Genomic DNA, 115343 nt, shown 5'->3' with positions numbered 1-115343 from the left:
TTTATTTTTAGAAATCTGCTCAATTGTTCCCACGCTTGCGGAACCTTTTATGCGAACTCTTTGTCCTACTTTCATCCAAACTTCGCGGTCTTTACTTTTTTTCTCTTCAATTTTGGTATTGGTTTCTGAAATCTGTTCCTGAACATCAGTTTTTTTCAGTTGTTGCGTGATTTTTCGCTTTACGATCTGAAGTTTTTTTGATTCGTTTTTATCACCACCTAAACGCCGAAATTTTTCCTGTTCCAAAATTTTCACAAATTCTGTCACCAGATCTTTTCTTGATCTACCTTTTGTATAAGAATCAATAAAACCTTCTATTTTATTCCCAAATTGCAATTTTCGATGTTCATCTTCGTAGAGTTTTTGAAAATTAAAAAGTTTCTGTTCCATTTGGTCATTCAACTTTTGCAGATTGTCTTTCTTATTTTGCGCCGAATCTTTTTGCTCAGTTAAATTGGTTTTGAGTTTTTCAACTTCAAATTTTTCCTGCTGAAGTTTCACAATGGTTTTATCTAAATTGATAATATCATGCTTCACTTTTTCCTTTGCAGAATCCAAAATAAATTTTGGGATTTTATTTTTCTGTGCCACTTCAAATGTAAATGAACTTCCGGCTTGTCCGATTTCCAGTTTGTAAAGAGGCAGCAAGGTATGTTCATCAAAAAGCATCGCCGCATTTTGCGCATTTGGAAGTTGCTCAACAACCATTTTTATATTGGTGTAATGCGTCGTGATAATGGAAAAACTCTTCTTTTTGTAGAAAAATTCTAAAAAGGCTTCTGCCAAAGCACCACCTAATTCTGGGTCAGAACCGGTTCCAAATTCGTCAATTAAAAGCAATGTGTTTTCATCCGTTACTTTTATCATTTCCGCCATTTTTTTTAGGCGCGAAGAATAGGTAGAAAGTTGATTTTCAATGGATTGATTGTCGCCAATATCCGTTAAAATATTATCAAAAAAGAACATTTCACTTTTTGGATGAACGGGAACTAAAATTCCACTTTGAATCATTAATTGCAATAATCCAACTGTTTTTAAAGTAATCGATTTTCCGCCCGCATTTGGCCCGGAAATACAAATAATCCGGTTGTGTTCCGTGAAAGTTAAAGATTGAGAAAAAATTTCTTTCTTTTCTTTTTGCGTGCTGATCCACAATAATGGGTGATAAGCATTAAGCAAACGCATGGTTTTATGCTTATTTATTTTGGGTAAAACGCCGTTTATTTTATAGGCAAATTTTGCTTTTGCGCAGGTAATGTCGAGGTCAAAAATATAATTTTGATAGTCAGAAAGTTGCGGGAAAAATTCTGAAATTTCTAAAGTTAATTTCCGTAAAATTTTATCGATTTCTTTCTTTTCCTCTTCTTCGTTTTCCCTTAATGTAAAATAATGTCTCACTACAGATTCCGGCTGAATGTAAGTAATAGAACCCGTTTTTGAAAGCCCTAAAATTCGTCCGGCAATTCTTTTTTTGTAAGCCGATTTTACCGCTAAAACACGTTGATCATCGATAACGGTTTCTTTAATATCATCTAAATAGTCTGTTCCTGCAAAAGAGGAAAGTGCTTTGCTAAAATTTTGTTGAATGGCTTTTTTTGCATGGGAAATTTCTGCACGAACTGCTTTTAAAGTTGGTGAAGCGTCGTTTTTAACTTCTTCAAATCGGTTAAAAACTTTGTCCACTTTATCAATGATGATTTTTTGATAATCCAAAGTCAAGACTTCTTCTGTCAAAAGTGGAAAATTATCAGACAATTTTGAAAAGAAATTTTGAAGTTTCCCGATTTGAGTAGTAATTTCTTTTATGCGAATAAATGCCTTATTTTCCAAGCGAAAATTCTCTATGTGCATCAATTTTAGTTCAGATTCAATATCATCATAATTATGAAATGGAATCGCGTTTTCGCTTTCAAATGAACTAAGATATTCAGAAGTTTTTTTAAGTGAAATTTGCGCTTCATCAAACTCTAAAGGTTTAATTTCCAATATTTTTTCCACCGTTTTAGGGGAAAATGCCTGAGGCGCAATTTCTGCTAAAAGTTGGTCAAATTCTAATTCCTGTAAATGGTCTTGGGTTATATGCACATGCAAATTTACTTATTTACAACATGATTCACAATTGATTTTATTAATGTTGATTTTATAAAAATGTCTAAATTTGAAAATGGATTTTGAAACTAAAAGATTAATTCTCAGAAGTATCACAAACAATGACACGCAAGATGTTTTTGACATTCGAGGTAATGAAATTGTTGACCAATTTATTAAGCGAAAGAAACCAAAAAATCTGAAAGATGCGTTGGATTTTATTCATTTAATAAACAAAAATGAAGAAAATAAAATAGGTTTGTATTTCGGAATTTGTGAGAAATCAAGCGATAAAATTATCGGAACTGTTTGTCTCTGGAAGTTTTCGGAAGATTTTAAAAAAGCAGAATTAGGTTATGAATTGTTGCCTCAATTTCATCATTTAGGTTTTATGTCAGAAGCCGTAGAATTTATTATTGATCATGGTTTCAATGTTTTAAAATTAGAAAAAATTGAGGCTTTTACTGAAAGAGGAAATCAAAATTCTATAAAATTATTAACCAAGTTTAATTTTATAAAAAATGAGAATAGAGTTGATGAAAACAAATCTGAAAATGTTATTTTTGAATTAAATAAATAAAAAATATTTTATCAAATATGACCTGGAAAGAAGTTCTCTCACCAATTAAAGAATCAATTTATTTCGAAAATCTTTGGGAAACAGTAAAATCAGAATATGCAAAAAGTCCATGTTTTCCGCCACCAAAACAGATTTTTCGTGCTTTAGAACTGACTTCTTTTGACGATGTAAAAGTCGTAATTCTCGGACAAGATCCTTATCACAATGATTTTCAGGCAAATGGCTTGTGCTTTTCAGTTTCTGAAAGTGTTGCAATACCGCCTTCATTGAAAAACATTTTTATAGAACTCGAAAATGATTTACGCATTAAAAGAACAAAAAAAGAATTGGATGATTGGGCGAAACAAGGCGTTTTACTTTTAAATTCAACTTTAACGGTTCGTGCACATGAAGCCAATTCTCATCAAAAACTCGATTGGGAAAAATTCACCGATTTTATAATCAGAGAAATTTCTGATAAAAAAGAAAATGTGGTTTTTGTTTTATGGGGAAGTTTTGCGCAGAAAAAAGCAGTTTTAATTGATGAAAGCAAACATTTAATTTTAAAAGCTGTTCATCCTTCACCACTTTCTTCTTACCGCGGTTTTTTTGGAAGCGCGCCTTTTTCGAAAATTAATGTTTATTTAAAAGAAAATAATAAGAATATTATTTCGTGGTAACCGGATCTGAGGATTGATCAACTTTAATATTTCCTTTTTCCATTTTTAAAACAATTTCATACTTACCTTTCAGCTCAGATTTATTAATTTTTTGATTTGGGTAAGGTGACACTTTATCTAAAATTACATGGAAATCTCCGATATTGTTGGCTTTTATTAATTTTCTTGATGGCATATCAACTGTGCTCAACTGCATTTGCATCGGTCGGGAAGTAGTCGTCATTACAGTTAAATTTGCGGTTGCTGCGCCTGCCCAAATGCAGTTTACTCCTTCAGGACAACGGGAATCTTCAGTAATTCCTACAAAAGTAATATTTGCCTGTAATTCTTTTATAAATTTCGTTTCACCTTCTTTTAAATAAATTAGATTTTCACTTTTTACGTCGACAACATTTTTAGTAATATCAGTAGATGTATTTTGTGCTACTTTTTGCGTTTGGCAATTTATCAATGAGATGAAAAAAAGATTCGAAATTAATAATTTATAAATCATGATTTTAATATTTAAAAATGTCTAAAACTACAACCAATAACATTGCCAAACCGACCAGGAAATTAAAACCCGTACCGTAAAGAAATCCAATAAAAGCACCTTTCATACTATTAAACGCCTTTTTTCTGTCACGGGAATCATGTAATAATTCCCCGAAAAATACGCCTGCAAACATTCCGATTAAAAAGCCAAAAGGAATTGGAATAAATAAAATCCCCAAAATAGTTCCGATAAATGAACCAATACTTCCGTACCGCGTTCCGCCGTATTTTTTATTCGTTTTTGCTGGAATTACATAATTTAAAACTGTTGAAATGATTGTGAGAATTGAAAAAATCCAGATCCACCACATACTTAATTCCGAATTTCCGCCAAATTTATAGATTAATAAGCCACAAAGACTCAGTAAAAGTCCAGGTAAAACTGGTAATAATGTTCCCAGAAGTCCTATAACTAAAAGGACTATTGAAATAAGCAAAATTAAACTCTCTTCCATTATTTATTGTTTAAAAGATAAATTTAGTTAAATATAAATGCTTAGCAAAAGTAAATCGTTAATTTTGCAATTATGGGAGAAGACTTAATTACAACTAAAGATTTTTTGCAGGATATTAGCGATCAGATTCATTATTTTGTAAAGGGATATTTCCCGGAAGATCTGGTTTTGTGGATGCAGATTATTGCAAAGTTTTTGCTCTTAGCAGCATTAATTTTTTTAGTGAGCAATTTCTTTAAGATTATATTTAAAATTATTTTTAAATTTTTCGTTAATGAAGAGCGTTTTCCGATTTTAACATCAATATACAAATCAAGAATTACAACATCTATAGCGAGGTTAATTGCAATATTTATTGGAAGTTATGCTTTATATTCAATATTTTATCGCCATCCAAAAAGTTTTGATTTTCTTGAAATCATTATAAAGATTCTTTTCATACTTGTTCTTGGAAGTATGATTTTTAAAATGTTGAAAGCAGTAGAGTTTTATTATTTATGGAAAAAGGATTTTTATATGATTATGGCTTTAAGAGCAATTAATCAAACGGTAAAAATATTTGGGATCTTTATTTTTTCAATTATTTCGCTAAGTATTCTATTTAAAATCAGCGGCTCTGCAATTTTAGGAAGTTTAGGTGCAATTACCGCAGTTTTAGTTTTGGTTTTTAGAGATACGATTTTAGGATTTGTCACGGGAATTCACGTTGCAACCTCGAAAAATTTAAAAGTAAATGACTGGATCGGAATTCCGAAATATAATTTGGAAGGAACAATAATGGATATCAATCTTCTAACCACAAAAATTCTAAATTTTGACAAAACGGTTTCCACTATACCAACTTATGATCTGCTTTCTACGGAAATAAAAAATCTTCAGGTAATGTCGGAAACTAATACGAGGCGGATTAAAAAATCAATTTACTTTAACATTAATTCTTTTAAATTTATTGATGAGGAATTACTAAATAAATTGAAAGACATTAATTTGATCAGCGAATATTTAACAGAAAAAACAGCAGAAATTTCTGAAAGCAAAAAAAATATGAGCCATTTTGATAAAACAATTAATGGCGCGCAACTCACGAATATCGGTGTTTTTCGGTATTATGTTATTCAATATTTAACGCAAAATAAAAACGTTGATAATGAAGGGACTTTATTAGTTCGGCAAATGGAAATTACGCCGCAAGGTTTGCCTTTAGAAATTTATTGTTTCACAAATGATTCTAAATGGGAACATTTTGAGCAGATTCAGGCCGATATTTTTGACCATATTTTAGTGGCAGCAAAAGAATTTGATCTTCAGGTAATTCAATACACGAAAAATTAAAAAATGACAAAACTCAGCGTAAATATTAATAAAATTGCCACTTTGCGAAATGCACGAGGTGGCGAATTTCCAAGTGTTACAGAAGCGGCAATAAAGTTGCAGGAATTTGGCGCACAGGGAATTACAATTCATCCAAGACCCGATGAAAGACATATTACTCGAAAAGATGTTTATGACCTAAAATCTGTTGTAAAAACCGAGTTTAATATTGAAGGAAATCCACATCGTGATTTTATTGATATGGTTTTAAAGGTAAAACCCGAGCAAGTCACTTTGGTTCCCGACGCAGACGATGCGATTACGTCAAACGCAGGTTGGGATTGCAAAAAACACCAGGTTTTTTTAAATGAAGTTATTTCTGAATTTAAAAATGCAGGAATCAGAACGTCCGTTTTCCTTGATCCAAATCCAGAAATGGTAGAATTTGCGGCAAAAACCGGAACCGACAGAATCGAACTTTACACGGAAGCTTACGCAAAAGATTATCCAAAAGACAAAAATTTAGCCATAAAACCTTATTTTGAAACCGCTCAAAAATGTTTAGAATATAATCTTGGAATTAATGCAGGTCACGATTTAAGTTTAGATAATTTAAAATTTTTAGCCGATGAAATTCCTAATTTGTTGGAAGTTTCCATTGGTCATGCTTTGATTTCAGAAGCACTTTACATGGGAATGGAAAACACGGTTCAGGCGTATTTAAAGCGCTTGGCAAAATGGTAAAAATTTAATTTAATAAATTATAAGTTATTGGAAGAAAACATATTACACTCAAAAATTTACGGCAAAGAAAAACCAGGAATTCCACTTTTGGTTTTCCATGGTTTATTTGGAATGCTCGATAATTGGGGAAGTTTTGGTAAAGATTTTGGGGAAATGATGCCCGTTCATTTATTAGATTTAAGAAATCACGGCAAAAGTTTTCATTCTGAAAATATGTCGCATGACGATTTAGCGGAAGATATTTTAAACTATATGAACGCCAATAAAATCGAAAAAGCAAATTTGCTCGGTCATTCTTTGGGCGGAAAAGCAGTGATGCAATTCGCCATGAAATATCCGGAAAAAATCGAAAAATTAATTGTGGTGGATATTGCACCAAAATCTTATCCGCCGCATCATCAAGGAATTTTAAAGGCTTTGAATGATGTAAATTTAGATGAGGTAAAAAGTCGGGGAGAAGTGGAAGATATTTTGAGCCAATTCATCCCCGAGAAATCTGTGGTTTATTTTTTAGCCAAAAGTTTATATTGGACGGAAAATAGAAAATTAGCGTGGCGGTTTAATCTTAAAACTTTAACTGAAAAATATGCAGAATTTGTTTCAAATGCAACAAAGTTTGGTATTTTCGAAGGTGAAACTTTATTTATTTCCGGCGAAAAATCAAATTATATTTTGCCGCCAGATTCATTTTTGATTAAGCAACAGTTTCCAAATTCTAAAATTATCTCAATAAAAAATGCCGGACATTGGGTGCAAGCTGAAAATCCAAAAGACTTTCATGATGAAGTTTTAGAATTTTTAAGTAAATAAAAATGCTTGAGAAAAATACTTTGATATTGTTCTCACTAATAATGATATTTTTGTTTTCTTTTAATTTTAATGAAAACTATCTAAATAAAAATATTGAGAAAATTAAAAATAGAAAACAGGTTTGGTTTCGTAATGATTTTTTTTCGTTTGATCTATTTAAGTTAGAAAGAACGGATAGAAACTTAAAAAGTTTCTTTAAAGGACAAAGTATTTTCGTGATTATTATTATGACTATCGCTTTAATTTATACTATTTTAAAATCGTAATTTAGCGCAACAAAATTTAAAGATTTGATCCTCGTAACTGGCGCCACAGGAATTCTCGGTAGAGTCATCGTTTTAGAACTTCTAAAACGTGGAAAAACTGTTCGTGCAGCAAAAAGACCGACAAGTAATTTGGATGAAGTTCGGCATTCTTACCAATTTTACACAGAAAATCCCGATGTTTATTTTGATAAAATAAATTGGGTTGAGTTAGATTTTGAAGATAAAGATTCTTTAATCAGTGCTTTAGAAGGCATTTCCGAAGTTTACCATTGTGCGGCGAAAGTCAGTTTCCATCCCGATGATAACAGTGAAATGCTGAAATGCAACATCAATTTTACGGAAAATTTATTGTACGCCTGCGAAAATTCGGGTGTTAAAAAATTTCTTTTTGTCAGTTCCATCGCGGTTTTAGATAATGTAAATGAAAAAGGAATTTTAGACGAAGATTCTAATTTTAACCCGAAAGAAAACCATTCAGATTATGCTTTATCTAAACATTTTGCAGAAATGGAAGTTTGGCGCGCTTCTGCGGAAGGTTTGAACACAATCATCATTAATCCCGGCGTAATTGTCGGTTCCGCAAACTGGAAAAACAGCAGCGGAAAATTGTTTAAAGAATTAACTGATAACCAATTTTCATTTTCTGGCGGAACTTCTTATGTCGATGTTCGGGACGTGGTGAAAATTTCTATTGATTTAATGGAAAAAAATGTTTTTGGCCAACGTTTTATTGTCATTTCAGAAACTAAAAGTTATGAAGAAACTGCAAATTTTTTACGTCAAAAAGTAAATAAATCAAATGTTAAAATTCTTCCGATGTGGATTTTAAAGATTGGTGTATTTTTAAATTTTCTTTTTGGATGGCTTTTCAAACCTTTAAAAATGGTAAATTCCGTCAATATAAAATCGGTCAGTTATCAATCTGAAATTTCAAACGAGAAAATTATAAAAGAACTTAATTTCAATTTCATTCCCGTTTTTGAAAGCCTTGATTTTCATTTTAAAAATTATTTAAAAGACCACACTTCCGTTTAAAATTATTACATGAATTTAACAGAATTTCTAAATATAAATTCCGACAAATATTTAAAAAATCCCGCAATTGGATTTAAAAAGCGCGATGATTGGGAAACAATTTCCTGGTTGAAATTAAGGACTTTGGTTTTTAAAACGGCTAATGCGTTAAGAAAATCAGAAATTTGCGCAGGCGATAAAGTGGCGATTTACGCCGATAATTCTGCGGAATGGATCATTTTTGATCTGGCAATTTTATCTATGGGTGCCGTCACAGTTCCCATTTATTCCACCAATAACAAAGAACAGGCAGCATATATTTTAGAAAATTCTGAAACTAAAATTGTTTTGGTTGGAAATCAGCAACAATATGATGACTGTCTTGAAATTTTACAGGAAAGTCAGTCTTTAAAAGAAATTATCGTTGCTAAAAAAGCCGTTTGGATCAAGCAAGATCGCTCTGCTTTTCTGGAAGATTATATAGCAAAAGTGTCGGATGAATTTGAGATTGTTGAAAGAAATGACGAAGATTTAGCGACCATAATTTACACTTCCGGCACAACAGGCGTCCCAAAAGGCGTAATGTTATCGCACGGAAATTTCTTAAAAACGTTTCAGGCACATACTGACTTTTTCAAATTTGAGAACTTTGACAGACAAAAATCTTTGGCATTTTTACCTTTAAGCCATATTTTTGAACATTGCTGGACGCTTTATTGTCTTCAATCAGGCGTGAAAGTTTATTTTTTAGAAAACACAAAATTGATCGCAAATGCTTTGGTAGAAGTAAAACCTACTTTTATGTGTGCTGTTCCGAGGTTTTATCAAAAGATTTATGCGGGCGTTAATCAAACCATTGATCAAGGTTCAGAATCTAAAAAGAAAGTTTTCAAGTGGGCAATTAAAGTTGGAACTGAGATTTCTGAATTAAAAAGACAAGATAAATCAGTTTCTTTAGGTTTAATTTTTAAAAATTATTTTGCTAATAAACTGGTTTTTAACAAAATAAAGAAGAAATTAGGCGGTGAACTTTGGTTTATGCCTTGTGGCGGCGCGTCTTTGTCCGAAGATATTACGCGATTTTTTGATGCAATGGGAATTCATATTACTGTTGGCTATGGTTTGACTGAAACCACGGCAACTTTGACGGCTTTTCCATTTAAAAATTATCGACATGGAACGGCGGGAAAATCAATTGGTGACGTGGAAATAAAAATCGGTGAAAATGATGAAATTTTAGTCAAGGGAAGTAGCATCATGCAGGGTTATTATAAATTACCCAAAGAAACTGCCGAAGTTTTCACGGAAGATGGTTGGTTTAAAACGGGTGATGCTGGTGAAATTGATAATGAAGGAAATCTTAAAATAACGGATAGAATTAAAGATTTAATGAAAACCTCAAATGGCAAATATATTGCGCCACAACCGATGGAAAATGCCTTGTCTAATGATGCGTTTATAGATCAGGTGATGTTAATTGCAGAAGGAAAATCATTTGTTACCGCGGTAATTGTTCCGGATTTTGAAAATTTAGAAAAAGAATTACCGAAATTAAATATCAACTTGGATTCGTGGGAAAATGTGGTAAAGTTGCCGGCAATTCATAAGTTTTATGAAAATAAAATAAGTGAAATTCAAAAATCAATCTCCTCTTTTGAAAAGATTAAGAAATTTATTTTAATGCCTGAGGCTTTTGAGATCAGCGCTGGTGAAATTACACCTACATTAAAAATTAAAAGAAATGTGGTGTTGAAAAAATACCATGATTTAATAGAAGAAATGTATTAAGAAGATTTTAGATTTTAGACTTGAGATGTTAGACTTTAAAATAAGAAAATGACAAACGAAGATTTTTTTGGCGAGCAAAACTTTCAACTTTCCCCGCAGAAAGTAGAAAATTCCTGTCCGTCAAATATCGCTTTAATAAAATATTGGGGAAAATTTGAAAATCAGATTCCTGCAAATCCAAGCATTAGTTTTACTTTAAACGAATGCCGAACGGTGACGCAAATGCAGTTCTTTCCGAATGAAGAATTTTCTGTCGAAACCTTTTTGTCCGGAAATGAAGAAAAGAATTTTGCTCTAAAAATTGAAAAATATTTTAAAACAATTGAAATTTATTTGCCATGGATTTTAAAGGGAAGTTATAAAATTTCGACAGAAAATACATTTCCACACAGTTCTGGGATTGCGAGTTCTGCTTCAGGTTTTGGTGCGATCGCAAAATGTTTGATGGATTTGGACAATTTATTTACCGACAACCGACAACTAACAACCACCAACCAAAAAGCCTCTTTTTTAGCAAGATTGGGAAGTGGAAGTGCGTGCAGAAGTTTATATAATGGTTTGGTAGTCTGGGGCGAAACGCCAGTTGTAGAAGGAAGTTCAGATCTTTTTGCGGTAAAATATCCCGACACAGAAATTCATCAGATTTGTAAAAATTTTAAAGATTGGGTTTTATTGATTCACGAAGGTGAAAAAAGTGTTTCTTCAACGGTTGGTCATGGTTTAATGAAAAACAATCCTTACGCTGAAACACGCTTTCAGGAGGGGCGTGATAACTTTGTGGTCATAAAAGAAATTCTTAAAAATGGAAATTTAGCAGAATTTATCACTTTAGTTGAGCATGAAGCCTTGACTTTACATGCGATGATGATGATGAGTGATCCAGCATTTATTTTAATGAAAACCGGAACATTGGAAGTTATCAATAAAATTTGGGTATTTAGAAAAGAAACCAATTTGTCTCTATTTTTTACTTTGGACGCTGGCGCAAATGTGCATTTGTTGTTTCCAAATGATAATGATTGCGCAAAAATCGAACATTTTATTGAAAGTGAATTATTACAGTTTACTCAGAAAGGCGGCGTTGTGAAAGATGAAATGAGGTTTTAATATGAAATAAAACTTAAAGTGCTTTTAATTGTTTTAATGATTCTTTTATTAATAATTTTAATTTTTTACAAAATGGAAGTTATTGAAGTTGGAACAGGAAGTTGGGGAAAAAATAGAACAATTAATTGGTAAAATGGTTTTAACCACATTTTTGTCATTCCGAAGGAATCTAAGCAAAGTAAAAATGTAATTATTTCAGTTCAAAAAGATGATTTTGAAAATCTAAATTTGGGTTATATTTTCGGATCATGTCCATTTTCTTTTGACGGGAAAAACTTTTAATTTCTTTTTCTCTCAAAATAGCATTTTGAATCCAATCAAACTTTTCATAATGTACTAGAAAGTGGACATTATATCTACTTGTAAAACTATTCAGATTTACATTCGTTGAATGCTGCTGTAATCTGATATGTAAATTATTTGTTACACCAGTGTAAAGAACCGTTTTACGTTGATTCATTAAAATATAAACGTAAAAAGTGTAGATTCCATCGCTGGTTTCGATCATCGTTTTATTATTCTTTACTATGCTTAGATTCCTTCGGAATGACAAAAATGATTTGTAATTATTATTTTTTCTTTAAAATTACATTATTTTTGTACAACTTTTAAATCATGCAAAAACTTTTCTACATTATTGTTGGCGCAACACCAAAAGGCAGAAACACGGAGCAACACGATGTTTTTTTTGGTATTGCTGAAAATATAAAAGATCTGATCCCGGAAATAAAAGCGTTTTGGCCGGAAACGAAAGGTAAATTTCATTTGGATGCTTATCAGGAAGTGCGGTTTGTAGATGGTTTTGAAGTTAAAATTGTTCCAAGAAACAATGAAATAACTGAAACTGAACATTTATTTTTCATCAATCTTGGTGGATACAAACCGAATTTTTTTGATGAATTTCACGAAAAGTATTTAATGGTTGGCAAAAAAATGTCGGAAATTATTAGACGTGTGAAGAAAACTGAGTTTTATAAAACAATGGGATTCTCTGGCGCAGAAAGTCATATTGATGATAAATATGGCGTTGACATTGATGATATTTATAAAGTTGAAGATCTACTTTCAGCGGAAATAAAAGAAAAATTTTCTATTGTTGTGGAAAAAACCAACACAGAAGTTCAGAAAAATGTGACAAATATTGGATATTTCAGTTTAAAAAGTTTAAAATAATTTTTAAAACCTACAACCTAAAAATATGAAAATCGGAATTCTTGGTGGCGGACAATTGGGCAGAATGTTTATACAGAATGCTTTAAAATATGATGATGAAATTTATACTTTAGATCCTTCGGAAAATGCGTCTTGTGCAAATATTTCTCATTTTTCAAAAGGTGATTTTAATGATTATCAAACTGTTTTAGATTTTGGAAAAGACAAAGATGTAGTTAGTATTGAAATTGAACATGTGAATGTTGAAGCGCTTTTTCAATTGGAAAAAGAAGGTATAAAAGTCATTCCTTCCGCGGAAATTATTAAAATCATTCAGCAGAAAATTTTGCAAAAAGAATTTTATTTACAAAATGAAATTCCGAGTCCTGATTTTCAAATTATTCAAAATAAAAGTGAATTAAATTTTCCATTTCCTTTTGTTCAAAAATTAAATACCGGCGGTTATGACGGAAAAGGCGTGCAAATTATTAAGTCTGAAAATGATTTAGAAAAACTTTGGAACGAACCTTCAGTCATTGAAAGTTTGGTTGATATTGACAAAGAGTTATCCGTGATTTTGGCCATTAATGAAAATGGCGAATCTCAAACTTTTCCTGTGACAGAAATGGTCGCCGATCCGGAATTAAATTTGTTGGATTTTAATATTTGTCCGACTGAATTATCTGAAAATATTGAGTCGCAAATTTCTGAAATTGTTGAAAAATTTAAAGTAGCGGCAAAATCTGCGGGTTTATTTGCCATTGAATTATTTTTAGATAAAAAAGGAAAAATCTGGGTGAACGAAACGGCTCCGAGATTGCACAATTCCGGTCATCAAACGCAGGAAGGAAACTCTAACTCGCAGTTTGAGCAAATGTATCGCATTTTGAAAAATCTTCCTTTGGCAGACACAGATTCTTTCGGATTTAGCGGCATGTTGAATCTGATTGGTGCTGAAAATTATTCGGGAGAAGTAAAATATGAAGGTTTGGACGAAGTTTTGAAATTGGAAAAAACTTACGTTCATCTTTACGGTAAAAATGATACAAAACCCGGACGGAAAATGGGGCATATCAATGTTTTGGCTAATTCACGGGAAGAACTTTTAGAAAAATTGATTCATATCAAATCTGTGGTAAAGGTAATTTCTTAATGAAAATTTAATTGATCAAATTTTTTCTCGCAGATTTTATTAGATGGCGCAGATTTTTTTGATAATAACTCTTCAATTGGAAAAATAAATTTGAATACACGAAAAACCGCGCCCCGACCTGAACGGAAATCCTTTTTGCTTTAAAAAATTTTCTTTTTTTTAATGTTCATGTTTGCAAAAAGATTGGGAGTGGAGGGCGGAAATGTGCGCCCTAAAAAATTAAACTTTGCTGATCTTCGGTTTGTAATTGGTGATAAAAACGCCGGTTATAATTAGAACGGCCGCGATCAGAAATTTCACGGTAATTTCTTCATTTAAAAGCAACCAGCCTAAAAATATGGCGATAATGGTATTGACGTAAGAAAGTATGGCGACTTGCGTTGGAAGCAATCTTTGCAGCAAGTAATTGAAGCAGAAAAAGGCGATCAAAGAGCCGAAAATACCGAGGTAAATTATGGCTAAAAATCCTTTTTGATCCCAACTTTCAAAGTTTATAACGGGTGAAAATAAGAAGCCAAAAATGATCTGAACCACGCCGGCGAAAGAAAACTGGTAAAATAAATTCAGTATAATATTTTTGTTATTGTTTAAGACTTGTTTGCTGTAAACAGTGCCGATTGCCCAACCTGCGACGGCGAAAAGCATTAAAATTAATCCTGTTCTGTAATTTTCATTAACCAGATCTTTCAAACCGTCCCAAAATATTAGAATAATACCGGAAAATCCCAGCGCCACGCCAATTAACGAACGGGTTTTGATTTCTTTTACGATAAAAATAGCACTTAAAATAAATACTAAGATCGGTGAACACGAGGAAACTAAAGACGCCAAACTTGAAGTCACGTTTTTTTCGGCCAAAGTCGTTAAGCCGTTGGCACCGACCAACATAAGCGTTGAAATTAAAAATTGCTGCGACATACCTTTCCATCCCAACCACTTTAATTTTTTGGAAAATATGAGATAAAAAAATAGGATTGCGCCTGCCAAAGATTGTCGAAAACCTGCTACAAACCAAGGAGGAACGGTTTGAACGGCGATTTTAATACCGAGAAAAGTAGTGCCCCAGACTGCAGCAACGATGACGATAGCCGCAATTAATTTAAAGTTCTTCAGATCTAAAATTTTCACGGTACGAAGATATTTATTTTCAGGCGATGTTTAGTATCTTTACGGTGTTAATCAGCAAAATAAAATAGAAATGGTCGGCATTATAATGGGCAGCAAAAGTGATTTGGGAATTATGGAACAGGCCGCAGATTTTTTAAAATCTTTAGAAATTCCGTATGAATTGACAGTTGTTTCTGCGCACAGAACGCCAGAAAGATTGTTTGATTATTCAAAAACGGCAAAAAAAAGAGGTTTAAAAGTAATTATTGCTGGTGCCGGAGGTGCTGCACATCTGCCCGGAATGGTCGCAAGTTGCACGACTTTACCCGTAATTGGCGTGCCGATTTTATCTTCAAATTCTATTGATGGTTGGGATTCTGTTTTGTCTATTTTGCAAATGCCTTCGGGAATTCCTGTGGCAACGGTTGCTTTAAACGGCGCAACAAATGCCGGAATTTTGGCAGCAAAAATTATGGCAACTTCTGATGAAAATTTAGCGAAAAAACTGGAAGATTTTCAAAATTCTTTAACGGAAAAAGTTCTGGGAACTGTGGATGAAATTAAAGATTTGCATCCAAATTCTTACGATTAGGTTTTAATTTTCTCGCAGATTTCACAGATTGAGCAGATTTTTTTATCTGTAATGTCTTATCTGCAATATTTGTGAAAGTGAATTCTTATTTATTATTTTCAAACAACCATTCAAAGGCTTGTCCGAATTCCTGTGACCAATAAGATTCTGAATGTGTGCCGTATTCGCTGAATTTATCTCTGATATTTTTTTTAGGAACGCCTAATTTTATTAATTCTGCTTCGGTTTTTTGAATATCGGGAACCATATCTTCAGATTCTTTTAAACCGGCGTAAAAATAAATTTTTGAGTTTTTTAATTTCTTGGCATTCTTGCGAATATAGAAAGTCAGATCTTCGGGTGCAAACCAAAAACTTGGACTAAAAATTCCCAGTTTGCCGAACTTGTTTGGATATTTTACGCCGGCGTAAAACGAAATTAATCCACCCATTGAACTGCCAATCAATCCCGTATATTTTGGTTGTGCTAAAGTTCTGTAATTTTTGTCTACGAAAGGTTTCAAGGTATTTGCTAAAAAATCAACGTATAAATCGCCTTTTCCTCCGCCGTATTTTTTATTGATCCAGGGGGAATATTCATTGAGTCTTTCTGCGCCGCCATTTTCAATTCCGATAACGATAGCATCTGTTTTATGTTGGGAAAAAAGCGCATTTAATGTTTCATCGACTTTCCATTCGCCGGAAAAAGAAGTCGCATCATTGAATAAGTTTTGACCATCTTCCATGTAAACAACGGGATATTTTTTCTTTGACGTTGCGTAATTTGGCGGAAGATAAATCCAAATCTTTCTAGTAGTTTTTAATTGCGGAATACTGAAATTTTCACTTAAAACTGTGACGTTTGAAGACAAAGTATTTTTTTTCTCTGCAAGTTTTTGCCAGGAAAGTATCTGAATATTTACGGGATTTTTTTCCGTTAAAGCATTGTATTTTCTGTTGCTTAAAGTGTTTCCATATAAATCGCCTTCTGCAAAATCCCATGATCCTTCGGTGATTTTATATTCAAAATTTTCTGTATTTTCTGGAATTTCTAATGAAAAAGTTTCGTCGCCGTTATTTATAAATTGAAAATTTGGATCTGAAGGATTCCAATTATTTGATGAAGAGGCCATAAAAAATTTAGCATCTTTTGGCGTATTTTCAGGTAGCGAAGTTATTTTAAATGCAATCTGGGCGGAAATTAAAGCATTGATCAAAAGTGCGAAAAGCAAAAAATAATATTTCATTTAGTGAATATGTTTATTTCAAAGTTAGGGAATTTTGATTGTCTAAAATTTACAAAAAAACGAATATTCTTTTGGAATATATAAATTTTCAGAATTCTTATTGTACTAAAATGCTTCTTTGCAAAAAAAAGAAACGCTTGTCTTAATAGCCCGGATAGAAATGGAAATCCTTTTTTTAAATGACGGAGGAATTTGAAAAAAGATTGTAATGGATAGCCGGAATAATTTTCGGAAAATGCAAAAATGTTGTGCTCCAAAAATTATTTATTAAAGAATTCCATCAGATCCATATAATTTTTTTGGTTGACACCGTGTCCACTCATGTATTCTCTAAAACTGAAGAAACAGCCTTTGTGATAGAGATAATCTGCAGCTTTTCTGCCCCAATCCAAGGGAATTACGGCGTCATCTGTGCCGTGAGAGATGAAAATTTTTAATTTTTCAAGTTGTTTTTTGTCCTTTGAGATGTTATCGAGTAATTTTTCTTCGGGATAAGAACTCAAAATTGCGATTTTTGAAAATAATTGGGGATTATTGAGAGCCAAAGCGTAAGTTAAAATGCCGCCCTGACTAAATCCGGCAAGATGAGTTTCGTTCTCGGTTAATCCATAACGGTTTGAAATTTCTAAAATTGCTTCTAAAATTCCTTTTTCTGCTGCTTTTGCCTGATCAATATCCATTGGATTTTCTTTGTTCATCAAGTCCAGATCAAACCAGGAATGGCCACCATATTCTAAAACCAGCGGCGCGCGAAAGCTGATGATCAGCCAATCTTTTGGCAAAGTTTCCCTGAAGCTAAAAAGATCTTCTTCATTGCTTCCGTAGCCGTGAAGCAAAATTAATAGCGGAGTTTTTGAGATAATATTTTCGGGTTCACGAACGAGATATTTTAAATCCATAATTTTTATTTGAATTAAATTTGATTCAAAACTTTAACCAAAATTTTTTTTCTGACAATTAGACATAAAAAAATCGGGCACTGAACCCGATTTATTCTTAAAATTTTTCTCTAGTTGGTTTTATCGCAATTCTGTTGAGTTTTATCAGTTTTAATTTTTCTAAACCTAACATTATTACATATGTAGGATCAATTTCGTGCCATCTTACGCCACCAAAATTTGGTCTGCCGCCGTGTTTGTGGTGATTGTTATGATACGCTTCACCCATCATTAACCAATCAAAACGCAATAAATTTTTTGAAGTATCGCTTACTTTAAAATTGGTGTAACCGTAAATGTGTGCAAACCAGTTGATAATTACACCGTGAATTGGTGCCATCATATAAGCCACAGGAAGTAAAAGCCATTCCCACCAATGATTGGCAAAAATCACAAAAAATACGGTGTAAAAAACGCCCCAACCGATTCTTGAAACCCAGGAACTTGCAAATTTGTCAAATGCTTTCCATTGGGGAACATTTTTGGTGAATTTTTGCTCAACATCTATTTTTTCATTGTTGATGTTGTAGTATATATTTTTGGTTCGCCACATCATTGCAAATAAATTTGGGTCATATTTTGGGGAATGCGGATCTTCTTCTGTATCGGCAAAAGCATGATGCATTCTGTGCATAACGCCGTAGCCATAGGCAGAAAGATAGTTGGAACCTTGAGTAATCCACGTTAAAACGAAGCATAATTTTTCTCCGAATTTTGACATTCTAAAACTTTGATGTGCCGCATATCTGTGCAGAAAAAAAGTCTGGAAAAACAGGCCGGAGTACCAGAGGACGATGATGAATATTACGATTGTCATAATTGATTTTTGATTTTAACAAAGTTAATGAATTTAGTAAACGCAAAGTATGATTTTACTCATAAGTACGATGTTTAAAATAAGATTTTCAGCAAAAAAATAAGAAGCCTTTTTTAAAAGAACTTCTCATAATATACTGATTAAAAATTGCTTTAGATTTAAGCTAAAAACTCAAGGTCTTTGTCTTTAAAATTATTCTTCTCTACCAATTTTGTCATGGTTCTAAGCATTTTGATGCGTAGTTTTGCCATTTTACGGATATTAGAATCTGCGCTGTAATTAAAAATAGAATCTTTAAAAGTAAAAGTATCTCCTTCCTTAAATTCAATATCGTCATTTTTCAGTTCTCCAAGCAGCATTAAATTGGTCATTTGCTCTAAAACTTTATGCTCCATTTTTAATAGTGATCTTAAAGATTTTAGAAGCTCTTTTTTATATTTTTTCTTACTCATTTTGATAAGTTTAAGTATTTTATTTAATTGTTTTTAATTATTTAAAGATAAAAAATTTATTGTTTAAATTAAAAATCCGGTTGGCAAACTTACTATAATTTTGTGTAACAAAAATTGCTTTTTTTCAAGGTAAAATTTAACTAAATTTGGCTTTTAAAATTTTAATCTGAAATCCCAATTTATATCATGAACAACGATCCGATATTTAACTTAATTGAGCAGGAACGCGACAGACAGACGCACGGCATAGAATTAATTGCATCAGAAAATTTCGTTTCAGAAAATGTGATGAAAGCTGTTGGAAGTGTTTTAACGAACAAATATGCAGAAGGTTATCCCGGCAAAAGATATTATGGCGGATGCGAAATCGTAGATGAAGTGGAAACTTTGGCTATCGAGCGCGCCAAAAAATTATTTGGGGTAGAATATGCCAATGTTCAGCCACACTCTGGTTCTCAAGCAAATGCAGCGCTATATTTGGCTTGTTTAAAACCTGGCGATTCCATTTTAGGTCTTGATCTTTCTATGGGCGGCCATTTAACACACGGCAGTTTTGTTAATTTCTCGGGCATTCAGTATAAAGCTAATTTCTACGGCGTGGAGCGCGAAAGTGGTTTAATAGATTACGATCATATGCGAAAAGTGGCTTTAGAAACAAAACCAAAAATGTTAATTGCCGGATTTTCAGCGTATTCCAGAGATCTTGATTATAAAAAATACAGAGAAATTGCAGATGAAGTGGGCGCTACTTTATGGGCAGATATTGCACATCCCGCTGGTTTAGTGGCAAAAGGTTTGCTGAATTCTCCCTTCGAACATTGCCATATTGTAACTACCACGACGCATAAAACTTTGCGCGGTCCACGCGGTGGAATGATCATGATGGGTAAAGATTTTGAAAATACTTATGGTCATAAAACGCCGAAAGGTGAAATGAAAATGATGAGTGCCGTTTTAGACAGCGCCGTTTTTCCAGGAATTCAGGGCGGTCCTTTGGAGCATGTGATCGCAGGAAAAGCAGTTGCATTTGGGGAAGCTTTGGAAGATCATTTTTTAGTTTATCAAAAACAGGTTATTGCCAATGCAAGAGCTTTAGCTAAAGCTATGATAAGCAATGGTTTCGATATCGTAAGTGGCGGTACGGATAACCATTTGATGTTGGTTGATCTTCGAAATAAAAACGTGAACGGAAAAGAAACTGAAAAGGCCCTCGTGAAAGCAGACATCACGTGTAATAAAAATATGGTGCCTTTTGATGATAAATCACCTTTTACGACCTCAGGAATTCGTTTGGGAACTTCAGCAATTACAACGCGCGGTTTGAAAGAAAACGATATGGAAATGATCGCAGGGTTAATTTCGGAAGTTGTTTCTGATCTATCAAACGAAACTGTTTTAGCAAAAGTAAAAAAAGACGTTAATCAATTAATGGAAGGGAAGGCGTTGTTTAATTATTAAATCAGAGCCAAGAATTTAGAGTCAAGAGCCAAGAAATTAAAATCTCATTTGGAACAAAAGTATTACACATTACCAGAAATAAAATTAAAAATGGTAAATTATTGTGTTTACCAAGATCGCTGTCATAAAGAAGTTGAGCAAAAATTCAGAGATTTTATTTTAGTTCAGGAAGCAAAAGATGAGATCATGCTTTATTTGCTTAGAGAAAATTATTTAAATGAAGAACGTTTTACGCGAAGCTATATCAGAGGAAAATTCTACCAAAAACACTGGGGTAAAAACAAGATCACCAGCAGTCTAAAATTTAAAGGAATTACTCAGAAATTAATTCAGAAATCAATGGATGAGATAGATGAGGAAGATTATGAAGACAGTATCCGGAAACTTTATTTACAACATTTTGAACTTCAAAAGGAAAGTAAGGTTTTTATCAAAAAGCAAAAAACTTTGAAATATTTAATTGGTAAAGGTTACGAATATGAAATTATTTTAAGACTAACTCAAGATTTGTCTTAAGTAGCTAATTATTTATTACTTTTGAAAAAAAATAAAATACTGATAGATCAACCAAGGTATCATAAAAATTTAAAATGAAGAAAATTCCACTTTTTTTAATGCTCACATTTTCCTGCTGTCTTTCTGCACAGCATTTTAAATACGGCGTTTCAGGTGATTTTCATAAAGGATCGATCGTGAATGTGCATGATGCATCCAAAGGAAAATACGGTGGTGGTTTGGGTGGATTTGTGCAATGGCCTTTGGTGGAAAATGATGTGTTTGATTCTGCTTACCTTTATTTAGAACCTCATGTAGATTTTAATACGCAAGGTGAAATTGCGAAGGCGGAAAATGAAATTCAGAAATATAGCAGTAATTACGTGTCCATGTCAGTTTATTTCAGATTTTTTTTCCATCAGGGAAATATGAAGCGAGATCTGTTTTTATTTGCCGGTCCTCGTGTTGAATATTTGGTATCATACAAAAGAGATACATCGCAGTTTTATGAAGATGCCTATTATAAATTTAATTTGGATAATAAAGTAAACAGACTAAATTACGGTGTTACCGTTGGCACAGGTCTTCAAATTTCCCAGCAGTGGGAAGCTTTTTTAAGATACGACAGAGGTTTTGCAAAGTTTTATTCTGATAATCCGGCAAATACTTACAATAGACTTTTAGCAATAGGTTTAAATTATTACATTAAAAGTAACTGGTAAAAATATAAGAAAAGCTGAACTTTTTTCAGACCAATTTTACATCTCATGACAAAATTTTTTTTCTTTTTTATTTTGATCGGCATTTTTTTGTTACAATCCTGCAGTCCGAAAAAAAATATGATCTACATGCAGAATAATAATTTCGAGCAGGAGGTCGCGAGGGCAAAATATGAGGGTCTTCATATTCAGGAAGGTGACATTTTATTAATTAATATTTCTGCATTTGACGAAACTGCGGCGCGTCCTTTTAATCTTTCCACACTTTCCCAAACTGGAAAGCCGGAAGGTAGTTCGGGTGGAAGTGCTTCAGTTGCTGATGAATATACCGTGAACGCCGAAGGAATGATTTCATTTCCTGTTTTAGGTAATATTTATTGTAGAAATTTAACCAAAGAACAACTTAAAACTGATATTGCAAACCGTCTAAAAATCTATCTCACAGATCCGGTGATCAATATTACTTTAAAAAATTTCAGCATTAGTGTATTGGGTGATGTGGGAAGTCCGGGGCAGAAAACATCCACTTCAGAAAAGTTAAATATTTTCCAGGCAATAGCGCTGTCAGGCGATTTGCAGCAATCAGCTAACAGAACTAATGTTAAGATTTTAAGGTATAATGAAAATGAAGGCAAAGATAAAATGGTGTCAGTCGATCTTTCAGATGCTTCCATCGTAAACTCACCTTATTATTATCTTCAGCAAAATGATATCGTTTACGTTGAACCTGACAGAAATAAACAGATCGAAGCCAATACGACGAACCCAAACAGAAATCTATTTTTACAGCTTGGAGGAGTTGCACTTGGTTTAATTACGTTAGTCATCAGTTTAACCCGTTAAAAAAAATGGAATTACTTGAAAATGCGGTTCCGGAATCACGGGCAATATCTATTAATCTTAAAAAAGAATTAGGTAGATATGTCAAAAAATGGCCGTGGTTTCTTTTGACAATGCTTATTTTTTATACAGTTGCAAAAATCTATCTTCGTTATGCGCAACCTCAGTATTTCACGACCACGACTTTAAAACTTCAGGAATCCAAAGCGCAGAATGCGGCTTTAAGTGATCTTAAAAATTTAGGAATGGGTGTTTCCGGAGATGAAGAATTACAGGGCGAAACTACCATTATCGTTTCAAAACCTATTTTAGAAAAGGTTGTAAAAAATTTAAATTTAGACGTTACATTTTTTAGCAAAGGATCAATTAAAGAAGTTGAATTGTATGACGATTCGCCTATTTTAGGTAAAATTTTAAATTTAAAAAATCCTGTCGGTTTTGGTGGTGCATCTTTTTTTGTAAAACCGCTGAATGGTAAAAGTTTTATTTTAGCCGGCGAAAATGGTGGAGCGCAGAAACAGTATGATTTTGGTAAACCTTTTCAGCTGGATTTTGGCACAGTGCAGTTTGATTTAAAACCTTACAGTGAATTTTCCGGACCAATTAAAGTTTTATTCAGCAACAGCGCAAATGTTGCAGGTAATTTAGAAGGGAGAATCAGCGTTTCTTTACCGCAAAATAAAGGTTTGCTGATGCAGGTCGATCTTACTGGGCCAGTTCCACACAAATCAGAAAATATTTTAAATAATCTCGCAAAAGAATATATAGTTGACGGTATTAATGATAAGAATATCGAAGCGCGAAACACGCAAAATTTTATTAATGACCGTCTTGATATTATTTCCGGAGATCTTTCCGGTATTGAAACGGAAAAAGAAGGTTTTAAACGAAATAATCAGATCACAGATCTTGAAGCGCAGGCAACACTAGCTTTAAGTAATGCAGACGCCGACACGAAGGCGGCTTTTGGTTATAATACACAGCTAAATTTAATTAACTCAATTTACAACTCAACAGGTGGTGAACAGCTTTTACCAAGTAATATGGGACTTCCGGCGAGTTTAGACGCATTGATCACACAATATAATAATTTATTGCTTTCCAAAAACCGGCTTTCAAAACAAGCTACGAGTTTAAATCCGGAAGTCGTTGAGATGAGCAAACAAATTGCTTCGGTGAAAAATTTGATCCGCAAAAATCTGATAGAGTCCCGTGAAAATTTGATGGTGCAGCTTGGTCAGACCAAAGGGCAAATAAATGTTGCAAAAGATAATCTTAATAAATATCCAACACGAGAAAAAGTTTTTAGAAGTATTGAGCGCCAGCAAACTTTAAAAGAACAGCTCTATCTTTATTTACTGCAAAAAAGGGAAGAAAACGCTATTACTTTGGCCGTTACTGCGCCAAAAGCAAAAATAATAAATCCTGCTTTCACAACCGGAATCGTGAAGCCAAACTACAGCCAGATAACAAATGGTGCTTTATTGATGGGTTTTTTATTACCTTTAGTTTTATTTTTAGGATTTAATTTTCTGGACAGCAAGATCCACAATAAAAATAATATACTAAGTTTGATTCCTGATGCGGTTGTGATTGGTGAAATACCTGTCAACAAGGAAAAAACTCCAAAAGTTCATGATAATGATTTTTCTGTCTTTGCAGAATCATATCGCATTTTAGTATCTAATCTAAGATTTTTTCTTCGCGCAAAAAACATCAACAGCGGAGGCGTTATCTTAATCACGTCATCCATTAAAGGGGAAGGAAAAACAACAGTTTCTATGAATACGGCGCTTACGCTTGCCGGAAAAAGTAAAGTGATCATTATCGGGGCAGATATCCGAAATCCTCAACTGCATCGGTTTATTGAAGGTGAAAATTTTGGTTTGACTGATTACCTCATTTCAGAAAATGAAAATTTTGAATCTTATATTAGAAAATCTAATTTATCCACAAATCTTGATGTGATGTTTAGTGGGCAGATTGCGCCCAATCCCAACGATCTGCTGGATATGAAAAAGTTTGATGATTTGATTATTTCTTTAAAGGAAAAATACGATTATGTCGTTTTAGATTCAGCGCCTGTAATGTTGGTGAGTGACACATTGAGTTTAATTGCTAATTCTGACGTCATTCTATATGTTATAAAATCTGCGTTTACAGAAAAAGAGATGCTCAGTTTTGCGGGTGATTTTAAGAAAGAAAACCAAATAAAAAGTCTGGTTTTTGTATTAAATGCGGTAAAACCTCAAGACACAAAATTTGGAACAAAATACGGCTACGGCTATTATTCTTACTACAGCAACAGTAAAAAGAAATGGTGGAAAAATTGGATTTAAGATGAAGGAAGAGCAACCAACTTATTATATAAATTCCAGACATCGTATTTTTGATTTAGAGCTGAAAGAAGTTTGGCGCTACCAGGATCTTCTTGGTTTATTGGTGAAACGGGATTTCATAACTTTTTATTTTTAATATTGAATATAGTTAAAACCAATCATCCACTTGTTAGTGTTATAGTTGTATCGTACAATCAGGGCAAATATATTACCCAAATGTTAGATAGTCTAAAAAATCAGACTTTTTATAATTGGGAGCTGATTGTAGCTGATGATGCTTCAAAAGACAAATCCGTAGATATATTTAACAGTTGGCTTTTAAATAATAAAGTTTCAGCAAAGAAAATATACCATGACAATAACAAAGGACTTGCAACAGTATTGAATAAAGCTGTAGAAATTTGTGATGGTGAATTCATCAAAATTATTGCGGCTGACGATTATCTCCATTCTGAATATTTAAAAAAATGTATAAATTTTTTAGTGGAAAAAGGTGAATCATATGGAATGGTTTTTACAGACACATTCGCCGTAAGTGAAGAAAATAAATTATTACCAGACATTGCAGATTACAATAGTTTAGCCAACTTAGATCCAATTTATTTTAATGAGATGCTATTATTTGGAAACAGGATAGCTGGTTTAACGGTTTTAATTAGAAAAAAAGTTCTCATAGAAACGGGAAAATATGACATTAAGTTTTTGATAGAGGATTATTACAGATGGCTTAAAATAAGTGAGAAATATTTAATAGCATACATTCCAAAGAAGCTAACTTATTATAGGTTACATGAAGAAAACATTTCAAAAATAAAAGCAGAAAGAATAGGCTTAGAAGCAAATTTTCTTCCCCTTCTATTTGATAAAAAAGGTCATTTAAAGACAAAAATTGATAATTATATTCAAGAGTTGTATTTAAATAAAAAAAAGATACCAATGTATTTATTGAAAATTTATTTTAGTTATCCATATGCAAAACACACATTAAAGTTCTGTATAAAAAATAAAATTCCTTCTTTATTTTATCGCGCTTTTTTCAGTTTATCAGTTCGGCTAGGTTATAAATTTTAAATATTTAATAAAAATATCTAATTTCATAGGTTTATATAGTTTACAAAAAATATGTTGTCCACAAATATCTCTATTATCGTTCCCTGTTACAAGCAGGCAAAATATTTGGATGAATGTTTGCAATCTGTTTTTGATCAAATTTTCACGGATTGGGAATGTATTATTGTAAATGATGGCTCTCCCGACGACACCGAATTTATTGCCAAAAAATGGATCGAAAAGGATTCACGATTCAAATATTTTTATAAAGAAAATGGAGGATTGTCTTCAGCAAGAAATTTCGGTATAGAAAGCGCGGTGGGAGAATGGATTTTACCGTTGGATGCTGATGATTATATCTCTGATGATTATCTTCAATTAGCCAAAAGCCATTTTAAAAATAATAATTTAAAGGTTATTTATTGTCTGGCCAGGAAATTTGGTTTACAAACTGAGATACTTAAACTCGAAAAATTTTCTTTAAAACAGCTTGCCTTAGAAAACGTTATTTTTTGTACTGCATTTTATAAAAAAAGTGACTGGCAAAAAGCTGAAGGTTACGATGAAAATTTAAAATCAGGCTATGAAGACTGGGAATTTTGGATTAATATTTTAAAAGAAAGCGGCGAGGTTTTGAAGTTAGAAAAAGTTTGTTTTTTTTATAGAATAAAAGAAGATTCAATGCTGATAAATCTGAAAAAAATTAATGACGAGAGCACAATTCAGTATATTGAAAATAAACATAGATTATTTTTTGAAAAAAATCTGGGTTCAATAAGAAATTTATACCGTGAAAATGAGCAAAATAAAAAAGTTTTGGATGCAATAAATAAAAGATTTTTTAGCAGAGTAGTTAACAAACTCTATTCTATAAAAGAAAATTTTTTCAATAGGTTTTAATTTAAAATCATGAATAAACTTGCTGTCATAATTCCTTTTTATAGATTACATTATTTCAGAGAAACATTGTTATCATTGGCTTCACAAACAGATCATCGATTTAATGTCTATATTGGTAATGATGCAAGCGCGGAAAACCCGAATGAATTGTTGAAAGAATTTAAAGGAAAATTTAATTTAACTTATAAAAAATTTGAAAAAAATACTGGAGTAATTTCTTTGACAAAACACTTTGAAAGATGTTTGGAAATGGTAAACAATGAAGAATGGTTCATGATTTTGGGAGATGATGATTGTTTGACAGAAAATGTTATTAAAGCTTTTCACGAAAATCTTCAGGTTTTTAGGGATAGATCGAATGTGGTGCGCTTTTCCTCGCAAATAATGAACGGCAAAAGCCAAAATGTTTCAGGCGTTTTTAATAATCCCAGGTATGAAAATGCTATCACTTCGTACTGCCGGAAACTTCAGGGAAAAACCCGTAGTTCTTTATCAGAATTTATTTTTCGCAAAAAAACTTTTGATAAATATGGTTTTAAAGATTATTATCAAGCCTGGACTTCCGATGACCGGGCAATTATTGATGTTTCAGAAGCGAAAGATATTTTTTCTATAGATGAGATTGTACGTGTTCGTAATTCTGAAATTAATATTTCGGGCGGTAATAATGCTACACAACCAAAAATAAATGTAAGGTTAAAATCTGCTAGAGAGTTGATTTCAGACTATAAAAAAATAATGACTTTAGAAGAACGTGTCATCATTTTTGGCGCTTTTGAAGGACAGTTTTATTTAAAAAAAAATCCTGCAATTAAGTATTATCTATTTTTGTGGAAAGAATCCTTTAATATTAAAGGTTTTAAATATCTTTTTTTGCAATTAAAATCGTGTTTTTACAAAATAATTGGAATGTCTAAAAAAAATATTGAATCCTGATGGTCTCCATTATTGTACCGATATTTAATGCGTCTGCTTTTTTACGGCGAACTCTTAAAAGTATTACAGACCAAACTTTTACAGATTTTGAAGTTATAATGATTGACGATGGATCAACAGATGATTCGGCGGAGATTTGTAAATTGTATGTAGAAAAAGACAAAAGATTTAACTATTTTTTTAAATCTAATTCCGGTGTTTCCGATGCCAGAAATTTAGGTTTAAATAAATCAATAGGCAATTATATAGCATTTTTGGATGCAGACGACACCTATGAAAAGCTGTTTTTAGAAAAACTTGTAGATTTAATTACTACCAATAAAACTATTTCAATTGCTGTCTGTGATATTACTGTTATTGATAAGGACGGAAAAAAAGTTTGCTCAGATTTTAAGATTGAGCAAAAAGCTGTTATAATGACTGATTATGAATTTTGCGCGAAGCAAAATTTCTTAGGCGCTGCAACGTTATGGAATAAAATTTATAGGAAAGAGGTGTTTGAAAACCTTAGATTTCCGTCTGGATTACTGTTCGAAGACAATTATGTTTTCCATGAAATCTTTGGAAATTTAAAATATTCGTTAGTGCTTCTAAATGAGTATTTGTATAATTACCATCATAATTCTTCCAGCATTACGCGAAAACAGTTAACTTTTGGTAGATATAAAGATTACATCAAAGGTTTGACGAGGAGATTTGATTTTTTTACGTCAAATCCTGTTTTTTCATGTGCTGCAAGTCAAACAAAGAATTTAATTCTTTATGAAATTGTGCAAAATTTTATAAGTAATGAAATAGTTAGGAATGATCTGACCTCCCGTAAATTTTTATCTAAATTTTTATTGACATCTAATGTTCATTATAAAACAAAAGCGCTGGTATTTCTGAAATTATTTTTATCATCAATTTCATTTAAATCAAGAAATTAATATTTAGAAAGTTGCTTTAAATGAAAAATTACATCTATTATATTTACTGGTTTTACCGCACTTTGCCTTATAGGTGGAACTTTCCGAAGTACAAAATAATGTCCGTGGAGGAAACAATTTCTGATATTATTAGCCAAAAAAAAAGCATTTCCCGTTTTGGAGATGGAGAATTTCTTTTGCTATTAAAACAGCAGGATCTTGGTTTTCAATCACAAGACAATCTTCTTGCAGATAAATTGCTTGAAGTTTTAAAAAACAGAAATCCAAAATTTCTTGTTGCCCTGCCCGATAGTTTAGCGCGGACAAAAGATCTGCAGCGATTTGCCCGTGTTTACTGGCTTTTATTCATTAATACACACGGTAAAAAGTTAAAGGAAATTTTAGATTTAGATTATAATTACGGCAATTCAAATGTGACACGGCTTTATTCAATTTTAAAAAATAAGTCAAGATCGAAAATATATTTTGAGCAAATCAGAACAATTTGGGAAAATCGAAATATTTTAATTATTGAAGGCTCGCTTTCAAGATTAGGTGTAGGAAATGACCTTTTCAATAATGTAAAAACTCTACAAAGAATCATTTGTCCGCATAAGAATGCCTTCGAAAAATATGTCGACATAAAAATGAATGCAGAAAAATTTGGAAGGGATAAATTAATTCTTTTTGCTTTAGGACCGACGTCGACAGTACTCTGTTCAGAACTTGCAAACGGTGGTTTTTGGGCAATTGACATCGGACACATTGATGTAGAATATATGTGGATGCTGATGGGAACAAAAGAAAGAATTGCTATTAAAGGAAGGTTTGTAAATGAATCTGACAACTCAAAAGGTTACGATCTCGATCATGAACTATTGGAAATTTACAGAGAATCAATTATTTTAGATTTGTCAGTTTAAATTTTCTATTTTTGAAACCATCGTATTAAACATTTTTTTTAATTAAATCATGACCAAAGTTTCGCTCATTACCGGCTGCTTCAACGGGGAAAAATTTATTCCGCGGTGTTTTGCGTCTATCTTAAGCCAAACTTATAACGATCTAGAAGTTATTTTTGTAGACGATGGCTCTACCGATACCTCTTTAAAATTAGCAGAAACCTACCGTGAAAAGTTTCTGCAAAAAGGATTTAGTTTTAAAATTGTTTCCCAAAAAAACATGGGTTTCTATCCGCAATCGGGTATAAAGATTTCTACCGGGAAATATATAACAACGCTTGATATCGATGATATTTTGTTGCCAGGATCTATTCAGAAAAGAGTAGATTTTTTGGAAGAAAATCCGGATTTTTCTGCAGTGAGAACAAATGGCGCGATCGTTCAGGAAAATGACAATTCAAAACCGATTTCCTATTTTATGGATGATTTTTATGAATCGAAAAATGTTTTTGAAGATCTTTTGGAAGGAAAAACAACGAATATACCGGGAACTTATATGGTATGCGCTGATATTCTTTTTAAATATTATCCAGATAAAATAATTCCCATGAACCGTTTTACACAAAATCTACAGATCCTGTTGCCTGTCACATATCAAAGAAAAGTAGGTTACATTCATGAAATTTTAATGCATTATATGCGTCATAATGAAGCATTTACAGCAGATAAAAATGATTATTTTACTACAAAAAAACAGTATGAATCTTTCAAAGAAGTACGAAAATCTTTACTTTTAAGAATGAATTTACTAACGTCTGAAAGACAAAATAAACTAGATCAAACTTACAATTCAATATTTCTGGAGCTTGCTTATAAATTTAACAAAAAAGATGAATTTAAAAATTTATACAAAACTTTAGAAAGACCCAATTTTGAATCTCGTGTAAAACATGCACTTTTCTCCCGAAAAAAACTTAGCACTTTTTTGGTTAGATTGGAAGGTAAAATTAAAAGAAGAAAACATTAAATTTACTTTTTACTAAAAACCGTGAATTCATCAAAAGTCATTCAGCTCGTCGTAGAAAACAATCTTTGCATAGGTTGCGGATTGTGCGTTTACAAATGCCCATCTGATGCTTTGGAAATGAAATGGAACAGTGAAGGTTTTTTAGTGGCAAATGAAATAAAATCCTGTGATTGTGAAGGTAAATGTTTGGAAGTCTGCCCGTTTAATCCCTTTCCGAAAGATGAAGTAAAAACAGAAAATGAGATCTCAGATTTATTTTTGAAAAATTCCCCTAATTTTCATAAAAAAATCGGAAAATATAACAATATTTACGCAGGTTTTTCTGAAGAATTCAGACTTAATTCCTCTTCCGGCGGACTTGGAACTTACATTCTCACTGAATTATTAGAAAATAAAATCGTCGATCATATTTTTTCAATTAAAGAAACTAAAAAATCGGGCGTTTTTTATGAATATTCTGTAAGTAGTTCTAAATCTGATTTGTTAATTGCTTCAAAAACAAGATATTTTCCGGTAACTTTATCCACCGTTTTTTCTAAAATCGATAATTTGGAAGGAAAAATTGCAATAGTTGGCGTTGGTTGTTTTATAAAAGCCATCCGTCTCGCGCAAAATTCTGATCCGAAATTAAAAGATAAAATCCCTTTTTTGATCGGCATTATTTGCGGCGGTGTTAAAAGTAAATTTTTCACGGAATATTTAGCCTCAAAAATTAATATTAAATCAGAAAATATTCATAATCCTCAGTTTCGAAAAAAAAATATTGAAAGTTCTGCGAGTGATTATTCTTTTGCCTGCGAAAATGAAGATGAGGTTGAAAAATCTATTCGTATGAAAACAGTGGGTGAAATGTGGGGAACCGGACTTTTTAAAAATAATGCCTGTGATTTTTGTGATGATGTCACTACAGAATTGGCAGATATTTCTTTGGGCGACGCCTGGATGGATCCTTTCGACAAAGATGGAAAAGGCACAAATGTAATTGTAACCCGTTCTTTACTGGCAGAAAATTTAATAAAAAAAGGTATTCAAAATAAAAGTCTAAAGGTTGATTTTTTACCACTTGAAAATTTTTTAGCCTCGCAAGAGGGTAGTTTTAATCACCGGCATTTAGGTTTGCCTGCAAGGATTGAAATTGCTAAAAAAAATAATCAGTTAGTACCACCAAAAAGAAATGAAAAAGAAAAGGTACCTTTTGATTTCAAATTGGTTCAGAAACAAAGAATAAAAGTTCGGGCAGAAAGTTTAGAGATTTGGAAAAGTAATCCAGACGCAAAATCATTTGATGCAGCAATGGAAAAACCTTTAAAAAAATTGAAATTATACACTGAAATTTACCACAAAAGAAGAAGGCTAAATTATTTGAGATCGAGATTTTATGAGATTTTAAAAGAAAGAATTTTATTTAAAAATAATCCTAACTAGTATTATATGGATAAAATTTTAAGCGTAATTGTCCCAGTTTATAATGTAGAAAAATATCTGCGTAAATGTCTGGATTCAATTTTAAATCAAACATTTTCCAATTTAGAAATTATCCTCGTAAATGATGGGTCTACAGATTCATCACCTGAAATTTGTGAGGATTATGCAAAAAATGACAGCCGTATAAAGCTAATTCATCAAAAAAATGCAGGTGTTTCTGTGGCAAGAAATATTGGGATAATTTCCGCAGCCGGCGACTACATTACTTTTGTAGATAGTGATGACTGGTTGGAGCCTGACATCTATGAAAAAATGTTTAGCATTACTTCAGAAAAGTTTTCCAGTGATATTATAATGTGTGATTTTTTTAAAATAACAAATAATTCATCTGAAAAAATATCATCAGTTCTCCGTCGTGGTTTTTATTCAAAATCTGAGATTATTGAAGAATTATATCCAACCTTAATTGTTACCGAAAAATTTGGCAGAATACCGATTATTTCGGTTTGGTCTTGCTTGTTTAAAAGATCATTATTAATTGATAATACGATTAATTTCGATGGATCATTGATGTATTCTGAAGATTATCTTTTCATGGCAGAATCAATATTGAAAGCAAAATCTTTCTATTATCTTAAAGAAAATTATTTGTATAATTATCTTCATTACGAAGAATCCCGCTCGAAAAAATACCAGCCTGACTGGTGGGAAAATTTGCTTTATTTAAATTTAGAACTTAAAAATTTGCTTCAAAACAACGGTGATTATGATTTTGCAAGACAACTAAAATTACAACTTTTACACTCAACTTTCTATGTTTTGGTAAATATTCACCGCAATGAAAGAATTACATTTAGGCAAAAATGTAAAGAGGTCAAATTTGTTATTGAGCAGCCTGAATTAGGAGCTGCATTTGAAAATTTGAGTTTCAAAAATCAAAGTTTTTCTCAAAAAATAATTCTTTTTTTTATAAAACACCGGATGGCAAAATCATTTGTGATTTATGAAAAGTTAATTTCTTTCATAAAACATGTGTAAAATTCTTATACTCGTTAATGATTTGCATATCGGCGGCATTCAAAAAAGTTTGATTGAATTTCTGAATTACCTTTCTAAACGAAATTTAAAAATCGATTTAATTGTTTGGGAAGCAAATGGTGTTTTAGAAAAAGAAATTCCGGGATCTGTGAATGTAATTTATTATCAATATCCAAAAACATGGAAAGCTGTAAAGGATGAAAAAAAGATTTTTAAAAAGATTTTGGCTTTTAAAGAATTACTTACATTCAAATTTTTTGATAAAATTATAAAGAAACCATGGTTGTTTTTCCCAAAAATTAAAGAAGAATACCAAAAAGTGATTTGCTATAATCAGGATGGATATTCGCGTTTTTACGCTGTTGACAATGTTTTATACGGTGAAAAGTTTCTTTGGTTTCACCATGGTTCTTATGAGTTTTCTAAAAGAGAATACGCTTTAGATCAAAAATATTTTAACAAATTCAGGAATGTTATTACTGTTTCGGAAGCCAATAAAAAAATGCTGTCGGAACATTTTCCGCTGCATATTAACCGATTTCACGTTATCCCGAACATTATTAACGCAGAAAAAATTATTGAAGATTCTCTTTCTGAAGTGGCAGATCTGAAAAAAGCGGTTGAAACAAAAACTTTTATAACGGTTAGTCGCTTTTCAAAAGAGAAAGGAATTCACCTGGCGATTGAAGTTGCCGATGAGCTTAAAAATAGGGGATTAAAATTTAAATGGTATTTCATCGGTGACGGTGATATTTTTTCAGAGATTGAGAAAATAATTCAACAAAAAAATCTGTCTTCGGAATGTGTATTGTTAGGAATGAAAAAAAATCCATACCCGTATATTAAACAAGCAGATCTATACATTCAAACTTCTCTCGTAGAATCTCAATCAATAACCATACATGAAGCTTTGGTTCTGAAAAAACTAATTGTAACAACTAATTTGCCAGCTTTAACCGAAGCTTTGCAAAATGGAAAATTAGGTGTACTTTGTGAAAAAAATAAAGAATCTTTTGTTCGTCAAATCATGAATTTATTAGAAAATCAAAAAGCACAAGATACATTAAAGTTATCTGTTGATGAATATGTGGTGTCTAACGAAAAAGCTTATCGGGCGATTGATAAACTGTTTTAACTTTTATCTATATTAAGATTAATGAAAAAAATAGGTATAATTACACTTTTCGGGTATCAAAATTATGGAAACAGATTACAAATGTTTGCCGTGCAGAAAGTTTACGAGAAACTTGGTTTTACTTCCGAAATATTAAAGTACAAATTACCCGAAACTAAAGATTCTTTGTGGATCAGAGCAAAAGTTTTTTTACATTATTTATTTTTTTTAAGGTCTAATCTTGCAGTTTATTTTTTAAAAAGAAAAAGAATTTCAAATTTTAAAAAGCATGCTTCACATTATTATAAAGAAACAAAGTATTATTTTGATCCTTTAAAAATTGAGAAAAATTTCCATGTAAATTATTCTTTTTTTAGTGTTGGAAGCGATCAGATCTGGGGGTCATTTGCAAATAGTATGTCAGATTTTATTTTTTTAAAATTTGCGCCAAAAATTAAAAGAATTGCTTTTTCGCCCAGTTTTGGCAGTTCAGATATTAAAGAAAAATTCCGGAAAAATTTTACAGATGGATTACTCGGTTTTGAAAATCTGAGCGTGCGTGAGGAAAGTGGTGCAGAAATAGTGAAAAATTTTACAGGAAAAAACGTAGAAATTCTTTGTGATCCAACGATGTGTCTTTCCAAAAATGAATGGCTGGATTTCTCTGCAATTCCAGAAAATAAACCTGCAGGTAAATATATTATCACTTATTTTCTAGGTGAAATGCCACAAGGTGCCACAAATGTTTTAAATAAAATTTCCAATGATTTTGAAATTGTAGAATTAAATAATTTAAAAGTTTCAAAATACTACGATATTGATCCTTCAGAATGGGTAGATCTTATCAATGGTTCAGCGCTGTTTCTAACGGATTCTTTTCACGGTGTTGTTTTTTCTATTATTTTAAAAACACCATTTGTAGTTTACACAAGAATTGGTGGGGAAAATATGCAGACGAGAATTACAAATATTTTAGAAAAATTTAATCTGCAGAACAGATTTAAAATGGATTTTAAAGATAAATCCTTATTTAGGGTTGATTTTTCCCAAACAGAAAAAATTATTGAGCAGGAAAGGGAGAAGGTTAATAAATTTCTCCAAAATTCTTTAAATATTTAAAATTTAGTATTGATAAGTGAATTAATTGAAGTTAATAAATCATTATTTTTGTCTTCATTTAAAAAGTGATAAGTTCAACAATTTCCAGTTTGTGATATGATACCTAAAATAATACATTATTGCTGGTTAAGTGATGAACCAATTCCGAAGAAAAATGCAAATTGCATCAAGACATGGAAAACAATTCTTCCTGATTATGAGTTTGTGCTTTGGGATTTGAAAAAAGATAATGTGGGAGAAATTCTGTGGGTGAAAGAGGCTTTTGAAACAAAAAAGTATGCTTTCGCCGCAGATTTTATTCGGATTTACGCGTTATACCAATACGGCGGTATTTATCTTGATACGGATGTAGAAGTAATTAAAAATTTTGACCCGCTTCTAACATTGCCGTATTTTGTTGGAACGGAAGGCGATGGATGGATTGAGGCTGCAGTACTCGGTGCGGAAAAAAATGCCGATTGGCTTTTAAATATTTTGGAATATTTCGACAAACCATTCATTAAAAAAGATGGATCACTCGACATGACCACTTTGCCACAAGTCATGAATAAAATAATTTCTCGGGATAAAACTATTAAAGTTGTAGATGAATCAGTTCTACTTCAAAATATTAGACAAAATTATAATACGCATTTTTATTTATTTAAAAAAGAATATTTTAGTGCAAAAGATATGGGAACCGGCATTATCACGAAAACTTCAAATACTTATTGTATCCATCATTTTGCCATGAGCTGGATACCCAAAAAAGATAAAAATTTATCTAATTTTAAGCGCCGACTGATTGGTTTTTTTGGCACAAAAAATATTCTTCTAATTATAAAGTTGTTACATTTGAAACAGTTGAAAGATAGGTATTTATGAAAATTCTTTATCTTACAGATCAGGTTTATCTGCACGGCGGCGTAGAAAAAGTACTTTCACAAAAAGCCAATTATTTAGCTGATATTCATGACGATGAGGTTTATATCGTGACACATAATCAACAAAATAAACCGCCCGTTTATAAATTTAGTGATAAAATAAACTGGCTGGATCTCCAAGTCAATTATAAAATTGAGAAAAGTTACTTTAGCAAAGAAAATTTAAAAAAAATTCCAAAGCACTGTAGGAATTTAAAACGGATTTTTGCTGAGATAAAACCTGACATTATTATCAGCGCTAGTTTTGGTCCGGATTTTTATTTTTTGCCATTTTTATCTAAAAAGATTCCTAAAATAAAAGAATATCATTCTTCAAGATTTTTCGATAATTTACAACCAGCTGATCTTAAAGCTAAAATTTTTCAAAAATTAAATATTTCTATTGAAAAAAAATACCACGCAGTTGTGGTTTTAAATAAAGATGAAAAAAAATATTACTTCAATAAAAATATTTCCGTAATCCCAAATCCTGCGGAAATTTCTGAATACCGTTCAGATTCTAATTCAAAAAAAATATTGGCTGCGGGAAGAATTTCGCCCGTTAAAAATTTTGGAGATTTAATTGAAATTTTTTCAAGATTATCTCATGATTTTCCGGAATGGGAACTGCATTTTTGGGGTGAAGATTATGTTGGGACTCAAAAATTGTTGCAGAATAAAATGTCAGATTTTAATTTGTCTGACAAAATTAAATTTAGAGGTGTGACGAAGGATTTAAAAAAAACCATGGAAAATTACAGCATTTATGCGATGACGTCTGCCACAGAATGTTTTCCAATGGTTTTACTGGAGGCTCTTTCTGTTGGTTTACCCGTAATTTCATACGATTGTCCCACCGGTCCCAAAAATATATTGACAAACGACGAAGATTCTTTTATTATTTCTTACAATAATTTAGATATTTTTACAGAAAAATTAGGCTTTCTAATGCAGCACGAAGATGAAAGAAAAACTATGGGCGCTGCTGGAATCGAAAATATTCAACGTTTCTCTATTGATATTGTGATGGGTAAATGGATAAATTTATTTAAAAAATCACTTTGACCACTTTGAACATTAACAGCTAATAATCTATAAAATAATTGTACGATTGGGTTCCTTTGGGTAGTTATGCTACGGTTTATTACAATGTGATGATGGTATATATGCTTGTCATTCTTTTTCACGCATTTAATTTTGATGTTTTAGATTCCGGAATTAAAAAATTTACTACAATTTTAGGAGTTTTTCTTGTTTTTTTTGTGATTTCATTCGTCGGTTTACGTCCTGTGAGAGATGAATTTGGAGATATGTGGACTTACGATCAGTATTTTAAACTTGCCTCTACCGGAAAGGATATCATCATTAAAAAAGAGTTTGTTTTTAATTATTTTCTGATAAATTCGGCCAAGATAATGACTAACACCATGTTTTTTCTTTTGTGCGCCATTATATATATCGTTCCCTGTTATATATTTTCAAAAAAATATGGGGGTAATTATTGGTTTTTCGTTTTCTTTATTTTTGCAGGCTCTTATATGTTTATGGGTTTTGCAACTAATGGTATCAGGAATGGCTTGGGAACGTCGATATTTATTCTCGCACTTTGTTATTATCGGCAAAAAGTTATAATGTACGCCTTAATGGCTGTTTCTGTGGGTATTCATAATTCATTGATTATCCCGATAGCCGCATTTTTATTTGCTGGTCTGTATAAAAATCCCAGAATCTATTTATACATTTGGCTGTTCGCAATTCCGCTTTCGCTAGTAGGAGGCAGTTCGTGGGAATCGCTTTTTAGCACATTGGGTTTTGCTGGAGATGAACGTGCGCAGAGCTACCTCACAAAAGGTAATATTGATAATGTGTCATTTGCTCACACAGGTTTTCGCTGGGATTTTTTATTTTATTCTTCGTTTGCAGTTTTTGCCGGGTGGTATTTTATTTTTAAGAAAAATATAACCGATAAATTTTATATTCATCTTTGGGGTGTTTATATGATTGGAAATGCTTTTTGGATCCTTGTTATTCGGGCTAATTTTTCAAATCGGTTTGCTTACCTCTCCTGGTTTTTAATGGCGCCAATTATTGCCTACCCAATTTTAAAATATAAAATATGGCCCAATCAATACCGAAAATTAGGTGTGATCATTTCAGTTTACTATTTATTCACTTACATTATGTTTTTAAAAGGTTTGTAGGATGGTAAGGAGAATTTATATGGATGCTGCCTGTAAGATGAATTATGCTTCGTTTTACATTCATGGGTTAAAAGAACTATTCGGTGAAAAAGCTCTTTTTTCAAAATCTCATTTTCAAAATTTAGGAGAAAGAACGCAATGCTTTTTATTTGTTGTTGAATATGAAAGTGAAATCTTAAAAATTGCGGTGGATTTTCATGATTTCAGAAAATTAGAATTAGAAATGCTTGGATGGGCAGATATTTATGCTAAAATTAATTTGAATGACCTTTCTTTTGAACCTTTAGAATTATTATCTGCTTCTGATTGTGACAGATTAAAAAATAAAATAGTAAGTATTCCTCCAAGTTTTGGCATCAGGATTTTTACATTGTCACAAACTGTAACGCATATTTTTCATCTTTTATTTAATTTTTGGAGAAGTAAATATTTAAAGCTTTACATATTCGATACTTTAAGAATGTATGTAAAAAGATTGCCGATTTCCTCCTACAAACCCGCAAAAAGCAAAGGTGACTATATTTTTTTTATTGCTTCGATTTGGGATAAATCAACAGATTTTATAAATATTACGAGAGCCTATTTTATCAGATCATGTAAACAATTGAAAAGAATAAATTTCGAAGGTGGATTTGTGAATATTGGCTACGAGTGCAAATACATTGATGACCTTGAAATTCTGATGTACAGAAACAAAAAAGTACCATTGAAACAATTCATCGAAAAAACAAAAAAATCGGCGTTAGTTTTTAATAATCCTTCTGTTAATCATTGTCACGGGTGGAAACTGGCAGAATTTCTATGCATGGGAAAAGCAATTATTTCGGTGCCTCTTTCAAATAAACTGCCTGTAGATTTAATTCATGAGAAAAATGTGTACTTCACAGAAAACACCCAGGAATCAATCTCTAAATCTATTGAAGAATTATTAGATAATACCGAACTGATAGAAACTTTAGAGAAAAATGCGCAAATTTATTGGCAAAAATACGGCTCTCCGGAGGCAGTTATCAATAAATTACTTGAAAGTAAAAGTAACGCCCAACAATTCTAAGGAATATTCTTTTTTACAAATAAAGAAATGAGCTTAATGAGATGAAAAAAATATTTGATATTCTTCTTTACATGATTTTGCACCCTTTTCGGGTGATGAAAATTGTCAAGTTATACTTTAAATTAAAGGGCAAATATAGATTTACAATAATCTTAGCTCACATTTACAAAGAAGTTTATTACAGAAAAAAAAATAAAGAAAAAAAGACTTTTAATATAACTTCAGATATTGATACTGGAAAGCAAGTTATCATCAATGTACAGGAAGGTCTTTTTCATACGGGTGGTATAAGTGACAGGTTAAAAGGAATTTGTACACTTTATATGTATTCAAAAAAATACCATTATATTTTTAAAGTTCATTTTATTTTCCCATTTAAATTAGAAAAATATCTGCTGCCAAATCATTATGACTGGTGTATTGATGAGAAAAATATTTCCTATGATTTAAATTCTACAGCTGTTTACACTTGGGAAAATGAACTATTTGTGGAGGATTTTTTTCAGTCTAATCGGTACAAAAAACAGTTGCATGTCAGTTGTAATTCCTGGGAATGTCTGCCGAAATATTCTGAATTATTCAATGAACTTTTTAAACCTTCGCCCTATTTAAAAGAAGAAATAGAATTTCACACCAAAAATCTTGGTGGAAGTGGTAATTATATTTCGATTTCTTTTAGATTTCAAAATTTACTTGGTGAGTTTAAAGAAGGAGAAAGTATGTCTTTAAATACTGAAAACCGCAAAATCCTGATCAATAAATGCTTACTTGCGATAAATGATCTGAAGCAACAATATGATAACATTGATAAAATTTTGATCACTTCTGACAGTAATGTTTTCCGTGATATAGCTGAAAAAAAGTACAGTTTTGTTTATACTTTTACTATCGCTGAAGAAACGGGACATATTGATTTCGCAGGCGTTGGAAAAGGTAAGGAAATGACGGCATTTCTCGATATGTTTTTAATTTCCGGAGCAAAAAAAGCTTACCAGATTAGGAGCGCTGAAATGTACGACAGTGATTTCCCAAATGTATCAGCTAGAATAAAAAAAGTGCCTTATGAAATGATCCTAATAGATTAGTTAATTTAAAAATTCAAAAATAAAATTTAGAACTAAAAAAACTTTATTTTTGTTAATAAATATAGAAAATAAAGGCAATCGCATAATTTTTCATTTTCTTTTCTACTATTATATATTTGTCCGACAATTTTTATTAAATGAAAAAACTCACTGTTTTTACGCCAACTTTTAATCGGGCTTATTGCTTACATCAGGTTTATGAAAGTTTATGCAGGCAAAAAAATCATGGTTTTTTATGGCTGATTATTGATGATGGTTCAACTGACGGAACAAAAAACCTTGCAGAAAAATGGCAAAATGAAAATAAAATTGAGATAAAATATATTTATCAGCAGAATGGCGGTATGCATTCTACATACAATACTGCTTATAAAAATTGCGAAACTGAATTAATAGTTTGTATTGATTCTGATGATTATATGTCGGAAGATGCCGTAAATAAGATCATTTTATTTTGGGAAAAAAACGGTTCAGAAGAGTATTCTGGTTTAGTTGGCTTAGACGCAGATTTTAAAAATCGGGTGATTGGTAAAAGATTTCCGGAAAATCTAAAAAGTTCGACGTTAGAAGATCTTTATCAAAAATATAAAATACCTGGTGATAAAAAACTCGTTTATAGGACTGAAATTTTAAAAAAATATCCAAAATATCCATCTTTTGACGGCGAAAATTTCGTGCCGCACGGTATATTATTTTTACAGATCGACAAAGATTTTGAACTTCTTTTGTTAAATGAAATTTTAGTGAATGTTGAATATCAAATGGATGGATCAACTTTAAATATTTTTAAGCAGTACATTCGCTATCCAAAAGGTTTTCGTTATTCGAGATTAATTGAGATGAAATTTTCCTCTTATGTAAAGGTTAGATTTAAGGCTGCTATTCATTATATTTCAAGTAGTATTCACTTAGGAGAATATAATTTTTTTAAAAATAATCCATTTTACATCCTTACTTTTTTCGCAATTCCTTTTGGTGTTTTGCTAAATTTTTATATAAAATACCGCAACAAAACTACAATTAGAATTAAGTAAAATGTGTGGAATAGCCGGATTTATCGCCTCGAAAAACTTGGATTATAAAACAATCCTGGAAACTATGGTTTTGAAAATGAACCATAGAGGTCCGGACAGCAACGGAACTTGGTTTGATGATAATTTGAAAGTTGGTTTAGGACATGCGAGGTTGTCAATTGTTGACCTGTCAGAATCCGGACATCAACCGATGAGATCTAATTCCGGCAGATATATTATGGTTTTCAACGGTGAAATATATAATCATCTTGATATCAGGAAAAATTTAGATAAAAATCTGCATATTAACTGGAAAGGAACTGCTGATACTGAAACGGTTTTAGAGGCGATTGAAAATTGGGGGATCGAAAAAACGATTGAAAACTGCATTGGAATGTTTGCTATCGCTTTACTTGATAAAAAGACAGAAAATTTAATGCTAATTAGAGACAGAATGGGAGAAAAACCCATTTATTATGGCTGGGTTAATGATAATTTTGTTTTTGCCTCTGAACTAAATCCTATAAAAAGTTTTCCGTTTTTTAACAATCAAATCAACCGAAATGCGATCGCTTTGTTTTTGAAGCATTGCGCCATACCTGAACCTTATTCTATTTATGAAAATATTTACAAGTTAGCAGCCGGAAGTTCGATCACAATTGATATTAAAAGTAAAAAGTTTGAAAAAAATCAATACTGGAATACACAAAAATTAGCTAGTAAAAGTTTTACTTCCCCTGTTTCCGTTACTGCAGAAAATGCGGTTGATCAGCTTGACGAATTATTAAAAGACGCTGTTCGTTTGCAAATGAATGCAGATGTTCCTTTGGGCGCTTTTTTATCAGGCGGTGTAGATTCCAGTGCTATAGTTGCTTTGTTACAGGCGCAATCCGATTCTAAAATTAACACATTCTCGATAGGTTTTGATCAAAAAGAATATAATGAAGCGCATTTTGCTAAAAAAGTTGCTTCACATATCGGAACAGATCATCATGAAACTTATATTTCTGCTACAGATGTTTTAGATATTGTACCGAAAATTCCAAAAATATTTTCCGAACCTTTTTCGGAAGCCTCACAAATCCCAACATATCTTGTTTCAAAAATAGCGCGGCAAAAAGTGACCGTCAGTCTCTCCGGTGATGCCGGTGATGAGCTTTTTTGCGGTTACAGCAGATATCAGACAGCAGAAAAATACTGGAGTAGAATTTCAAAAGTTCCTTTATCTCTTAGAAATGGTGTTGGAAACATTGTCAAAAATTTACCGTCAGGTTTTTTAAATTCTGTTCTTACTCCTTTTGGAGATTTAAAAGATAAAAATGGCGTTTCAATTAATAAAGTTGACAGATTACTGAAAGCCTCAGATCTGCTTTCATTTAAAAACCGAAAGGAGTTTTACGGAAAAGGATTTATGACGCACAATTTAGAAGCGGAAGAATGGGTTTTAAAAAGTGAAAATTTAGAAACACTGTTTGATAAAAACGATTTGCATATTGAAAATTATTTTTCGGAAATGATGGCAACAGATTTAGTGACCTATCTTCCAAACAATAATTTAACAAAAATTGACAGAGCGGCAATGGCAAATTCGCTGGAAACGAGAGTTCCTTTTTTGGATCACCGCGTCGTAGAATTTGCTTTATCACTTCCGATGGAATATAAATTAAGAAATGGAACTGACAAATGGATTCTTAGAGAAGTACTTTACCGTTACGTTCCGAAAAGTTTGATAGAAAGGCCAAAAATGGGTTTTGGTGTTCCGCTTGCTTTTTGGTTAAGAGGTCCGTTAAAGGAATGGTGTGAAAATTTATTAAACAAAAAGAGGCTCGATGAAGAAGGTTTTTTTAATTCTAAAATAATCAGAAATAAATGGGAAGAACATCTTTCCTTAAAACGCAACTGGGAAAATCAATTATGGGACGTTATTGTTTTTCAGGCTTGGCTAGATGAGCAAAAGAATAAATAAAATGAAAATACTTCGCGTAATAAATTCATTAAATATCGGTGGTGCAGAGAGATCTGTGCTGGGAAATGTTCCTGTACATATTCAAAATGGATTCGATGTAGAAGTTCTTTTATTAAATGGAACGAAAACTTATTTTTATAAAGAATTATCAGAAAAAAAAGTAGAAATTATCTGTCTCGGAGAAAATAATAATATTTACAATCCTTTACTCATTTTCAAAATTTGCAAATTGATCAAGAATTACGACGTTCTACACGTCAGCCTTTTTCCTGCATTATATTGGGTCGCTTTTGCAAAATTTTTCACCCGAGCAAAAACAAAACTGATCTTTACCGAACACAATACGCATAATAAACGGATGGGTAATTTGTTTTTTAAAGTTTTAGAAAAATTTATTTACAACCAGTATGACCGGATCATAGCAATATCTCCGGAAACAGAAAAAAATCTAAAAGATCATTTAGGAAACAAAATACCTGTAAAAACGATTTATAACGGTGTTGATGTAGATAAGATTTTTTTAGAATCCATAGAAATCTCATCTTTTGATATTTTAACTAAAAGTTATAAAAATAAAATAATTATTCTTCAGGTTGCGGCTTTCAGAAATCAAAAAGATCAGGATACTTTAATAAGATCTTTATCATTACTAAATGAAAATGTTCATCTATTATTCGCGGGTGACGGACCTCGCCTTAAAATTTGTAAAGATTTAGCACAAAAATTAAACGTTTTGGATCAAATTACTTTTTTGGGGATTCAAAGCAATATAAATGCACTTTACGGTATTTCTGATATAGTTGTAATGTCAAGTCACTATGAAGGTTTTGGAAGGGCAGCGGTAGAAGGAATGGCGGCTAAAAATCCGGTTATTGCATCTGATGTTGACGGTTTGTCGGAAATCGTTCGAAATTATGGTATTCTCTTCGAAGCTGGAAACCATATTGATCTTTCAGAAAAAATAAATAAACTTATTGAGGATAAAAATTACTCGCAATTTGTTGCAGAAAGCTGTTTTAACAGAGCGAAAGATTTTGATATAAAAAAAATGATTTCCGAATACGAAGAAATTTATACGACAGTTTAAATTTTAAAATAAATGAAAAAACTCTTTCGTATTTCTACGGTTCCGATGTCGCTCAATATTTTGTTGAAAGGACAGTTGCGTTTTTTAGATCAGTTTTATGAAGTCACCGCCATTTCTGGTGCAGGAAAATATTTGGAAGAAGTTGAAAATAGGGAAGGTGTAAAAACGCATGTTTTGGAAATGCAAAGACAGATTTCGCCTTTAAAGGATCTGGTTTCACTTTATAGACTTTACATTTATTTTAAAAAAGAAAAACCAGATATTATACATTCAATTACGCCAAAAGCAGGTTTGCTTTCTATGATCGCCGGAAAATTAGCGAATGTTCCTGTTAGAATGCACACTTTCACGGGTCTTATTTTTCCCTCTAAAAAAGGTTTTTTAAAACTTATTTTAATTAATATGGACCGTCTTCTTACTTCTTGCGGGACGGATATTTTCCCGGAAGGTGAAGGTGTAAAAAGTGATCTTTTAAAATATAATATTACTAGAAAACCTTTAAAAATAATTGGAAATGGAAATATTAATGGCATTGATCTTCAATATTTTAAAAAAGAAATTATTTCAGATGAGGTGAAGACAAAAATTACATTTGAGCTCAAAATTTCTCCTCAGGATTTTGTTTTTATTTTTGTCGGCAGGTTGGTCGGAGATAAAGGAATTAATGAACTTACAAAGGCTTTTAAGGAAGTAAATAAAAATTTTCCGGACTCAAAACTTCTGCTTGTTGGTCCTTTTGAGCATGATACGGATCCTTTAGAATCAAAAACAATTTCAGAAATAGGAAATAACAAATCAATTTTACATCTTGGTTATCAGGACGATGTGCGTCCATATTTTGCGGTTTCTGACGTATTAGTTTTTCCAAGTTACCGGGAGGGTTTTCCAAATGTTGTTTTGCAGGCTTTGGCGATGGAAATTCCGGCGTTGGTCTCTGACATTAATGGCTGTCGCGAGATCATCACTTCCGAAGAAAATGGTTGGTTTGTTCCTTCGGAGAATGTTAAAATTTTAAAAATGAAAATGTCTGAAATTTTACATTCACCGGATTCTGTGCAAGCAATGAAATCTAATTGCAGGGAAAGCATTTTAAAATATGATCAGAAAGTTCTTTGGGACAAGCTTCTTCGTACTTATCAATTATCACGTTAAAAAATTTTCTGTAATTTTTTTATCGAAGGAAGTAGCTTATTATCTGCTTTATCTACACAATTTTTAAATTATTTCATCAAAAATACTTTAGGACGGTTAAAAAAATGATCGTATTTTTCAAAAATTCACATTTTTGATTATAATAGATATAATGCTTAAATTTTTATTTATTACTACTTATAAACACTTATAAAATTATCTATTACAATAATAATTGATTAATTTTTAACGAAAATTATATTGTGTTGTCATTTTTTTTTATATTTACCACTTAAAATATCGGTTACAGTAAATTTTGAAATCGTTTGTAAAAGATGATTTTTAGTGATAATTGATTGATATCAGCAACACAAATGCAAAAAAAAATTTATAAAAATGGGTTAGAAGGTCTCTGACACATGTATAAATATAATTTGTATGCTACAAAACTATTTTCTTGTACAATTTTTTAAATCTTTAAAAAATTATTTTACATCGTTTCCTTGCATTTTTGGTAGAAAATATTTACCATTTTTATTCATTTTTTTTGGATTTTTCAGTGCTTTTGGGCAAACAACTGATTTTTTCACCGCTGAAGGCGCTGCAACATGGACAGCTCCAGCTGGTGTAACATCGATTACTGTTCAAGCCTGGGGTGCTGGTGGATCTGGTGGTGGAACCGCAACTAATTTTGGATCCAATTCTGGGGGAGGCGGCGGTGCTGCGGGCACTTATGTCACATCACCACTGACAGTTGTACCTGGAACCACTTACAATTTATATGTAGCTCGAACCACGGTCGGGGCAATAGCTGCCGGAGCGAAAGGGCAAGGTTCATGGTTTAACACTTCTTCGATTTTATTTGCAGAAGGTGGCAACGGCGGAGCTGCTCCAAACGGTGCTTTATCAGCTGGTGGTTTGGGATCTATAACATCATCTATAGGAACTACAAGAACTGCCGGTGGTAATGGAGGAAACGGAACTGCCGGTTCATTTAGTGGTGCAGGTGGAAATGCTACAAATGGTGGTGGAACAGGTGGTGCATCTAGAACTGCCATTGGAGATGGTCTTCCTGGGAATGCCATTGGTGGTGGTGGTGGTGGTGCAGTGGTGCAAAATACAGATAGACCTGGTGGAAGTGGCGCACGTGGTGAAGTTAGAATTACATATACTAGCGCTTCTACCTATTGCAGACCAACAACAGATGTCCCGGGGAATTCTTACATAAACAATGTTCGCTTCTTAGGCACTCTTAATGATGTATCAAATAATAATAACAATTATAGTAACGGCTACCAGGATTTTACTGGATTGACGAACAAAACCAGTCAGGTTGATGGTGAAGGTATAAATATTTATGTAGAAAGTAATGGAGTAGATACTGTTTTCAAGGCTTGGGTCGATTGGAACAGAGACAATCTTTTTGATAATTCCGGTACTGCTCCAACCGCAACTTCAGAGTGGGTTTATGGTTCTGGTTCAACGAGAGCTTTTTCAACTACATTCGGGATAGTTATACCTCCCGGAACACCTCCTGGCGATTATCGTTTAAGAATAAGGAATTATAGAGCAGTAGATACTGGTCAAGCCTCAGGATTTGGTGGTACTGATGCATACACATCATGTCAAAATTTCACCGGTACTCAAAATATTACCGGCACCCAAGTGGGGGAAGCGGAAGATTACATAATTAAAGTTTTATCAAATTGTGCTGCAAATATAGTTTCTGTTACAGATGCTGTCAATTGCGGACCTGGGGCTTTGATTTTGTCTGCAACAGCAAATACTGGTACTACTAGATTACGATGGTATGACGCAGAAACGGGCGGTAACCTTTTGGCAACCACTAATGTTAATGGTGTATTCACAGCAAGCTTTAGCACACCATCGATCAACGCCACAACTATTTATTATGTAACTGCTTTTAATGGAACATGTGAGTCAATTTACCGCACACCGGTAGTTGCCAGAATAAGTCCTATTCCGGTGATCACTTTCGATTTACCACAGGCAAGCGCAAATTTTTGTGGTGATAATAATACTTTGAGATTAACTTCCACGGGAAGTAATGAATCTGTAGAGCTTTTTAATGAAAAGTTTGATTCGGGGTTAGGTATTTTCACTTCAACGACCGGTACAAATGCAGATTTTACAGCTACCACAAATACTTCAGGTACTTTCCCAAATTCTGGCGTCAACACAAGTGTAGCTGCAAATACGGGTTGGCAAAATAAAACAAGTACCTATAAACCGGTGGGTTCTATTTGGAGACCTGCTATAAGTTCGGGATTTGGAGTAAATAAATTTGCTTACGCTACTTCAGATTATGCAAATACAACAACTCACACTATATTAACAACTACATCGTCGTATAATACTACTAATTTTCTGAATTTATCTTTGAGTTTTTCTGCATATTATTCCTATTACGGCGATACATCTGCTGCTGCGGGTGGTACTGTTGAAGGTCTATTTGTGGAAGTTTTTGCAGATGGTGGGGCATGGACAACTGTTCAGGCATATAAAAGCAGTTTAGGTTTTGGAACAAAATTTAATACTTATACTATTCCATTAAATTTATACATAGGTATTGCCAATCTAAAGATAAGATTTCGGCATTTAGCGTATTGGGGCGACGGTTTGGCAATTGATAATGTGAGATTAACAGGAGACAGGCCTTTAACTGCATCTTTTGTTTGGACTGCCCCAAACATCGGCATATATAACGCTGATTGTACAACACCATATGTAAATGGTACTACAACTGATAACGTTTGTATAAAGCCGACTGCGACACAACTTCAGACAATTCCTAGTTGGAATATCTCGGCATCAGTTACAATAAGTAATGGGTGTGTGGTTCCAAACTCTATAACTGTTCAAAATAACAATAAATATTGGGATAAAAATACCACAGATTGGAATTCTTCTTTGTGGCTTCCGGTAAATTCTGTTCCTGATATTACAAAGTGCGTCTTTATAAAACAGCCTGTTATTCTGCAATCAGGTGCAGATGGAGCAGCAAAAAATATTTCAATAGAACCAGGAGGATCACTTAGAATTAAATCGCCAAGATCGTTAACTATTGATGATTACTTAAGAAATAATAGTACTGTTGACAAATTTATCCTTGAAAGTGATGCAAATTTACTTCAAAACAATGCTACAGCCGTTAATGTTGGTTCTATCACAGCTGAACGAAGTGTTTCTGGCTTAAGAAATACGGTTGGTACCGCGGTCGATTATATTTATTGGGGAGCACCTGTTACGGGTCAGCAGACAAAAGGTTCAGGTGGATTTTCTCCTGGTACACCAAACGGTAGTTTTTTCGCTTATCGTGAGTCTAATGACCGTTTTTATGAAACGGCAGATCTAACATTTACACCAGGAAGAGGTTATGCTGTTCAGGCAGAAGCTGGGGTTCCAGCCAAAATTTATTCCTTTAAAGGAAACCCAAATAATGGTGATGTAAATTTTAGTATAACAAAATCTGCGGATAATCCGGTTGGTACAGTTCATGGTTACAACCTGGTCTCAAATCCCTATCCTTCAAATATTGCGTTTAGCGAATTGTATTTCGGTAATTCGGGGTTGATCTATAATACAGCTTGGTTCTGGACTAATTTTATTTATGAAAGATACCAACAGGGTTCAACTTACAATGGTAATAATTACTCTGTCATAAACGGAACCGGTGGCGTTGCTGCAACCTTTTCAACTTACACAGGAGGCGTTTCATCAAACGGAATTATAAAAGTGGGGCAGGCATTTATAATTCAGGCAAAAGGATCAGGAAGTTTAGCTTTTAAAAATACATTTGGCGCAGGACACGTGTTACGTACACGGTCGACAGGTACTGGATTTTTCCAAAAAAATAATCAGAATATCAACAGGTTTTGGCTAAATTTAGTTAATCCTGGCAATATTTCCAATCAGCAGCTTATTGGTTACATAGACGGTGCCTCAGATAGTTTCGAGCAGGATTTCGATAATGAAGCTTTTGATAATTATTCAGATCTTTTCTATTCTGTTTTAGATGATAAAAAGTTAGTTATTCAGGGGAAAGCAAATAATTTTATCACAGAAGATAAAATTAAACTTGGCGCTAATTTTTACGAAACAGGAACTTACACGATCGCGCTTGAGAAAGCCGAGGGTTTGTTTGCGAATGGTCAAAAAATTTACTTAAAAGATAATTTATTGGGGATAACCTTCGATCTGACGGCTCAAAATTATACTTTTTCAACAGTGGCAGGTCAGTCAGAAGGTCGTTTTGAGATCGTTTATAAGCCTGAATCATTTTTAGGTTTAAATAATCAAACAAAATCGGAATTAATTCTCTACCGTGATGGTAATCAATTTGTTTTAAAATCTCAAAAAGAAATTATAAAAATCGAAATCTATGACGGTTCCGGCAGATTAATTTCAGTTAAAAATTTACAAAATAAAAATACAGCGGTAAGCGCCGAAAACTGGTCTCAGGGCGTTTACATAATTAAAATTATTTTTAAAAATGGATCTGTTCAAACTAAAAAAGTTTCCAAATAGACCAACAGTTTAATAATTAAAAATCCTCTGAAAAGAGGATTTTTTTTGCAATTTAAAATGATTTGTCTTAAAATGATTTGTCTTAAAATTTTTAGATCTTTTATATAATTTATTTTTAAATAGATAATTTTGATATTATGTATTAATCCGATAAATCCGCAAAATATTTAGGAATTTTTAATTTTTGTCTATATTATTTTTTATTTAGATAAAAATTTTATGTGATCCTTGAAAAAATAATAGAAGTGGAATGTGATTTTTTGTACTTTTGAAGTCACAAATGACTTCAAATGAAAAAAAATCTACACTTTAAGGAGGGTTTTTGCTGCGAACGCGCGCCTAAACAAGACATCTCCCCATTCTTCAAAAACTTTTTTTTTCTGATTTTTACTTTTTTTTCGGTAGGGATTTTTGGGCAATATTCATATTCATTTTCAACATCTGTTTTTTCTACAGGTGTTAACAGCGAAACAAAATCCCTTGGTTCCGCGAATTGGACTCTCACGACATTACCTGCCGGATCAACATTTAGGTCATTTGATTCAATTAAAGGATTGCAATTCGGTTCCGCAGCTGCACCTGCTACCACTGCAACATTAACAACCTCTTCTATTGCTGGTACAATTACATCTGTTATTATTTATACCTCAGGAGCGGCAGCTGTAGCTGGTAACTGTAATGTGACAGTTGGTGGGAATAGTTTTACATGTGCAAATACTTTATTAACGGCAACAAGCACAGCATATACTTTTATAGGATCGTCATCGGGACAGATTAATATTTCGTGGAATCAGACATCAAGTAAAGCGCTTTATATTAAGCAAATAGATGTTAATTATGTAGCAGGTAAAACTTCTAATGGAACCGGTGGCGGAGACTGGAACAGTCCGTCAACATGGATCGGCGGAGTAATACCATCGTCAACTGATAATGTAACGATTTCTTCTGGCGATGTGGTTTTCACCTCCACTACCTTATTGAGAGCTGCGACTACAAATGTTAACGGCAGTTTTCAGCTGAATACAGGAGGATACGCGTCAGGCACCAATTTTTCTTACGGCACGACGGGCACCTTAATTTTTAATAATTCGAGTTCTTACGGCGTAAATAATACGGATATTTATTGGCCTTTCACTAATGGTCCGGTCAATGTAAAAGTTTTACAAGGTGGTTTTACGTTAAATACCGGCACAACAAGAACAATCACAGGAAATTTAGATACCTCCGCTGGAATCACTATTGCTGCGGGAGAAAATTTAACTGTTAATGGCGTTGTAACAATTAACCCAAATGGATTTTTTAGCTCAACGCCAATTTATGGGTCGTCCTCTACTTTAGTTTATAATAATTCTCCGGGTTATAATGTGGGAAATGAGTGGACATCAAATGCATCAACTGCAGGAAAAGGTACGCCGCAAAATGTTTCTCTTTTTTCAAGTATTGTTAATTTACCTAATTCAGACAGAAGTTTAGCGGGTAATCTTATCATTGATTCTGGAAGTACTTTAAATTTAAATGGAACTTCCGGAGATCTTTACATTGCCGGAAACTGGACTAATAATAAAACTTTTAATGCCAATAATAGAGCAGTTTTCTTTAATGGATCAGTTAATCAAACTATTTCTGGTGCCACTACTTTTGATTATTTAACGCTAAATAATTTAGCAGGCGTTACTTTGCTAAATTCAATAATAAATAATAAAACTTTAGATTTCATAAACGGAAAATTAACGCTTGGCGCAAATAACTTAACCATCGGAAGTGCTGGAACAACCGTAAATACAACATCTGCAAAATATATTGTTACTAATTCTACAGGGCAACTGAAAAGAATTGTGGGAGCGAGCAATATTTTATTTCCAGTTGGTAATTCTTCTTACAATCCAATTACATTTAATAATTCCGGTACAACGGATGTTTACGGCGTTAAAGTTTTAGATGGTGCGCTTACAACGGGAGTTGATAACACAAAAACAATTAACAGAAGTTGGATTACAACAGAGACAGTTTCTGGTGGGAGTAATTTATCGGTTTTTGCACAATACAATTCCGGTGAAGAAAATTCGGGATATTCTGCATCAACCAACAATTTTATTGGGTTTTATGATGGTCTATCATTTACACAGGTTGCCGCAACTTCTGCGGGATCTAATCCAGTTATAGTTTCATCTAATTCTAATTTAAATCCTATAGATTTAACTTCCGGAACTCAATATTTTGCTATTGGTAGAGATAATGGTTTATTTGCGCCACCTGCGACAAAGCTATCATTTGTCAGCGTTCCTTCCACCGGAATTTCCAGTACAAATTTATCGACATTTACTGTGGAGGCGCGCGGTTCCACCAATTATGTAGATCCTAAATACACGGGAAATATAACTCTATCTAAAGCATCTGGAAATGGAAATTTATCAGGAACATTAACAGCACCAGCCGTAAAAGGCATTGCAACTTTTAATGATATTCAGTTTGATCTCGCAGATATTTATTCATTATCCGCAACTTCGGGAAGTTTAACATCTGCCACAAGTGGTACTATTACAATTTCCTTAAATCCTGCAAACGCATATTTCAGAAGTAATGTGACAACAGGAAATTGGTCTTCAACCTCGAGTTGGGAAACTTCTGCAAACGGAAATACAGGATGGTCGGCTGCAACATTATCACCTACTTCTGCGGCGAATACGATTACCATAAGAAGTGGAAACACAATCACTATTAACGCACCAGTCGTGATTGATCAGGTTTTAATTGCTAATGGAGGAATTTTGGCGCCGAGTTCATCATTCACTGTTTCAGATGGTGCTGGAGATGATATTATTATACAGAATGGTGGAATTTTAAGATATTCAACAAATTCTCTACCTACCTTTTCCGGTTCTGCCACAATTTCAGATGAAACCGGTGGAAATATTTTAGTTTCGGCAGGTGGAGTAATAAATAATATACAGACCCCAAATTATATTTATAAAGATGCATCAATATTGGAGTATAATTTTGGAAGTAATGCTTTTGCTGTGAGTTCGAATCTTTTTCCTAATGTTAATATCAGCACAATTCCTGTTTTTAAAATTTCCAGCACGCCAAATGGAGTAGGGGGCAGTTCTGATTTTTTGGTTAATGGGTTGATGGAGGTTACAGGAAGTGTAAGTTTTTCTGCATCAGGCTCGAAAATTTTTAGAAACGGAATTCGCGGAAATGGAACAATTACCCAAAACTCAGGTTCAGGAACAATAATTTTAGGGGATGCGAATAGTATTCCTTTGCTTATAGGATCACCAATCCTTAATGTTTTAAGTGCAGGTTTACAAATCCCAAACGGGTTAAATATTCCTTTAGGATCATCGCCAACTATAACCAGCGGTGCTGAAAATAACAGTATTACCAGAACTGGTGGCAATATAACGATCGATGGCGTTTTAGATATTACAAATATCCGTGTAACAAATACAGCTGCGGGAAGTATTATCGTGAACGGAACTTTAAAAACTGCTAATAGTGGTGGAATTTACAACAACAATTCGGCTATACCAAGTGGTGCTTTTATATTAAATACAAACAGTACCATTGAATATAATGCTGCCATTGCTCAAATAATAAGTTCCACTCCAAACTATTTTAATATCACTTTTTCAGGCGGTGGAACGAAAACAACTCAAGGCCCAATCAATGTGGACAAAAATGGATTGGTAAAAATTACTGGTAATACCACCGTCAATGCTTTAAATAATATAACATCAATTACAGGAAATAATACTGGTTTAACAATGGATAGCGGGCGGTTAATTTTAAGTACTGGCGGAACTTTGCCTCTTTTAAATGGTAATTATAATTTAACAGGCGGAACTGTCGAATTTGCATCTTCTTCTGTAACAATTATAAAAACGAGTACGCCACCAAAACAGTATTATAATATTGATGTTACGGGCAGCAATGTGACCTCAGGCGGAAAAAATCTTATAGTAAATAATCTTTTAAATCTTACAAACTCTACAGCAGTTCTAAATATACCCGAAAGTAATGACAGTGCTAATCCAGCTCTGGTTTTTGCTAAAAATGGATTAAATGTGACGACAGGCGCAGTTTTTCATTTGTTGAATAATGCCATTTTACTTCAGGACGATGCTGCAGTTAATACCGGTAAAATTTTAATGGACAGAAAAGCAATATTACCGCTCTTGGGCTATAATTATTGGAGCGCACCTGTCAGCAGTCAACCACTTACAGGAAATACTTTTTCCCCCGGAACGCCGGATGCAAATATTTTTCGTTACAATGAGCCCAATGACAAATTTTATCCTACAGGCGATACCAGCTTTCAAACCGGAAAAGCTTATGCAATTCGTGGCGGGTCGGCAGATGATGGCATTAATCCCCACACATTCACATTTACAGGAAATCCAAATAATGGTTCTAAAAATACACCGGTATTGAGTTACACAGATGATTCGCACGGATACAACCTAATTGGAAATCCTTATCCATCAATATTAGATTTTGATACATTTTATAATGCAAATTTTACAGCAATGTACAAGATAGCCTATTTTTGGACCAATAATACATACACTCCAGGCGTTCCACAACAAGGTTCTTCTTATAGCGGTGCAAATTATGCAATTTACAACGCAACTGGCGGTAATCCCGCTGCTACACAAGGCTCACTCATTACTGTGACGCCCACTTCACTTATAAAAGCCGGCCAGGGATTTATTGTACAGATGAAAAGTTCAGCATCATTAAATTTCACCAATGCAATGCGCCCCACCAATCCAGGAGGCTCAGCGTTTTTTAATAATAAAAAAGATTTTGTAGAAAAAGACCGCTTTCATATTTCTTTAGCAACACCTTCCGATATTACCAACACTTTGCTTGTAGGTTATGTGGAAGGCGCAACTAATGATTATGACAAGGATTTTGATGCGGATCTTATCATTGAAGGATCAGATTCTTTTTATTCCAGATTAGGTACAGGAAAATTAGCAATTCAGGGACGCCAGTTTCCTTTTTTAGATGATGACGTGGTTCAGTTGGGAGCAGTTTTCTATGAAACGGGTTTGCATAAAATTAGTATGAGTGACAAAGAAGGTATTTTTAATGGTATTCAAAATGTTTATTTAAAAGACAACTTATCTGGTGAAACAGTGAATTTATCAGAAAGTGATTATACTTTTTCAGCTGTGCGAGGTTCAGATGAAAATCGTTTTGAAATTATTTACCAGACTGATAAATCACTTGGATTATCAGATGCTTTGAATAAAAATGACATTATCGTTTATAGGGATAAAAATAGTTTTATTGTAAAATCAGGTGGTAGTTTAATAGATAAAATTGAGATCTATGATGTTTCAAGGAAGAAAATCGATGTCATAAAAGTAAATTCAACCCAACAAAGTATTAATGCTGAAGAGCTGAATTTAGGAGTTTACCTGCTGAAAATTTTTAGAGATAAAGATGAAATTATCAAAAAAATTATGAGGTAAATAATTAAAATAATGTCGAATAAACTTCGTGATAAATATTTTTAGAAATTTTTAAAATTAACATTTGTTTATTTTAATAGATTAATCAAAAAATATAATATTTATATCTGTTAAAAAATGATCGATTTAACAAAATTTGGCAAAAATTTTATATATTTGATAAAAATTTTGATGCATAAGTCAGCGTATTTATTTTTGTTTTGTAGTTTTATGGCTTTTGGACAGGTTAATCCTGATAACCGCTTTTCTCAAGGCGAAAATCAATCACAACAACAGTCTACCGATGCAAATAAGCAGGGTGGAAATTCTTATTCAAAACCTGATCCTGCGGGAAAGCCTGGAAATCCTGGGGAAACAGTTCCTATTGATCAGCATTTTGTTGTCCTATTCCTTACCGGTCTCAGTTTAACAGTTTTAATAACTAAAATAAAGATCAGCAAAAAACATATTTTATAAAATAATATGTTATTTTTTAAATAAAAATAACTGTATATATTTAGAAATTTGAATATCAAAAATAATATCAAAAAATAAATTATGAATAATTTTAGTATTTTTGCAAAACTTTGGTCTTGTATTTGACTGGGAACATAGTAAGTGAATATGAACTTTAAAACTGTTAGCGGCAAAATATACGATGGCGATAATTTTTTAAAATTGTCGGACGTCAGATATTTACCACGCTGGATCGTTATCTTAATAGATGTGATCCTTATAGCAATTTCTTTATTTATCTCTTATTTTGTGGTGGCAAAACTCAATGTTAGTCCTGCAACTTTTCTTAAATTTTATCAGAAATTTTTTATTATTCTCGGCGTTAATCTTGGCTTTATGTTTTGGTTTCGCACTTATTCCGGTATTATCAGGCACTCCACTTTTGTAGATTTGTGGAAAATTTTTCTAACCTGTTTTTCTACAGGTTTAACTTTAACTGTGATAAGTTATATTTCTCTCTGGTTTTTTGGACATAAACTTTTTTTTATACCTATACTTTTCATTTACTTTGCGCTTTCATTTACATCACTTTTTGTCTTTAGACTTGTAGTAAAGGAATTTTTTCAGATCATTCGTGAAATGAAAAATGACCGTCAACGTACAAATATTCTTATTCTTGAAATTGGTGAAAGTTCTGTTGCGATTGCCCGTGCAATTATCGCAAATCCGAATGTACCATACAGTTTAAAAGGATTTGTAACATCACGAAAAGACAGTACAAGAGCATTATTATTAGGAAAAAAAATCTACACAAGACGATTAATTGAGAAGAGCACCAAAGAAGAACTTGGTTTAGATGGAGTTATCATTATAAAAGAATTGATTTCGCCCGCAGATCTTGAAAGTTGGGTTTCTCTTTTTTTAGAAAAAGATCTAAAAATATTCAAATCACCATCGGTACAAAAATTCCGTGACAATGATTTCGCACAGTCTATCAAATCGCTTCAGATTGAAGATTTACTTAATAGAAAGGCGATAAAAATAGACAACGAAGCGATACAGCCAAGACATCTTGGTAAAACTATTCTTGTAACTGGTGGAGCAGGATCAATTGGTTCTGAAATCGTTCGTCAGGTTGCCAAGTTTAGTCCGGCATGCATTGTCGTGTTGGATCAGGCAGAAACACCTTTATATGACATTGAACTGGAAATGCTGGAAAGTTTTCCAAAGATCCGCTTTGAATTTATTTTGGCAGATATTTCTAACAGACATCGGTTAGAACCGGTTTTCCAGAAATATAATTTCTCAATGGTTTATCACGCTGCGGCATATAAACATGTTCCTTTAGTGGAAAAAAATCCGCATGAAGCTATTTTAGTTAATATTTTGGGTACTAAAAATCTTTCGAATTTATCCAGCAAATATAAAGTCAACCGTTTTGTCATGATTTCCACAGATAAAGCTGTTAATCCTACAAATGTCATGGGTGCATCAAAGAGATCAGCAGAACTTTATGTGCAGTCTTTGCAAAATATTGAGGGAAATGTTACAAAATTTATTACCACTCGTTTTGGTAATGTTTTAGGCTCAAATGGCTCTGTAATTCCTCATTTTAAGAGACAGATTGAAGCTGGTGGACCAATTACCGTAACCCATAAAGATATTGTTCGTTATTTTATGACCATTCAGGAAGCTTGTGAGCTCGTTTTACAGGCAGGAACAATGGGAAAAGGTGGTGAGATCTTCGTTTTTGATATGGGACAGCCGGTAAAAATTGTAGAACTGGCAAAACGTATGATCAGACTTTCCGGTCTAAAACCGGACGAAGATATTGACATTGTATTTACAGGTTTACGTCCTGGCGAAAAACTTTATGAAGAGTTACTGAGCGACGATTCCAAAACACAACCTACACATCACAGTGGCATTATGATCTCAAAAGATCCATCAGCAAATTTTGAGGAAATTACTAAGCTGACAAATCTTATTACAAAAGCTGCATTGCGACGTGATAATGCAGACATCGTAGTTATATTAAAGAAAATTGTTCCGGAATTTAAAAGTCAAAATTCAGTTTTTGAAAAGCTTGATATATAATCGGATGTAAAATCTTTATCGAAAACTAAAGTTTTTATAAACCAGTTGATCTAAAATTTATGGGCTACTTTTTACCTGAGAAAGATGACTCAAAATTTAACTCACTTTCCCAAAAAAGAATTTTAGTAACTGGTGGCGCAGGTTTTATTGGTTCCAATCTGTGTGAAGCTCTTCTGGGTTTTGGTGCAATCGTTACTTGTCTTGATAATTTTTCCACTGGAAAAAAGAAAAATATTTCAACATTTCTAGAAAATTCAGCATTCACTTTAATAGAAGGTGATATCCGCAATCTTGAAACCTGCAAAAATGCCTGTTTGAATATAGATTTTGTTCTTCATGAGGCTGCTTTAGGTTCTGTGCCGCGATCTATTAATGATCCTGTTACCACCAATGATGTCAACATTTCAGGTTTTTTAAATATGTTGGTTGCGGCAAAAGATGCAGGTGTAAAAAGATTTGTTTACGCGGCAAGTTCATCTACTTATGGTGATTCTGAAGCTTTACCAAAGGTAGAGGATAAAATTGGCAAACCGCTTTCTCCGTATGCTATTACGAAATATGTAAATGAATTATACGCAGATATTTTCTTTAAAACTTATGGTTTCAATACCATTGGATTGCGTTATTTTAATGTTTTCGGAAAAAGACAGGATCCAAAAGGTGCTTACGCAGCAGTAATTCCAAAATTTGTGATGCAGCTTATGGCGCATGAATCGCCGACTATTAATGGTGACGGAGAATTCTCACGTGATTTTACTTATATAGATAATGTTATTTTAATGAACTTGCTTTCTCTAACCACAGAAAATGCAGATGCTCAAAATAATGTATACAATACAGCTTACGGCGACAGCACGACATTAAATGAATTAATCTCTTACCTTAAAGAATATCTGGCAGTTTTTGATCCGGAAATTTTAAATATAGAAGTAAAATATGGCGATATTAGAAAAGGCGATATTCCACATTCTTTAGCAAGCATCGAAAAAGCAAAAAAATTACTAAATTACAATCCGAAATTTTCCATTAAACAAGGCTTAAGAGAAGCAGTTGATTGGTACTGGGAAAATTTAAAATAAAAGATGAAACATAAAATTACGATTGTTGGCCTCGGATATGTTGGTTTACCGCTTGCGAGGCTTTTTGCCACAAAATATGCTGTTGTAGGATTTGATATTGATGAAGACCGTATTTATCAATTACAAAAAGGTATTGATGATACTCTGGAGATTTCGGAGGATTTACTGAAATCAGTTTTGCTTGAAAAAAAACATTCAGATGAGCAGGTTGGTCTGTTTTGTACTTCAGATTTATCGCAAATAAATGACTCGAATATTTATATTATAACTGTTCCAACGCCCGTTGACAAACATAATCACCCGGATCTTTCACCCCTTTTCACCGCGAGTGAAACGGTAGGAAAAATTATAAAAAAAGGAGATATTATTATTTATGAATCCACAGTTTATCCGGGAGCAACAGAGGAAGAATGTATTCCTATCATTGAAAAAATTTCCGGATTAAAATTTAACACCGATTTTTTTGCAGGTTATTCACCCGAAAGAATAAATCCCGGAGATAAGGAGCATACCGTAGATAAAATTTTAAAAGTAACAAGTGGATCAACGGCAGAAAGCGCTGATATTATAAATGAACTTTATAAATCAGTGATTACTGCAGGCACACATTTAGCACCAACGATTAGAGTGGCAGAAGCTGCCAAAGTAATAGAAAACTCTCAACGAGATATCAATATCGCTTTTGTCAACGAGCTGGCTAAGATTTTTAATTTAATGGAAATTAATACTTCTGATGTTTTGGCCGCGGCAGGAACGAAATGGAACTTTTTACCATTTAAACCAGGACTTGTTGGTGGCCACTGTATTGGAGTCGATCCCTATTATCTGGCGCAAAAAGCACAGGAATTTGGCTATAATCCGGAAATTATTTTAGCAGGAAGAAGAATTAATGATTCAATGGCAAAATATGCAGCTAGTGAAATTATTAAATTAATGATCAAAAAAAATATAGCGGTCAAAAATGCTGAAATTTTAATACTTGGCTTTACTTTTAAAGAAAACTGTCCCGATGTCAGAAATACTAAGATCGCGGATTTGATAGCTGCATTGCAGGAATATGACATTGATATTACTGTTTTTGATCCTTATCTTTCGAAAATACAATGTGGAGGATATGCCAACTTTAAATCAGTTATTAGTGAATCTGACCTCGATAATAAAAAGTTCGATTTAATTATAAAAGCGGTCGATCACAATAAATTTCAGGGTTTTCATTTTAAAACTTTCCTTAAAGATTCTGGCATAATTTTTAATCTAAAAGAATTTTCTGAGTTTTTACTGTTATAAATTTTCTTCATTTGAACAAGAAAAACTATATTTATACGTTAAAATCAGGGAAAGCCAGTTACATTTTAAGATTTTGTTGGGAATGATAAATTTTTAAATTGTGTACATTTGCAAACTCAAAAAAAGTATGAATAAAATAATATTAGTTGCTGTTCTCAGTTTTTTATTAGTGTCCTGCACAACAGCGAGGGTTGACAGCCTTAATTATCTTAATAATCTGGAATCTGTAGCCACAGAAAAAGCCCTGGAAAATAAAAATCCAAGTCTTCAGATTGGGGATGAATTGATCATTATTGTCAACGCACGCGATCAGGATGTGGTTAAACCTTTTAATAAAAATTACTCTTCTTCTGCTATAATTCAGGAATCGGGAGCGAGTAAAAACACAATACCGAGTGCGCAACAGAATTTCGTAGGTCCTACTTATGTGGTGGACAGTAATAATCAGATAGATTTTCCGCTTATCGGGACTGTTGATACAAAAGGCAAAACTATTCTTGACCTTAAAAATGAATTGGAAAAAAAAATAAGCACTTATGTGAAAAACCCTACAGTCAATATCAGGATCACCAATTTCAGGATCACCGTCTTGGGTGAAGTGAGCAGACCGGGTGATTACACTGTTGCAAGTGGGAAAGCTACAGTTTTGAACGCATTGGGCTTAGCCGGAGATTTAACTATATATGGTAATAGGGATGATGTTCTGATACTTAGAACAGTAGATGGAGTTGTGACAAAAAAACGGATAGACGTTCAGGATGCAAACTTTATCAACTCTGATTTTTATGAACTAAAACAAAATGACGTTATTTTAGTTTCTGCAAATAAAACGAAGCAAAAAACAGCAAAGCTGGATCCAAATACTCCAATTTACATTTCTGTCGCCGGTATTTTAGTAACAATAATTGCCCTGATCTTCAGATAATAAAGTTTGTCATACATGAATCAAAAAAGCCTTATTGAACAGCCGGAAGCTGAATTAAACCTGCAGGAAATTATAAAACCATTTATAAGAAGATGGTATTGGTTCGCAATTTCTGCATTTATAATTTTAGCGGTCAGCTACGTTTATTTAAAATTTCAGCCTACAGTTTACAGCACAAAATCTTCAGTTTTGATCAAAGATGCCAAAAAAACACCCTCCGCGGTGGGTGATTTTGGACTGACGGATCTTTCAGGTCTTGGCGGCATCAATACCAACGGTGTTGAAAACGAGATCGAAATTTTTAAATCTAAAAAATTAATGAAAGGGGTGGTCGAAAATTTGAATTTTCAGACTTCTGTTTTCAGCAAAGGGAAATTTATTGACCGCGAACTCTACGACGATACTTCGCCTATAAAAATACAAATCATTAATGAAAAGCCAGATACAGAGCTTGTTTCTGGGCCTTTTATGCTTGATATCAAAGGTGATAAAATTGTTATAAGCGCTGAGAAATTAAAAAAATCTATTACCACAACATTTAATAAAACCATAAGTCTACCGAATGCAAATGTGATGATTTTGCGTAATCCTAAATTTAATCAAAAAAAGGCAGGTGAGATAAAGAATTTATCATTTACATATATTCCAACCTTAAATGCCGTTGACCGCTATCAGGGCTTATTGAAAGTTTCTTTAGTGAATAAAGAGGCGACTGTTATTGGTTTGACAATGGATTATCCTAACACTGAAAAGGCAAAAGCACTTTTAAATAATTTAACTGTCGTTTACAATGAAGATGCGATATCAGATAAAAACTCTGAATCTCAAAAGACAAAAGCTTTTATTGATGGTCGGATTGACTTGATTTCAAAAGAATTAGGCAATGTTGAAAATGAAAAAGAGCGTTTTAAATCTGCAAACAAAATTACAGATCTGGAGGAAGAAGCTAAAATAAGTTTGCAGACTTCCGCAGATGCCAGACAAAAACAACTTGAGCTCGAATCTCAGCTAGAATTAAACACCTATTTGATCAATAGTGTTGCAAGACAGGATATTTCAGATGTGATGCCATCCAATGTTGGTTTGATCAGTCCAAACGCTACGGCCAGTATTTCTGCATATAACCAGTTGGTGTTAGAAAGAAACCGCTTACTTGAAAATGCAACCACAAAAAATCCATTAGTAGTCGATCTTACAAAGCAAATTTCTTCGTTGAAATCTTCGGTTTTAGAAAGTCTTCAAAAAAACAGATCTGGTTTACAGCTGTCGAAAGACCAGTATGTAATGGAACAGAATAAAATTTCTGGTAAAATTACTCAGATCCCTCAACAGGAAAAACTGTTCCGAAGCATTGAAAGACAGCAGCAAATAAAAGAGAATCTTTATCTATTACTTTTGCAAAAAAGGGAGGAAACTGCTATATCTTTAGCAGTGACAGCAAACAAAGCACGTGTTGTAGATTATGCATACAGTTCTGATTCCCCGGTTGCACCAAAGAAAACGGTGTTTTTGGCGGGAGCGTTAATGGTTGGATTATTTTTACCTTTTTTATTAATTTATTTACTTGAATTATTGAATAACAAGATCAAATCTAAACATGATCTGGAAAAAATTTCTGGAATTCCTGTTTTGGCGGAAATTCCCCATGTAATGAAAAGTGGTGAAGATGTTGTTCAGATCAATGATCTGTCGCCTTTAGCAGAATCGTTTAGAATTCTGATCACAAATGCTAATTTCATATTACCGAAAAAAACTGAAGGTAAAGTGGTTTTTGTTACATCGACGACAAAAGGTGAAGGAAAAACTTTTACTTCAGTCAATCTAGTACTGACAATGGCATCGCCAAGTAAAAAAGTAATTATTATCGGTGCAGATATCAGGAATCCACAACTGCAGCGCTATAATACGGAAAGAAAAGGACTAAGCGGTCTTACCGAATATCTTTACGATGATCAGGTTGCACTTTCCGGAATTATACACCAGTCTTCATTTAATAAAAACTGTGATGTAATTTATTCGGGAAGCATTCCACCAAATCCTACAGAATTGCTACTTAATGGTAGATTTGAAATTTTGCTTAAGGAATTAAAATTGGAATATGACTATATTATTGTTGACACAGCACCTATGATGCTGGTTACAGACACTTTCTTAATAGCAGATCTTGCAGATTGCACACTTTATGTAACGAGATCAGGCTACACGGAAAAAGCTTTGATAGAATTTGTCAATAAAAACGTAACAGAAGGTAAAATTAAAAATGCAGGTTTTGTGTTAAATGATGTTCGTAAAGACTATTTCAGTTACGGTAACAAATACGGCTATGGATATAAAGCGCAGGATAAAAGCTTTCTGCAAAAAATAAAAGATAAGTTTTAAAATAGATTTAATGGAACACGATTTTAGACCTTGGGGAGAGTATTGGGTATTGGAAGATGGGGAAACCTATAAAGTAAAGCGAATTTTAGTAAACCCCGGTCAAAGGCTATCTTTGCAATACCACCACAAGCGAGCAGAAGTTTGGACTATAGTTTCCGGACTTGGCACGATCACTATTAATGAAGATATTAGGGATTATTATGTAGGTGATGTTGCGCAAATAAAGCTTGGTGCACATCACAGAATTGAAAATAAAACTTCGGAGCCCGTTGTTTTTATTGAAGTTCAATACGGGACGTACTTTGGTGAAGACGATATTGTTCGTGTCGAAGATGATTATAATAGAATTTAAATAAGATTATTTTAAAAAGTTGTTATTTTCTATAAAGTCTGTTTAAATGTTTTTTAAATAATTAAAATGCTGAAACCTCAAATCATCAGTCTTCCAAAAATTTTGGACAAACGCGGAAATTTATCTTTCTTCGAACATCCAAACCAGTTACCGTTCGAGATCGCCCGCACTTACTGGATCTACGATGTTCCGGGTGGAGAAGTGAGAGGAAGTCACGCTTTTAAGGAGCAGCAGGAATTTATTGTGGCATTATCAGGCAGTTTTGATGTAATAATAAACAATGGTGAAAAAGAAACAAAATTTTCTTTAAATAGATCTTATGATGGTTTATATGTTCCAAAAATGTACTGGCGAAGATTAGAAAATTTTTCCACTAATTCTTTGGCTTTAATTGTTTCAGACAAGCATTTCGACGCGGATGATTATATACGAGATTTTGACCGGTTTAAAACTTTAAGGAATGAAATATAATGTAGAAGACTGCACTTTGGTAGAACTTCCTATAGTTCATAATGAAAGTGGAAGTTTAACGGTATTGGAAAATGGTGATAATATTACTTTTGATATTAAAAGAATTTATTATTTGTATGATGTACCGATGGGTGCAGAAAGAGGCGGTCACTCTCATTATGACCTTCAGCAATACGTTGTTGCGGCAAGTGGTTCATTCACTTTTATCCTCGATGACGGAATGAACAAAAAAGAAATTTTCCTGAATCATCCAAATATGGCACTTCACATAAAGCCTGGAATATGGCGGGAAATGAAAGGATTTTCCAGCGGAAGTATCTGCTTGGTGTTAGCATCAATGGAATATATAGAGAATGATTATATAAGAGATTACGACGATTTTAAAAATTACCGAAAAAATGGCTAAAATTCATCCACTTGCAGACGTACAATCTCAAAATATTGGTGAAAATACCTTTATTTGGCAATTTTGTGTTGTTTTAAGAGAAGCTGTTATAGGAGATAATTGTAATATTAACTGTCAGGTTTTGATTGAAAACGATGTTGTGATCGGTGATAATGTTACAATAAAACCAGGCGTTCAGATCTGGGATGGCGTCACTTTAGAAGATAATGTGTTTATTGGTCCAAATGTGACTTTCACAAATGACCTTGTACCGAGATCAAAAAAATATCCTGAAGTTTTTGCTAAAACTTTAGTTAAAAAAGGCGCCTCAATTGGTGCGAATGCAACTATCATCGCGGGAAATGTTATTGGTGAAAACGCCCTAATTGGCGCTGGAAGTGTTGTTACAAAGAATGTCCCAGCAAATACGGTATGGTTTGGTAATCCTGCTAAACATAAGGGAAATATTGACGGTAATGGCATTATTACAAATAAAATCTAATTTAAAAAATGATTTTAAATGGAAATTTATGTGGTAAGAATGTTATTATAAGATCGGTTGTTGTTGATGATGCAGAATTTATCCTGGAATTACGGCTTAATCCTGAGCTTAACAAATACCTTAATACGACGTCACCTCAATTAGAAAAACAAAAAAATTGGATCTCCGACCAAATAAAAAAAGAAAATGATTATTATTTGATGTTATTATCAAAAAGCGGTGATAAAGTAGGAACGGGAGGAGTATACGATATTAAGGATCAAATTTTTACCTGCGGAAGGTGGATAATAAAAAAACATACCTCACCGGTTATTGCAGTTGAAAGTATTATTTTAACGTATAATTTTGCTTTCTACGATTTAAAATTGCAAAAAGCCGAATTTGAAGTAAGAAAGGATAATAAAAAAGTGATAAATTTTCATTTATCATACGGAGCAAAAATTTATAAAGAAACAGACACAGACGTATATTTCGAATTTTTTAAAGATGATTTTGAAAAAATGCTTGTCAAGTTTCAAAATTTCCATACAATTAATAAGTTATGATCAAATTTTTAGACCTACAAAAAATAAATCTTCAGTATCAGGAAGAAATTGAAGCAAAACTCTTAGAAACCTTCCGTAGCGGCTGGTATCTTTTAGGTAATGAAGTGAAAAACTTTGAAAACCATTTATCAAAATATACGGGTTCGCCAAATGCCATTGGCGTGGCAAACGGTCTGGATGCTTTAAGATTGATCTTTAAATCTTATTTAGAGCTTGGACAAATGAAATTTGGAGATGAAGTGATTGTTCCGGCAAATACTTACATCGCTTCGCTTTTAGCCATTACTGACAATCGTTTGAAACCTGTTTTTGCAGAACCGGATATTGAAAATTACAATTTAGATGTTAAAAAAATTGAAGCCCTAATTACGCCAAAAACAAAAGCAATAATGGTTGTTCATCTGTATGGACAGATTTGTTGGTCGGAAGAATTAGAAGCTTTAGCTAAAAAACACGACTTAAAGATAATTGAAGATAATGCGCAGGCGATCGGTGCAGAATGGAACGGTACAAAATCCGGAAATCTGGGTGATGCTGCAGGATTTAGTTTTTATCCGGGTAAAAATCTGGGTGCGTTGGGCGATGCCGGCGCAGTAACGTGTAAAGACGAACTTTTGGCAAAAACTATCCGGGCTATAGCGAATTATGGTTCTGATGAAAAATATGTTAATAAATATCAGGGTTTAAACAGCCGTCTGGATGAAATTCAGGCTGCTGTTCTTGATGTTAAATTAAAATATATTGACGCAGATAATGAAAAGCGCCGAAAAATAGCAGAACGTTACGTTTCGGAAATTAATAATTCAAAGATCACGCTTCCTCATTTGCCGACCGATCCAAAAGCGCATGTTTGGCATTTATTTGTCATCCGCACAGAAAATAGAAAAGATATTCAGGATAAACTTTTAGAAAAAGGAATTCAGACTTTAATTCATTATCCAATTCCGCCACACAAACAAAAAGCTTATAAATACTACAATAATTTAAGTTTTCCGATAACAGAGAAAATTCATGATGAGGTCGTGAGTTTACCTGTCAGTCCTGTGATGTCAGAAGACGAAGTTTCCGAAGTTATTTCAGCCCTAAATTCACTTTAAATGTTAAGAAAGATTCTATTCTTAATTTTAAATCCATTTTTAGCATTAAGAATTTTTATCTGCAAAATAAAATCGGTATACTACACAGCTATTTATGTTGATGATGGAGGCGGAAAAATCAGTTTAGGTGATCCTTATTTAAAATTCAAATTTATAAAAGGAAAAAATTCAAAATTTATTCTTCGAGGAACTCTGAATATTATCCCTCACATATCAGGTACAGAGAATGTTGTAATATCTTTAGCAGAAGAAAGTTTATTAGATATTAAAGGTGATTTCGTCATAGGTAATGGAGTGAGAATATTTTTGGAAAAATCTGCTTTTTTACAAATTGGCGGTAGAAGATTTGAATCTGGTTCTGGTATCACTGCAAACTCAATCGTGATGGTTAATAAAAAAATTACAATAGGAGAAGATTTTTTATGTGCGTGGCAGGTTTTTATTACAGATTCAGATTGGCACTCAATAGCAGGCCAAGAACATCAGAAAGAGGTAAAAATTGGTAATCATGTTTGGTTAGCAAACAATGTAAATATTTTGAAAGGCTCTACTATTGGAAATAATTGTATTGTAGCCGGACAAAGTAAAATTATCAATAAATCATATCCAGATAATGTTTTAGTAGCAGGTAATCCGGCAAAAATTGTGAGAGAAAATGTTTCATGGAATAGAGATATTACTAATTAGCTATTAATTAAATTTTACAATTACATATTTAAAATTTTAAAATGTCTCAGGAAAACTCTTCTTATAAACAGATATTTAAGGCAACCTCAATTTTTGGAGGTGTTCAGGTTTTTAATATTCTGATCTCAATACTCCGCGCAAAATTTATTGCGGTAATAGTCGGGCCAATTGGTATCGGTTTGTACGGACTTTTAACCTCAACAATTGGCTTGATCACTTCCGTCACCAGTTTTGGTTTGGGCGCGAGCAGTATAAAAGATATCGCTTACGCCAATGAACAAGCCGATCAGGGAAAATTACTGGAAATTTCAGGTGTGTTAAATAAACTGGTTTGGTACACAGGCGGTTTGGGGATGATTTTAACGTTAATTCTCTCGCCTCTACTTTCTAAACTGACGTTTGATAATTACGATTATACCTGGTCTTTTGTGTTACTATCAGTAACGCTTTTTCTTGGTCAGTTGACCCTTGGTAAAGATGCGGTACTACAGGGCACGAGACAACTAAAATGGCTGGCATATGCCAATATGGCAAGTTCTGTTATCTCATTGGTAGTGACTTTTCCGCTTTATTTTATTTATGGAATTAAAGGCATTGTGCCGGCGATGATCGTGATGTCTGCCATGACTTTAATTGTAACGCAGTTTTTCTATGCGAGATTAAAATTTGTTTTACCAAATCTTAATTTTAAAGAAACCTGGGCAAAAGGGCAGGGAATGCTGAAACTGGGATTTTTTTTAAGTTTAAGTGGAATTATAGCTACCGCATGCTCTTATGGTGTCAGAATTTTTATCACTCGTTTTGGCGGTCTGGAGCAGGTTGGTTTTTACACTGCGGGTTTTGGAATTATCAATTCTTACGTTGGCATCGTTTTTACAGCAATGGCTACAGATTATTTTCCTCGTTTATCTGCATCAATTTATGATAAATCAAAATTTTCATTGATAGTTAATCAGCAGGGAAATGTAGCATTAATAATTTTAGGCCCTATACTTACGGCGTTCGTGGTTTTCGTTAATTTTGCTATAATTATTTTATACAGTAGAGCATTTTTACCGACAGAATCCATGATGCAGCTTGCAATGGTTGGAATGTTTTTTAAAGCAGCGGCATGGCTGCTTGGGTTTATTGTGATTGCTAAAAATGACACAAAAGTTTTTTTTTGGAGTGAACTTGTTGCAAATATTTATCACTCAGCTTTTAGTTGTGTCGGATTCTATTTTTGGGGTTTAGAAGGGTTAGGTTACTCCTTTGGTTTAGGATATGCTTTACATTTAGTTCAAATGTATTTTATTGCCAAATTAAAATACGATTTTAAATTTAACCGCGAATTTTTAAAGATTTTCGCTGTTCAGTTTATAATTGCGCTCGCCGCTTTAATTGTCATGAAGACGATATCAAATGATTTAATTTCCTACGGAACCGGTTTACTTTTAATTATGGCAACCACCGTATTTTCAGCATATAATCTTAACCGTATTATCAACATAAAAGATCAGGTCAATAAAATTTTAAAAAAAAATAAATGATGGAGCCACTTGTAAGTTTTCTCATTTCCTGCTACAATCATTCTGCGTACGTAAGTCACACGCTGGATTCCATCAAAGCGGATTCTTACTCCAATAAACAAATTGTGATCATTGATGATGGTTCAAAAGATAATTCCGTGCAGATTATCCAAAACTGGATTAAAAATAACCCGGAAGAAAATGTGCAGTTTTCTTACAGGGAAAATAAAGGATTTTGTGCGACTCTTAATGAACTGGTGAATATTTCCGCAGGTCAATATCTTGTAGTGGTTGCCAGTGATGATTTGCTGACGAACAACACGGTTACTGAACGGGTGAAAATTTTGAAGAACAGCGATAAAACACTACTTTTATCAGATGCCGAAGTGATTGATAGCAACGGAATCGTGACGCATAAAAGTATGCTTAGAGATTTTCATAAAGCCAAAACCGAAAAGTATGCAACGGAAAAGGGAATTTTAGATGAAATACTATTTAATTTCGCTATTTCCGGCGCAGTAATGATGATGGACAGGAAAATATTCTCACTAACCGGAAAATTTCCCGAAGATCTAAAAGGTGAAGATTTTTATTTTTATATCAGTGCCGCTTCAAAAAATCAAATACTTTTTTTTGATAAAGTGGTATCCAAATATAGAATCCACGACAGCAATACGTCGGGTGAAAACCCCGCGCTCCATGCTGATGCTTTAAAAACCTATGGAAAATTATTTTTCAAAGTTCCTGGAATAAAACGTAAGGCAAAGATTATAAAGAGAGTGGCAGGTTTAATTATTTATAAAAATCTTGCAAAAGTCAAAAAATAAAGGAAATTTAAATGTAAAATTTTCCTCAAAGTATATTTCGTATGAAAGTATCCATTATCATCGTTACTTATAACACAAAAGACCTCACCAGTGCGTGTATTAATTCTGTTGTAAAATTCACAGAAAATATTGATTACGAAATTATTTTAGTCGATAATGCTTCTACAGATGGCAGTAAGGTTTATTTTGAAAATAATACTTTAATACAATATATTTATTCACCGGAAAATCTTGGTTTTGGCAGAGCCAATAATCTGGGGGCAAAAACTGCGACGGGCGACTTTTTATTTTTCCTAAATTCTGACACAGTTTTTAAGGAAAATTCAGTAGAAAAACTCCACCATTTTTTTACAGAGAACGAAGAAACTTTAAAGATAGGAAGTCTCGGCTGTACACTCATTAACAATGAAGGGCAGTTTAATGGAGATGGTTCTGTGATGCCTAGCTGTAAAACAGAAATTGAAAAACACAAAAGCGTAATACCTTTAATTAAATATTTTGCCAAAAAAGAATCCCAACAGGAACGAAACACTGAAAAGAATTTTTATGAGATCGGCTACGTTATCGGCGCAGATCTAATGATGAGGGCAGAAGTTTTTAAACAATTAAACGGTTTCGATCCGGCTTTTTTTATGTATTACGAAGAAAGTGATCTTCAGTTTCGTCTGAAAAACCTGGGTTTAAAATGTTTTATCTATTCCGGCACAGAGATCATCCATCTGGAAGATGGCAGTGGGAAAGCAATCAGACGCTATAATAACAGAAAGAGAATAATAGTGCACACCAGCAAAAATATTTTTTTGAGGAAAAATGATCCCGATAATTTTGGTGCGTACAAATACTGGGATAAATTTTATTTATATCTTAGCGGTTTTAGTAAAAATTACACCAAAGAGGAAAAAGCAGAATTTGAAACTGCAGTTAGAAAAACGTATTAATATGAAGGTAGCCTTATTAGGAAGTAAAGATTTTGACAGTTTAGAATACCATTTACAGGATTCTCTGGTTTTTTTAGGTCATGAGGTTTTTCATATTGACATTAAAGATGTCGTTAAAATTCCTTACCGTTTCAATTATTGGGCAACAAAACTCTTCCCCAAATATGATCTTTCAGTTTTTAAAAAAATAGCAGAAAAGATCGTGGAGCAAAAGCCGGATCTTGTGATAGGAACTTACCGCTTTATAAATCCGGAATGTATCCGGATGATAAAAACAGCCCTCCCAAATACTCCTGTTTTTCATATCAATCCGGATCAGCTCACAACGCTGGAGCATCAGCAGATCTTTGCCTCACCTTATGATGCCTATTTTACAAAAGATCACTTTATGGTTGATTTTATGAAAAATAAAATGAACCTTAATACGCATTATTTACCCGAAGCTCTAAATGCAAGGCTTCATGTACCGCCCGCAGAGACTGACCGAAAATTGTTGGAAGATAAAATAAATATTGATGTAGTGGGTTTTGGTACCATGTATCCATACCGTGCTGCGATGGTTTCTGAACTTATTAAAAATGGTTTGGAAGTCAGTTTATTTGGAACGCCGGATAAAAGATTTCCCCGGAAGGAAATTGAAGATAATTTCCAGAACGAATTTATTACCGGAAAGCGAAAATCCGAAGTTCTGTATGGTTCAAAAGTGATTTTTAACAACTTTCATTACGCCGAAATTACCTCAGCTAATGTGAAATTTTTTGAAATTTATGGTATTGGCGGTTTCCAGATCTGCGATTATAAACCTGCTTTGCAGGAATATTCTGCGGTTGATGTAGAGAAATTTACTTACAAAACTATTGGCGAAGCAGTAGAAAAAATAAAATATTATCTGGTTCACCCTGAAGAGCGCTACAGCATTGCAGATCAGCAAATTAAGCATTTTCATAAAAACCATACTTATGAGCACAGAATAAAAGAAGTTCTGGGTTTTTTATAACGTACTTTTATTATGAATTTTAAATTCTCTTTAAAATATTATCAGTTATCGCTTTTTTTCGTGTGGTTTATTTTTTTAAGCCGGGCGGTTTATCTGATGATCGTAACGGACCGTAGTTTTATTTTTTTTGAACTGATACTTTCCGCTGTAATAACCCAGCTTTCTGTGGGTTCTTTCTTGCACACCGCTTATAAATATAAGATGGTCAGGTTTATAAATGTTTTTAAAATTGCGGCATTTGTTTATCTAAATTTAAATTATCTCAGCATTGCAGATAATATCGATTCTGCTGAGAACAGTTTTTTCCAGTTTTATTTCATCAATCCTGATTATGTGATCAGAAGTCTTTTGACCATCATCATCGGAATGCTTGCGCTTGATTTTGCTGATCTTCTTTTCAGATTAAAATTAAAGAAGCTGAGCCTTATAAAAAGCCGGATCACTTTTTCAGCAACTTCCAATCTGGTTTTAAAAAGGAAAAACTTATTTATAATTATATCTTACATCTACCTTTTTATTCTTATTGTAATGGTTGCCACCGGTATATCAGGTTATGCGGATAGTGTCGAAAATATTGAAGGCGCAGCGTTAGGTCCATTTTCCGCCGTATTACAGTTTTACGGTTTTCTTGCGCCGATGATCATCCTTAGCTATCTTGCGGTTGTGTTTTTAAATAAAGACAAGGATTTAAGATTTAACAGATATTTCAAAATATTTTTTATATTATATATCTTTTCTACATTATATGCTGGTTCCAAAGGGCCTGTTATTATAATTTGCATACAATTGCTGTTGTTTTATTTGGCGGCAGGTAACAAGTTTCCTAAAGTTATTGTGCTTGTGGCAATACCTATTGTGCTACTTGTTTTTCCCGTTGTTACACAATACCGCGATCAGTTGCGTACAGATACAGGGAAAAGTCGCTTGGAACTTTTGGGCAATGCAGTAAACTCCACAATAACGGGTAGCGAAAAGAAATCTGAAAGCAATGAATCTACGGGAAAGGCATTGAATAGCAGACTTTCTATGTTCAATATTTTTGTTTACTCGGTTGAAAATGAACAACTTTGGACGGAATATAAACACATGGATAGATATCCGTATCTTCCTGTCTCGTTCGTGCCCAGACAGCTTATTCCAAGTAAACCAACGAGCGACATAGGTGCAAAATTAAATTACATGGTTTTGGGTCTTTTGGGAAGTTCCGTTACACCTACCACATTTGGATGGGCTTATTTTGAGGGAGGTGAAGTGTATGTTTTTATCAGTTTTTTTTTATTGGGATGCTTTTTAAGTTATATCCAGTATTATTTACCCACAAAAACGCCTTTTTACTTTGTCTATTCTTTGGTAACGCTTTTTAACATGATCACCGTCGAAAATGATATTTACTTCATGATCGCAGGACAACTGATAAGTATTTTTGTCTGTCTTGTTTTTGTCAAAATTTTCTTTAAAAATGAAAGAAAAGATGTTACGGAATTGGTATATGAATATTAAAACTTTTTTCATGCTCTGTTAGTGATCTGATTTCAAAGCAATCTTTTTTTAAAAAACCAGAACAATGTATTTTTATTTTATCACAATTTTACTGCTTTTTGTTCCGGTTTTTTTAGAAATACTTTTTCCAAAATTAACAGCAAAACCGCTTTACAAAAATCTATTGATCATATTCGCCGTCGGGATATGTATTCTGGAACTCGGCTTTCGCTGGGAAACAGGCACAGACTGGAAGCAATACATAAGGCATTTCTACACACAAAATTTATCCACCCCTTTAGTTAATAATGAAAATGGTTATGAGCCCGGCTACAATTTGATTGTTTCCTGTGTTAAATTTGCCATTTCTGATTATACTTTCTTTTTACTTGTTCATGCCACGCTTTTTTTTCTGCTTTTGCAGAAAACCTACCGCTATTTTACCCCTTATTTTTTTGTAGCAATTGTTATTTTTTATGCCACATTCATGGGAACCTGGGGCGCAAATCGCCAGTTTTTAGCCGCGGCATTTGGTCTTTTAAGTGTCTTTTATCTTTATGAAAAAAAATTATGGGCTTATTTTCTTTGCATTCTGATTGCTTTTCAGTTTCATACATCTTCAATTCTCCTTATTTCTTTCGTTTTTTTAACAAAAAAATTAGACAGTCGGTTGATGATTTTGGCTGTTGCACTTTCTTTAATGGTTGGCTACACCCAACTTCCTTTCAAAATTTTTACATTTTTTGGTAGTTTCAGTGATTATTCAGCTTTTAAAGTCAAGCAGTATCTTGATATTGCCGCGCATGATTCTAAACCTATTTCTACCTTAGGATTTTTGAAGAGGATTACAATTTTTACTTTCTTTTTTATTTTAAGAGAAAGAATTTTAAAATTACAGCCGAAGTTCACGCTAATCTTCAATATTTATTTTTTAAGTCTGTGCTTTTATTTAATATTTGCAAAAACTTTAACGGTAATGATCAGCAGGGGAAGTTTTTACTTCAATATCTTTGAACCTGTTCTCCTTTCCTATGTTTTTTACTTACTAAAGAGTAAAAAAATGATTTTGATAACAGCTTGTCTTTTTTTAATATACAGTCTAGTAGTGGTTAATAGATCTATTGGTGTTTATCCCGATCTTTTTGTTCCCTACAAAACCCTTTTCTTTAACTCAGATTACCACCGAAATATGCATTAATATGAAAATACATTTTTTTAACCGACAATTCATTGCTGAAAGGATCAGTATCGAAAAGGTGTTTTCCGTCATACAATTGCAGTTACGTGAAAAAGGTTTTATTGTTAAAATTATTAATAATCCTTTTCCACTCTCCCAAATGTTTAAAGCCATGTGGTTCTTTAAAAAAAATCAGGGCGATATTAATCATATTACTGGCGATATTCATTGGGCAGCTATATTTCTGAATAATAATAAAACAGTTCTTACCATTCACGATAATGTGAGCGCCGACAGTTATAATTCCTGGTGGAAAAAGCAAATGTATCTTTTAATTTGGATCTATCTACCCGTCTGGAAATTAAAATATATCACGGTAATTTCTCAAAAAACCAAAGATGAGATTTTAAAATATTGCCCGAACGCTGAAAATAAAATCAGGGTCATTCCCAATCCGCTTACTTTCGGTTTATTCAAAAGAGAAGTTGTTGAAAAATCTGCGGAAGAAACAAATTTACTTTTGGTCGGGACGAGAAGTAATAAAAATATTGAGCGCGTTTTGCAGGCTTCAAAAAATTTGAAATGCCATATCACAATTGTTGGAGAATTGAGCGATGAACAGACAAAATTAATTGCAGAAAGTTCTGCCAAATTTTCCTTAAAAAAGTTTATATCTGATCAGGAACTGGAGCAACTTTACCAGATTTCAGATATTTTGTGCTTTCCGTCTTTATACGAGGGTTTTGGAATGCCCATCATAGAAGCGCAAGCCGCAGGTTGTACCGTGATCACTTCTGATGTTGAACCAATGAAATCCGTTGCCGGCAATGCTGCTTTATTGGTAGATCCGCTTGACAAAGATGATATTGAAAATAAACTTGGATTATTGATAAATGATTTAAATTTGCGCCGTGAACTTGTGCAAAAAGGTTTTGCAAATGCAAAGCGCTTTCTACCGGAAGAGATCACGCAGAAATATATTAATTTATACAAAGAAATAGCAGATGGAGCCGGAATTATTGATTGATGCCATGTACATAAACAACAGTGGCGGAAAGATTTTACTCGATTATCTTATTGTCGAACTGGAAAAAAGCGGTAAAAAGGTATTTTATCTTTTAGATAAAAGGGTAGAGGATTCTGTGCCTTATTTGAAAGATACAAGGAACGAAGTTTTGTTTTTGGAAGGCTCTATTGTTAAAAGACATTTTTTTTACAGAAAATTTAAAGACCGTTTTTCTTCAGTTCTCTGCTTCGGCGATCTTCCACCAAATATCCGTTTGAAAGCAAAAGTGTTCACTTATTTTCATCAGCAGCTTTACATTAAAGTACCGAAAGATACGCCTACGGTTCATAAAATTATGTTTTCCTTAAAAAGAATGGTTCTGCGCTTTTTATTTAAAAATACAGATTACTGGATTCTTCAAACGGATGTCATAAAGAAAAATTTTCAGAATAAATACCACAGCAAAGATGAAACGCTATTAATTTTGCCTTACTTTCCGGAAATTAAAAAAGTCGAAAATGTGACGCGTGAAAAAAACAGTTTTGTCTTCATCAGCAGTGCGCCTCCACATAAAAACCATGTCAGATTGATCAACGCTTTTTGCGCCTTTTATGATGAAAATAAATCTGGCAAGCTGATCATCACCGTAAGTGAGGATTTTGCAGAACTTTGCACAATGGTTCAGGAAAAAAAGCAGGCCAATTATCCGATAGAAAATATTGGCTTTGTTGACCGCGATTCTTTAGGTAAAATTTACCAATCCTGTGAATTTCTGATCTTTCCTTCTTTAGCCGAAAGTTTCGGTCTTGGTATTGTGGAAGCCATAGAAAATGGTTGTAAAGTGATTGGTGCAGATTTGCCATATATTTATGCCGTTTGTGAACCAACGCTCACTTTTGACCCTTTGGATGAAAATTCTATAAAAGATGCTTTTTCTTATGCGGTGACTTCAGAAACGAAAATGTCGAAAAGTTTAGTAGAAAATAATATTAAGGAATTAATAGAAATTTTATAAAACATTTTTAAAACAAACTAAAATTTGATGATAAAACTATAATTAGATTACAAAGTTTTATTGAAAATACTATATTTATAGCAGATTTTTAAAGTAACGGTAATTAATGATGAGGCAAAAGCAGATTTGTACTAAAACTATAATGGACACGACCGATATCGGAATCACCTTTAATGAAAAAGGTTAAAGTGATCATTACATTAACTTTCAAAAAAATATTCTTCCCCACTGGAATTATGGCGAAGGAAAAATTGATGAGTTAATGAAAATTGCTGCAAAAATCAAAAAAAACCGAAAAAATGATGATTTTGACTGTATAATTGGTGTCAGCGGCGGTTTAGACAGTTCGTATGCATTGTATGTCGCAAAAGAAATCATGGGACTTAGGCCTTTAGCATTTCATGTTGATGCTGGTTGGAACACGGATCATGCCGTTAGTAATATTGAAAATCTCGTAAATAATTTAAAAGTAGATCTCTACACAGAAGTGATCAACTGGGAAGAAATGAAAGATCTGCAGATCGCTTTTTTCAAATCTCAGATCCCGGATCAGGATCTTCCGCAGGATATAGCATTTTTCTCTGCGCTTTACGCTTTTGCAAAAAAGAATAAAATAGAATATGTTATTACAGGTGGTAATTACAGCACGGAATGCTGCAAAGAACCGGAGGAATGGGGCGCTTATCCAGGTATCGATAAAAAATTGATATTAGATATTCATTCAAAATTTGGCAGAATAAAACTAAAAACATTTCCAATAATTGATATTCTAAGATATAAAATTTATTATAAATATTTTTTTGGAATGAAGGTATTTAAACCGCTTAATTATGTGGTTTACAAAAAAGCTGAGGCAGAAAAACTGCTTAATGAAAAATTTAACTGGAAACCTTTTCAACACAAACATCACGAATCCCGCTTCACAAGATTCTTTGAAGACTATTGGTTACAGAAAAAATTTGGTTATGATCGCAGAAAAGCGCATTTCTCCAGTTTAATTATGACTAAACAAATGACAAGAGAAGAAGCGCTTGAAAAGATCACCAAACCGGAACTTTCACCAGAATTTCATCAAAAAGAATTTGGATACATTGCCGATAAATTAAATATTACCCGAGCAGAACTTCAAAATTTATTTGCAGCTAAAAATAAAACCTTTAATGATTATAAAAATAAAAAATGGCTTATAAATCTCGGTTCTGGTGTTTTGACCAGACTGGGAATTGAAAAAAGACTATTCCGATGATCACAATTATAGATTACGGTTTGGGAAATATTAAAGCAATTTCAAATGTTTATGAAAATTTTAATATTAAAACTAAAATTGCAAAAAGTAAAGATGATTTAGAAGATGCCCAACGCATTATTTTACCGGGCGTTGGTCATTTTGATCATGCGATGGATCTTTTAAATAAATCCGGCATGAGAACAAAATTAGATGAACTCATTTTGATACAAAAAAAACCGATATTAGGTATTTGTGTTGGAATGCAGATCATGGCCAATTCAAGTGAAGAGGGAATTCAGCCAGGTCTTAAATATATGGATGCTGAAGTGAAGAAATTTGATGTTTCAAAAATTAAACACCAGACAAAAATTCCTCACATGGGTTGGAATAATGTTAAAAATAGTAATGGTGATGCGCTTTTTAACGAAATTGAAATTGATGCATCATTTTATTTTTTACACAGTTACCATGTAGTTTGCAAAAATGAAAATGAGGCAATATCAGTAACAGATTACGAAGGAAAATTTATCTCTGTATTCAGGAAAAATCATATTTTTGGTGTGCAATTTCATCCTGAAAAAAGTCATAGGGCCGGTGAATTATTATTGCGTAATTTTGCAAAAATTTAAAAAAACGCTTTTATGCTAAAACCTCGGATTATTCCCAGTCTTTTACTGCATGAAAATGGTTTGGTTAAAACTGTAAATTTTAAGAATCCAAAATACATTGGAGATCCTATAAACGCAGTAAAAATATTTAATGAAAAGGAGGCAGATGAACTGGTTATTTTTGATTTTGATGCTACGGTAAAAAATATTGAACCAGATTTTAGTTTAATTCAGCGGATAGCAAGTCAGTCAAGAATGCCTGTTTGTTATGGCGGCGGTATAAAAAATTATGAACAGGCGCAGCGAATTCTAAATTTAGGAATAGAAAAAGTTGCATTATCGTCCGCGGTTTTGCAAAACCCAAAATTGATCACTGAAATCGCTGAACGCGTTGGATCTCAAAGTGTGGTAATTGTTTTAGACATAAAGAAAAAACTGTTTGGCGGTTATGAAGTTTATACGCATAACGGGAAAAAATCGACCGGAATTGACCCTTTTGATTTTATAATGAAAGCTGAAAAATCAGGTGCAGGCGAGATCGTGATAAATTCGATTGACAAAGATGGGGAAATGACAGGTTTTGATCTGGTATTATTAAAAAAATCACGGGAAATGAGTACCTTGCCCATGACATTTTTGGGTGGCGCAGGTTCTTTGGACGATCTAGCGATAGTAATAAAAGAGCAAAAAATAGTGGGCGTTGCAGCGGGCAGTTTATTTTTATTTAAAGGAAAATATAAAGCGGTTCTCATCAACTATCCAAATAAAGAAGAAAAAGAAATATTATTCACATAAGATTATGAAAATTAAAGATAAAACCCTCCTGATCACTGGCGGTACAGGTTCATTCGGAACTGCTGTACTAAACAGATTTCTGCAAACTGATCATTTTAAAGAGATCCGTATTTTTTCACGTGATGAAAAAAAGCAGGATGACATGAGGAATTTTTATAAAAATGATAAAATTAAATATTACATCGGCGATGTGCGCGATTTCAATAGTGTTGAGTATGCCGCAAGAGATGTAGATTACGTTTTTCATGCCGCAGCCTTAAAACAGGTTCCTTCCTGTGAATTTTTCCCCATGGAAGCTGTGAAAACAAATGTTGTTGGAACACAAAATGTGATCCGCGCTGCAGCTCAAAATAAAGTTCAGAAAGTGATCTGTCTTTCCACAGATAAGGCCGCTTATCCGATTAATGCAATGGGAATCTCAAAAGCAATGATGGAAAAAGTAGCTGTTGCGGAAGCCAGAAATTTAACAGAAACCACAGTTTGCCTTACCCGTTATGGAAATGTGATGGCATCTCGCGGTTCAGTAATTCCATTATTTTTAAACCAGATCGAGACTGGACAGGATATAACGATCACTGATCCAAACATGACAAGATTTTTAATGTCGCTGGATGAAGCCGTAGAATTAGTACTTTTCGCTTTTGAAAACGGAAATGCAGGCGATCTTTTTGTTAATAAAGCGCCGGCTGCCACAATTGGTGATCTGGCAAAAGCTGTATTAGAATTGAAAAATGCTAAAAATACAGTAAAAATAATAGGAACGCGTCACGGTGAAAAACTTTATGAAACGCTTTGCACCCGTGAAGAAATGATAAAAGCAGAAGATATGGGTGATTTTTATAGAATTCCGGCCGATAACAGAGATCTGAATTATGCCAAATATTTTTCTGAAGGAAGTGAGGTTTTACCAGAAGTTGAAGATTACAATTCTCACAATACACAAAGAGAAAATGTCGAAGGCGTGAAAATTCTACTAAAAAAGCTGGATCTTTTTCAGGATTAAAAATTAAGTCGAAATACTATGAGTAAGATAAAAGTTGCCACAATTTTGGGCACGCGCCCGGAAATCATCAGATTGGCAGAATGTATAAAAAAGTGTGATCAGTATTTTGATCATGTTTTAATTCACACAGGTCAAAATTACGACTATGAATTGAACGAAATTTTCTTCGAAGATCTTGAACTTCGCAAACCGAATTATTTTTTGAATGTTGCAGGAGAACATTTAGGCGAAACTATCGGAAATGTGATTTCAAAATCCTACGATATTTTATCTAAAGAAAAACCGGATGCATTATTGGTTTTAGGTGATACAAACAGCGTTTTAAGTACGATCGCCGCAAAAAGATTAAAAATTCCTATTTTTCACATGGAAGCAGGAAACAGATGTTTTGATCAGAATGTTCCGGAAGAAATTAACAGAAAAATTTCCGATCATATCAGTGATATAAATTTAACTTACACAGAAAACAGCCGCAGATACCTTTTGAGCGAAGGTTTTCGCAAAGACCACGTTTTTGTAACGGGTTCACCGCTGCTTGAAGTGTTAAAAAAATACGATTCAAAAATAAAAAGCAGCGATGTCGTAAGCCGACTTAATCTTCAGAAGGAAAAGTACATTGTGGTAAGCGCTCATCGTGAAGAGAATATTGATCTTGGAAATAATTTTGAGGTTTTAGCAGAATCTATAAATGCTGTGGCGGAAAAATACAATATGCCGGTCATATTTTCTACGCATCCCCGGACAAAAAACAGGATCGAAAAAAATAATATTAAGTTTCATCCTTTAGTACAAAACGTTGCGCCGCTTGGATTTTTTGATTATGTTGAACTTCAGCGCCAGTCTTTTATTGTACTTTCTGACAGCGGGACTATTAGCGAAGAATCTGCGATGATGGGTTTTCCTGCCGTAAGTATTCGTACAAGTACCGAAAGACCGGAAGCAATCGACGCGGGAACAATTGTTCTTGGTGGAATTTCGAAGGATCAAATGCTTAATTCCATAGAAATTGCGAAAGGTTTATTTGATGTTGATATTAAACAACCTTTTGAATATGAAGTAAAAAATACTTCTGACCGCGTTATAAAAGTGATTCAGAGTTACACGTCGATCGTCAATAAAGTAATTTGGGACAAATAATGAAAAAGGTATTAGTAATTGGCATCAAAGGAATGGCGGGGCATGTTATTTTTAGATATTTAAATAAGATTGAAACTTTAAAGGTTTTTGGTATAGCACGAAATGTAGATGAAAATGCTGCTGTTTTCAACATTGATGTTTCTGATACTCAAAAATTAAAAGGTCTTTTAAAAAAAGAGAAATTTGATGTCGTCATCAATTGTGTAGGAATTTTAAATAAAGATGCAGAAGATCATCCTGCAAAAGCAATTTGGTTCAACAGTTATTTTCCTCATTTTTTAGAAGAAATTACAAAAAATACTTCCACAAAAATTATCCACATCAGTACAGATTGTGTTTTTAATGGAAAAAAAGGTAATTATTCTGAAAGTGACATAAAAGATGGTGAAGGTTTTTATGCGCAATCAAAAGCGTTAGGAGAATTGGAAAATGCAAAAGATTTAACAGTCAGAACTTCAATAATTGGTCCTGATCTAAATAAAAATGGCATCGGACTTTTCAACTGGTTCATGGCGCAAAATGGAGAAATTAACGGTTATTCTTCTGCTGTCTGGAGCGGTGTAACAACCCTGGAACTTGCTAAAGCAATTGCTTTTCTTCTTGAAAATCCTGCGCAAGGTTTAGTACATTTGACAAACGGAATTCCTATAAATAAATTTGATCTAACCAGTTTATTTAAAGAAACATTCAAAAAAGATAATATTACGATCAATCCTTACGATGGTAAAATTGTAGATAAATCTTTTCAAAAATCAGAAAAAATCACTTACGATGTGCCGTCTTATGAGAAGATGATTTCAGAAATGAAAAACTGGATAGAATCTGAACACCTCTATTTTTACTAAATGAAAATTTTAATTATTTCTCAGTATTTTTTCCCTGAAAGCTTTAAAATAAATGATATTGCACTAGGACTTGTAGAAAAAGGGCATGAGGTGAGTGTTTTAACTGGTGTTCCAAATTATCCACAAGGCGAATTTTATGAAGGATATTCGTTCAACAGTAAAGATGAAATATGGAATGGCATTAAAATTTATCGGTCAAAACTCCTTCCAAGAAAGCAAAATGGCATCAGTCTTTTTATAAATTACATTTCTTTCGTTATTTTTGGCTGGATGAAAGTCTCCCAAATTACAGAAAATTTTGATCAAATATTGGTTTATGGTCTTTCGCCTGTCACGGTGGGACTTCCTGCAATAAAGGCATCAAAAAAATTTAAAGCACCCTATTATTTTTGGGTTCAGGATCTTTGGCCTCAAAGTTTATATTCTGCCGGTGGTATTAAAAATAAATATATCATTTCATTTTTTGATAAAATAACCAGATTAATTTACAGAAAAGCGGAAAAAGTTTTGGTTCAGTCAAAAGGTTTTAAAGAATATATTTTAAAACAGGACGTACCCGCAGAAAAGATTGTTTTTTACCCAAATACAACCGAAAATTTTTACAAAAAAGAATCAGTTTCTGCAAGAATTGAGCAAACAATGCCTGATGGTTTTCGTATCATGTTTGCCGGTAATCTTGGTGAAGCGCAAAGTCTTGAAACGCTTATAAATGCAGCTGAAATTTTGAGGAATAGATCAATTCCTGTCAAGTGGATTTTCCTTGGAGACGGCAGAAACCGTGTTCAGATAGAGAAATTGATTTTGGAAAAAAATCTTAAAAATGAAGTGTTCCTTTTAGGATCTTTTCCCGCGACAGAAATGCCGCATTATTTTGCATCGGCCGACGCGCTGGTACTTTCACTTAAAAAGGATGAAATTTTCGCATTGACTATTCCGTCCAAACTTCAGTCTTATTTGGCTTGTGAGAAACCAATAATTGCTTCTTTAAACGGAGAAGGTGCAAAAGTTGTGGAAAAGGGAGAATGTGGTTTTGTATCACCGGCGGAAGATTTTCAAACTTTAGCGCAAAATATTGAAAAGTTGTATTATTTATCAACAGCAGAGAGAGACGAAATGGGTAAAAGAGCTTCTGATTATTTTAATAAAAATTTTGGACGGGATAAATTGTTGAATGATCTGGTAAATTTGATGGATAAATAAGGTAGAAAAAATTTTATCAGGAATTCTGTTTAATTGCTTTTACATTTGAGCATATCCTTCGAAAAAAATCTTTATAAGTTTTAAAAAATGATTTTATATTTAGTTGTTGCGGTTTTACTTTTTATCTCGATGTTACTTTATTTTAAAGTGGCTAATAAGTTTAATATCATCGATAAACCTAATGAGAGAAGTTCTCATACTGAAATTACACTTCGTGGTGGCGGTGTTATTTTTCCGCTTGCGTTTTTATTTTTCTTAGCGACTAAACTGTTTTTAAAAAATGATGAGACTTCATCAGAAATTTATTATTTAAATGATTTTTTAATTTTTGGAGCCGGTCTTTTTTTGATCTGCGGGATAAGTTTTGTGGATGATCTGATGGATCTTTCCAGTAAAATAAGACTTATTTTCCATTTTGTTTCCGTTTCTCTTTTGCTTTATTTTATAAATGCTTTTCAAATCGCTCCTTTTTGGCTGATTCCTGTTTTTTACATTTTGATCATCGGTATTTTAAATGCCTTTAATTTTATGGACGGTATTAATGGTATCACGGGCTTTTACAGTTTGGTCGTATTAGGCGCTTTGCTTTACGTAAATGAATTTCAAATAAATTTCACGGATAATAATTTTATTATTTTTCCAATTTTAGCGAGCGCGGTTTTTCTGTTTTTTAATTTTAGAAAAGGGGCAAAATGCTTTATGGGCGATGTTGGAAGTTTGGGAATCGCGTTTTGGATAGTGGCACTTTTGGGTTTATTGATCATAAAAACCGGCGATTTTAAATACATTCTTTTCCTTGCAGTTTATGGTCTGGACGTAATTATTACCATTTTGGAACGTTTAAAAATGAAGGAAAATATTTTTAAACCACACAGAAGACATTTGTACCAGCTTTTTGCGAACGAAAAAAAGATCGATCACCGAATGATCAGCGTAATTTATGCATTGATTCAAACTTTGATTTGTTTTGTCGTAATTAAAACTTCTTCAGCAAATTATTGGATATTTATCGTCCTCATGATCATCGCTTTTATATTTTACCTATTTTTGAAAACAGCAATTAAAAAGAATCTAAAGCTTTAAAATTTATCTTTAAAATCTAAAATGTATAAAAGCGTCATTAAACCTTTAGCAGATTTTATTTTTTCGGTTGTTGCATTTATCATTTTATTGCCGGTTTTTCTGATAATTACAATTTTTCTCATCATCTGCAACCGAGGCAATCCTTTTTTCTTTCAGCGCCGTCCAGGTAAAAATGATGAAATGTTTTTTATTGTTAAATTTAAAACAATGACGAATCAAAAAGATAAATACGGACATCTTTTACCAGACGAAAACCGCACTACAAAATTGGGGAAAATCATTCGGCAAACTTCTTTAGATGAAATCCCACAGCTTCTTAATGTTATCAAAGGAGATATGAGTTTTGTCGGACCGCGGCCACTTTTACCTGAATATTTACCGCTTTATAATTCTGAGCAGAAAAAAAGACATTTAGTAAAACCCGGAATTACCGGCTGGGCACAGATCAACGGGCGGAATGCCATTTCCTGGGAAAAAAAGTTTGAACTTGATGTTTGGTATGTCGAAAATTTATCCTTTTTTACAGATCTGAAAATTATTATTTTTACAATAAAAAAAGTGTTGATCTCTCACGGAATTTATCAGGAAACCGGCAAAAGTGTGGATGTATTTAAAGGAAGCAGCTTATGATATTATTTGGCGCAGGCGGACATTGTAAAGTAATCATCGATTTATTAACATTAAACGGTCAAAAAATTGATAAAATTTTGGACGATGATCCTTTGGTTTCAGAAATCTATAATATTCCTGTTTTTAAAAATGATAGAAAAATCCCTTTAGAAGACACGATTATCTCTATTGGTGATAATAAAAGCAGAAAAAAGATTTCAGAATTATATGGTTTAAATTATATTTCTGCCTACCATCAGACTGCTTCAATTTCAAATTTTGCCAAAATAGATTCAGGAACAGTGGTCATGCCAAACAGTTCGATCGGTGCAGGCGCAATCATCGGAAAACATTGTATTATTAATACAAATGCTGTGGTAGAGCATGATTGTATAATATCAGATTTTGTGCATATTTCTCCAAAAGCATGTTTGGCCGGTCAGGTAAAAGTAGGTGAAGGTACGCATCTGGGAATTGGTGCAAATGTTATCCAGCAAGTTAATATCGGGAAATGGTGTGTTATTGGCGCGGGCGCAGTTGTTTTAAATGATTTGCCTGATTATTCTGTTGCGGTAGGAAATCCTGCAAAAATTATTAAAATAAACGATGATAATTAAAAGGATATTTGATATTCTATTTTCACTTTTAGCGCTGTTTTTTTTATGGCCGCTGATTTCGCTGTTGATATTAACTGCCAGTTTTGACACCAACTCTTTCGGCATTTTTTTGCAGAAGAGAGTAGGACAGTTTGGTGAATTATTCACCATTTTTAAAATAAAAACTGTTCATCCGAAAACGCGTATTATTTCACCTTATGGTTTGTTTTTAAGGAAAACGAAACTCGATGAACTTCCACAACTGATCAATATTTTAATAGGAGATATGAGTTTTGTTGGTCCAAGACCGGATATTTCAGGTTATTATGATCTTTTAAAAAGTGAGGAAAGATTGATCTTAAAACTAAAACCCGGTTTAACTTCTGAAGCGTCGATGAAATATAAAGATGAAGATGATCTTTTAAACAAAATGGACAATCCTTTGAAGTATAATGATGAAATTTTGTTCCCCGATAAGGTGAAAATCAATCTGGATTACTATTATAACAGAACTTTTTTATTAGATTTAAAAATAATATGGAAAACAGTTTTTCTATAATCTATACTTAAATAACTGATTTTTAATGATTCTTATTTTTTTTTACTAAATATATGTTATTTTGTATAAACTTTTACTAAAATTTTAACGTATATTTAATATTAATACACGAGAAAACGTCTTATTCGTTAAAATTTTATTAAATTTGCTTGCTATCAAAGGCTAAAACTAACAATGAACAACCACAAAATCTGGCTTTCTCCACCGCATATGGGCGGAAGTGAATTGAAATATATTCATCAGGCCTTTGCGGAAAATTGGGTAGCACCGTTGGGTCCAAATGTGAATTTATTTGAAGATCTTGTTGAAGATTTTTTGGGAGAAAACAGCCAGATCACGGCTCTAAGTTCAGGAACTGCAGCATTACATTTAGCTTTAATTATTCTTGGTGTAAAAGCCGGTGATGAAGTTATTTGCCAATCAATGACATTTGCTGCCTCCGCTTTTCCCATAGTTTATTTGGGTGCAAAACCTGTTTTTGTTGACAGTGAAGAAGACACCTGGAATATTTGTCCGGACCGTTTAATGGAAGCTATAGAAGATCGAATTTTAAAAGGTAAAAAGCCAAAAGCGATCATTGCTGTTCATCTTTATGGAATGCCTGCAAAAATGGATGAAATTTTAGCAATCTCCAAAAAATATGATATACCTGTTTTGGAAGATTCTGCCGAGTCTTTTGGAAGTTCATACAAAAATAAAAAGTGCGGCACTTTCGGTGAGATGGCACTTTTAAGCTTTAATGGCAATAAAATAATTACAACTTCTGGCGGCGGTGCAATTGTTTGTAAAACCAAAGCTCATAAAGATAAAGCACTATTCCTCTCCACTCAGGCGCGCGAACTTACAACGCATTATGAGCATTCTGAAATTGGTTATAATTATAGAATGAGTAATATAACCGCCGGAATCGGCTGTGGTCAGATGGAAGTTTTGGAAGACCGTATTTTTCAGCGTCAGGAAAATCATCTTTTTTATTCAGAATTTTTTAAAGATAAACCCGGAATTAATCTGCATTCTGAACCCAATGAAGATTTTAAATCGAATCACTGGCTATCAACAATTACGATTGATAAAGAAATCACAGGTTTTTCCAGTCATGATTTATGTAAAAAATTTGCTGAAGCTAACATTGAATCTAGACCGCTTTGGAAACCGATGCATATGCAGCCGGTATTTCAGGACGCAGATTTTTATGGTGGAGATATTTCAGAAAATTTATTTAAAAATGGTCTTTGCCTGCCATCCGGCTCAAATCTTAGTGACCAGGACCGTGCGCTGATTAAAGGAGTTTTAGAAAGTTGTTTTGTAACGGAAAAAATTAAATAAAATTTAATACCTTTCGCGCTAAAATTTATCATGGATTTTATTTATACTTTCTTATTTTCCAGATTAATTACTCTTTAATGGAAAATAAATTAAAATTTGCAGTTCTCGGTTACGGACATATCGGTACAAAACATGCAGAAATGATCAGTCAAAATCCTGATTGTGAAAATGTTGCCATTATTGATACCAAATTTTCTACAGAAGAAACTAAATTTTCTGATTTAATTCCTAAATTCTCTTCTCTTGAAAGTTTTTTAAAAAGTGAAATTCCTGTAGATATTATTGTGGTTTGTACGCCAAATGGACTTCACTTCAAACAGTCTGAAGCTATTCTTAATTCAGGAATAAATGTGATCGTTGAGAAACCGATCGCATTAGATTCAGCGGAAGCAGAAATTCTGGAAGCTTTGGCGAAAAAGAAAAATCTGCAACTTTTTCCGGTAATGCAGAACAGATTTTCACCGCCGGCAGTTTGGCTTAGAAGTCTTATTGATACCAAAGTTTTAGGTAAAATTTTTATGGTTCAAATTTCCTGTTACTGGAATAGAAATGATAAATATTACACAAGTGACAGTTGGCGGGGAACAAAATCATTAGATGGCGGAACGTTGTACACTCAATTTTCTCACTTTCTGGATATTTTGTATTGGCTTTTTGGTGACATAACTAATATCAGATCTAAATTTGCGGATTATAATCACACGCATTTAACCGATTTTGAAGATAGTGGAATTATCACATTTGATTTTCTAAATGGTGGAATGGGAAGTTTTAATTTTTCTACCTCAGTCTGGAATGAAAATTTAGAAAGTTCGCTCACAATTATCGCTGAAAATGGCTCTGTGAAAATTGGTGGACAATATATGAATGATGTTGAAAAATGCATCATTAAAGATTACCAAATGCCAAATTTAGCAGAAACTAATAAACCTAATGATTATGGCAATTTTAAAGGTTCGGCTCAAAATCACCAATACCTTTACGAAAACATTGTGAAAGTTATGCGTTTTAACGAAAAGCTCGAGATTACGCCCTATGAAAGCATTCAGGTCATAAAAATGATCGAAAATATATATTCAAAAAATTCTGATAATATTAAGCATGAAAATTAAAGAAACACCATTAAAGGACTGTTATATTTTAGAACCAACCATTTTCGAAGATGATCGCGGTTATTTTTTCGAAAAATTTAACGAAAAAACATTCGCTGACGGCACAGGGATGAATGGTCATTTTGTGCAGGATAATATTTCAAAATCATCCTATGGCGTTTTGCGCGGTCTTCACTTACAAAAAGGTCACAATGCCCAGGCAAAACTAGTTTCTTGTCTCGAAGGAAAGGTTTGGGATGTGGCAGTTGATCTTCGAAAAACTTCACCAACTTTCGGTAAATGGTTTGGTATTGAACTTTCGGCAGAAAATAAATTGCAGTTTTATGTTCCAAGAGGATTTGGCCACGGATTTTCCGTGTTAAGCGAAACTGCTGTTTTCTCTTATAAATGTGATAATTTTTACTCTAAAGAATCTGAAGGTGGTGTTCTTTACAACGATAAAGATTTAGAAATTGACTGGAAATTACCGGAAAATGAAGTCCTTTTATCAGAAAAAGATAAAATACAGGCGTTATTTTCAGAAGGAAATTTTTAAAATCAGCAGAATAAAAAACAAACACTTTTTGTTTATCTTTGCGGCATGGCAGAAGCAGTTACTATTTCTATTTGCGTTCTTTTATTAATATCTTATTTTTTTGATATTACCGCAAAATTTACTAAAATTCCGTCGGTAATTTTACTGCTTGCGATTGGCTGGCTGCTCAATCAGATCATCGGTTTGTCAGGCATCAACATTCCTGATCTGAACGTAATCTTACCCATTCTAGGAACCGTTGGTTTGATCTTAATTGTTCTCGACGGATCACTCGAGCTAGAACTGAACAGATCTAAAAAAAGTCTGGTAACCAGAACTTTACTTATTTCTACTACGTCCGTATTAATAATGACTTTTGCTTCCGCAGCTTGGCTGTACTACGAATGGGGCATTAGTTTTAGGCAAGGTTTGATCAACGTAACACCTTTCTGTATCATCAGCAGCGCTATCGCTATACCAAGTGCTATCAATCTCACAAGTGCGAAGCGTGAATTTATTATTTACGAAAGTAGTATTTCTGATATTGTCGGCGTTATTTTTTTCAATTTTGTCACTTTTGGCACCGCGATCACGATTTCAGGAGGTTTTCATTTCCTCGGTCAGTTTGCTTTAATGATCATAATTTCGATTGTCGCTTCTTTGGTTTTAGCAATTTTATTGGGAAAAATTGATCATCATATAAAATACGGTCCTATCATTATTTCAATAATTTTAATTTACGAAATATCAAAAATTTACCATCTTCCAGCCTTAATATTTATCCTATTTTTCGGTTTGGTTTTAGGTAATATTGATGAGTTGCGTGGCGTTAAATTTTTAAAAAATGTAAGATTTACAAAATTAAATAAGGAAGTAAGTTTATTTAAAGATGTTGTGATAGAAGCAACTTTTGTCGTTCGTTCACTGTTTTTTTTAGTATTAGGTTTCGTTTTGGAAACTGATGATATTATCAATGTTAACTCTCTTCAATGGTCTGGCGCAATCGTAGGATTAATATTTGTAGTGCGTTTTATCTTACTTAAAATCACTAAAATGGAAATAACACCGCTGGTTTTCATAGCGCCGAGGGGATTGATCACAATTCTTTTATTTTTGGCGATTGTTCCGACAGATAAGATTCCATTTATTAACCAGTCGATAGTCATTCAGGTTATTTTGATGACAACAGTTATTATGATGATCGGGTTAATGTTTAGCAACAAAAAAGATGAAAAAATAAAACCCGTAGAATCTGTTGAAGAAATAACGGTTTAAATATTTTTAAAAAATAAAAAAGCATCTAATTATTTTAGATGCTTTTTTTATGGTTTTCATTAAAAGGAAAATTTAATTTAATTTTTCCATTTCTGATTTAATTTTCTTCTGCAAACCTTCCGATGCAACTACAAGAGGTAATCTCAAATAATTTTTAATAATTCCTTTTTCGGCTAAAATAGTTTTTACACCGCACGGATTTCCTTCTGCAAATATCAATCGCGTGATCTCAACCAAAGAATTATGAATTTTATAGGCTTCGTCCACTTTTCTGTCAAAAGCCAGCTTCACCATTGTTGAGAATTCTTTCGGATAAGCTTGTCCAATTACAGAAATCACACCGTTTCCTCCTGCTAAAGTTACAGGAAGCGTAAATTCATCGTCTCCAGAAACTAAATTAAATGCGCTGTTTTTTTGTCTCAAAATATCAAAATACTGCAAAATATTTGGCGTTGCTTCTTTGATCATCACCAGATTTGGAAATTCATTTGCCAATCTTAACGTCGTTGAAGCTTCAACATTTTGTCCGGTTCTACCCGGAACATTATAAATAATTATATTTTTTCCTGTGCTCGCAATCATTTTATAATGTTGGTAAAGACCTTCCTGATTGGGTTTGTTGTAATAAGGTGACACAGAAAGAACGGCTTCAAAAGCTGAGAGATCAGCATTTTCAATCTGCTCTTTTACTTCCATCGTGTTGTTTCCGCCAATACCCAAAACCAATGGAACGCGTTTATTATTAATTTCAACAATATGTTTAATTACCGCTTTTTTTTCCTCAGAACTCAAAGTTGCAGCTTCGGCTGTCGTACCCAAAACTACAAGATAATTTGTGCCATTGTCAATATTATAGTTAACAAGTTTTGTCAAAGAATCAAAATCTACGGATAGATCTTCATTGAACGGCGTTATTAGCGCTACACCTACACCTTTTAAAGTATTCATTTAATTAAATTTTTTGTCAAAATTAGTGTTTTTTTAAATTTTTTCTTCTAATTATTTATCGCTAATTATTTTAAATTAATAAATGGTAAACAAAAAATTCATTTTACAATTAATTGTCTAACTTATTTTATATTTGCCTTAATTAACTTTAAAGAATGAAGTCCAAAATTTTTCTGTTTGTTTTTTCTGCTTTTATCATTACTTCTTGCACGTCAAGGATTAACATTGCAAATGTTGAAGCTCAAAAAAATCAGGTTATTTCTTCAGATTTAAAGGATGATCCAACTTTTGATAAAGTGATTGCTCCTTACAAAGATAAATTAGCCCAAACCATGAATTCCGTGATTTCTCATACCAATGCAGATCTCACAAAAAGTGGTGATAATAGTAATTTAGGTAATTTGTTAGCAGATTATACTTTCGAAGGTGCTTCTGAATGGGCAAAAAAAAATAATAAACCTGCGGTTGACGCCGCTGTAATAAATATCGGAGGAATTCGTTCTACAATTGGGAAAGGCGATGTACTTTTAAGACACGTTTATGAAGTAATGCCTTTTGAAAATGAAGTGATGATCGTAAAATTGAAAGGTTCAGATCTTCAGGGTCTTTTTGATTATTACGCAACGACGCAGAAAAATAATCCGGTTTCTCATTTATACATTGAGACCGATGCAGGAAAAATTACGGCGGAAACCATAAACGACGAAAAAATCACAGCCGAAAAAGAGTATTACATTGCAACCTCAGATTATTTAGCATTAGGCGGCGATAGTATGAATTTTTTTAAAAAAGGTGAAATGATTTCTACAGGGATAAAACTTCGTGATTTGTTTATACAAAAATTTAAAGCAAATCCTGAAATTTCGGCGCCAAACGACGTCCGTATTTTATTTAAAAATAAAAAAGCAACTGAAAATGAATAGAAAAACTTTTCTAAAAACACTTTCTGGGGGAACTTTAGCGGCGGCGTTTTTACCAAACATGCTTTTTGCTGAAAATTTTAATAATATTTCCAAAAAAGCTTCAAGAAAATTGACCGTTCTTCATACGAACGATCAACACAGCAGAATTGAGCCTTTTGATTCGTCTTATACAAAAAATCCAAATCAGGGTGGTTTTGCGAGACGTGCTAGTTTAATTCAAAGCATCAGAAAAGAGGAAAATAATGTACTTTTATTGGATTCCGGTGATACTTTTCAGGGAACACCTTATTTTAATTTTTTTGGAGGTGAACTGGAATTTCGTCTTATGAGCATGATGGGTTACGAAGCTTCCACACTAGGAAATCACGATTTTGACAATGGTTTGGAAGGATTCTTAAAAGTGCAGCCAAACGCAAAATTTCCTTTTATTTGCTCAAATTATGATTTTAAAAATACCATTTTAGACGGACAAACTGTTCCCTACAAAATTTTAGATAAAAACGGAATAAAAGTAGGCTTGTTTGGAGTGGGAATTGAACTTGAAGGTTTAGTTGGTAAAAAAAATTACGGCGAAACGAAATATCTTGAACCTGTAGAAATTGCAAATCATTACGCAGATTTTTTAAAAAATGAAAAAAAATGTGATCTTGTAATTTGCCTTTCTCACATTGGTTATGATTATGAGAACGAACCAAATAAAATTTGTGATAAAAAACTAGCGGCGCTTACTGACAATATTGATTTAATTTTAGGCGGTCATACGCATACATTTTTAAAAGAACCGGAAGTTTTTAAGAATAAAAGTGACAAAAATGTGTTAGTAAATCAGGTTGGTTGGGCAGGTTTACTTCTCGGAAGACTGGATTTTTTCTTTGATGAAAATAAAAAAGTACAAAATGTTGCCTGGAATAATCAGGTGATTGGTGATCGGATCTTGGTATAAAATTTATGAAAAAAAATATATTTATTTGTTGCTTATTCTTAGGTTTAAGTTTATTTAAAAGTCAAAATATTGGGTCTGGAAAATGGAGTGATCTTTTTTCCTACAACAATGTTTTAGCGATGCGGGAAGACACAGACAGAATAATCGCCGCCACTGAAAACGGTATTTTTTATTACACGCCTTCCACCGGAGAAATCACCAAATTATCTAAAGCAAATGGTCTACATGAAGTAAAAATTTCTGCTTTTGACTACAATCCAGTTACAAAAATTGGTTTGGTAGGCTATGTTTCCGGTTCGATGGACGTCATTACACCAGACGGAATCACTTTGGTAGTTGATATTCCTATTGCTACTGGCTATAATGGCAGCAAAAAAATTAATCATATTTCAATTTCGGGTAATAATGCTGTGGTTTCGGTAGGATATGGGGTTTCCATTTTTAAACTTGATAAAAAAGAATTTGGTGATACGGCATTTTTTAATAATAATGGAATTTATACTGTTGTAAATGAATCTGTTATAAAAGACAATACCGTTTATGCGGCGACTTCTGATGGTATAAAATCCCATGATATGAATGTTTCATTTCCGATTTTCAGTACTTGGACAACACCAGTCAGCGGAAATTTTACGCAAATCGCTGTTAATGAATTTATATTTGCCTCAACACCTAATCAAATTTATAAGGGAAGTGCAGCGTCTTTCAGTCCATTTGGAGGTGGTTTAAATGGTATAAAAGATTTAATAACAAATAGCTCAACAGTTTTGGCTGCTTACGGACAAAGTGTTTCAAGATACGACGTAAATGGCGCTTTGCAGAGAACTATCAGCGCAAACGAAGAAGTCAATACAGGTTTGCAGTTTCAAAATCAAATTTATACGGGTACGGTTCTTTCGGGAATTTTTAATGAAAGTTTACAACCGTATAAACCGGACGGCCCCTATTCTAATATTTCTTATAAAATTGATCTTGTTGGCAAGCAGATCGTTGTTTCCACGGGAGGAAGAGAAGCTTATAACAACCCTTTGGCAAGAAATCTTGGTTATTACCACTTTGATGGAACGCATTGGAAGTATCCTGATTATTTCAAGAATTTCACAGGGCAGTTAAATACCATGGATGCTGTAATTAATCCTGCAAAACCAAGTGAGATATTTTTTGTGAATTATACTTTTACCGATGGTAATATGGGTATTTACAAGATGGAAAATGATGTTTTTTCAAAACTATATTTAAGTACGGGAACATTTTTTAACAGAATTGCAGGTTTGTCTTTTGACGAAAATAATCAGCTTTTTGCATCTTCTACGGACGTTAGCAAATTAGGATTTTATAATTTTGATAAGGCTACGGATACTTTTAACAGAGTACTTGTCGTTAATGGAAAATCGGTCCAAAAACCTTTTACAAGTAATGGAATTCTTTACGTAATGTCTCCTTACACAGGTGGTGGAATTTTAATCTATAATTATAATAATACACCAACTTCATTAGGTGATGACAGCTTAATAATGTTACGAGAGCCGAACAATTTACCTTCACAATCCGTTATCTCAGCTGCCTTAGATAAGCAGGATGTTCTTTGGATCGGTGCAGCTACAGGTCTAAGAACATTGCAAAATCCGGCAGGTGCAATTACGCAGGATTCACCGCAGGCAGAAAGTGTTGTGATATTGCAAAATGGTTTACCTGAAGAGCTTTTTAGAGATAATGCCATCCTTCAGATCGCAGTAGATTCAGGTAATCAAAAATGGGTTTCAGTTGATGGCGGTGGCGCTTATTATTTAAGTTCGGACGGACAGCAAACTATTCAGCACTTCACAAAAGCCAACTCACCAATCCCAACAGATAATATTACAGATATTAAAGTGGACGAAAAAACCGGGAAGGTTTATTTTGTCACGCTTGATGGCATTGTCGTTTATCAGGGTGATGTGGTAAATGTAACTTCAAATTTTGGCGATGTTTTAGTCTATCCAAATCCTGTGGTTTATGCAAATTATAAAGGAACCGTTAAAATCCGTGGTTTAGCGCAAAAAACCAATATCAGAATAACGGATGCAGCAGGAAATCTGGTTCATCAAAATGTTTCGAGAGGTGGTTTTTATGAGTGGGATCTCAATAATCAGCGGGGCAGAAGAGTAGCATCAGGTATTTATTTTGTTTTAATGACTAATGAAGATGGCACAGACACAGCAACAGCAAAAATCGCGGTGGTGAACTAAAAACATTGATGACTAAAAAAAAAGGTTTCCTTTTATCTTATTTAAAGTATGGCGATAATGACGCAATTCTCCACTGTTTTACCGCAGATGAAGGGTTTGAAAGTTTTTATATCCGTGGGATTTATAGTTCAAAAAACAAGAAAAAATTCTTACTAACGCCCTTATCAGAAATTTTCTTAGATGTTAATTTAAAAAGAAAATCAACAGCTTTACCACTTCTCAATCAGATTGAAAGCGTAGATACTGATTATTTTGAATTTGATATAAAGAAAAGTTCTGTACTTTTTTTTATTTCAGATCTTTTAAATCAGGTTTTAAAAAGTGAAAATAGTCAAAGTAAGATTTATAATGAAATTGAACTTTTTATTTTCCATTTAAAACAGGATAAAAAGCAGATCCATCTTCTTTTTTTATTTAAAATTATTCAGTTTTTAGGTTTCGCGCCATTGATCAACGACGGCAAATATCTGGATATCGAAACTGGTGTTTTTACTGAAAATCTATCTCATCAAGTCTTTGACGAAGAAATATCTTCAATCTGGAAAAATATTCTGGAAAACGAGGATATTTATAATTTTAAAATACCGCAAAATAAAAGCAGAGAACTTTTAAATTCTCTGCTTATTTATTATCAGTTTCATCTTGAAAATTTCAGAATACCGGTTTCACTTGAAATAGTAAAAGAAATTTTTAATTAAGAATTAAGGATTTGGTCTCGTATCAGTTTTATATACCTGAAAATCAAAAACAAAACTTCTGTCGTTTAAGCTAAATCCAGTATAATTAAAATGTGAATCTTTGCCGAAAGCTGCTCTAGATGGTACAATTATAACGCCTTGAAGTGTGTAATTATCAGAATCCGGAATATCATAAGCCTTAAATTTTTGTAAAGCTTCTGAAAATCCTTCTATTTGATAATAACTTCTTTGTTTTGAAGCATCAGTTGTAGCAGCTGCCAAAACAGAATTTTTAACATAAAAATACGTTGGATCAACTTCTGGTACACCAGTCCCGGAAACTCCATTACGGAAGGTTTGAGGAAAGTTAAAGGTTACGACATCATTTATATTCGTTGCCTGATAGGTCAGCGTGTTTGAAAGCAAACGGATAACATCAGTATTTCCTATTACTTTGCCTGTAGCTGGTTGTGCGCCAGCTCTCATTATATAAATTACGCCAGAGGGTAAAGTCACAGGATTTAAATCTGCAAGTTTTACGTTGGTAGCGCTCGGTACATCTGTTGTTGTGAAAGGCTTAATATTACCGCGGGCATCTAAAAAATAATCATTGAGAAATTTTACAGCGGCCTGATCATCATATTTATTTTGTGTTGCAGCATCATAGACCGTTGCAGTAACTGGTGTTTCTGTAGAATCATTTTTGCAGGAAGAAAGTGCAAGACTAATAATTGCAAAACTGAATATTATTTTTTTCATTTTAATTTAATGATTAAATTGCTTAAATATTTAATTCAGCAAAAGTAAAAAAAAGATATGAGAATAGATAAGTTTTTATGGAGCATCAGATTTTACAAAACCCGGACATTGGCGTCGGATGAAATTAAGAAAAATCGGGTTTCCATAGGCGACAACAAAGTAAAAACTTCTAAAGAAGTAAAAATCGGTGACGAGATCACGATCAGAAAAAACCAGATTGATTATAAAATTAAAGTTTTGGAGATCCCAAAAAGTCGGATGGGTGCGAAATTAGTTCCATTACACATCAGAGATATCACTTCGAAAGAGCAACTCGATCTTTTAGCTGCAAGACAGGATAGCCAGAATTATTACCGGAATAAAGGCGAAGGAAGACCTACCAAAAAAGACCGCCGTGAAATGGACGGCTATCTTGAAACAGACGACGATGAAGTAGATGACTGGGACAACTTTTTTAAAGTTCCAAAATCAGACGAAGATTAAATTTTTAATTTCTTCTGTGATTTCTTCTGCAAATCTACCATCTGTTGAAACAGTAAATTTTGATTGGTTGTAATAAAAATTTCTTTCAAACAAATGTTTTGCGATATATTCCGGAAGTTCATCTTCCGGAATATTTGCAATTATTGGCCGTGTAGATTTTTCGCTGATCAATCTTTCTACCAAAGTTGAAATATTGGTTCGTAAAAATACACTTATCGATTTTTGATTTATCAGATCAATATTGTTATAATAGGCGGGCGTTCCGCCACCAAGACTGAGGATAATAGCCTCTTTTTGCTCCAAAATTTCTTCTAAAATTTCTTTTTCCTGCTTTCGAAAGAAGATTTCACCCTGATCAGCGAAGATTTCCGGGATACTTTTTTGATTTTTTTGCATTATTTCGGCATCTAAATCAATTAATTTATAATTCAATTTTTTGCTTAAATTTTTGGAAATGTGTGTCTTACCAGAACCCATGTAGCCGAGTAGGGAAATAATCATGTTTTTATTTTGCACAAATTACTTAAAAAATTTTGAGATTTTAAAAAAACTCTTATCTTTGCACCACTTTATTAACAGCATCAAATGCTAGAAGATAAAGACTCGATAGCTCAGCTGGTAGAGCAATACACTTTTAATGTATGGGTCCTGGGTTCGAATCCCAGTCGGGTCACAAAACAGAAAAGTTCCGTAGACAATACGGATTTTTTTTGCCTGTGTGGTGAAATTGGTAGACACGCCATCTTGAGGGGGTGGTTTCCTAAAGGATGTGCTGGTTCGAGTCCAGTCGCAGGCACAGAATCGCATAAGCAATTAGTAATAATTAATGGGTAATTACTAATTTGAGATTAATTATTACTCATTTATAAAGACCGACTCGATAGCTCAGCTGGTAGAGCAATACACTTTTAATGTATGGGTCCTGGGTTCGAATCCCAGTCGGGTCACAAATTTACTTCACAGTAAATTTCATAATATTTAGTGATTTGGTTATTAAAAGCTTTCTCCTAAAAGGAAAGCTTTTGAGTTTCTTACATTCTGATCAATCGAGATGTTTGTTATCAATCAATCTTACATCGCCCAAATTCACTACTAAAAAAGCACGGTAATTTTTATCTTTATAAAAAAAGTCTGTTTCCTTTAAAGTTTTCTCATCAGCAATAATAAAATATTCCAGTTCCATTCCATTGGCTTTCATAAAAATTTCTTTTACTCTTTCATTAATTTCCTGCACAGTAATAACCCTGAACCAATCATTAACCTGGATTAAAGTTTTATTTAATAATTCTGCCTCCTTTTTTTGATGAGAGGTTAGTCTTTCATTTCTTGAGCTTAGTGCGAGGCCGTTTTCATTTCTAAAAATAGGAACGCCATGAACTTTTATAGGTAACTTTAATTTTTGCACCAGTTTTTTTATAATAGCAAGCTGCTGAAAATCTTTTTCCCCAAAATAAGCCTGATCCGGACGTACCTGACGAAAAAGTTCTTCCACTATCGTTCCCACACCATCAAAATGTCCTTTTCGGTATTTGCCTTCCATTTCGTTTTCTAATCCATCAAAATCGTAATGCTTACTTTCTGCGCCGTTTGGGTACATATCTTTAAGCTGAGGAATATAAACAGCATCAACATCTTTAGAATCTTCAAGCTTTTTTAAATCAAATTCTAAAGTTCGGGGATATTTTTCCAGATCATTTGAATTGTCAAACTGCGTGGGATTAACAAATATCGATGAGATCACGAGATCATTTTCGTCTTTTGCTGCTTTGTAAAGAGATAAATGACCTTCATGAAGTGCTCCCATCGTGGGCGCAAAACCGATTTTTTTCCCCATTTCTTTTTGTCGCTCTATGTAATTCAGCAGCGTGGTCTTATTTTTTAAAATCTCCATGGCTTTATTGTTTGTTGTAAAATTAAAAAAAAAATATAAATAAAATTAGGGTCTTTAATTTGAAATTAATTTAGATGTTTTTATTATAAAGCGCGCTGCAAGTGCCTTTGTATTAAATAAATGTTAAATAAAATTTATTATTCTAAATTTTCGTAATTTTGCAAACTAAAGCCGGAGGACGCTCCTGCTAGGAAGTAACTACAAAAATAATATGCAGAATAAGAAAATACTATACGTAACCACAGAGTTGCACCCTTATCAGGAAGACAGCAATATGGGAACTATGGTAAATAAGATGGCATTGAAGATGCATCAGGCAGGTAATGACGTTCGCGTTTTCATGCCCCGATTTGGCAGTATCAGTGAGAGAAAGTTTCAGCTTCACGAAGTGATAAGACTTTCTGGAATGAACATTATCATCAATGATCTGGATCAACCTTTGATTATAAAAGTGGCTTCCCTGCCCGGAGAGAGACTTCAGGTTTATTTCATCGACAATGATGAATATTTTAAAAGAAAACATTATTACGGAGATGATGAAACATCTTTTTTCGAAGATAATGATGAACGCGCCATATTCTTTGCAAGAGGTGTGATAGAAACAATAAAAAAATTAAACTGGGTTCCGGATGTTATTCACTTAAATGGCTGGATGTCTGCGTTTATTCCAATTTATTTAAAAACTTTTTACAAAAAAGACTCCTATTTCAACGATACTAAAATCGTTATGTCTTTGTATAATGAAGACAAAGTGCCTTTCAGTAATAATATAGAGGAAAAACTAAGATTTGATAATATATCAAATTTTACGTCTCTAGAAAATCCAAGTTCAGAAACCTTTCTGCTGGAAAGTGTAGAGTTTGTAGATGTTGTCTTAAAAGGCGACGAATTTTTAGAGGGTGACCTTGATGAGAAATTTAACTCTACAACCGTTCAAAAATCAGAATATTTAGGCTCTGATTCTTTCAATAAAATTTACTAATAGAATTTAAATAAATGACTAAAAAAATTCAAAGACTGTTGCAGATTTCATTATTTGCAATTATGGGCAGTCTGTTGCTTATAAATTGTGAATCTGACGCTGATAATCTCGGTGCGCAATTTTTTCAGCCCGGAGCGGCACAGGATGGCGTGGTTTTAAATGATCTTACAGCCTATAATATTTCTCATAATGACACGGTAAGAACAGATGGGTTTCAAATTGGTGCTAGCAAAGTGTTGGATTCAGTTGTTCTTGGTGCATTTAATGTCCCACAATTTGGCGTTCAGAAATCTTCCTATTTTACGCAGTTAAGACTGCCAACTTATCCTCTTACTTTTGGAACAAATGCTACAGTTGATTCTGTCATTGTTACCATTAAACCTCAATTTTCCGCAGATTCTATTAAAACTACAACAAATACAAGTTTTAATTATCCAGATGGAAATGTACTTTCTACAAAGGTCGTCAACACTTATCCAATTAGTTTGAAATATGGAAGAACAAAGATTGGAGGTAAAACAAATCTTACGATCAATGTCAATGAGGTAAATGATTTTATGGGATCAAATCAGACTAAACTTTTTTCTAATATGAATTTTGCAGAAGGCGCGCTGATCGGTTCAAAAGTATTTAACGGAGATATTACTTCCGTGAATATTAAAAAGAACAGTGATAACTCTGTTTTGGTTGACCGAACTGCTTCATTAAGAATTCCTTTAGATGCAGCTTTTTTTCAAAGTAAAATTGTAGCTAAATCCGGATCTTCGGAGTTAGGTGATGTTTCAACATTTATTAGATATTTTAAAGGTTTAAAAATATCCGTAGCAGAAAATGATGGTTATTTATTTAAATTTAATCCAAACGAAATTACACTACAGATCTATTATAAAAATGATCTTGTTGCAGGCGGTACAACTACCAGACCTCAGAGTACTGTTTCTCTAGACTTGGGTGCGAACAATGTTCATTACCAAAAAGTGGATTATAACAGAAGCGGAACTGCCGTTGCAAGTGCTTTGGCAACTTCAAATCCTCTATTTGGTGATAAAAAATTATTTCCACAGGGAATGGGAGGACCTGGTATTGGTTTAAAAATTCCAGATTTAACTATCACATCACTCAGAAATTTATATTTAAATCAGAAAGCTGGTATTTTGTCTGCCAAGATAAGGTTATACACGGATGCATCCTGGACTAATAATTTTAAAAAACCCAAAAGATTTTTAATTCAGCAAAAAGATGTGGGGACTTTTCTAAAAGAATTTTCAACGTATTCTTCAAATCCTAATTTCAGTGTGTTCACAGTGAATAATCTCTATTCAAATCCTGCATATTATGATATTGATCTTACAAAAACTGTAAAAGATATCATTGAGACCGGCGCACCGAATAAAGACCTTATTTTAAATGTAGGTGATTATCTAAGAGATTTATCTTCTGGACAATACGTTGGTTTAGCACCCATACTTTATCCACAGTTTTTACCTTACGGTCAAAATTTCAATGATCGTGCTTACACACCAAACGCTGTAGTTTTAGTGGGATCTGATCCTGCTTCAGACAAGCGCGCACAGTTAAGAATAATATATACATCAAAACAATAAAAAATAGAATAATATGTGTGGAATAGTAGGTTACACAGGTTTTCAGGACTCATATAATATCGTTATCAACGGTCTTAGAAGGCTTGAATATAGAGGATACGACAGTGCGGGTATAGTTGTTGAAGATGAACAAAAAAAACTTCACACAGCTAAAACAAAAGGCAAAGTTGAAGATCTTGTTAAAATTTCTGGTGATTTAAAAGGTATTTCACATACGGGAATGGGTCACACAAGATGGGCAACTCACGGCGTACCAAGTGACAATAATTCTCATCCACACAGCTCTAATAATCAAAAAATAGCTTTGGTTCACAACGGTATCATAGAAAACTACGATACTATAAAAACCATGTTGCTGGGTAAAGGTTATACATTTAAATCAGAAACTGACACGGAAGTTTTAGTGAACCTGATCGAATATTTCATGGCAAATGATTCTTCTCTTGATTTTCCTACTGCGGTAAGATATTCATTAAATGAAGTTTATGGCGCTTACGCAATTACGGTAATGCATGAAGATTATCCAGGTGTTTTGGTCGTGGGAAGATTAGGATCTCCTTTGGCGATTGGTTTGGGAGATGGTGAGTTTTTCATTGCTTCCGATGCGTCACCTTTTGTAGAATTTACGAAAGAAGCTGTTTATTTGGAGGAAGGTCACATGGCTACAATCTCTTTGGAAAATGGTGTTGATATTAGAAATATCAAGGATAATGTTAAAATCACACCTGCCATTCAGGAGTTAAAATTGAGTTTAGAGCAAATTGAAAAAGGAGGTTACGAGCATTTTATGCTAAAAGAAATTTTTGAGCAGCCAAAATCAATCCACGATACGTTAAGAGGAAGATTGCTTGTTGACGAAGGTATCATTAAAATGGCCGGGATATGGGATAATTTAGAACGTCTTACAAAAGCAGAAAGAATTATCATCATCGCCTGCGGAACTTCCTGGCATGCTGGTTTGATCGGCGAATATTTAATTGAAGAATTTGCAAGAATTCCTGTTGAGGTAGAATACGCATCAGAATTTCGCTACAGAAATCCTATTGTAACTAATAAAGATGTTGTTATTGCGATTTCTCAGTCTGGTGAAACGGCAGATACAATGGCTGCGATAAAGCTCGCTAAAGAAAAAGGAGCATTTGTTTTTGGTATTTGTAATGTGGTTGATTCCTCTATTTCTAGATTTACAGATGCAGGTTCATATACACATGCTGGGCCTGAAATCGGTGTTGCATCCACGAAAGCTTTTACTTCTCAGTTGACAATTTTATCATTAATTGCCTTAAAATTAGGTAAACATAATGGTAATTTGAGCAATGTAGAATTTATGAGATTAATTACAGAACTTGATGCTTTACCTAAAAAAGTGGAAGAGGTTTTATCTACAACTCATGATCTTGTGAAGGAAATTGCAAAAGATTTTGTTGACGCTCAGAATTTTCTTTATCTGGGAAGAGGTTATAATTTCCCTGCAGCATTAGAAGGCGCTTTAAAATTAAAAGAAATTTCTTACATTCATGCAGAAGGATATCCAGCCGCAGAAATGAAACACGGACCGATTGCGTTGATAGACGAAAACATGCCGATCGTTATTATTGCACCAAAACAAGGTCATTATGACAAAGTTGTTAGTAATGTTCAGGAGATCAAGGCAAGAAAAGGGAAAGTAATTGCGTTAGTAAATAAAGGTGATGTTCAGGTTGCGAATCTTGCGGATTATGTAATTGAATTCCCGGAAACTTCAGAATGTTTTTCTCCAATCATAGCTTCTGTTCCATTGCAATTATTGGCTTATTATATTGCTGTGAAGAGAGGTGCAAATGTAGATCAACCAAGAAATTTGGCAAAATCTGTAACAGTTGAATAAAATAATAATATTATTATAAAATATTAAATAGTTTTTCCCGTTTCTCTTAAAAAAATCTAAATTGTTTTTAAAAAAATTATATATTTACCGCTTAATTTCAAAGAATAGCATGAAAAGAGTATTTCTTTTACTATTAACTACAAGCTTAATAATTTCCTGTGGCAAAGGAGGAAGTTCCCGTGCCGAAAAGCCTGGTTCGAAAACGAAAGGTGAACTTGTTTCCCGTGAAAAATCTAAAAGTTTCGTTGCTGAAAGACCTTACGGAATGGTTGCAATTTCTGCAGGTTCATTCGTAATGGGTATGGCAGATCAGGATTTTACCAATTCGCCTGAAAAAGCGCCGCTTAAAACCGTAACAGTTTCTTCCTTTTTTATGGACGAAACTGAAATTACTAATTCAGAATACAGAGTTTTCATAAATTATGTTAAAGATTCTATCGCCAGAAGTTTGCTTGCAGAAGCAGCAGGTGACGGCGGATCAGATGGTAACGGAACGGGAATCGCTGATTACGCTTATTTAGCTAAAAAAGCTGGCGGAGAAGCAACACCATACCAACAATATCTGGAAGAAAAAGGCGGAAGAGACGGTTATGATGAATCTAAGAGATTAGACTGGACAGTTCCTTTAACTTACAATACTTCAAGTTACCCAGATGCAAAATATGCAGAAGTAATGGAATCAATGTACTTGCCACCAGCTAAAAGAATCAATAATGAGAGAGTTATTGACGCTAATAAACTAAAATATTCTTACCAGTGGGAAGATGTTGAAGCTGCTGTGAAAGATAAAGGCAGAGGAACTCAATATTTAAAGAAAGAAAGTATCGCAGTTTATCCTGATACTACAGTTTGGGTTAAAGATTTTAACTATGCTTACAATGAACCTTTATATGATGGATATTTTTGGCATAATGCTTACAAAAATTATCCTGTTGTTGGTGTAACTTGGGATCAGGCAAGAGCTTACTGTAATTTTAAATCCAAATTAAAATCGGATTACAACGAAAGTTTAAAAAAGAAAAAGCAAAAACCAATGGCATTTCGTTTACCAACAGAAGCTGAGTGGGAATACGCAGCGAAAGGTGGCATCGAAAATGCAACTTATCCTTGGGGAGGCCCGTATTTGCAAGATGATAGAGGATGTTATTTGGCTAATTTTAAACCAAAACGTGGTAATTATATCGAAAACGAAGACGGAAAAGCTTCCAAACAAGGTTATACTTACACAGCTCCTGTAAAATCATTTCCTAAAAACAATTTCGGACTTTTTGATATGGCCGGCAATGTTTCAGAATGGACAGAATCACCTTACAGCAACTCAACTTACCAGTTTTCATCAACTTTAAATCCGTATTTGTCTAATCAGGCTTACAGAGATGTGAAGAAAACGGTTCGCGGAGGTTCCTGGAAAGATGTTTCTTATCTTTTGATGACAGGTTACAGAGATTGGGAAAGAAAAGATTCTGCAAGAAGTTACATCGGGTTTAGAACCGTGCAAGATATTCCCGAAGGAACAGCGAAATACAGAAAAAAAACTAATTAATAAAACTTAACAAAAAAAACTTATAAAAGCATGTTTAAATCTAAAGAAGGTGTTTACAATTTTATTTATTCTATCGGTGCAGCAATCGTAATCCTTGGAGCATTATTCAAAATGACCCACTGGCATTTAGGGCCACTAACGGGAAATGTTACTTTGGCAATTGGTCTTATAACTGAAGCTATTATCTTTATTATTTTTGCGTTTGACGCGCCACGTTCAGAAGAATCTTACGCCTGGGAAAATGTTTACCCGGAATTATTGGATGCAAATGCAGTAGCTGTTCCGCGCAAAACTGTAGCTTTCGCTTCAGATGATTTAAATGTTTCACTTTCTGATAAATTAGATAAAATGTTAGCAGATGCTAATTTAGATGTGTCTTTATTTGAAAGATTAAAATCAGGATTGGATAAATTTTCAGATTCTGTTCAAAAAATTAATGAAACAGTTGATGTTTCAGCTTCTACTCAAAAATATAATGACCAATTGGTTTTAGCTTCCTCACACTTAGAAAGTATGAATGCACTTTATGCACTTCAATTAGAGCATGGAAGAACGCAATCAGAATACAGCAAAAAATATGTAGAAGATATGCAGAAATCTGCGCAACACTCTGAAAATTTCAATACAGAATTACAGGGTCTTACTTCTAATTTAAGTAATCTTAATAGAGTTTACGGCGGTATGTTAAACGCAATGAAAGCTTAGTTTTTCTTTAATTTTAATTACTAACGTATAACAAAACTTTATTTAAATGGCTCAAGGAAAACAAACACCTCGTCAGAAGATGATCAACCTGATGTATCTGGTTTTCATTGCAATGCTTGCAATGACGATCGATCAGGACATCATCAGATCTTATCAGGATACAAATCAATCATTACAGGATACACGAACATTAACTCAAAATAACAATGGTATTTTTGAGCGTACTTTAAAGGCAAAAGCCGAAAGTTCTCCGGAAAATTTTCAGGTTCCTTTACAAAATTATGAAAGTCTAAAAGCTAAAGCTGATATCTTGGTTAGCAACTTAGATGGGATTAAAGGAGAACTTATTAAACAGGCAGAATTTGATCCAAATTTAAATGTTGAAGAGAATTTTACCTCTTTAAATAATACAGAACCTTCCACTAAAATGTTTTTTGCAGACGGCGATGAAAATTCACCTTCTAATAAAGCAAAAGAAGTACAAAATCAAATAAATGAATTTAGAACTTTTGTAAACCAAACTTTTGGAGGTAATAAAAACATGAGTAGCGTTGTGCAAAGAGCGAACGCACAAATGATTACAGTTTTACCTTCGAAAATTAAAGGAAAAAACTGGATTCAATATAAATTTTACAATCAGCCGTTAATTGCTGCTTTGTCAAATATGGAAGTTATTCAGTCTTCAGTAAGAGGTATTCAGGCAGACGCTTTATCACTAATGCTACAGGAAAAAATTGATGCTGATATTAAATTTGATGCGTATCAGGCGATCGTTTCTGCACCAACACAGGTTGTTCAGGGCGAAACTGCAGTTGCTAAAGTTTCTATTGGTAATTATTCCAATTCGGTTCCGGGATTATCTATGCCAGGTTTAACCGTAACAAACGGTCAGGGTATTACAAATTTAAATACAAGTTCCGCTGGACAGAAAACTTTTGCAGGTAAAATTTCTTTTTCGGACAAAAGAGGTGTTGTACACGATTTACCATACAGTCAAATATATAATGTCGTAAACGGTGTGAATGAATTAGTAGCTCAAAAAGGTGCTTTACTTTCTGCAGATAAAATGAATGTTTTATACCGTGGTTTACCAAATCCAATAACGGGTTCAGTGTTGGGAGCAGACACAGGCGGACTTTCGCTATCTGCGCCAGGCGCTTCTGTAAGTGGTGGTAGAGGTAAGTGGGTAGTAACGCCTGGAGGTGGCGCAACTGTAACTTTAACTATTTCAGGTAAAGATTCGAAAGGGGCGACAATATCTCAGGCATTTCCTTTCAGAATTAAAAGTGTACCACCACCAGTAGGTGAGGTTCAAGGTAAATCTGTAGTTTCGATGCCTGCAAGTTCAATCGCGAATCAAAAAGTTAGCGCTGTGATGCCTGATTTTGACTTCCCTGTAAGCTTTTCGGTAAACAGTTTTATGTTTAAAGTTCCTGGTAGAGCTGCGTTGTTAGTAAACGGAAATTCACTTTCAGGTGTAGCTGCTTTGACAAAGAATTTAAGAAATGGAGATGTTGCTTATATTTACAATATTTCTGCAACTGCAACAGGTTTAGGAAATCAGGTTTTAAAACAAATTCCGCCTATTGTAATAAACGTTCAATAATTGCGTTTAATTAAAAAAAGATAATTTTCTATAAAAATGAGAAAGATATTATTTCTGCTTTTAGCTTTTGGTTTTCTTGGTTTAAATGCACAAAAAAGAAAAACCACTAAACGTAAAGCAAAGACCACGAAAGCTGTTCAACCTAAGGTAGAAACTGGAGCGGACACTGCTGCTGTTGAGGCAGCCGCTGCCGCAGAAGCTTCAACTCCCACTGTTGCTGATGTTCCTGAAGAGCCTGTTAACTCAATGTCAATTCTGAATGCTAAATCTCCGGAATCATTTAGAAAATATAGAGAATTGGGAATGATGAAGCAAGGTGATTCTATGGTTTCCACTAAAACAGAACCTTTAAAGTATGGCTTTATTGAAGATAAGGACGTTCTAAAAAGTATGTTGACCTGGGAAGTTCTAGATATGAATGAAAAGCTAAATCAGCCTTTTTATCATAATGAAGACGGTCTTGTTTCTCAAAATAAATCTTTGTACCAAATTTTATTAGATGCGGTTAATAATGGAGAAATCAAAGAAGTTTATGATGATGAATTGTTTACAACGAGATTAAGTCCAGATGCAATTGCAGCCCGTACGAGAAACGCTGTAATTACTGACGCTGGAACTGATTTGATCAATCAAAATGGTAAACTTACTGATGAAGAGAAAAAAGAATATACAAATGTTTACGAAACCAAAACTGAAAATGTTAAGGTTTTAAAAATAAAAGGTATGTGGTACATCAACAAGAGAGATGGTGAAATGAAATATCGCCTTCTTGGGATTTGTGCAATGGGTCAGGATCCTTCAACAATGGGACAGTATGGTCCGGACGGTCAACCCTTAGCTTCTAAAGACGAATTAATCGACCTTTTCTGGGTATATTATCCGGATGCTCGTAAAGTTTTAGCTAATAATATTGTATTTAATAGTAAGAATTTATCTACAAACGTTAGTTACGATGATGTTTTAAATGCGAGAAGATTCTCCTCAATTATCTACAAAGTTGATAATGGTTTGGGAACAGGAGTTATTAAAGATTATATTCCAAAAGACGCGCAGGCGCAATTGGATGAAAGTGACCGTATAAAAAATCAGATCCTGCAAATGGAAAATGATATGTGGTCTTATTAAACCAAGTAAAATTATTTAACAAAAACCTGAGTATCTTTGCTCAGGTTTTTTTATTTTAATTTTTTTTTTCAAAATTAATTTTGGCAATTTCTATTTTTTATGACTTCACAAATAAATTCACCGGATCAAATTAAAAACGTTGATTATATAATTGTTGGCGACGGTTATGGTGCCTTATTTTTCGCTCACCAATTAATTAAAAATAACAAAACATTCATTTTGTTTTCTGGTGGTGTAAAAAGTGCTTCTCATATTTCTGCCGGTATTATTAATCCTTTGGTTTTAAAGCGTTTTACGAGATTTTGGTTAGCGCAGGAGCAGCTAGATGCACTCCAAAAAACTTTACAGGAAATTTCGATTTACACGGGAAAAAATTACTGGATCAACGAACCAATTCACCGGATTTTGCATGAAGAAACTGAACGTGAAGTTTGGGCGAAAAAAAGCATGCGTGCAGATTTGGAATCTTTCCTCCACGCAGATTTCGAATCTCTGGAAATGGTAAAAAATCCTTTTCAAACAGGCGAAGTTATGCAATCCGGACGTCTAAATGTTGAAGATTTTTTTAAAGATTTTTTCCTTTATTTACTTGAAAATAACCATTTAATAGAGGAATTTTTTAAATATGAAGAATTGGATGTAGAAAGAAATATTTACCAAAAATTTAAATTTAAAAATATTGTTTTTGCCGAAGGAATGGCAGTAAAAAACAATCCTTTTTTTAATAATATTCCTTTAATTCCGAATAAAGGTCATCAGCTTAATTTGAAACTCTCTAGATCTTTGGAAAATAAAACATTTAAGAAAAAATATTTCCTTTTTCCAATGTCAGAAGATCAATATTATTACGGCGGCACGCATGACCGCGATCATTTGGAAAATGAAATAAATGAAAATTCTGTCGAAGATTTAAAAAGTTCTCTGGAAGATTTCTATGAACATCAATATGAAATCACAGATGTCAATTTCGCATTTAGACCCACCGTCGCGGACAGAAGACCAATTATCGGCCGACATGAAAAACATGAAGATCTTTACGTTTTTAACGGTCTTGGAGCTCGCGGTATTTTAAATGGAAACTTCTTCGCTAAAGATCTTTTTGATTTTATAGAAAAAGATAAACCGCTTTTAGAAGAAATCGACTTGAAGCGTTTTAAATAAAAATTTACATTTCTACCATTTTTTTCTACGCATATAAATAAAAATGGTGATCTCAATTGTCAACATTAAACCTAAGACGTAAAAATAACCATGTTTTAAATGCAGTTCCGGCATAAAATCGAAGTTCATTCCATAAACGCCGGCGATAAATGTGATCGGTAAAAAATAAACCGAAAATATGGCCAAAAGTTTCATAACCTGATTCGCTTTTTGATCGGAAAGCGCGATGAACATGGAAATTAAATTGGTAACCTGCGAATTTAAATGGTCAAAATCTGCAATTACGTCTTTATGTTTGTCCTTTAAATCAACGATTTCAGAATCAATCAAATTAAGTAAACTAAATTTTTCAACCCACGAAGTAGAAATATTTAAAATTCTGGTATTAAGTCCAGCCTTTCTTTTTATTTTGTAAAGTCTCCGGATCTGGTTGCTGTCGTGTGCATTTTTAAGAAAGATCTGGTCTTCCATTTTATCTAAAACATCCAGTAGATGGCTGCCTTCGCTGTCATAAGATTTAAGCACTTTCATTCCTAAAAGAAGTGCAATATCCTCTTTTCGAATTGCTTCAGCCTTTTTTTCGGCTTCTACCTTTGTTTCCTGAATGCTTCGGTTTTTCATGCGGTGAATTGTGATAATGGTTTTTTCAAAAATGAAAACTCCAAGTTTTGTACTTACATCACTAATGCTGCTCAGGTTCGTGCGCTCAAGTTCCGTATTTTCGCGCATCAGATAAAACATGACTTCATCTACTTTTTCAAATTTAGGAAGGTGGTTGGCATCAATTGTATCTTCTAAAAGCAAATGATTTATGGAATAACGCTCGTGGATAAATTTTAGGTCTTCTGCAGTTGGTGCAACTACGTCAATCCACTCACAGTGTTCATTTTTAAGGAAAATTTCTATCGCCATTTCACAAATTTAATGTAAAAATCTCTTTTTAAAAGGATATTTTTTTCACAATTAATTACTTTACCCGAAACCTGTTGATTATATAATTTCGGAAGCATTTGATTTCCTAGAAAAGTCGTTTTTTATTTTTTATGGCAGCTTTTTCCGCCCTCCGTTCCTGCTTTTTTGTTCGGCTTTGCGCCTCACAAAAAGAGCTCCACTCAGGTCGGGCTGCAGTTGGTCGCAATCAATTATGTTTGTCATAATTAATTTAGATTTTCTTATTTTTACACAAATAAAAAAAATGCCTAAAAGTATAATTGCCGGTATCGGACATTATGTACCGGAAAATATTGTCACAAATGATGATCTTTCAAAATTGATGACCACAAATGATGAGTGGATCACCGAAAGAACAGGAATTAAAGAAAGACGACACCGAAAAAATAGAAATGATGCCGAAGAAACCACTGCATTTTTAGGTTTTAAAGCTTCAGAAAGTGCTCTTAAAAATGCAGATTTAAGCGCAAAAGATCTTGATTTTATCATTTTCGCCACATTAAGTCCGGATTATTTTTTTCCAGGTTGTGGAGTTTTAGTTCAGGAAATGTTGGGTTGTGACACGATCGGTGCATTGGATGTTAGAAATCAATGTTCAGGATTTGTTTATGCGATGAGTGTAGCAAATGCTTTCATTAAATCAGGAGAGTATAAAAATATTTTAGTGATCGGTGCAGAAGTTCATTCTTTTGGTTTGGATTTTTCTGATGCCGGACGAGGTGTTTCCGTTATTTTTGGTGATGGCGCCGGAGCTGTAATTTTATCAGCCTCAAACGATGAAAAAAGACAGGGAATTTTAGCAACAAATTTACATTCCGAGGGAAAATACGCTGAAGAACTTTGTACAAAATTTCCAGGTTCCAAATTTGGCTGGAGTGACCGAACTATTTTAGAACCCGGAGTTGTAACGCCGGAAGAAATTTATCCGATAATGAACGGTAATTTTGTTTTTAAACATGCTGTAACCCGTTTTCCTGAAACTATAATGGAAGTTTTAGATAAAGCCGGAAAAACCCTTGAAGATCTTGATATGTTTATTCCACATCAGGCAAATTTGAGAATTGCGCAGTTTGTACAGAAAAAATTAAATTTACCTGAAGAAAAAGTATTTAATAATATTCAAAAATACGGCAATACAACCGCGGCTTCAATTCCTTTGGCTTTAAGCGAAGCAGTGGAACAGGGCAAAGTAAAACGTGGTGATCTTATTTGTTTATCAGCTTTTGGCAGCGGTTTTACCTGGGGAAGTATTTTATTTGAATATTAAAAAACGAATATTTTAATTAAAATTTAAAGAAAAACTGTTTTTGTGAAAATCATTTTTAAAATTGAATTTAAATATAAAAACGGTTATATTCTTGGTCGATTATTAAAGTCAGAAAATTTAAATTTAGAAATAAATTCAAAATTAGAAGTTTACAATCTTAAAAATATTGTGCCTTCCGACGCTTTAATTGGTGGAGAAAATAAACGGAATGACTTGTTTATTTTCTCTCTAAAGGATGATTTACATTTTGAAAATTTAAAAATAGAAGAAATAATTGAGTTGACTTAAAATTTCAGCTCAATTTTTATTTTAGCCTTTTCTTAAAAGATGTTTTACCGAGTTGTAATCAATAAAATAAGTAATTTTTAAACTTAAAGTATTGTTGACAGGTTCGTCAAAAAGATTTTTAAAATTATTTCTAAATCTGATGCCCGAATAATCTAAATTATTTTGAACCGCATTCTGGTAAAGCAAAGTAAGCTGACTTCCGGGCGCAAAATACCACGAATAACGCAGATCAACATTCCAGGAATTGTAAGTTTGGTTGTTTCTTTTATAATTGCCAACATCAGAAACACGTCCATTTTCCTGTAAAATTCCAAAATTTTTGTAATTAACTTCTGTGTAATAATGACGCAGACTAAAGTTAAAAGACATCGTGTTGCTCAAAGTATATTTTGAAGTAAGACCGTTTGTGTAAGTATTTCTGTTTCTGGTTCCTATATAAATATTAGAATTTTGATTGCCCGCAAATCCTTTTTCCTGATTACTGATATCTGAGGAACCATCGTATCCAAGGGAAAAATGATCGGAAAATCGGTAACTAAAACCAAGTTCGTTATACATTCTGTTTCTTGCGGTTTGATCGTACATGTAATAATCAATGGCGAAATTATAGGTTAATTTTTTACGGTTGTCAGAGTTAAAATAAATATAAGGATTGATGCTTGCAGGGATAAAAAGATATTTCCCGAAAGTCCGCGGTTCATAAATATCATTTTCACCGATTGGATAAACGTGCAATCCTAAAGTGTAATTCCGAAATTTTTTATCCTGTAAACTAAGATTACTTTGATAATCTAAAACTTTAAAAAGATCTGTGTCAATTCTACGGGCGTAATTTACATTGTTATTCCAGTTGACATTGTTATAACTTTCGTTAGGCTGCAACATATGATAGCCGTAATAACCGTGAAAATTATAATAATTTGTCGGACCTGTGTAGCCGAGATCATCAATATTATAGTTTTTTGAAATAGATTCAAAATCTAGATAATAGCGACTTTTTCCAAATATTTTCCCCGCACCGGCGGAAATGTCCGTTCCAAATATTTTGCTGTTATCCTTTACGTAACTGCCTTTCACATTGCCGTAAATATTATATCTGTTTTTTTTGTCCGTTAAATTTGCTAAAATAGCGGTAACATTTGCATCGCGAAAATCGCCGGCGCGCGTCACGTTTGTGTTTACAAAAGATACCGAAGAATTTCCATTAAAACGCTGATCTAAAACGATCACATTATAATTTGCAAGAGGTTCTAAAGTTTCCGTCCGCAATTGTCCCGTCACATTATTTATAATATTGATGTCGGTTTTTTTTGTAATTCCGTTAAAAAAACCAATTCCTAAACCTTTGTTTGTTCTTCCTGAAATTTTTGTTGCGTTTAAAAGTTTAACTTTTTGCACGTTTTCTACCAAACTTTCATCATCGCTTAAGTTTGGATTTCTGGAAGGAAAATCGCCTACACGACGGGAATAAAAAAGATTTCCTTTGTTAAATAATTCTGTCCCTTCTGTAAAAAAAGACCTTTTTTCTGTAAACTGTTGTGCGAAAGGACCAAGATTTAAAACATTATCATCAAAAGCAGTTTGTCCAAAATCAGGAATTAAAGTTGTGTCCAGGGTAAAAGCGTCCGTAATCCCATATTTTACGTCCATCCCGCCATTTACGCTTGCTGTTGTCTTGCTGTCGTAATTATTTAAATAGGTGGAGAAATAGGGTAGAAAAGATAATCTCACCGGCGTATTTATGTTTTCGATACCGTTTAAAACACCATCAAAGAGAAGCAGAGAATTTTTCTTGTTGTCAACAAAATTCCATGTTGTTTTCACTTTATTTCTTCTGGTAAAACGGATAAAGTTCATTCCCCATTTTTGAATGTCTTTTTTTGGAAAACGCAATTCAGAAAACGGAATTTTCATTTCGACATTCCAGCCATTTTCCGTTATTTTTGCGGCACTGAACCAAACTGCGCTCCAGTTTTCGTCTTCGTTATCATTGGTCAGTTTTGCATCGAATTGCACGCCGCTTGGCATAACGATAAATTCTAAACTTTGCTGTTTATCGTTGTAACCATTTATTAAAAAATCAAAAAAGTCATCATTCCCGATATTGTCACGTTCCACTAATTCTTTTGCAATTTTAGAAGGTTCGGGATCAAACATCATCGCGCTGATGTATAAAGCCGTATCATCGTATAGAATTTTCACTTCTGTCCGAAATTCCGGTGCTTCCGCTTTTCCGTTCTCCGGTTGAAATTCTACGAAGTTTTTTGCGACAGGAACATTTTGCCAGACTTCATCATCTAAAATACCGTCAATTTTTGGTGCCTGAGAAGTTTTAACTGCAGAAATTTCTTTTCGGAAAATACTGTCATTGTCCTTTTTTTGAGCAAAAGTAAACTGGCAAAAAATAAAGAAAAAGATCAGGTAACAAAGTCTCATGGTTTGGTTTTAAAATAAGACAACCTAACATATGGAAGTGTTACATTCAAAAGAAAATTACTTAGAAAAAAAGTTTTTGGTTACTTTATTTTAAAATATTTCTCACTGAATTATAATCGATGAAATAAGTTAATTTTAAACTTAAAGTATTGCTCATCGGATCATTAAATAAATTCCTGAAATTATTTCTAAAATTAATTCTGGAATAATTTAAATAATCTTGCGCTGCGTTTTGATAAAGTAGAGTAATTTGACTTCCCGGCGCAAACCACCATGAATACCGCAAATCGACATTAAAGGAATTATAAGTTTGGTTATTTGCCTTAAAATTATTTGTATCAGAAAC

The 115343-nt window shown here is 33.3% G+C and carries 105 protein-coding genes and 3 tRNA genes (2 of these 108 running past the window's edge); 92 read left to right on the top strand and 16 right to left on the bottom strand.

Annotation, left to right across the window (positions count from 1 at the left end):
• Window positions 1-2085, bottom strand: the 5' portion of a protein-coding gene (locus BM238_RS06435) for an endonuclease MutS2 (protein WP_090079384.1). 63 nt of this gene lie to the left of the window's left edge; the window shows 2085 of its 2148 coding nt (coding positions 1-2085); its start codon is at window positions 2083-2085; its stop codon lies off the left edge, out of view.
• Window positions 2086-2164: 79 nt separating this feature from the next.
• Between BM238_RS06435 and BM238_RS06430 the strand changes: the two genes are divergently transcribed.
• Window positions 2165-2668 carry a GNAT family N-acetyltransferase gene (locus tag BM238_RS06430; protein ID WP_090079383.1) on the top strand — a complete coding sequence of 168 codons (504 nt, stop codon included), beginning with the start codon at window positions 2165-2167 and terminating at the stop codon, window positions 2666-2668.
• A 17-nt stretch (window positions 2669-2685) separates the two neighbouring features.
• Window positions 2686-3327 carry a uracil-DNA glycosylase gene (locus tag BM238_RS06425; RefSeq protein WP_090079382.1) on the top strand — a complete coding sequence of 214 codons (642 nt, stop codon included), beginning with the start codon at window positions 2686-2688 and terminating at the stop codon, window positions 3325-3327.
• Here BM238_RS06425 and BM238_RS06420 read toward each other — a convergent pair.
• Together BM238_RS06420 and BM238_RS06415 are read right to left on the bottom strand one after the other, a co-directional pair.
• Complete coding sequence (locus tag BM238_RS06420; protein ID WP_090079381.1) at window positions 3314-3820, bottom strand: hypothetical protein; 507 nt, start codon at window positions 3818-3820, stop codon at window positions 3314-3316. The two genes, BM238_RS06425 and BM238_RS06420, sit on opposite strands and share 14 nt — an antisense overlap.
• Window positions 3821-3824: 4 nt before the next feature.
• On the bottom strand, window positions 3825-4316 hold the full coding sequence (locus BM238_RS06415) for a DUF456 domain-containing protein (RefSeq protein WP_090079380.1): 492 nt from the start codon (window positions 4314-4316) through the stop codon (window positions 3825-3827).
• Between the two features lie 72 nt (window positions 4317-4388).
• On the opposite strand from BM238_RS06415, the gene BM238_RS06410 reads away from it, so the two are divergent.
• From BM238_RS06410 to BM238_RS06380, 6 genes are all read left to right on the top strand, one after another.
• Complete coding sequence (locus BM238_RS06410) at window positions 4389-5648, top strand: mechanosensitive ion channel family protein (protein ID WP_090079379.1); 1260 nt, start codon at window positions 4389-4391, stop codon at window positions 5646-5648.
• A gap of 3 nt (window positions 5649-5651) precedes the next feature.
• The gene (locus BM238_RS06405) at window positions 5652-6371 is read left to right on the top strand and encodes a pyridoxine 5'-phosphate synthase (RefSeq protein WP_090079378.1); all 720 of its coding nucleotides are present in this window, start codon (window positions 5652-5654) and stop codon (window positions 6369-6371) included.
• A gap of 27 nt (window positions 6372-6398) precedes the next feature.
• Window positions 6399-7181: an alpha/beta fold hydrolase gene (locus BM238_RS06400; RefSeq protein WP_090079377.1), complete on the top strand. Its 783-nt coding sequence runs from the start codon at window positions 6399-6401 to the stop codon at window positions 7179-7181.
• Window positions 7182-7471: 290 nt separating this feature from the next.
• Complete coding sequence (locus BM238_RS06390) at window positions 7472-8482, top strand: NAD-dependent epimerase/dehydratase family protein (protein WP_090079375.1); 1011 nt, start codon at window positions 7472-7474, stop codon at window positions 8480-8482.
• Window positions 8483-8491: 9 nt separating this feature from the next.
• Window positions 8492-10249: an AMP-dependent synthetase/ligase gene (locus BM238_RS06385; protein ID WP_090079374.1), complete on the top strand. Its 1758-nt coding sequence runs from the start codon at window positions 8492-8494 to the stop codon at window positions 10247-10249.
• A 48-nt stretch (window positions 10250-10297) separates the two neighbouring features.
• Window positions 10298-11356 (top strand): diphosphomevalonate decarboxylase, encoded by a 1059-nt coding sequence (locus BM238_RS06380; protein WP_090079373.1) that lies wholly within the window; start codon window positions 10298-10300, stop codon window positions 11354-11356.
• A gap of 190 nt (window positions 11357-11546) precedes the next feature.
• Here BM238_RS06380 and BM238_RS06375 read toward each other — a convergent pair whose 3' ends face one another.
• Complete coding sequence (locus BM238_RS06375) at window positions 11547-11864, bottom strand: GIY-YIG nuclease family protein (RefSeq protein ID WP_090079372.1); 318 nt, start codon at window positions 11862-11864, stop codon at window positions 11547-11549.
• A 107-nt stretch (window positions 11865-11971) separates the two neighbouring features.
• On the opposite strand from BM238_RS06375, the gene BM238_RS06370 reads away from it, so the two are divergent.
• Together BM238_RS06370 and BM238_RS06365 are read left to right on the top strand one after the other, a co-directional pair.
• The gene (locus BM238_RS06370; RefSeq protein ID WP_090079371.1) at window positions 11972-12529 is read left to right on the top strand and encodes a DUF1543 domain-containing protein; all 558 of its coding nucleotides are present in this window, start codon (window positions 11972-11974) and stop codon (window positions 12527-12529) included.
• Between the two features lie 25 nt (window positions 12530-12554).
• The gene (locus tag BM238_RS06365) at window positions 12555-13661 is read left to right on the top strand and encodes a 5-(carboxyamino)imidazole ribonucleotide synthase (RefSeq protein ID WP_090079370.1); all 1107 of its coding nucleotides are present in this window, start codon (window positions 12555-12557) and stop codon (window positions 13659-13661) included.
• Window positions 13662-13880: 219 nt separating this feature from the next.
• Here BM238_RS06365 and BM238_RS06360 read toward each other — a convergent pair whose 3' ends face one another.
• Complete coding sequence (locus BM238_RS06360) at window positions 13881-14789, bottom strand: DMT family transporter (protein ID WP_233741931.1); 909 nt, start codon at window positions 14787-14789, stop codon at window positions 13881-13883.
• Between the two features lie 70 nt (window positions 14790-14859).
• Here BM238_RS06360 and purE point away from each other — a divergent pair, with 70 nt between their 5' ends.
• Window positions 14860-15360 (top strand): 5-(carboxyamino)imidazole ribonucleotide mutase, encoded by a 501-nt coding sequence (gene purE / locus BM238_RS06355; protein ID WP_090079369.1) that lies wholly within the window; start codon window positions 14860-14862, stop codon window positions 15358-15360.
• Window positions 15361-15445: 85 nt separating this feature from the next.
• On the opposite strand, the gene BM238_RS06350 is transcribed toward purE, so the two are convergent.
• The 4 genes from BM238_RS06350 to BM238_RS06335 all read right to left on the bottom strand — a co-directional run bounded on the left by BM238_RS06350 (window position 15446) and on the right by BM238_RS06335 (window position 18792).
• Entirely contained in the window at window positions 15446-16585 is a 1140-nt protein-coding gene (locus BM238_RS06350) for an alpha/beta hydrolase (RefSeq protein ID WP_090079368.1), read from the bottom strand.
• A gap of 260 nt (window positions 16586-16845) precedes the next feature.
• Window positions 16846-17484 (bottom strand): alpha/beta hydrolase, encoded by a 639-nt coding sequence (locus BM238_RS06345; RefSeq protein WP_090079367.1) that lies wholly within the window; start codon window positions 17482-17484, stop codon window positions 16846-16848.
• A 97-nt stretch (window positions 17485-17581) separates the two neighbouring features.
• Window positions 17582-18340: an acyl-CoA desaturase gene (locus BM238_RS06340; protein WP_090079366.1), complete on the bottom strand. Its 759-nt coding sequence runs from the start codon at window positions 18338-18340 to the stop codon at window positions 17582-17584.
• A gap of 158 nt (window positions 18341-18498) precedes the next feature.
• On the bottom strand, window positions 18499-18792 hold the full coding sequence (locus BM238_RS06335; RefSeq protein WP_090079365.1) for a hypothetical protein: 294 nt from the start codon (window positions 18790-18792) through the stop codon (window positions 18499-18501).
• Window positions 18793-18978: 186 nt separating this feature from the next.
• Here BM238_RS06335 and glyA point away from each other — a divergent pair, with 186 nt between their 5' ends.
• From glyA to BM238_RS06025, 63 genes are all read left to right on the top strand, one after another.
• Window positions 18979-20250, top strand: a complete 1272-nt coding sequence (glyA, locus tag BM238_RS06330; RefSeq protein ID WP_090079364.1) for a serine hydroxymethyltransferase — start codon at window positions 18979-18981, stop codon at window positions 20248-20250.
• A gap of 90 nt (window positions 20251-20340) precedes the next feature.
• Window positions 20341-20766, top strand: a complete 426-nt coding sequence (locus BM238_RS06325) for a regulatory protein RecX (RefSeq protein WP_090079754.1) — start codon at window positions 20341-20343, stop codon at window positions 20764-20766.
• A gap of 74 nt (window positions 20767-20840) precedes the next feature.
• On the top strand, window positions 20841-21467 hold the full coding sequence (locus tag BM238_RS06320; RefSeq protein WP_090079363.1) for an outer membrane beta-barrel protein: 627 nt from the start codon (window positions 20841-20843) through the stop codon (window positions 21465-21467).
• Between the two features lie 126 nt (window positions 21468-21593).
• Window positions 21594-22307 carry a polysaccharide biosynthesis/export family protein gene (locus BM238_RS06315; RefSeq protein WP_233741930.1) on the top strand — a complete coding sequence of 238 codons (714 nt, stop codon included), beginning with the start codon at window positions 21594-21596 and terminating at the stop codon, window positions 22305-22307.
• 5 nt (window positions 22308-22312) lie between these two features.
• Entirely contained in the window at window positions 22313-24643 is a 2331-nt protein-coding gene (locus BM238_RS06310; RefSeq protein ID WP_090079361.1) for a GumC family protein, read from the top strand.
• A gap of 1 nt (window position 24644) precedes the next feature.
• Complete coding sequence (locus BM238_RS14595) at window positions 24645-24779, top strand: hypothetical protein (RefSeq protein ID WP_262490312.1); 135 nt, start codon at window positions 24645-24647, stop codon at window positions 24777-24779.
• Window positions 24716-25714 carry a glycosyltransferase family 2 protein gene (locus BM238_RS06305; RefSeq protein WP_090079360.1) on the top strand — a complete coding sequence of 333 codons (999 nt, stop codon included), beginning with the start codon at window positions 24716-24718 and terminating at the stop codon, window positions 25712-25714. Before BM238_RS14595 ends, BM238_RS06305 begins: the two co-directional genes overlap by 64 nt.
• Before the next feature lie 51 nt (window positions 25715-25765).
• Window positions 25766-26593 carry a glycosyltransferase family 2 protein gene (locus BM238_RS06300; protein WP_090079359.1) on the top strand — a complete coding sequence of 276 codons (828 nt, stop codon included), beginning with the start codon at window positions 25766-25768 and terminating at the stop codon, window positions 26591-26593.
• 9 nt (window positions 26594-26602) lie between these two features.
• On the top strand, window positions 26603-27529 hold the full coding sequence (locus BM238_RS06295; protein ID WP_090079358.1) for a glycosyltransferase family 2 protein: 927 nt from the start codon (window positions 26603-26605) through the stop codon (window positions 27527-27529).
• On the top strand, window positions 27529-28458 hold the full coding sequence (locus BM238_RS06290; protein ID WP_090079357.1) for a glycosyltransferase family 2 protein: 930 nt from the start codon (window positions 27529-27531) through the stop codon (window positions 28456-28458). The genes BM238_RS06295 and BM238_RS06290 overlap by 1 nt, the downstream gene beginning before the upstream one ends.
• A 20-nt stretch (window positions 28459-28478) precedes the next feature.
• Window positions 28479-29360 (top strand): GT-D fold domain-containing glycosyltransferase, encoded by an 882-nt coding sequence (locus tag BM238_RS06285; RefSeq protein WP_090079356.1) that lies wholly within the window; start codon window positions 28479-28481, stop codon window positions 29358-29360.
• A gap of 49 nt (window positions 29361-29409) precedes the next feature.
• Entirely contained in the window at window positions 29410-30366 is a 957-nt protein-coding gene (locus BM238_RS06280; protein ID WP_090079355.1) for a glycosyltransferase family 2 protein, read from the top strand.
• A 21-nt stretch (window positions 30367-30387) separates the two neighbouring features.
• Window positions 30388-31791, top strand: coding sequence for a Coenzyme F420 hydrogenase/dehydrogenase, beta subunit C-terminal domain (locus tag BM238_RS06275; protein ID WP_090079354.1), 1404 nt, complete (start codon window positions 30388-30390; stop codon window positions 31789-31791).
• Between the two features lie 6 nt (window positions 31792-31797).
• Window positions 31798-32829, top strand: coding sequence for a glycosyltransferase (locus tag BM238_RS06270; protein ID WP_090079353.1), 1032 nt, complete (start codon window positions 31798-31800; stop codon window positions 32827-32829).
• Window positions 32822-33964 carry a glycosyltransferase gene (locus BM238_RS06265; protein ID WP_090079352.1) on the top strand — a complete coding sequence of 381 codons (1143 nt, stop codon included), beginning with the start codon at window positions 32822-32824 and terminating at the stop codon, window positions 33962-33964. The genes BM238_RS06270 and BM238_RS06265 overlap by 8 nt, the downstream gene beginning before the upstream one ends.
• A 21-nt stretch (window positions 33965-33985) precedes the next feature.
• Entirely contained in the window at window positions 33986-35062 is a 1077-nt protein-coding gene (locus tag BM238_RS06260; RefSeq protein WP_090079351.1) for a polysaccharide pyruvyl transferase family protein, read from the top strand.
• A gap of 96 nt (window positions 35063-35158) precedes the next feature.
• Window positions 35159-35926 (top strand): glycosyltransferase family 32 protein, encoded by a 768-nt coding sequence (locus BM238_RS06255; protein WP_090079350.1) that lies wholly within the window; start codon window positions 35159-35161, stop codon window positions 35924-35926.
• The gene (locus tag BM238_RS06250) at window positions 35923-37029 is read left to right on the top strand and encodes a glycosyltransferase family 4 protein (protein WP_090079349.1); all 1107 of its coding nucleotides are present in this window, start codon (window positions 35923-35925) and stop codon (window positions 37027-37029) included. Before BM238_RS06255 ends, BM238_RS06250 begins: the two co-directional genes overlap by 4 nt.
• A gap of 38 nt (window positions 37030-37067) precedes the next feature.
• Window positions 37068-38165: an EpsG family protein gene (locus tag BM238_RS06245; protein WP_090079348.1), complete on the top strand. Its 1098-nt coding sequence runs from the start codon at window positions 37068-37070 to the stop codon at window positions 38163-38165.
• Window position 38166: 1 nt separating this feature from the next.
• Entirely contained in the window at window positions 38167-39219 is a 1053-nt protein-coding gene (locus BM238_RS06240; protein ID WP_090079347.1) for a glycosyltransferase, read from the top strand.
• A 41-nt stretch (window positions 39220-39260) separates the two neighbouring features.
• A complete protein-coding gene (locus tag BM238_RS06235) occupies window positions 39261-40304 on the top strand; it encodes a hypothetical protein (RefSeq protein WP_090079346.1) in 1044 nt (347 codons plus the stop codon).
• A 137-nt stretch (window positions 40305-40441) separates the two neighbouring features.
• On the top strand, window positions 40442-41338 hold the full coding sequence (locus tag BM238_RS06230; protein ID WP_090079345.1) for a glycosyltransferase family 2 protein: 897 nt from the start codon (window positions 40442-40444) through the stop codon (window positions 41336-41338).
• Between the two features lies 1 nt (window position 41339).
• Window positions 41340-43283, top strand: coding sequence for an asparagine synthase (glutamine-hydrolyzing) (gene asnB, locus BM238_RS06225; RefSeq protein ID WP_090079344.1), 1944 nt, complete (start codon window positions 41340-41342; stop codon window positions 43281-43283).
• A gap of 1 nt (window position 43284) precedes the next feature.
• The gene (locus tag BM238_RS06220; protein WP_177205434.1) at window positions 43285-44370 is read left to right on the top strand and encodes a glycosyltransferase; all 1086 of its coding nucleotides are present in this window, start codon (window positions 43285-43287) and stop codon (window positions 44368-44370) included.
• Window positions 44371-44382: 12 nt separating this feature from the next.
• Entirely contained in the window at window positions 44383-45522 is a 1140-nt protein-coding gene (locus BM238_RS06215) for a glycosyltransferase family 4 protein (RefSeq protein WP_090079342.1), read from the top strand.
• Window positions 45523-45939: 417 nt separating this feature from the next.
• Complete coding sequence (locus BM238_RS06210; protein ID WP_090079341.1) at window positions 45940-50049, top strand: Ig-like domain-containing protein; 4110 nt, start codon at window positions 45940-45942, stop codon at window positions 50047-50049.
• A gap of 290 nt (window positions 50050-50339) precedes the next feature.
• Entirely contained in the window at window positions 50340-55532 is a 5193-nt protein-coding gene (locus tag BM238_RS06205; protein WP_090079340.1) for a beta strand repeat-containing protein, read from the top strand.
• A gap of 117 nt (window positions 55533-55649) precedes the next feature.
• Window positions 55650-55988 (top strand): hypothetical protein, encoded by a 339-nt coding sequence (locus BM238_RS06200; protein WP_090079339.1) that lies wholly within the window; start codon window positions 55650-55652, stop codon window positions 55986-55988.
• A 147-nt stretch (window positions 55989-56135) separates the two neighbouring features.
• A complete protein-coding gene (locus tag BM238_RS06195; protein WP_090079338.1) occupies window positions 56136-58064 on the top strand; it encodes a polysaccharide biosynthesis protein in 1929 nt (642 codons plus the stop codon).
• 59 nt (window positions 58065-58123) lie between these two features.
• Window positions 58124-59143, top strand: a complete 1020-nt coding sequence (locus BM238_RS06190) for an SDR family oxidoreductase (protein WP_090079337.1) — start codon at window positions 58124-58126, stop codon at window positions 59141-59143.
• A 3-nt stretch (window positions 59144-59146) separates the two neighbouring features.
• Window positions 59147-60430 carry a nucleotide sugar dehydrogenase gene (locus BM238_RS06185; protein WP_090079336.1) on the top strand — a complete coding sequence of 428 codons (1284 nt, stop codon included), beginning with the start codon at window positions 59147-59149 and terminating at the stop codon, window positions 60428-60430.
• A 127-nt stretch (window positions 60431-60557) separates the two neighbouring features.
• A complete protein-coding gene (locus BM238_RS06180; RefSeq protein ID WP_090079335.1) occupies window positions 60558-61355 on the top strand; it encodes a polysaccharide biosynthesis/export family protein in 798 nt (265 codons plus the stop codon).
• A 15-nt stretch (window positions 61356-61370) separates the two neighbouring features.
• Window positions 61371-63734, top strand: a complete 2364-nt coding sequence (locus tag BM238_RS06175; protein ID WP_090079334.1) for a GumC family protein — start codon at window positions 61371-61373, stop codon at window positions 63732-63734.
• A gap of 10 nt (window positions 63735-63744) precedes the next feature.
• Window positions 63745-64086: a phosphomannose isomerase type II C-terminal cupin domain gene (locus tag BM238_RS06170; RefSeq protein WP_090079333.1), complete on the top strand. Its 342-nt coding sequence runs from the start codon at window positions 63745-63747 to the stop codon at window positions 64084-64086.
• 66 nt (window positions 64087-64152) lie between these two features.
• The gene (locus BM238_RS06165; protein ID WP_090079332.1) at window positions 64153-64557 is read left to right on the top strand and encodes a sugar 3,4-ketoisomerase; all 405 of its coding nucleotides are present in this window, start codon (window positions 64153-64155) and stop codon (window positions 64555-64557) included.
• Complete coding sequence (locus BM238_RS06160; protein WP_090079331.1) at window positions 64547-64963, top strand: sugar 3,4-ketoisomerase; 417 nt, start codon at window positions 64547-64549, stop codon at window positions 64961-64963. Before BM238_RS06165 ends, BM238_RS06160 begins: the two co-directional genes overlap by 11 nt.
• Window positions 64956-65444 (top strand): acyltransferase, encoded by a 489-nt coding sequence (locus BM238_RS06155; protein ID WP_090079330.1) that lies wholly within the window; start codon window positions 64956-64958, stop codon window positions 65442-65444. Before BM238_RS06160 ends, BM238_RS06155 begins: the two co-directional genes overlap by 8 nt.
• An 8-nt stretch (window positions 65445-65452) precedes the next feature.
• A complete protein-coding gene (locus BM238_RS06150; protein ID WP_090079329.1) occupies window positions 65453-65989 on the top strand; it encodes a GNAT family N-acetyltransferase in 537 nt (178 codons plus the stop codon).
• Window positions 65986-67086, top strand: a complete 1101-nt coding sequence (locus tag BM238_RS06145; protein ID WP_090079328.1) for a DegT/DnrJ/EryC1/StrS family aminotransferase — start codon at window positions 65986-65988, stop codon at window positions 67084-67086. Before BM238_RS06150 ends, BM238_RS06145 begins: the two co-directional genes overlap by 4 nt.
• A complete protein-coding gene (locus tag BM238_RS06140) occupies window positions 67087-67773 on the top strand; it encodes an acyltransferase (protein ID WP_090079327.1) in 687 nt (228 codons plus the stop codon).
• Window positions 67774-67814: 41 nt separating this feature from the next.
• On the top strand, window positions 67815-69302 hold the full coding sequence (locus tag BM238_RS06135) for an O-antigen translocase (protein WP_090079326.1): 1488 nt from the start codon (window positions 67815-67817) through the stop codon (window positions 69300-69302).
• Entirely contained in the window at window positions 69299-70108 is an 810-nt protein-coding gene (locus tag BM238_RS06130; protein ID WP_090079325.1) for a glycosyltransferase, read from the top strand. Before BM238_RS06135 ends, BM238_RS06130 begins: the two co-directional genes overlap by 4 nt.
• Window positions 70109-70149: 41 nt before the next feature.
• Complete coding sequence (locus tag BM238_RS06125) at window positions 70150-71046, top strand: glycosyltransferase family 2 protein (RefSeq protein WP_090079324.1); 897 nt, start codon at window positions 70150-70152, stop codon at window positions 71044-71046.
• A gap of 1 nt (window position 71047) precedes the next feature.
• Window positions 71048-72043 carry a CgeB family protein gene (locus BM238_RS06120; RefSeq protein WP_090079323.1) on the top strand — a complete coding sequence of 332 codons (996 nt, stop codon included), beginning with the start codon at window positions 71048-71050 and terminating at the stop codon, window positions 72041-72043.
• A gap of 12 nt (window positions 72044-72055) precedes the next feature.
• Window positions 72056-73543: an oligosaccharide repeat unit polymerase gene (locus BM238_RS06115; RefSeq protein WP_090079322.1), complete on the top strand. Its 1488-nt coding sequence runs from the start codon at window positions 72056-72058 to the stop codon at window positions 73541-73543.
• Window positions 73544-73607: 64 nt separating this feature from the next.
• A complete protein-coding gene (locus BM238_RS06110; protein WP_090079321.1) occupies window positions 73608-74720 on the top strand; it encodes an EpsG family protein in 1113 nt (370 codons plus the stop codon).
• 1 nt (window position 74721) lies between these two features.
• Window positions 74722-75726 (top strand): glycosyltransferase family 4 protein, encoded by a 1005-nt coding sequence (locus tag BM238_RS06105; protein ID WP_090079320.1) that lies wholly within the window; start codon window positions 74722-74724, stop codon window positions 75724-75726.
• The gene (locus BM238_RS06100) at window positions 75704-76720 is read left to right on the top strand and encodes a glycosyltransferase (protein WP_090079319.1); all 1017 of its coding nucleotides are present in this window, start codon (window positions 75704-75706) and stop codon (window positions 76718-76720) included. Before BM238_RS06105 ends, BM238_RS06100 begins: the two co-directional genes overlap by 23 nt.
• Window positions 76721-76919: 199 nt before the next feature.
• Window positions 76920-77966 (top strand): N-acetyl sugar amidotransferase, encoded by a 1047-nt coding sequence (locus BM238_RS06095; protein WP_317040682.1) that lies wholly within the window; start codon window positions 76920-76922, stop codon window positions 77964-77966.
• Entirely contained in the window at window positions 77963-78577 is a 615-nt protein-coding gene (gene hisH, locus BM238_RS06090; RefSeq protein WP_090079318.1) for an imidazole glycerol phosphate synthase subunit HisH, read from the top strand. The genes BM238_RS06095 and hisH overlap by 4 nt, the downstream gene beginning before the upstream one ends.
• 12 nt (window positions 78578-78589) lie before the next feature.
• Complete coding sequence (locus tag BM238_RS06085; protein WP_090079317.1) at window positions 78590-79351, top strand: AglZ/HisF2 family acetamidino modification protein; 762 nt, start codon at window positions 78590-78592, stop codon at window positions 79349-79351.
• Between the two features lie 4 nt (window positions 79352-79355).
• The gene (locus BM238_RS06080) at window positions 79356-80354 is read left to right on the top strand and encodes a polysaccharide biosynthesis protein (protein WP_090079316.1); all 999 of its coding nucleotides are present in this window, start codon (window positions 79356-79358) and stop codon (window positions 80352-80354) included.
• Between the two features lie 18 nt (window positions 80355-80372).
• Entirely contained in the window at window positions 80373-81491 is a 1119-nt protein-coding gene (gene wecB / locus BM238_RS06075; protein ID WP_090079315.1) for a non-hydrolyzing UDP-N-acetylglucosamine 2-epimerase, read from the top strand.
• Window positions 81491-82336: a dTDP-4-dehydrorhamnose reductase family protein gene (locus tag BM238_RS06070; protein ID WP_090079314.1), complete on the top strand. Its 846-nt coding sequence runs from the start codon at window positions 81491-81493 to the stop codon at window positions 82334-82336. Before wecB ends, BM238_RS06070 begins: the two co-directional genes overlap by 1 nt.
• Entirely contained in the window at window positions 82337-83536 is a 1200-nt protein-coding gene (locus BM238_RS06065) for a glycosyltransferase family 4 protein (protein ID WP_090079313.1), read from the top strand.
• 87 nt (window positions 83537-83623) lie between these two features.
• The gene (locus BM238_RS06060) at window positions 83624-84619 is read left to right on the top strand and encodes an MraY family glycosyltransferase (protein ID WP_233741928.1); all 996 of its coding nucleotides are present in this window, start codon (window positions 83624-83626) and stop codon (window positions 84617-84619) included.
• Window positions 84620-84640: 21 nt separating this feature from the next.
• The gene (locus tag BM238_RS06055) at window positions 84641-85249 is read left to right on the top strand and encodes a sugar transferase (RefSeq protein ID WP_090079312.1); all 609 of its coding nucleotides are present in this window, start codon (window positions 84641-84643) and stop codon (window positions 85247-85249) included.
• Entirely contained in the window at window positions 85246-85845 is a 600-nt protein-coding gene (locus tag BM238_RS06050) for an acetyltransferase (protein ID WP_090079311.1), read from the top strand. Before BM238_RS06055 ends, BM238_RS06050 begins: the two co-directional genes overlap by 4 nt.
• On the top strand, window positions 85835-86383 hold the full coding sequence (locus BM238_RS06045) for a sugar transferase (RefSeq protein ID WP_090079310.1): 549 nt from the start codon (window positions 85835-85837) through the stop codon (window positions 86381-86383). The genes BM238_RS06050 and BM238_RS06045 overlap by 11 nt, the downstream gene beginning before the upstream one ends.
• A 174-nt stretch (window positions 86384-86557) precedes the next feature.
• Window positions 86558-87709: an aminotransferase class V-fold PLP-dependent enzyme gene (locus BM238_RS06040; RefSeq protein ID WP_143093359.1), complete on the top strand. Its 1152-nt coding sequence runs from the start codon at window positions 86558-86560 to the stop codon at window positions 87707-87709.
• Between the two features lie 77 nt (window positions 87710-87786).
• On the top strand, window positions 87787-88821 hold the full coding sequence (locus BM238_RS06035; RefSeq protein ID WP_090079309.1) for a Gfo/Idh/MocA family protein: 1035 nt from the start codon (window positions 87787-87789) through the stop codon (window positions 88819-88821).
• On the top strand, window positions 88811-89356 hold the full coding sequence (gene rfbC / locus BM238_RS06030; RefSeq protein WP_090079308.1) for a dTDP-4-dehydrorhamnose 3,5-epimerase: 546 nt from the start codon (window positions 88811-88813) through the stop codon (window positions 89354-89356). Before BM238_RS06035 ends, rfbC begins: the two co-directional genes overlap by 11 nt.
• Before the next feature lie 45 nt (window positions 89357-89401).
• Window positions 89402-90610: a cation:proton antiporter gene (locus tag BM238_RS06025; RefSeq protein WP_090079307.1), complete on the top strand. Its 1209-nt coding sequence runs from the start codon at window positions 89402-89404 to the stop codon at window positions 90608-90610.
• Between the two features lie 72 nt (window positions 90611-90682).
• On the opposite strand, the gene dapA is transcribed toward BM238_RS06025, so the two are convergent.
• Window positions 90683-91558, bottom strand: coding sequence for a 4-hydroxy-tetrahydrodipicolinate synthase (dapA, locus tag BM238_RS06020; RefSeq protein ID WP_090079306.1), 876 nt, complete (start codon window positions 91556-91558; stop codon window positions 90683-90685).
• A 155-nt stretch (window positions 91559-91713) separates the two neighbouring features.
• On the opposite strand from dapA, the gene BM238_RS06015 reads away from it, so the two are divergent.
• The 4 genes from BM238_RS06015 to recO are packed head-to-tail and all read left to right on the top strand — an operon-like array spanning window position 91714 to window position 96350.
• Entirely contained in the window at window positions 91714-92481 is a 768-nt protein-coding gene (locus BM238_RS06015) for a 5'-nucleotidase C-terminal domain-containing protein (protein ID WP_090079305.1), read from the top strand.
• Window positions 92474-93424 carry a bifunctional metallophosphatase/5'-nucleotidase gene (locus BM238_RS06010; protein WP_090079304.1) on the top strand — a complete coding sequence of 317 codons (951 nt, stop codon included), beginning with the start codon at window positions 92474-92476 and terminating at the stop codon, window positions 93422-93424. Before BM238_RS06015 ends, BM238_RS06010 begins: the two co-directional genes overlap by 8 nt.
• Window positions 93425-93429: 5 nt before the next feature.
• The gene (porZ, locus tag BM238_RS06005) at window positions 93430-95652 is read left to right on the top strand and encodes a type IX secretion system anionic LPS delivery protein PorZ (RefSeq protein WP_090079303.1); all 2223 of its coding nucleotides are present in this window, start codon (window positions 93430-93432) and stop codon (window positions 95650-95652) included.
• 8 nt (window positions 95653-95660) lie between these two features.
• Window positions 95661-96350 (top strand): DNA repair protein RecO, encoded by a 690-nt coding sequence (gene recO / locus BM238_RS06000; RefSeq protein ID WP_090079302.1) that lies wholly within the window; start codon window positions 95661-95663, stop codon window positions 96348-96350.
• 3 nt (window positions 96351-96353) lie between these two features.
• Here recO and BM238_RS05995 read toward each other — a convergent pair whose 3' ends face one another.
• Complete coding sequence (locus BM238_RS05995) at window positions 96354-97088, bottom strand: hypothetical protein (protein ID WP_090079301.1); 735 nt, start codon at window positions 97086-97088, stop codon at window positions 96354-96356.
• A gap of 57 nt (window positions 97089-97145) precedes the next feature.
• On the opposite strand from BM238_RS05995, the gene BM238_RS05990 reads away from it, so the two are divergent.
• Window positions 97146-97571: an RNA-binding S4 domain-containing protein gene (locus tag BM238_RS05990; RefSeq protein ID WP_090079300.1), complete on the top strand. Its 426-nt coding sequence runs from the start codon at window positions 97146-97148 to the stop codon at window positions 97569-97571.
• Here BM238_RS05990 and BM238_RS05985 read toward each other — a convergent pair.
• The gene (locus tag BM238_RS05985) at window positions 97557-98072 is read right to left on the bottom strand and encodes a shikimate kinase (protein ID WP_090079299.1); all 516 of its coding nucleotides are present in this window, start codon (window positions 98070-98072) and stop codon (window positions 97557-97559) included. The genes BM238_RS05990 and BM238_RS05985 overlap by 15 nt on opposite strands.
• 99 nt (window positions 98073-98171) lie before the next feature.
• Between BM238_RS05985 and BM238_RS05980 the strand changes: the two genes are divergently transcribed.
• From BM238_RS05980 to BM238_RS05970, 3 genes are all read left to right on the top strand, one after another.
• A tRNA-Lys gene (locus tag BM238_RS05980) sits at window positions 98172-98244 on the top strand.
• A 39-nt stretch (window positions 98245-98283) separates the two neighbouring features.
• Window positions 98284-98367 (top strand) — tRNA-Leu (locus tag BM238_RS05975).
• A gap of 78 nt (window positions 98368-98445) precedes the next feature.
• Window positions 98446-98518, top strand: a tRNA-Lys gene (locus tag BM238_RS05970).
• Window positions 98519-98613: 95 nt separating this feature from the next.
• Here BM238_RS05970 and panC read toward each other — a convergent pair.
• Complete coding sequence (gene panC, locus BM238_RS05965; protein ID WP_090079298.1) at window positions 98614-99462, bottom strand: pantoate--beta-alanine ligase; 849 nt, start codon at window positions 99460-99462, stop codon at window positions 98614-98616.
• A 211-nt stretch (window positions 99463-99673) separates the two neighbouring features.
• On the opposite strand from panC, the gene BM238_RS05960 reads away from it, so the two are divergent.
• The 8 genes from BM238_RS05960 (at window position 99674) to BM238_RS05925 (ending at window position 110055) form a co-directional block, all read left to right on the top strand.
• The gene (locus BM238_RS05960; RefSeq protein WP_090079297.1) at window positions 99674-100444 is read left to right on the top strand and encodes a glycogen/starch synthase; all 771 of its coding nucleotides are present in this window, start codon (window positions 99674-99676) and stop codon (window positions 100442-100444) included.
• Between the two features lie 14 nt (window positions 100445-100458).
• The gene (locus BM238_RS05955; protein WP_090079296.1) at window positions 100459-102048 is read left to right on the top strand and encodes a DUF4270 family protein; all 1590 of its coding nucleotides are present in this window, start codon (window positions 100459-100461) and stop codon (window positions 102046-102048) included.
• A gap of 13 nt (window positions 102049-102061) precedes the next feature.
• A complete protein-coding gene (gene glmS, locus BM238_RS05950; protein WP_090079295.1) occupies window positions 102062-103915 on the top strand; it encodes a glutamine--fructose-6-phosphate transaminase (isomerizing) in 1854 nt (617 codons plus the stop codon).
• A 109-nt stretch (window positions 103916-104024) separates the two neighbouring features.
• Window positions 104025-105458 carry a T9SS ring complex lipoprotein PorK/GldK gene (porK, locus tag BM238_RS05945; RefSeq protein WP_090079294.1) on the top strand — a complete coding sequence of 478 codons (1434 nt, stop codon included), beginning with the start codon at window positions 104025-104027 and terminating at the stop codon, window positions 105456-105458.
• Window positions 105459-105488: 30 nt separating this feature from the next.
• Window positions 105489-106163, top strand: a complete 675-nt coding sequence (gene porL, locus BM238_RS05940) for a type IX secretion system motor protein PorL/GldL (protein ID WP_090079293.1) — start codon at window positions 105489-105491, stop codon at window positions 106161-106163.
• Window positions 106164-106209: 46 nt separating this feature from the next.
• Entirely contained in the window at window positions 106210-107769 is a 1560-nt protein-coding gene (gene porM, locus BM238_RS05935) for a type IX secretion system motor protein PorM/GldM (RefSeq protein WP_090079292.1), read from the top strand.
• A gap of 246 nt (window positions 107770-108015) precedes the next feature.
• Entirely contained in the window at window positions 108016-108894 is an 879-nt protein-coding gene (gene porN, locus BM238_RS05930; protein ID WP_233741939.1) for a type IX secretion system ring subunit PorN/GldN, read from the top strand.
• A gap of 99 nt (window positions 108895-108993) precedes the next feature.
• On the top strand, window positions 108994-110055 hold the full coding sequence (locus tag BM238_RS05925; protein ID WP_394333976.1) for an NAD(P)/FAD-dependent oxidoreductase: 1062 nt from the start codon (window positions 108994-108996) through the stop codon (window positions 110053-110055).
• 12 nt (window positions 110056-110067) lie between these two features.
• On the opposite strand, the gene BM238_RS05920 is transcribed toward BM238_RS05925, so the two are convergent.
• Window positions 110068-110967, bottom strand: coding sequence for a CorA family divalent cation transporter (locus tag BM238_RS05920; RefSeq protein ID WP_090079290.1), 900 nt, complete (start codon window positions 110965-110967; stop codon window positions 110068-110070).
• A gap of 283 nt (window positions 110968-111250) precedes the next feature.
• Here BM238_RS05920 and BM238_RS05915 point away from each other — a divergent pair, with 283 nt between their 5' ends.
• The gene (locus tag BM238_RS05915; protein WP_090079746.1) at window positions 111251-112273 is read left to right on the top strand and encodes a 3-oxoacyl-ACP synthase III family protein; all 1023 of its coding nucleotides are present in this window, start codon (window positions 111251-111253) and stop codon (window positions 112271-112273) included.
• A 42-nt stretch (window positions 112274-112315) separates the two neighbouring features.
• Window positions 112316-112561 (top strand): hypothetical protein, encoded by a 246-nt coding sequence (locus tag BM238_RS05910; RefSeq protein ID WP_090079289.1) that lies wholly within the window; start codon window positions 112316-112318, stop codon window positions 112559-112561.
• Between the two features lie 21 nt (window positions 112562-112582).
• Here the strand turns inward: BM238_RS05910 and BM238_RS05905 are convergent, their stop codons facing one another.
• Together BM238_RS05905 and BM238_RS05900 are read right to left on the bottom strand one after the other, a co-directional pair.
• Window positions 112583-114997, bottom strand: coding sequence for a DUF5916 domain-containing protein (locus tag BM238_RS05905; RefSeq protein ID WP_090079288.1), 2415 nt, complete (start codon window positions 114995-114997; stop codon window positions 112583-112585).
• Between the two features lie 85 nt (window positions 114998-115082).
• A protein-coding gene (locus BM238_RS05900) for a DUF5916 domain-containing protein (RefSeq protein WP_090079287.1) crosses the window boundary here: on the bottom strand, window positions 115083-115343 show its 3' end. 2151 nt of this gene lie beyond the right edge of the window; the window shows 261 of its 2412 coding nt (coding positions 2152-2412); its start codon lies beyond the right edge, outside the window; it ends in the stop codon at window positions 115083-115085.

Origin of the sequence: Halpernia frigidisoli, from assembly GCF_900113805.1 — a bacterium.
In the GTDB taxonomy this organism is placed as follows: Bacteria; Bacteroidota; Bacteroidia; order Flavobacteriales; family Weeksellaceae; genus Halpernia; species Halpernia frigidisoli.
The sequence above is the reverse complement of the archived record's forward strand: the minus strand, read 5'-3'. Positions and strand labels throughout refer to the sequence as shown.

Bases quoted from the DNA above. Each gene is read 5' to 3' on its own strand.
- BM238_RS06430 (WP_090079383.1), top strand. From the start codon at position 2,165: ATGGATTTTGAAACTAAAAGATTAATTCTCAGAAGTATCACAAACAAT.
- BM238_RS06425 (WP_090079382.1), top strand. From the start codon at position 2,686: ATGACCTGGAAAGAAGTTCTCTCACCAATTAAAGAATCAATTTATTTC.
- BM238_RS06420 (WP_090079381.1), bottom strand. From the start codon at position 3,820: ATGATTTATAAATTATTAATTTCGAATCTTTTTTTCATCTCATTGATA.
- BM238_RS06415 (WP_090079380.1), bottom strand. From the start codon at position 4,316: ATGGAAGAGAGTTTAATTTTGCTTATTTCAATAGTCCTTTTAGTTATA.
- BM238_RS06410 (WP_090079379.1), top strand. From the start codon at position 4,389: ATGGGAGAAGACTTAATTACAACTAAAGATTTTTTGCAGGATATTAGC.
- BM238_RS06405 (WP_090079378.1), top strand. From the start codon at position 5,652: ATGACAAAACTCAGCGTAAATATTAATAAAATTGCCACTTTGCGAAAT.
- BM238_RS06385 (WP_090079374.1), top strand. From the start codon at position 8,492: ATGAATTTAACAGAATTTCTAAATATAAATTCCGACAAATATTTAAAA.
- BM238_RS06380 (WP_090079373.1), top strand. From the start codon at position 10,298: ATGACAAACGAAGATTTTTTTGGCGAGCAAAACTTTCAACTTTCCCCG.
- BM238_RS06375 (WP_090079372.1), bottom strand. From the start codon at position 11,864: ATGATCGAAACCAGCGATGGAATCTACACTTTTTACGTTTATATTTTA.
- BM238_RS06370 (WP_090079371.1), top strand. From the start codon at position 11,972: ATGCAAAAACTTTTCTACATTATTGTTGGCGCAACACCAAAAGGCAGA.
- BM238_RS06365 (WP_090079370.1), top strand. From the start codon at position 12,555: ATGAAAATCGGAATTCTTGGTGGCGGACAATTGGGCAGAATGTTTATA.
- purE (WP_090079369.1), top strand. From the start codon at position 14,860: ATGGTCGGCATTATAATGGGCAGCAAAAGTGATTTGGGAATTATGGAA.
- BM238_RS06350 (WP_090079368.1), bottom strand. From the start codon at position 16,585: ATGAAATATTATTTTTTGCTTTTCGCACTTTTGATCAATGCTTTAATT.
- BM238_RS06345 (WP_090079367.1), bottom strand. From the start codon at position 17,484: ATGGATTTAAAATATCTCGTTCGTGAACCCGAAAATATTATCTCAAAA.
- BM238_RS06340 (WP_090079366.1), bottom strand. From the start codon at position 18,340: ATGACAATCGTAATATTCATCATCGTCCTCTGGTACTCCGGCCTGTTT.
- BM238_RS06335 (WP_090079365.1), bottom strand. From the start codon at position 18,792: ATGAGTAAGAAAAAATATAAAAAAGAGCTTCTAAAATCTTTAAGATCA.
- glyA (WP_090079364.1), top strand. From the start codon at position 18,979: ATGAACAACGATCCGATATTTAACTTAATTGAGCAGGAACGCGACAGA.
- BM238_RS06325 (WP_090079754.1), top strand. From the start codon at position 20,341: ATGGTAAATTATTGTGTTTACCAAGATCGCTGTCATAAAGAAGTTGAG.
- BM238_RS06320 (WP_090079363.1), top strand. From the start codon at position 20,841: ATGAAGAAAATTCCACTTTTTTTAATGCTCACATTTTCCTGCTGTCTT.
- BM238_RS06315 (WP_233741930.1), top strand. From the start codon at position 21,594: ATGCAGAATAATAATTTCGAGCAGGAGGTCGCGAGGGCAAAATATGAG.
- BM238_RS06310 (WP_090079361.1), top strand. From the start codon at position 22,313: ATGGAATTACTTGAAAATGCGGTTCCGGAATCACGGGCAATATCTATT.
- BM238_RS14595 (WP_262490312.1), top strand. From the start codon at position 24,645: ATGAAGGAAGAGCAACCAACTTATTATATAAATTCCAGACATCGTATT.
- BM238_RS06300 (WP_090079359.1), top strand. From the start codon at position 25,766: ATGTTGTCCACAAATATCTCTATTATCGTTCCCTGTTACAAGCAGGCA.
- BM238_RS06295 (WP_090079358.1), top strand. From the start codon at position 26,603: ATGAATAAACTTGCTGTCATAATTCCTTTTTATAGATTACATTATTTC.
- BM238_RS06290 (WP_090079357.1), top strand. From the start codon at position 27,529: ATGGTCTCCATTATTGTACCGATATTTAATGCGTCTGCTTTTTTACGG.
- BM238_RS06285 (WP_090079356.1), top strand. From the start codon at position 28,479: ATGAAAAATTACATCTATTATATTTACTGGTTTTACCGCACTTTGCCT.
- BM238_RS06280 (WP_090079355.1), top strand. From the start codon at position 29,410: ATGACCAAAGTTTCGCTCATTACCGGCTGCTTCAACGGGGAAAAATTT.
- BM238_RS06270 (WP_090079353.1), top strand. From the start codon at position 31,798: ATGGATAAAATTTTAAGCGTAATTGTCCCAGTTTATAATGTAGAAAAA.
- BM238_RS06265 (WP_090079352.1), top strand. From the start codon at position 32,822: ATGTGTAAAATTCTTATACTCGTTAATGATTTGCATATCGGCGGCATT.
- BM238_RS06260 (WP_090079351.1), top strand. From the start codon at position 33,986: ATGAAAAAAATAGGTATAATTACACTTTTCGGGTATCAAAATTATGGA.
- BM238_RS06255 (WP_090079350.1), top strand. From the start codon at position 35,159: ATGATACCTAAAATAATACATTATTGCTGGTTAAGTGATGAACCAATT.
- BM238_RS06250 (WP_090079349.1), top strand. From the start codon at position 35,923: ATGAAAATTCTTTATCTTACAGATCAGGTTTATCTGCACGGCGGCGTA.
- BM238_RS06240 (WP_090079347.1), top strand. From the start codon at position 38,167: ATGGTAAGGAGAATTTATATGGATGCTGCCTGTAAGATGAATTATGCT.
- BM238_RS06235 (WP_090079346.1), top strand. From the start codon at position 39,261: ATGAAAAAAATATTTGATATTCTTCTTTACATGATTTTGCACCCTTTT.
- BM238_RS06230 (WP_090079345.1), top strand. From the start codon at position 40,442: ATGAAAAAACTCACTGTTTTTACGCCAACTTTTAATCGGGCTTATTGC.
- asnB (WP_090079344.1), top strand. From the start codon at position 41,340: ATGTGTGGAATAGCCGGATTTATCGCCTCGAAAAACTTGGATTATAAA.
- BM238_RS06220 (WP_177205434.1), top strand. From the start codon at position 43,285: ATGAAAATACTTCGCGTAATAAATTCATTAAATATCGGTGGTGCAGAG.
- BM238_RS06215 (WP_090079342.1), top strand. From the start codon at position 44,383: ATGAAAAAACTCTTTCGTATTTCTACGGTTCCGATGTCGCTCAATATT.
- BM238_RS06210 (WP_090079341.1), top strand. From the start codon at position 45,940: ATGCTACAAAACTATTTTCTTGTACAATTTTTTAAATCTTTAAAAAAT.
- BM238_RS06205 (WP_090079340.1), top strand. From the start codon at position 50,340: ATGAAAAAAAATCTACACTTTAAGGAGGGTTTTTGCTGCGAACGCGCG.
- BM238_RS06200 (WP_090079339.1), top strand. From the start codon at position 55,650: ATGATCGATTTAACAAAATTTGGCAAAAATTTTATATATTTGATAAAA.
- BM238_RS06195 (WP_090079338.1), top strand. From the start codon at position 56,136: ATGAACTTTAAAACTGTTAGCGGCAAAATATACGATGGCGATAATTTT.
- BM238_RS06190 (WP_090079337.1), top strand. From the start codon at position 58,124: ATGGGCTACTTTTTACCTGAGAAAGATGACTCAAAATTTAACTCACTT.
- BM238_RS06185 (WP_090079336.1), top strand. From the start codon at position 59,147: ATGAAACATAAAATTACGATTGTTGGCCTCGGATATGTTGGTTTACCG.
- BM238_RS06180 (WP_090079335.1), top strand. From the start codon at position 60,558: ATGAATAAAATAATATTAGTTGCTGTTCTCAGTTTTTTATTAGTGTCC.
- BM238_RS06175 (WP_090079334.1), top strand. From the start codon at position 61,371: ATGAATCAAAAAAGCCTTATTGAACAGCCGGAAGCTGAATTAAACCTG.
- BM238_RS06170 (WP_090079333.1), top strand. From the start codon at position 63,745: ATGGAACACGATTTTAGACCTTGGGGAGAGTATTGGGTATTGGAAGAT.
- BM238_RS06165 (WP_090079332.1), top strand. From the start codon at position 64,153: ATGCTGAAACCTCAAATCATCAGTCTTCCAAAAATTTTGGACAAACGC.
- BM238_RS06160 (WP_090079331.1), top strand. From the start codon at position 64,547: ATGAAATATAATGTAGAAGACTGCACTTTGGTAGAACTTCCTATAGTT.
- BM238_RS06155 (WP_090079330.1), top strand. From the start codon at position 64,956: ATGGCTAAAATTCATCCACTTGCAGACGTACAATCTCAAAATATTGGT.
- BM238_RS06150 (WP_090079329.1), top strand. From the start codon at position 65,453: ATGATTTTAAATGGAAATTTATGTGGTAAGAATGTTATTATAAGATCG.
- BM238_RS06145 (WP_090079328.1), top strand. From the start codon at position 65,986: ATGATCAAATTTTTAGACCTACAAAAAATAAATCTTCAGTATCAGGAA.
- BM238_RS06140 (WP_090079327.1), top strand. From the start codon at position 67,087: ATGTTAAGAAAGATTCTATTCTTAATTTTAAATCCATTTTTAGCATTA.
- BM238_RS06135 (WP_090079326.1), top strand. From the start codon at position 67,815: ATGTCTCAGGAAAACTCTTCTTATAAACAGATATTTAAGGCAACCTCA.
- BM238_RS06130 (WP_090079325.1), top strand. From the start codon at position 69,299: ATGATGGAGCCACTTGTAAGTTTTCTCATTTCCTGCTACAATCATTCT.
- BM238_RS06125 (WP_090079324.1), top strand. From the start codon at position 70,150: ATGAAAGTATCCATTATCATCGTTACTTATAACACAAAAGACCTCACC.
- BM238_RS06120 (WP_090079323.1), top strand. From the start codon at position 71,048: ATGAAGGTAGCCTTATTAGGAAGTAAAGATTTTGACAGTTTAGAATAC.
- BM238_RS06115 (WP_090079322.1), top strand. From the start codon at position 72,056: ATGAATTTTAAATTCTCTTTAAAATATTATCAGTTATCGCTTTTTTTC.
- BM238_RS06110 (WP_090079321.1), top strand. From the start codon at position 73,608: ATGTATTTTTATTTTATCACAATTTTACTGCTTTTTGTTCCGGTTTTT.
- BM238_RS06105 (WP_090079320.1), top strand. From the start codon at position 74,722: ATGAAAATACATTTTTTTAACCGACAATTCATTGCTGAAAGGATCAGT.
- BM238_RS06100 (WP_090079319.1), top strand. From the start codon at position 75,704: ATGGAGCCGGAATTATTGATTGATGCCATGTACATAAACAACAGTGGC.
- hisH (WP_090079318.1), top strand. From the start codon at position 77,963: ATGATCACAATTATAGATTACGGTTTGGGAAATATTAAAGCAATTTCA.
- BM238_RS06085 (WP_090079317.1), top strand. From the start codon at position 78,590: ATGCTAAAACCTCGGATTATTCCCAGTCTTTTACTGCATGAAAATGGT.
- BM238_RS06080 (WP_090079316.1), top strand. From the start codon at position 79,356: ATGAAAATTAAAGATAAAACCCTCCTGATCACTGGCGGTACAGGTTCA.
- wecB (WP_090079315.1), top strand. From the start codon at position 80,373: ATGAGTAAGATAAAAGTTGCCACAATTTTGGGCACGCGCCCGGAAATC.
- BM238_RS06070 (WP_090079314.1), top strand. From the start codon at position 81,491: ATGAAAAAGGTATTAGTAATTGGCATCAAAGGAATGGCGGGGCATGTT.
- BM238_RS06065 (WP_090079313.1), top strand. From the start codon at position 82,337: ATGAAAATTTTAATTATTTCTCAGTATTTTTTCCCTGAAAGCTTTAAA.
- BM238_RS06060 (WP_233741928.1), top strand. From the start codon at position 83,624: ATGATTTTATATTTAGTTGTTGCGGTTTTACTTTTTATCTCGATGTTA.
- BM238_RS06055 (WP_090079312.1), top strand. From the start codon at position 84,641: ATGTATAAAAGCGTCATTAAACCTTTAGCAGATTTTATTTTTTCGGTT.
- BM238_RS06050 (WP_090079311.1), top strand. From the start codon at position 85,246: ATGATATTATTTGGCGCAGGCGGACATTGTAAAGTAATCATCGATTTA.
- BM238_RS06045 (WP_090079310.1), top strand. From the start codon at position 85,835: ATGATAATTAAAAGGATATTTGATATTCTATTTTCACTTTTAGCGCTG.
- BM238_RS06040 (WP_143093359.1), top strand. From the start codon at position 86,558: ATGAACAACCACAAAATCTGGCTTTCTCCACCGCATATGGGCGGAAGT.
- BM238_RS06035 (WP_090079309.1), top strand. From the start codon at position 87,787: ATGGAAAATAAATTAAAATTTGCAGTTCTCGGTTACGGACATATCGGT.
- rfbC (WP_090079308.1), top strand. From the start codon at position 88,811: ATGAAAATTAAAGAAACACCATTAAAGGACTGTTATATTTTAGAACCA.
- BM238_RS06025 (WP_090079307.1), top strand. From the start codon at position 89,402: ATGGCAGAAGCAGTTACTATTTCTATTTGCGTTCTTTTATTAATATCT.
- dapA (WP_090079306.1), bottom strand. From the start codon at position 91,558: ATGAATACTTTAAAAGGTGTAGGTGTAGCGCTAATAACGCCGTTCAAT.
- BM238_RS06015 (WP_090079305.1), top strand. From the start codon at position 91,714: ATGAAGTCCAAAATTTTTCTGTTTGTTTTTTCTGCTTTTATCATTACT.
- BM238_RS06010 (WP_090079304.1), top strand. From the start codon at position 92,474: ATGAATAGAAAAACTTTTCTAAAAACACTTTCTGGGGGAACTTTAGCG.
- porZ (WP_090079303.1), top strand. From the start codon at position 93,430: ATGAAAAAAAATATATTTATTTGTTGCTTATTCTTAGGTTTAAGTTTA.
- recO (WP_090079302.1), top strand. From the start codon at position 95,661: ATGACTAAAAAAAAAGGTTTCCTTTTATCTTATTTAAAGTATGGCGAT.
- BM238_RS05995 (WP_090079301.1), bottom strand. From the start codon at position 97,088: ATGAAAAAAATAATATTCAGTTTTGCAATTATTAGTCTTGCACTTTCT.
- BM238_RS05990 (WP_090079300.1), top strand. From the start codon at position 97,146: ATGAGAATAGATAAGTTTTTATGGAGCATCAGATTTTACAAAACCCGG.
- BM238_RS05985 (WP_090079299.1), bottom strand. From the start codon at position 98,072: ATGATTATTTCCCTACTCGGCTACATGGGTTCTGGTAAGACACACATT.
- panC (WP_090079298.1), bottom strand. From the start codon at position 99,462: ATGGAGATTTTAAAAAATAAGACCACGCTGCTGAATTACATAGAGCGA.
- BM238_RS05960 (WP_090079297.1), top strand. From the start codon at position 99,674: ATGCAGAATAAGAAAATACTATACGTAACCACAGAGTTGCACCCTTAT.
- BM238_RS05955 (WP_090079296.1), top strand. From the start codon at position 100,459: ATGACTAAAAAAATTCAAAGACTGTTGCAGATTTCATTATTTGCAATT.
- glmS (WP_090079295.1), top strand. From the start codon at position 102,062: ATGTGTGGAATAGTAGGTTACACAGGTTTTCAGGACTCATATAATATC.
- porK (WP_090079294.1), top strand. From the start codon at position 104,025: ATGAAAAGAGTATTTCTTTTACTATTAACTACAAGCTTAATAATTTCC.
- porL (WP_090079293.1), top strand. From the start codon at position 105,489: ATGTTTAAATCTAAAGAAGGTGTTTACAATTTTATTTATTCTATCGGT.
- porM (WP_090079292.1), top strand. From the start codon at position 106,210: ATGGCTCAAGGAAAACAAACACCTCGTCAGAAGATGATCAACCTGATG.
- porN (WP_233741939.1), top strand. From the start codon at position 108,016: ATGTCAATTCTGAATGCTAAATCTCCGGAATCATTTAGAAAATATAGA.
- BM238_RS05925 (WP_394333976.1), top strand. From the start codon at position 108,994: ATGACTTCACAAATAAATTCACCGGATCAAATTAAAAACGTTGATTAT.
- BM238_RS05920 (WP_090079290.1), bottom strand. From the start codon at position 110,967: ATGGCGATAGAAATTTTCCTTAAAAATGAACACTGTGAGTGGATTGAC.
- BM238_RS05915 (WP_090079746.1), top strand. From the start codon at position 111,251: ATGCCTAAAAGTATAATTGCCGGTATCGGACATTATGTACCGGAAAAT.
- BM238_RS05905 (WP_090079288.1), bottom strand. From the start codon at position 114,997: ATGAGACTTTGTTACCTGATCTTTTTCTTTATTTTTTGCCAGTTTACT.